Origin of the sequence: Bythopirellula sp. (assembly GCF_041737835.1) — a bacterium.
Classification (GTDB): Bacteria; Planctomycetota; Planctomycetia; order Pirellulales; family Lacipirellulaceae; genus Bythopirellula.
The window spans coordinates 1-115,343 of the sequence record NZ_JBGSQY010000049.1 but is presented as its reverse complement, the minus strand read 5'-3'; the positions used below and the strand labels follow the sequence as shown (position 1 = coordinate 115,343).

101 protein-coding genes, 1 tRNA gene and 1 pseudogene (1 of these 103 running past the window's edge) are annotated in these 115,343 nt (G+C 53.8%); 57 read left to right on the top strand and 46 right to left on the bottom strand.

Annotated elements, in window-relative coordinates:
• Together AC6T8Q_RS15230 and AC6T8Q_RS15225 are read left to right on the top strand one after the other, a co-directional pair.
• A protein-coding gene (locus AC6T8Q_RS15230; protein ID WP_500679890.1) for a Gfo/Idh/MocA family protein crosses the window boundary here: on the top strand, window positions 1-1,102 show its 3' portion. Its footprint begins 278 nt before the window's first position; the window shows 1,102 of its 1,380 coding nt (coding positions 279-1,380); the start codon falls outside the window, past its left edge; the stop codon is at window positions 1,100-1,102.
• A 7-nt stretch (window positions 1,103-1,109) separates the two neighbouring features.
• A complete protein-coding gene (locus AC6T8Q_RS15225) occupies window positions 1,110-1,568 on the top strand; it encodes a VOC family protein (RefSeq protein WP_500679889.1) in 459 nt (152 codons plus the stop codon).
• A 2-nt stretch (window positions 1,569-1,570) separates the two neighbouring features.
• Here the strand turns inward: AC6T8Q_RS15225 and AC6T8Q_RS15220 are convergent, their stop codons facing one another.
• Complete coding sequence (locus tag AC6T8Q_RS15220) at window positions 1,571-2,536, bottom strand: D-2-hydroxyacid dehydrogenase (RefSeq protein WP_500679888.1); 966 nt, start codon at window positions 2,534-2,536, stop codon at window positions 1,571-1,573.
• 187 nt (window positions 2,537-2,723) lie between these two features.
• On the opposite strand from AC6T8Q_RS15220, the gene AC6T8Q_RS15215 reads away from it, so the two are divergent.
• Entirely contained in the window at window positions 2,724-3,569 is an 846-nt protein-coding gene (locus AC6T8Q_RS15215) for a fumarylacetoacetate hydrolase family protein (RefSeq protein WP_500679887.1), read from the top strand.
• Between the two features lie 5 nt (window positions 3,570-3,574).
• On the opposite strand, the gene AC6T8Q_RS15210 is transcribed toward AC6T8Q_RS15215, so the two are convergent.
• Genes AC6T8Q_RS15210 through AC6T8Q_RS15190 form a run of 5 tightly spaced genes read right to left on the bottom strand, consistent with a single transcriptional unit; the run spans window position 3,575 to window position 8,180 of the window.
• Complete coding sequence (locus AC6T8Q_RS15210; protein ID WP_500679886.1) at window positions 3,575-4,594, bottom strand: zinc-binding alcohol dehydrogenase family protein; 1,020 nt, start codon at window positions 4,592-4,594, stop codon at window positions 3,575-3,577.
• Window positions 4,595-4,612: 18 nt separating this feature from the next.
• On the bottom strand, window positions 4,613-5,443 hold the full coding sequence (locus tag AC6T8Q_RS15205; protein ID WP_500679885.1) for an amidohydrolase family protein: 831 nt from the start codon (window positions 5,441-5,443) through the stop codon (window positions 4,613-4,615).
• A 1-nt stretch (window position 5,444) separates the two neighbouring features.
• A complete protein-coding gene (gene rbsD, locus AC6T8Q_RS15200; protein WP_500679884.1) occupies window positions 5,445-5,834 on the bottom strand; it encodes a D-ribose pyranase in 390 nt (129 codons plus the stop codon).
• A gap of 17 nt (window positions 5,835-5,851) precedes the next feature.
• Window positions 5,852-6,889, bottom strand: coding sequence for an aldo/keto reductase (locus AC6T8Q_RS15195; RefSeq protein WP_500679883.1), 1,038 nt, complete (start codon window positions 6,887-6,889; stop codon window positions 5,852-5,854).
• Window positions 6,890-6,902: 13 nt separating this feature from the next.
• Window positions 6,903-8,180: a tagaturonate epimerase family protein gene (locus tag AC6T8Q_RS15190; RefSeq protein ID WP_500679882.1), complete on the bottom strand. Its 1,278-nt coding sequence runs from the start codon at window positions 8,178-8,180 to the stop codon at window positions 6,903-6,905.
• A gap of 207 nt (window positions 8,181-8,387) precedes the next feature.
• Between AC6T8Q_RS15190 and AC6T8Q_RS15185 the strand changes: the two genes are divergently transcribed.
• The 8 genes from AC6T8Q_RS15185 (at window position 8,388) to AC6T8Q_RS15150 (ending at window position 20,838) form a co-directional block, all read left to right on the top strand.
• On the top strand, window positions 8,388-10,769 hold the full coding sequence (locus tag AC6T8Q_RS15185) for a glycoside hydrolase family 95 protein (RefSeq protein WP_500679881.1): 2,382 nt from the start codon (window positions 8,388-8,390) through the stop codon (window positions 10,767-10,769).
• Complete coding sequence (locus tag AC6T8Q_RS15180; protein ID WP_500679880.1) at window positions 10,738-13,209, top strand: glycoside hydrolase family 95 protein; 2,472 nt, start codon at window positions 10,738-10,740, stop codon at window positions 13,207-13,209. The genes AC6T8Q_RS15185 and AC6T8Q_RS15180 overlap by 32 nt, the downstream gene beginning before the upstream one ends.
• Window positions 13,210-13,461: 252 nt before the next feature.
• Window positions 13,462-13,535 (top strand) — tRNA-Thr (locus AC6T8Q_RS15175).
• 83 nt (window positions 13,536-13,618) lie between these two features.
• Window positions 13,619-14,944, top strand: coding sequence for a tetratricopeptide repeat protein (locus tag AC6T8Q_RS15170; RefSeq protein ID WP_500679879.1), 1,326 nt, complete (start codon window positions 13,619-13,621; stop codon window positions 14,942-14,944).
• Window positions 14,945-15,026: 82 nt separating this feature from the next.
• Complete coding sequence (gene tgt / locus AC6T8Q_RS15165; protein WP_500679878.1) at window positions 15,027-16,145, top strand: tRNA guanosine(34) transglycosylase Tgt; 1,119 nt, start codon at window positions 15,027-15,029, stop codon at window positions 16,143-16,145.
• 204 nt (window positions 16,146-16,349) lie between these two features.
• Window positions 16,350-16,721 carry a preprotein translocase subunit YajC gene (yajC, locus tag AC6T8Q_RS15160; protein WP_500679877.1) on the top strand — a complete coding sequence of 124 codons (372 nt, stop codon included), beginning with the start codon at window positions 16,350-16,352 and terminating at the stop codon, window positions 16,719-16,721.
• Window positions 16,722-16,775: 54 nt separating this feature from the next.
• Window positions 16,776-20,063: a protein translocase subunit SecD gene (secD, locus tag AC6T8Q_RS15155; RefSeq protein WP_500679876.1), complete on the top strand. Its 3,288-nt coding sequence runs from the start codon at window positions 16,776-16,778 to the stop codon at window positions 20,061-20,063.
• A 157-nt stretch (window positions 20,064-20,220) separates the two neighbouring features.
• The gene (locus AC6T8Q_RS15150) at window positions 20,221-20,838 is read left to right on the top strand and encodes a LysM peptidoglycan-binding domain-containing protein (protein ID WP_500679875.1); all 618 of its coding nucleotides are present in this window, start codon (window positions 20,221-20,223) and stop codon (window positions 20,836-20,838) included.
• 2 nt (window positions 20,839-20,840) lie between these two features.
• On the opposite strand, the gene AC6T8Q_RS15145 is transcribed toward AC6T8Q_RS15150, so the two are convergent.
• A complete protein-coding gene (locus AC6T8Q_RS15145; RefSeq protein ID WP_500679874.1) occupies window positions 20,841-21,779 on the bottom strand; it encodes an alpha/beta hydrolase in 939 nt (312 codons plus the stop codon).
• 168 nt (window positions 21,780-21,947) lie between these two features.
• Here AC6T8Q_RS15145 and AC6T8Q_RS15140 point away from each other — a divergent pair, with 168 nt between their 5' ends.
• Window positions 21,948-23,888 carry a vWA domain-containing protein gene (locus AC6T8Q_RS15140; protein WP_500679873.1) on the top strand — a complete coding sequence of 647 codons (1,941 nt, stop codon included), beginning with the start codon at window positions 21,948-21,950 and terminating at the stop codon, window positions 23,886-23,888.
• A gap of 3 nt (window positions 23,889-23,891) precedes the next feature.
• Here the strand turns inward: AC6T8Q_RS15140 and AC6T8Q_RS15135 are convergent, their stop codons facing one another.
• The 9 genes from AC6T8Q_RS15135 to AC6T8Q_RS15095 form a co-directional block, all read right to left on the bottom strand.
• The gene (locus AC6T8Q_RS15135) at window positions 23,892-24,560 is read right to left on the bottom strand and encodes a hypothetical protein (RefSeq protein ID WP_500679872.1); all 669 of its coding nucleotides are present in this window, start codon (window positions 24,558-24,560) and stop codon (window positions 23,892-23,894) included.
• A gap of 80 nt (window positions 24,561-24,640) precedes the next feature.
• Window positions 24,641-25,102 carry a DUF2752 domain-containing protein gene (locus AC6T8Q_RS15130; RefSeq protein ID WP_500679871.1) on the bottom strand — a complete coding sequence of 154 codons (462 nt, stop codon included), beginning with the start codon at window positions 25,100-25,102 and terminating at the stop codon, window positions 24,641-24,643.
• A gap of 225 nt (window positions 25,103-25,327) precedes the next feature.
• Window positions 25,328-26,326 carry a DUF1559 family PulG-like putative transporter gene (locus AC6T8Q_RS15125; RefSeq protein WP_500679870.1) on the bottom strand — a complete coding sequence of 333 codons (999 nt, stop codon included), beginning with the start codon at window positions 26,324-26,326 and terminating at the stop codon, window positions 25,328-25,330.
• Between the two features lie 52 nt (window positions 26,327-26,378).
• Complete coding sequence (locus AC6T8Q_RS15120; RefSeq protein WP_500679869.1) at window positions 26,379-27,197, bottom strand: BON domain-containing protein; 819 nt, start codon at window positions 27,195-27,197, stop codon at window positions 26,379-26,381.
• A gap of 335 nt (window positions 27,198-27,532) precedes the next feature.
• Complete coding sequence (locus AC6T8Q_RS15115) at window positions 27,533-27,769, bottom strand: YezD family protein (RefSeq protein WP_496922218.1); 237 nt, start codon at window positions 27,767-27,769, stop codon at window positions 27,533-27,535.
• 42 nt (window positions 27,770-27,811) lie between these two features.
• Window positions 27,812-28,885 (bottom strand): sulfate/molybdate ABC transporter ATP-binding protein, encoded by a 1,074-nt coding sequence (locus AC6T8Q_RS15110; RefSeq protein ID WP_500679868.1) that lies wholly within the window; start codon window positions 28,883-28,885, stop codon window positions 27,812-27,814.
• A 22-nt stretch (window positions 28,886-28,907) separates the two neighbouring features.
• Complete coding sequence (gene cysW, locus AC6T8Q_RS15105) at window positions 28,908-29,795, bottom strand: sulfate ABC transporter permease subunit CysW (protein WP_500679867.1); 888 nt, start codon at window positions 29,793-29,795, stop codon at window positions 28,908-28,910.
• Window positions 29,796-30,635 (bottom strand): sulfate ABC transporter permease subunit CysT, encoded by an 840-nt coding sequence (gene cysT / locus AC6T8Q_RS15100; RefSeq protein WP_500679866.1) that lies wholly within the window; start codon window positions 30,633-30,635, stop codon window positions 29,796-29,798.
• Between the two features lie 45 nt (window positions 30,636-30,680).
• Entirely contained in the window at window positions 30,681-31,796 is a 1,116-nt protein-coding gene (locus tag AC6T8Q_RS15095) for a sulfate ABC transporter substrate-binding protein (RefSeq protein ID WP_500679865.1), read from the bottom strand.
• A gap of 233 nt (window positions 31,797-32,029) precedes the next feature.
• On the opposite strand from AC6T8Q_RS15095, the gene AC6T8Q_RS15090 reads away from it, so the two are divergent.
• The 3 genes from AC6T8Q_RS15090 (at window position 32,030) to AC6T8Q_RS15080 (ending at window position 35,359) form a co-directional block, all read left to right on the top strand.
• Window positions 32,030-33,613 (top strand): sigma-54 interaction domain-containing protein, encoded by a 1,584-nt coding sequence (locus AC6T8Q_RS15090; protein ID WP_500679864.1) that lies wholly within the window; start codon window positions 32,030-32,032, stop codon window positions 33,611-33,613.
• A gap of 87 nt (window positions 33,614-33,700) precedes the next feature.
• On the top strand, window positions 33,701-34,456 hold the full coding sequence (gene larB / locus AC6T8Q_RS15085; protein WP_500679863.1) for a nickel pincer cofactor biosynthesis protein LarB: 756 nt from the start codon (window positions 33,701-33,703) through the stop codon (window positions 34,454-34,456).
• Between the two features lie 42 nt (window positions 34,457-34,498).
• Window positions 34,499-35,359: an NAD(P)H-hydrate dehydratase gene (locus AC6T8Q_RS15080; protein WP_500679862.1), complete on the top strand. Its 861-nt coding sequence runs from the start codon at window positions 34,499-34,501 to the stop codon at window positions 35,357-35,359.
• 34 nt (window positions 35,360-35,393) lie between these two features.
• Here AC6T8Q_RS15080 and AC6T8Q_RS15075 read toward each other — a convergent pair whose 3' ends face one another.
• Window positions 35,394-36,983, bottom strand: coding sequence for a Ppx/GppA phosphatase family protein (locus tag AC6T8Q_RS15075; protein ID WP_500679861.1), 1,590 nt, complete (start codon window positions 36,981-36,983; stop codon window positions 35,394-35,396).
• A 229-nt stretch (window positions 36,984-37,212) separates the two neighbouring features.
• Here AC6T8Q_RS15075 and AC6T8Q_RS15070 point away from each other — a divergent pair, with 229 nt between their 5' ends.
• The 9 genes from AC6T8Q_RS15070 (at window position 37,213) to AC6T8Q_RS15030 (ending at window position 46,339) form a co-directional block, all read left to right on the top strand.
• Entirely contained in the window at window positions 37,213-38,157 is a 945-nt protein-coding gene (locus AC6T8Q_RS15070) for a bifunctional riboflavin kinase/FAD synthetase (RefSeq protein ID WP_500679860.1), read from the top strand.
• Window positions 38,154-39,134 (top strand): DHH family phosphoesterase, encoded by a 981-nt coding sequence (locus tag AC6T8Q_RS15065; RefSeq protein ID WP_500679859.1) that lies wholly within the window; start codon window positions 38,154-38,156, stop codon window positions 39,132-39,134. Before AC6T8Q_RS15070 ends, AC6T8Q_RS15065 begins: the two co-directional genes overlap by 4 nt.
• Window positions 39,135-39,164: 30 nt before the next feature.
• Window positions 39,165-39,731 (top strand): QcrA and Rieske domain-containing protein, encoded by a 567-nt coding sequence (locus AC6T8Q_RS15060; protein WP_500679858.1) that lies wholly within the window; start codon window positions 39,165-39,167, stop codon window positions 39,729-39,731.
• Complete coding sequence (locus AC6T8Q_RS15055; protein WP_500679857.1) at window positions 39,728-41,683, top strand: cytochrome b N-terminal domain-containing protein; 1,956 nt, start codon at window positions 39,728-39,730, stop codon at window positions 41,681-41,683. The genes AC6T8Q_RS15060 and AC6T8Q_RS15055 overlap by 4 nt, the downstream gene beginning before the upstream one ends.
• A 56-nt stretch (window positions 41,684-41,739) precedes the next feature.
• Window positions 41,740-42,558 carry a hypothetical protein gene (locus tag AC6T8Q_RS15050; protein ID WP_500679856.1) on the top strand — a complete coding sequence of 273 codons (819 nt, stop codon included), beginning with the start codon at window positions 41,740-41,742 and terminating at the stop codon, window positions 42,556-42,558.
• A 78-nt stretch (window positions 42,559-42,636) separates the two neighbouring features.
• The gene (locus AC6T8Q_RS15045; protein WP_500679855.1) at window positions 42,637-43,461 is read left to right on the top strand and encodes an alpha/beta fold hydrolase; all 825 of its coding nucleotides are present in this window, start codon (window positions 42,637-42,639) and stop codon (window positions 43,459-43,461) included.
• A gap of 54 nt (window positions 43,462-43,515) precedes the next feature.
• Window positions 43,516-43,695, top strand: a complete 180-nt coding sequence (locus AC6T8Q_RS15040) for a hypothetical protein (protein ID WP_500679854.1) — start codon at window positions 43,516-43,518, stop codon at window positions 43,693-43,695.
• Window positions 43,696-43,734: 39 nt separating this feature from the next.
• Window positions 43,735-45,747: an acetylxylan esterase gene (locus AC6T8Q_RS15035; protein WP_500679853.1), complete on the top strand. Its 2,013-nt coding sequence runs from the start codon at window positions 43,735-43,737 to the stop codon at window positions 45,745-45,747.
• A 19-nt stretch (window positions 45,748-45,766) separates the two neighbouring features.
• Window positions 45,767-46,339 (top strand): GrpB family protein, encoded by a 573-nt coding sequence (locus AC6T8Q_RS15030; protein ID WP_500679852.1) that lies wholly within the window; start codon window positions 45,767-45,769, stop codon window positions 46,337-46,339.
• 68 nt (window positions 46,340-46,407) lie between these two features.
• Here AC6T8Q_RS15030 and AC6T8Q_RS15025 read toward each other — a convergent pair whose 3' ends face one another.
• Complete coding sequence (locus AC6T8Q_RS15025) at window positions 46,408-46,710, bottom strand: type II toxin-antitoxin system RelE/ParE family toxin (protein ID WP_500679914.1); 303 nt, start codon at window positions 46,708-46,710, stop codon at window positions 46,408-46,410.
• Window positions 46,711-46,734: 24 nt separating this feature from the next.
• Complete coding sequence (locus AC6T8Q_RS15020; protein WP_500679851.1) at window positions 46,735-46,959, bottom strand: hypothetical protein; 225 nt, start codon at window positions 46,957-46,959, stop codon at window positions 46,735-46,737.
• 180 nt (window positions 46,960-47,139) lie between these two features.
• Here AC6T8Q_RS15020 and AC6T8Q_RS15015 point away from each other — a divergent pair, with 180 nt between their 5' ends.
• Window positions 47,140-48,207: a lipid-binding SYLF domain-containing protein gene (locus AC6T8Q_RS15015; RefSeq protein WP_500679850.1), complete on the top strand. Its 1,068-nt coding sequence runs from the start codon at window positions 47,140-47,142 to the stop codon at window positions 48,205-48,207.
• On the opposite strand, the gene AC6T8Q_RS15010 is transcribed toward AC6T8Q_RS15015, so the two are convergent.
• From AC6T8Q_RS15010 to AC6T8Q_RS14985, 6 genes are all read right to left on the bottom strand, one after another.
• Window positions 48,204-49,376, bottom strand: coding sequence for an acyltransferase family protein (locus AC6T8Q_RS15010; RefSeq protein ID WP_500679849.1), 1,173 nt, complete (start codon window positions 49,374-49,376; stop codon window positions 48,204-48,206). The genes AC6T8Q_RS15015 and AC6T8Q_RS15010 overlap by 4 nt on opposite strands.
• 15 nt (window positions 49,377-49,391) lie before the next feature.
• The gene (locus AC6T8Q_RS15005; protein ID WP_500679848.1) at window positions 49,392-51,413 is read right to left on the bottom strand and encodes an ATP-dependent DNA helicase; all 2,022 of its coding nucleotides are present in this window, start codon (window positions 51,411-51,413) and stop codon (window positions 49,392-49,394) included.
• Between the two features lie 30 nt (window positions 51,414-51,443).
• On the bottom strand, window positions 51,444-52,280 hold the full coding sequence (locus AC6T8Q_RS15000) for a thiazole synthase (protein WP_500679847.1): 837 nt from the start codon (window positions 52,278-52,280) through the stop codon (window positions 51,444-51,446).
• Window positions 52,281-52,325: 45 nt separating this feature from the next.
• Window positions 52,326-52,544, bottom strand: a complete 219-nt coding sequence (gene thiS, locus AC6T8Q_RS14995) for a sulfur carrier protein ThiS (RefSeq protein WP_500679846.1) — start codon at window positions 52,542-52,544, stop codon at window positions 52,326-52,328.
• Window positions 52,537-53,061, bottom strand: coding sequence for a hypothetical protein (locus AC6T8Q_RS14990; protein ID WP_500679845.1), 525 nt, complete (start codon window positions 53,059-53,061; stop codon window positions 52,537-52,539). Before AC6T8Q_RS14990 ends, thiS begins: the two co-directional genes overlap by 8 nt.
• Before the next feature lie 161 nt (window positions 53,062-53,222).
• The gene (locus AC6T8Q_RS14985; protein WP_500679844.1) at window positions 53,223-53,903 is read right to left on the bottom strand and encodes a zinc metallopeptidase; all 681 of its coding nucleotides are present in this window, start codon (window positions 53,901-53,903) and stop codon (window positions 53,223-53,225) included.
• Between the two features lie 298 nt (window positions 53,904-54,201).
• On the opposite strand from AC6T8Q_RS14985, the gene AC6T8Q_RS14980 reads away from it, so the two are divergent.
• Window positions 54,202-54,933, top strand: a complete 732-nt coding sequence (locus AC6T8Q_RS14980; protein ID WP_500679843.1) for a Bax inhibitor-1/YccA family protein — start codon at window positions 54,202-54,204, stop codon at window positions 54,931-54,933.
• Window positions 54,934-54,959: 26 nt separating this feature from the next.
• Here AC6T8Q_RS14980 and mqnE read toward each other — a convergent pair whose 3' ends face one another.
• Genes mqnE through ubiE form a run of 4 tightly spaced genes read right to left on the bottom strand, consistent with a single transcriptional unit; the run spans window position 54,960 to window position 58,633 of the window.
• The gene (gene mqnE, locus AC6T8Q_RS14975; RefSeq protein WP_500679842.1) at window positions 54,960-56,093 is read right to left on the bottom strand and encodes an aminofutalosine synthase MqnE; all 1,134 of its coding nucleotides are present in this window, start codon (window positions 56,091-56,093) and stop codon (window positions 54,960-54,962) included.
• 59 nt (window positions 56,094-56,152) lie between these two features.
• Window positions 56,153-57,148 (bottom strand): UbiA-like polyprenyltransferase, encoded by a 996-nt coding sequence (locus tag AC6T8Q_RS14970; protein WP_500679913.1) that lies wholly within the window; start codon window positions 57,146-57,148, stop codon window positions 56,153-56,155.
• Between the two features lie 10 nt (window positions 57,149-57,158).
• Window positions 57,159-57,866 (bottom strand): UbiX family flavin prenyltransferase, encoded by a 708-nt coding sequence (locus AC6T8Q_RS14965; RefSeq protein WP_500679841.1) that lies wholly within the window; start codon window positions 57,864-57,866, stop codon window positions 57,159-57,161.
• Window positions 57,867-57,868: 2 nt separating this feature from the next.
• On the bottom strand, window positions 57,869-58,633 hold the full coding sequence (gene ubiE / locus AC6T8Q_RS14960; RefSeq protein ID WP_500679840.1) for a bifunctional demethylmenaquinone methyltransferase/2-methoxy-6-polyprenyl-1,4-benzoquinol methylase UbiE: 765 nt from the start codon (window positions 58,631-58,633) through the stop codon (window positions 57,869-57,871).
• Window positions 58,634-58,870: 237 nt separating this feature from the next.
• Here ubiE and AC6T8Q_RS14955 point away from each other — a divergent pair, with 237 nt between their 5' ends.
• Complete coding sequence (locus tag AC6T8Q_RS14955) at window positions 58,871-59,635, top strand: 2-phosphosulfolactate phosphatase (protein WP_500679839.1); 765 nt, start codon at window positions 58,871-58,873, stop codon at window positions 59,633-59,635.
• A gap of 164 nt (window positions 59,636-59,799) precedes the next feature.
• Window positions 59,800-61,401 (top strand): glycine--tRNA ligase, encoded by a 1,602-nt coding sequence (locus tag AC6T8Q_RS14950; protein WP_500679912.1) that lies wholly within the window; start codon window positions 59,800-59,802, stop codon window positions 61,399-61,401.
• A gap of 110 nt (window positions 61,402-61,511) precedes the next feature.
• On the opposite strand, the gene AC6T8Q_RS14945 is transcribed toward AC6T8Q_RS14950, so the two are convergent.
• The 3 genes from AC6T8Q_RS14945 to AC6T8Q_RS14935 form a co-directional block, all read right to left on the bottom strand.
• Complete coding sequence (locus tag AC6T8Q_RS14945) at window positions 61,512-61,868, bottom strand: SpoIIAA family protein (RefSeq protein WP_500679838.1); 357 nt, start codon at window positions 61,866-61,868, stop codon at window positions 61,512-61,514.
• Between the two features lie 88 nt (window positions 61,869-61,956).
• Complete coding sequence (locus AC6T8Q_RS14940; protein WP_500679837.1) at window positions 61,957-62,301, bottom strand: hypothetical protein; 345 nt, start codon at window positions 62,299-62,301, stop codon at window positions 61,957-61,959.
• A gap of 233 nt (window positions 62,302-62,534) precedes the next feature.
• Window positions 62,535-63,602 (bottom strand): prenyltransferase/squalene oxidase repeat-containing protein, encoded by a 1,068-nt coding sequence (locus tag AC6T8Q_RS14935; protein ID WP_500679836.1) that lies wholly within the window; start codon window positions 63,600-63,602, stop codon window positions 62,535-62,537.
• Window positions 63,603-63,873: 271 nt separating this feature from the next.
• Here AC6T8Q_RS14935 and hisF point away from each other — a divergent pair, with 271 nt between their 5' ends.
• From hisF to AC6T8Q_RS14915, 4 genes are all read left to right on the top strand, one after another.
• Window positions 63,874-64,647 (top strand): imidazole glycerol phosphate synthase subunit HisF, encoded by a 774-nt coding sequence (gene hisF, locus AC6T8Q_RS14930; protein ID WP_496922185.1) that lies wholly within the window; start codon window positions 63,874-63,876, stop codon window positions 64,645-64,647.
• A gap of 63 nt (window positions 64,648-64,710) precedes the next feature.
• Window positions 64,711-65,868, top strand: a complete 1,158-nt coding sequence (locus AC6T8Q_RS14925) for a type IV pilus twitching motility protein PilT (protein WP_496922184.1) — start codon at window positions 64,711-64,713, stop codon at window positions 65,866-65,868.
• 5 nt (window positions 65,869-65,873) lie between these two features.
• Window positions 65,874-67,775, top strand: coding sequence for an ATPase, T2SS/T4P/T4SS family (locus AC6T8Q_RS14920; protein ID WP_500679835.1), 1,902 nt, complete (start codon window positions 65,874-65,876; stop codon window positions 67,773-67,775).
• A 22-nt stretch (window positions 67,776-67,797) separates the two neighbouring features.
• Window positions 67,798-68,319 carry a CvpA family protein gene (locus tag AC6T8Q_RS14915; protein WP_500679834.1) on the top strand — a complete coding sequence of 174 codons (522 nt, stop codon included), beginning with the start codon at window positions 67,798-67,800 and terminating at the stop codon, window positions 68,317-68,319.
• A 7-nt stretch (window positions 68,320-68,326) separates the two neighbouring features.
• Here AC6T8Q_RS14915 and AC6T8Q_RS14910 read toward each other — a convergent pair whose 3' ends face one another.
• Both AC6T8Q_RS14910 and AC6T8Q_RS14905 read right to left on the bottom strand, forming a co-directional pair.
• Window positions 68,327-68,839: a Crp/Fnr family transcriptional regulator gene (locus AC6T8Q_RS14910; protein ID WP_500679833.1), complete on the bottom strand. Its 513-nt coding sequence runs from the start codon at window positions 68,837-68,839 to the stop codon at window positions 68,327-68,329.
• Between the two features lie 55 nt (window positions 68,840-68,894).
• Entirely contained in the window at window positions 68,895-70,130 is a 1,236-nt protein-coding gene (locus AC6T8Q_RS14905) for a Glu/Leu/Phe/Val family dehydrogenase (protein ID WP_500679832.1), read from the bottom strand.
• Between the two features lie 241 nt (window positions 70,131-70,371).
• On the opposite strand from AC6T8Q_RS14905, the gene AC6T8Q_RS14900 reads away from it, so the two are divergent.
• Both AC6T8Q_RS14900 and AC6T8Q_RS14895 read left to right on the top strand, forming a co-directional pair.
• Window positions 70,372-71,880, top strand: coding sequence for a hypothetical protein (locus AC6T8Q_RS14900; RefSeq protein ID WP_500679831.1), 1,509 nt, complete (start codon window positions 70,372-70,374; stop codon window positions 71,878-71,880).
• 90 nt (window positions 71,881-71,970) lie between these two features.
• Window positions 71,971-73,869 carry a hypothetical protein gene (locus tag AC6T8Q_RS14895; protein WP_500679830.1) on the top strand — a complete coding sequence of 633 codons (1,899 nt, stop codon included), beginning with the start codon at window positions 71,971-71,973 and terminating at the stop codon, window positions 73,867-73,869.
• Here AC6T8Q_RS14895 and aroF read toward each other — a convergent pair whose 3' ends face one another.
• The 3 genes from aroF to AC6T8Q_RS14880 form a co-directional block, all read right to left on the bottom strand.
• Entirely contained in the window at window positions 73,870-74,901 is a 1,032-nt protein-coding gene (aroF, locus tag AC6T8Q_RS14890) for a 3-deoxy-7-phosphoheptulonate synthase (protein WP_500679829.1), read from the bottom strand. It lies immediately after the preceding gene.
• A 309-nt stretch (window positions 74,902-75,210) separates the two neighbouring features.
• Complete coding sequence (locus AC6T8Q_RS14885) at window positions 75,211-75,399, bottom strand: DUF1328 domain-containing protein (protein ID WP_496922176.1); 189 nt, start codon at window positions 75,397-75,399, stop codon at window positions 75,211-75,213.
• Between the two features lie 103 nt (window positions 75,400-75,502).
• Window positions 75,503-76,348 carry a hypothetical protein gene (locus tag AC6T8Q_RS14880; RefSeq protein ID WP_500679828.1) on the bottom strand — a complete coding sequence of 282 codons (846 nt, stop codon included), beginning with the start codon at window positions 76,346-76,348 and terminating at the stop codon, window positions 75,503-75,505.
• Window positions 76,349-76,522: 174 nt separating this feature from the next.
• Here AC6T8Q_RS14880 and AC6T8Q_RS14875 point away from each other — a divergent pair, with 174 nt between their 5' ends.
• Entirely contained in the window at window positions 76,523-78,079 is a 1,557-nt protein-coding gene (locus AC6T8Q_RS14875) for a sialate O-acetylesterase (RefSeq protein ID WP_500679827.1), read from the top strand.
• Window positions 78,080-78,121: 42 nt separating this feature from the next.
• On the opposite strand, the gene AC6T8Q_RS14870 is transcribed toward AC6T8Q_RS14875, so the two are convergent.
• The 3 genes from AC6T8Q_RS14870 to AC6T8Q_RS14860 form a co-directional block, all read right to left on the bottom strand.
• A complete protein-coding gene (locus AC6T8Q_RS14870) occupies window positions 78,122-79,435 on the bottom strand; it encodes a (Fe-S)-binding protein (RefSeq protein WP_500679826.1) in 1,314 nt (437 codons plus the stop codon).
• Between the two features lie 10 nt (window positions 79,436-79,445).
• Entirely contained in the window at window positions 79,446-80,834 is a 1,389-nt protein-coding gene (locus AC6T8Q_RS14865; protein WP_500679825.1) for an FAD-binding oxidoreductase, read from the bottom strand.
• 468 nt (window positions 80,835-81,302) lie between these two features.
• Window positions 81,303-83,471 carry a carbohydrate kinase family protein gene (locus AC6T8Q_RS14860; RefSeq protein WP_500679824.1) on the bottom strand — a complete coding sequence of 723 codons (2,169 nt, stop codon included), beginning with the start codon at window positions 83,469-83,471 and terminating at the stop codon, window positions 81,303-81,305.
• A 525-nt stretch (window positions 83,472-83,996) separates the two neighbouring features.
• On the opposite strand from AC6T8Q_RS14860, the gene AC6T8Q_RS14855 reads away from it, so the two are divergent.
• Window positions 83,997-85,943 carry a primary-amine oxidase gene (locus AC6T8Q_RS14855; RefSeq protein WP_500679823.1) on the top strand — a complete coding sequence of 649 codons (1,947 nt, stop codon included), beginning with the start codon at window positions 83,997-83,999 and terminating at the stop codon, window positions 85,941-85,943.
• A 4-nt stretch (window positions 85,944-85,947) separates the two neighbouring features.
• Complete coding sequence (locus AC6T8Q_RS14850) at window positions 85,948-86,274, top strand: hypothetical protein (RefSeq protein WP_500679822.1); 327 nt, start codon at window positions 85,948-85,950, stop codon at window positions 86,272-86,274.
• A gap of 8 nt (window positions 86,275-86,282) precedes the next feature.
• Here the strand turns inward: AC6T8Q_RS14850 and AC6T8Q_RS14845 are convergent, their stop codons facing one another.
• The 5 genes from AC6T8Q_RS14845 to AC6T8Q_RS14825 are packed head-to-tail and all read right to left on the bottom strand — an operon-like array spanning window position 86,283 to window position 90,621.
• Window positions 86,283-87,230: an N-acetylglucosamine-6-phosphate deacetylase gene (locus AC6T8Q_RS14845; RefSeq protein WP_500679821.1), complete on the bottom strand. Its 948-nt coding sequence runs from the start codon at window positions 87,228-87,230 to the stop codon at window positions 86,283-86,285.
• 8 nt (window positions 87,231-87,238) lie between these two features.
• Window positions 87,239-87,982, bottom strand: coding sequence for a glucosamine-6-phosphate deaminase (locus tag AC6T8Q_RS14840; protein WP_500679820.1), 744 nt, complete (start codon window positions 87,980-87,982; stop codon window positions 87,239-87,241).
• A 39-nt stretch (window positions 87,983-88,021) separates the two neighbouring features.
• Complete coding sequence (locus tag AC6T8Q_RS14835) at window positions 88,022-88,948, bottom strand: sugar phosphate isomerase family (RefSeq protein WP_500679819.1); 927 nt, start codon at window positions 88,946-88,948, stop codon at window positions 88,022-88,024.
• 4 nt (window positions 88,949-88,952) lie between these two features.
• Window positions 88,953-89,708: a PIG-L deacetylase family protein gene (locus tag AC6T8Q_RS14830; protein ID WP_500679818.1), complete on the bottom strand. Its 756-nt coding sequence runs from the start codon at window positions 89,706-89,708 to the stop codon at window positions 88,953-88,955.
• A gap of 58 nt (window positions 89,709-89,766) precedes the next feature.
• The gene (locus AC6T8Q_RS14825; RefSeq protein WP_500679817.1) at window positions 89,767-90,621 is read right to left on the bottom strand and encodes a phytanoyl-CoA dioxygenase family protein; all 855 of its coding nucleotides are present in this window, start codon (window positions 90,619-90,621) and stop codon (window positions 89,767-89,769) included.
• A gap of 231 nt (window positions 90,622-90,852) precedes the next feature.
• Between AC6T8Q_RS14825 and AC6T8Q_RS14820 the strand changes: the two genes are divergently transcribed.
• The 18 genes and pseudogenes from AC6T8Q_RS14820 (at window position 90,853) to AC6T8Q_RS14735 (ending at window position 111,619) form a co-directional block, all read left to right on the top strand.
• Window positions 90,853-91,677, top strand: a complete 825-nt coding sequence (locus tag AC6T8Q_RS14820; RefSeq protein WP_500679816.1) for a helix-turn-helix domain-containing protein — start codon at window positions 90,853-90,855, stop codon at window positions 91,675-91,677.
• Window positions 91,678-92,061: 384 nt separating this feature from the next.
• Window positions 92,062-92,193: pseudogene (locus tag AC6T8Q_RS14815) on the top strand (LacI family DNA-binding transcriptional regulator); the annotation flags it as partial.
• A gap of 183 nt (window positions 92,194-92,376) precedes the next feature.
• Window positions 92,377-93,129: a substrate-binding domain-containing protein gene (locus tag AC6T8Q_RS14810; RefSeq protein ID WP_500679911.1), complete on the top strand. Its 753-nt coding sequence runs from the start codon at window positions 92,377-92,379 to the stop codon at window positions 93,127-93,129.
• A 95-nt stretch (window positions 93,130-93,224) separates the two neighbouring features.
• Complete coding sequence (locus tag AC6T8Q_RS14805; RefSeq protein ID WP_500679815.1) at window positions 93,225-94,004, top strand: hypothetical protein; 780 nt, start codon at window positions 93,225-93,227, stop codon at window positions 94,002-94,004.
• Between the two features lie 124 nt (window positions 94,005-94,128).
• On the top strand, window positions 94,129-95,535 hold the full coding sequence (locus AC6T8Q_RS14800) for a right-handed parallel beta-helix repeat-containing protein (protein ID WP_500679910.1): 1,407 nt from the start codon (window positions 94,129-94,131) through the stop codon (window positions 95,533-95,535).
• A 69-nt stretch (window positions 95,536-95,604) separates the two neighbouring features.
• Window positions 95,605-96,552 carry a hypothetical protein gene (locus AC6T8Q_RS14795; RefSeq protein ID WP_500679814.1) on the top strand — a complete coding sequence of 316 codons (948 nt, stop codon included), beginning with the start codon at window positions 95,605-95,607 and terminating at the stop codon, window positions 96,550-96,552.
• Window positions 96,553-96,632: 80 nt separating this feature from the next.
• Window positions 96,633-98,555: a hypothetical protein gene (locus tag AC6T8Q_RS14790; RefSeq protein ID WP_500679813.1), complete on the top strand. Its 1,923-nt coding sequence runs from the start codon at window positions 96,633-96,635 to the stop codon at window positions 98,553-98,555.
• Window positions 98,556-98,674: 119 nt separating this feature from the next.
• The gene (locus AC6T8Q_RS14785; RefSeq protein WP_500679812.1) at window positions 98,675-99,670 is read left to right on the top strand and encodes a hypothetical protein; all 996 of its coding nucleotides are present in this window, start codon (window positions 98,675-98,677) and stop codon (window positions 99,668-99,670) included.
• A 94-nt stretch (window positions 99,671-99,764) separates the two neighbouring features.
• The gene (locus AC6T8Q_RS14780; protein ID WP_500679811.1) at window positions 99,765-100,721 is read left to right on the top strand and encodes a DUF1559 domain-containing protein; all 957 of its coding nucleotides are present in this window, start codon (window positions 99,765-99,767) and stop codon (window positions 100,719-100,721) included.
• Window positions 100,722-100,759: 38 nt separating this feature from the next.
• Window positions 100,760-101,251, top strand: coding sequence for a hypothetical protein (locus AC6T8Q_RS14775; protein WP_500679810.1), 492 nt, complete (start codon window positions 100,760-100,762; stop codon window positions 101,249-101,251).
• An 81-nt stretch (window positions 101,252-101,332) separates the two neighbouring features.
• The gene (locus AC6T8Q_RS14770; protein WP_500679809.1) at window positions 101,333-103,426 is read left to right on the top strand and encodes a glucosidase family protein; all 2,094 of its coding nucleotides are present in this window, start codon (window positions 101,333-101,335) and stop codon (window positions 103,424-103,426) included.
• Window positions 103,427-103,441: 15 nt separating this feature from the next.
• Window positions 103,442-104,299 carry an SMP-30/gluconolactonase/LRE family protein gene (locus AC6T8Q_RS14765; RefSeq protein ID WP_500679808.1) on the top strand — a complete coding sequence of 286 codons (858 nt, stop codon included), beginning with the start codon at window positions 103,442-103,444 and terminating at the stop codon, window positions 104,297-104,299.
• A gap of 47 nt (window positions 104,300-104,346) precedes the next feature.
• Window positions 104,347-106,311, top strand: a complete 1,965-nt coding sequence (locus tag AC6T8Q_RS14760) for a sodium:solute symporter family protein (protein ID WP_500679807.1) — start codon at window positions 104,347-104,349, stop codon at window positions 106,309-106,311.
• A gap of 13 nt (window positions 106,312-106,324) precedes the next feature.
• Window positions 106,325-107,740, top strand: a complete 1,416-nt coding sequence (locus tag AC6T8Q_RS14755; protein ID WP_500679806.1) for a Gfo/Idh/MocA family protein — start codon at window positions 106,325-106,327, stop codon at window positions 107,738-107,740.
• Window positions 107,741-107,803: 63 nt separating this feature from the next.
• Complete coding sequence (locus AC6T8Q_RS14750; RefSeq protein WP_500679805.1) at window positions 107,804-108,598, top strand: carbohydrate-binding family 9-like protein; 795 nt, start codon at window positions 107,804-107,806, stop codon at window positions 108,596-108,598.
• A 59-nt stretch (window positions 108,599-108,657) separates the two neighbouring features.
• Window positions 108,658-109,590, top strand: a complete 933-nt coding sequence (locus AC6T8Q_RS14745) for an NAD-dependent epimerase/dehydratase family protein (protein WP_500679804.1) — start codon at window positions 108,658-108,660, stop codon at window positions 109,588-109,590.
• An 89-nt stretch (window positions 109,591-109,679) separates the two neighbouring features.
• Window positions 109,680-110,441 (top strand): SDR family NAD(P)-dependent oxidoreductase, encoded by a 762-nt coding sequence (locus AC6T8Q_RS14740; protein WP_500679803.1) that lies wholly within the window; start codon window positions 109,680-109,682, stop codon window positions 110,439-110,441.
• Between the two features lie 14 nt (window positions 110,442-110,455).
• Entirely contained in the window at window positions 110,456-111,619 is a 1,164-nt protein-coding gene (locus AC6T8Q_RS14735; RefSeq protein WP_500679802.1) for a mandelate racemase/muconate lactonizing enzyme family protein, read from the top strand.
• Between the two features lie 26 nt (window positions 111,620-111,645).
• Here the strand turns inward: AC6T8Q_RS14735 and AC6T8Q_RS14730 are convergent, their stop codons facing one another.
• Window positions 111,646-112,425: an SDR family NAD(P)-dependent oxidoreductase gene (locus AC6T8Q_RS14730; RefSeq protein ID WP_500679801.1), complete on the bottom strand. Its 780-nt coding sequence runs from the start codon at window positions 112,423-112,425 to the stop codon at window positions 111,646-111,648.
• A gap of 257 nt (window positions 112,426-112,682) precedes the next feature.
• Between AC6T8Q_RS14730 and AC6T8Q_RS14725 the strand changes: the two genes are divergently transcribed.
• Window positions 112,683-113,831: an ABC transporter substrate-binding protein gene (locus tag AC6T8Q_RS14725; RefSeq protein WP_500679800.1), complete on the top strand. Its 1,149-nt coding sequence runs from the start codon at window positions 112,683-112,685 to the stop codon at window positions 113,829-113,831.
• Between the two features lie 139 nt (window positions 113,832-113,970).
• The gene (locus AC6T8Q_RS14720) at window positions 113,971-114,825 is read left to right on the top strand and encodes a fumarylacetoacetate hydrolase family protein (protein WP_500679799.1); all 855 of its coding nucleotides are present in this window, start codon (window positions 113,971-113,973) and stop codon (window positions 114,823-114,825) included.
• The last annotated feature ends 518 nt before the right edge of the window (window positions 114,826-115,343 follow it).

Below are 115,343 nucleotides of genomic sequence, written 5' to 3'. Positions count from 1 at the left end.
TATTTCGCGGACTTTGGAACAGCGTTGGGGCAGTGACGCGATTGATAAAGCAGCTGCTGCCGTTCAAGTTCCCGCCGAACGCCAGTTCGCTGGTCTCGATGCCTATCAACAAGCTATCGACAGCGGCGTTGACGTTGTGATTCATGCCACGCCTCCGGGCTTCCGCCCTCAACATGTGGAAGCCGCCATCAAGGCAGGCAAGCACGTGTTCACGGAAAAACCGGTGGCCGTCGACGCGCCGGGAATTCGCAAGATTCTAGCGGCCGGCAAAATGGCCGAGGAAAAGGGGTTATGTGTGGGCGTGGGTTTGCAGCGCCGTCATGATCCGGCTTATATCGAAACCGTCAAACGATTGCAGGACGGCGCGATCGGCGACATCTTGCTCACGCGGGTTTACTGGAACAGCGGGCCGTTGTGGTTGCGTACTCGTGGCGACTTCTATAAGTCGTATGGCCACGAACCCACGGAGATGGAATACCAAGTCAACAATTGGTACTACTTCGATTGGCTATGCGGCGATCATATTGTCGAGCAACACATTCATAACATCGACGTCAGCAACTGGGTCAAGCAAGCTCATCCGATTTCTGCTCAGGGAGCGGGTGGTCGTGAACGCCGAACTTCGCCTGATTTCGGCCAAATTTTTGATCACCATGTCGTCGAGTTTACGTATCCCGATGGTTCAACCATGCTAAGTGAATGCCGCCACATGGATGGCTGTTGGAATCAAGTCGCCGAATTTGCCACGGGCTCGAAAGGCCGTTCGAACATCAGCGGGGGCATGATTAAGTCTCCTGAAGGCGAATGGAAATACGACGGCGAACGCGCCGATCCTTATCAGTTGGAACACGATCATCTGTTTGCCGCGATTCGCGAAGGGAAACCTTACAACGAAGCGGAGTACGGCGCTCACAGCACGATGACCGCCATCATGGGGCGCATGGCGACCTACTCCGGCAAAATGATGGAGTGGGACGAAGCGATCAATTCCGAGATTGACCTTTCGCCCAAGGAATACAATTTCGCCGCAGCGCCGCCGGTCGTGCCAGATGCCAAAGGCAACTACCCCGTCCCCGTGCCGGGCGTAACGAAGGTGGTTTGACGCGGCAATGATTGAATCGATTGACCATGTGAATATCGTCGTTCGCGATTTGGAACGAATGACGGTTTTTTATCGCGACGTGCTGGGCTTCACGGTCACTAAGCAAGTGACTATCTCAGGAGCGTGGATCGACGAGACGGTCGGATTGTCGGGCGTCGAAGCGGATGTAGTCTATCTTGATTTGCCATCGGGGCCACGGATTGAACTGATCGACTATCGGGCACCGGCTGCCATTGAGCCCGCCGTGCCAAATGCGCCGCATGTTTTTGGTCTACGGCACATGGCATTTCGAGTTTCGGAGATTGATTCGCTGGTCACGCGATTGCAAGCGGCAGGAGTTTCATTTCAAAGCGATGTGAAATCCGTTCCCGATACCCAAGTGAAATATGCCGGCGGAGCAAAGAAGCGACTCGTTTACTTTCGCGATCCGGAAGATAACCTGCTGGAACTCTGTGAGTACCGGTGAACTCAGTTGACGACGTTCTTGGGCGTGCCCGCCTGAAACCCCGCCAGATTATCGACGACCGTCTGCAACAAACGTTGCCGCGCGCTGTGAGTTGCCCAGGCAAGATGGGGTGTGATGTAGCAGTTCGGTGCAGTAAGCAAGGGATGGTCAGTGGGGGGCGGCTCGACCGAGAGTACGTCGAGACCAGCACCGGCAAGCTGCCGCGAAGTCAATGCTTCGGCGAGCGCCACTTCATCAATCAGCTGCCCGCGGCCCGTATTGATGAGAAACGCCGTGCGTTTCATTTTGCTGAGCCGTTTGCGATTCACCAATTCCTGTGTTTCGGGCGTGAGCGGACAATGCAGTGAAATCACGTCGGCGATGCGAAACATGATGTCGATGTCGACCATGCTCACGTAACTGGGCCGCTGCACGGGGGAACGGCTCGTCGCTAAGACTTTCATCCCGAAGGCATCGGCCAGCTTGGCCACTTCTCGGCCGATGGCTCCAAAGCCGACGATTCCCATCGTGAGCCCGGCGAGTTCAATTTGGGGCGTGTTCCAAAAGCTAAAATCAGGGCACGACGACCACTGACCGGCACGCACGGCGGCCGCGTGATCTCCCACGCCTTGGGTCAAGTTGAGCAAATGGGCAAAGACCAATTGCGCCACCGAACGGGTGGCGTAACCCGGAACATTCGTCACCACGATGCCCTGGGATTTTGCGGCAGCAAGATGGACGATATTGGTCCCCGTCGCGGTGACACCGATGTATTTCAATTTTGGCAGTTGCTCGAGTGAGGCCGCTCTTAAGGCAATTTTATTGATAAGAACCGCGTCGGCATCCTGGGTGCGCTCAACAATCTTGTCTTCGGGAGTGCGGTCGTAGATCGCACAATGCCCCAGGGCTTGCAGCCCTTCCCAGCTCAGGTCCTCTGCGGCTAAGGTATAGCCATCGAGCACGACAATTTGGAACGAGTTTTTCCCCATAGTTCGTTCCTCGATTGGTTTTGGAGTGCAATGAATCGCAATAGCTGCTGCTTCGGCATCTTCGACCATGAAAAGCCATTGTGAAACCCCCAATTTTCAATTTGATTTTTGTTTTAACGTTGACCAACCGTTATCTTTTGCCAATTGAGCCTGTTGCCATCCGTGGCTGATTGTCCAAGGAGTTCCTATGAAGCTTTTGAGATTTGGCGAACGCGGCCAAGAAAAACCAGGATTGCTCGATGCGGCGGGACAAATTCGCTCTTTGGAGGGTCAGATCGACGATCTTAGCGGTGACGCGTTATCGGAAGAGTCGCTGATAAAGCTGCAGAAACTCGACATCAACACTTTACCAGTGGTCAACCAAGGCGTACGGCTTGGACCATGCGTTGCGGGAACAAGCAAAATCATTGGCATCGGTTTGAACTACGCCGACCACGCCGCGGAAACCGGTGCTCAAATCCCCACCGAGCCGGTGATCTTCATGAAGGCCACGACGGCGATTTCTGGGCCGTACGACGACGTGGAGATTCCCCGGAGATCGACCAAGACCGATTGGGAAGTCGAACTGGGAGTCGTGATCGGCAAGCATGCGAAGTATGTCACTGAAGAAACGGCATTGGATTATGTCGCGGGCTACTGCGTGGTGAATGACGTCTCAGAGCGGTCCTTCCAGAAAGACCGCTGCGGCACGTGGGATAAAGGTAAAGGCTGCGATACTTTTGCTCCACTGGGTCCTTGGCTTGTGACAAAAGATGAGATTCCCGATCCGCAACAACTGGATTTGTGGCTCGAAGTGGATGGCCATCGATATCAGAACGGCTCGACGAGCACGATGATTTTCGGCGTGAAAACTTTGGTCAGCTACATCAGCCAATTTATGTCGTTACGGCCAGGAGATGTCATCACGACTGGTACACCCCCCGGCGTCGGCATGGGCCAAAAGCCGATGGTTTTCTTACAGCCGGGACAAACGATGCGGCTGGGCGTGCAAGGACTGGGCGAACAACAGCAGCATGCCGTGGCTGCCAAATAGCTCGTCTAATCGAACACGACTTGGATCTTGGTGAAATCGCTGGGACGTTCGCTCCATTGGCGAAGCAGTTCGCCCGCACCGGCGAGATCCGTTGTGTGTGAAATCACACTTTGAACGGGAAATTTGCCGCTTTCCAAGAGTTGAATCACATCGCGAAAATCTTGGGCCGTGGCGTTGCGCGAACCAAGAATATCGAGTTCCTTCATCACGAAGTATTTGGTTTCGTACTCGACCGGTGCCTTTGCATAGCCGATGTAAACGACGCGGCCCGCGAAACAAACTTCCGAGACCGCGGCTTGAAAAGTTTGAGGTAGGCCAATCGCTTCGACGATGACATGAGGTCCGTCACCAGCGGTCAGCTGGGCGAGAGCTTCGTGCAATGATTCTCGGCTGGAATGAATGACTTCGCTGGCACCACACAATCGGCCAAGTTTTAGTTTCGCATCGTCAATATCGACGGCGATCACACGGGCGCAGCGCGCCGCCGCGCCAGCGATCGCACCCAAACCAATGGCTCCGCAGCCGAGCACCGCTACAGTGTCGTTGCTTGTCACACGGCCCCGATCAACTGCGTGAAAGCCAATCGTGAGTGGTTCGACGAGCGCAAGTTCTGCCAAAGAAAGCCTTGGCGCAGCGAGAAGTTTTTCAGTGGGAACAGCGATATACTCGGCCATCGCACCGTCGCGTTGCACGCCCAACGTTTGATTGAATTGACAGCAATTCGTGCGGCCACAACGGCACGAGGTGCACTTGCCGCAGGCCGTGTAGGGCATGACCAAGACTTCTTGGCCAAGCTGAAATTCTTTTAAGGCATCGGGGGCGGCATCCACGATCACACCGCTGACTTCGTGGCCGGGAATCCGCGGATAACTCACCAGCGGATTGAGACCTCGAAACGTATTGAGATCGCTGCCACAGAAACCGACGCAAGCCACCTTGAGCAAGACTTCCCCAGCCGCAGGCTGTGGTTGATCGCGTTCGACAAGTGAAGTCTTGCCGGGCTCATTGATAACAAATGCTTTCATGAAGAATTCTCGAAGCGTTTAAGCGAGTTTGTAAACTCTTTGAGCGGTCTGACCAAACAAGCTCCCCTGCTCGCTTGACGAAAGAGAAGCCGCAAACTCACCGACGACACCCAACCAGCGTTCGTATTCGCAAGCCACCAAACAAACCGGCCAATCGGAACCAAACATCAGTCGATCAGGACCAAACGCGGCGAGGACCGTTTCCCAATAGGGTTTCAATTGTTCCGGCGTCCACGACTTGAAATCGGCTTCGGTAACCATGCCCGAGACTTTGCAAAAGACATTGGGCCGCTTGGCGAGTTCGCGGATGTTGGTTGCCCAATCCTCGATCAGATTCTCTTTGATGCGTGGCTTGGCGATGTGATCAAGGACGAAAATTTGATCGGGATGGCGATCCACGAATTGAATCGCATAGGGTAGTTGCCGCTCGAAAATCAGGATGTCGTACACTAAGTCGTACTTTTGAAGCGCCGAGATTCCCGCGCTGAAATTTTTGCGGAGAATAAATTCGTCATCGGGCTCAGCTTGCACCACGTGGCGTACAGCTTTGAACTTAGGGTTCGTGCCAAACTGTTCCAGGTGTTGGTGAACATTCTCGTCGACAAGTGGCACCCAGCCGACGACTCCTTTGAGAAAATCGTTTGCGGAAGCCAAATCGAGTAGCCACTGGGTTTCTTCAAGCGATTGACGGGCTTGGACGGAAACGACCCCATCAACGCCAGCAGCTTGAATTTCTGTCTGCAAATCGGCGGGCAAAAAGTTGCGACGAATCCGCTCGAGAGAATCGTCGATCCAACCAAACTCCTCAGAATTGTATTGCCAGAAATGATGATGGGCATCGATTTTCATGTCAGGCCGATTCCAAAATCATGTTGGCGTATTGAATCGTCTCTCCTGTGCGTATGAGGCCGATGGCCTGGGGGACGCGATGTTTGAATTCGACGTGCGCCTCGTGTGTCAATTCGATCCCCTCAAATGCCGATGCGTACTGATCGATGACTTGCTTGGTGTTATTCGCCAAAAACTCTTCGGCCATCCAGGCTTTGCCAATCACGAAGTTCTGCTGCACGGCCCGCAAAACTTCGAGCACCGTCGGAATCCCGTCAATCAGAGAGATATCGACCGTCTCGATCGTCGGCCAAAACGGAAAGCCGCGGTCGGCGATCACCAACGTGTTGGTGTGTCGCACACGACTCAAAAGCGAATTGATCTGTGGATTCAATATCCCAGACTTAAGCATGAAGAATCTCCCACAATTTATCCAACGTACGGGTAGTCGGCTGCAATGAGCCCCGCTTGCTTGGCATCATACCAAAATTCAGCGGGGATCGAGGCTTGCACGGCTGACACATTATCGGCGATCCGAGCGGGATCGCTCGTATTGAGCGACACGGCCAACACCCCTGGCACGGTCAGGCCGAACTGAACACAAACCGTGGCCGGTTTTACCATGTGTTTCTGACAGATGTTCAAGAAATTTTCACGCCAAACAAACAAGTCGGGATTCTCGTTTGGTGTCACAACGCGGTAATCGAAAAACTTTCCTCCAACGAGAAATCCTGCGTGGAACACGGCGGAATTGATGATCGCGATATTCTGGCGATTTAGTTTGGCCACAAACTCTAGCAGTTCAGGGGGATGACGATAAATCGTCAAACTGTTGGCCAGCATCACCCAATCGAGTTCTGTTTCGCGTTCCACTTCTTGAATCACCCGCCAGTCTTTGGAACCGATGCCGATCGCTTGTGCCTTGCCAGCAGCCTTAAGTTCTTGGAGTGCCCGATACGCTCCCAGAATATCAGCAAATCGTTGTTCGCGCTCAGCTGGCGATTTCGCGCTCGCCAAGTATTCGTCCGGATCGTGAACGGAGAGCAACTGGGGCGAGTAACCAGGGCCAAGCAATTCGCAACCTTGCTGCCAACATTCAAGAATCCCTTCATAGCTAATGCACTGGACGGCATCATGCTCGAGATCCACCCACGCCCCCGGTTCAAAGGTCGGCTCTGGCGTGGTCAGCGGAACGCGCTTCCAACCGAGTTTGTTGGAGATGATGATCCGCTTGGGATCGATCTCCAACTCGCGCAGATTGCGGCCTATCATTTCCAGTGCGAGTCCCGCCCCGTATTTGCCGGCTGTATCGATCACCACGGGTGGCTCTTGATGCGCGAACCACTCGCGCGAGATGGCAAGTTTGGTCTCATCGGGCAAAGCTTCGTATAAGTTGCCCAAGCAGCTTGTGCCAAAAACGATGCGTGGAACTTGTAAGCCCGTATTGCCTAATGCCGTGAATTTCATGGCGATTGCTGGCTTACATGCCTGCTCGCAAAGCATCGAGATGACGAGCAAAGTGCTCTTCCAGAACCTCGGAATACGTGTCTTGATGGTCGGCCAAGCATTGCCGCACCAATTTGCCGAAGCGGTCATCGGTGAGCACCGAACCGAACGTGCAGTGCAAAATCTGCCGCCCCGCTTCGGTGAATCCCTTGCCGTTGGGAACATCTTCCCAGCGTTCCAGATATTTCTTGACGAGATCCGTGTCGCTCAAATCGCTGGGCGCAGGCACCGTTTCCAACGTGGCGTGCACGTGATAAGTCGCCCGATCGGTGTTGTAGCGCGAACAACTGAACTCACAAAGCTCGCGGAAAAGCTCGGGCTCGTGAATTGCCACAACCCTGAGTGCTTCCAAATAAGATGTGCCAGCGGTTTTGACGTGAAACTGCCCTTGGGTGGCTCGCGACAAAGCCGCGTACATCGAAACTTTGTCTGATCCCGAATGCAAACTGATTTTGTAAGGCCCGAGTTGCCGAGCAATCGCGGCGTGGTCGTTCAACGATTTGTCGAGCGCAGCCAGGTCACCGATGTAGTCGACCCCTTTTTCAAAGTGGCCGATAAACCGCGGAGCAAGCGACACGAGCTTCATGTCGTTGGCCAAACATTGCTCGGCGATAATAAAGTGCTCGGCGAGCGTCGTTGGCTGTTCGGTTTCGTCGACGGATAGTTCGATTTCAAACGGCCGATTGGCTTCTTCCTGTACCTGGCGAATGTAGATCGCCAGTTCAATCGCTTCGCGGATGGCACGGCCATATTTCACCGCCGCACGCAGCACCGCCAGTTCATCGAAATTAATCGTCGAGCCGCTGGCGAGCTTGACTTCGTTACCCTTGTAGCCGGGAACCCAACCGGCGTATTCCTTGATATCTTGAAATTTGGCGCGCACGGTCGCTTCATCATAGTCGTCGGCCATTTGGTCGACGTGCCCCGAGGGATCGATCGTGAAAAAAGTAAACCCCGCCGCCGCGGTGCGGTCGACATCTTCGCGCGTTTTGAGGTGATCGGCGTCGGCGCCGTGAGCATCGATCCAACCGCCAGCAGTGAGTGCCTGCAGTGCGTCGTTCATTACGCCTTCAGGGCTGCGGCTGGTGCGGGCCATTTCGCGAATCGACTGCTGCGCAAAGATCGGAGCGATGCCGCCGCCCGCTTTTCGCAGCGCGGCTAAGTGTCCTGGTGTCGCCAAACCGATGCGATCGCCGAAGCCAAACGAAGGTGTCATGCCGAGCGTTGTCGGCTGAGGAGCTGTTATTGCCATTACATTCGCGGCGGCAGGTCCGCCCTAAGATTGAAAAGAACTATTGCACGCAATCACATTGACCGAGAATGCAATTGCTCGCCAAGATGAATTTCTTAGGATACCTTGGAGACAGAGTCTTGGAAATTGGCGATTGTTTACTCTGCTAAATTTCTCCCTTATCGTTCGCTATTCTCGGTATCGAAAGCTCGTTGAAGGAACTCTTCTTTGCAAACTCACCACGCATTTTTGCACACCTTGTTCTTTCAAGCCGTGGTAGTGCTGTCTTTAATGACACCAGCACTCAGTTCTCCGTGGTTGCTTCAATATCATGAGCCCGCCACCCAGTGGGTTGAAGCGCTGCCGGTTGGCAACGGTCGCATGGGCGTGATGGATTTTGGCGGCGTTACGCAGGCGAAATACCAATTTAACGAAGACACACTCTGGAGCGGCGGACCGCATAGCTACGCTCACCCAGGAGCCTACCGTTTTTTGCCCGAGATACGGGAGTTGCTCTTCGCAGGTAAGCAACAGGAAGCCGAGGAGTTGGCCGGGCGAGAGTTTATGTCCCAACCTTTGGGGCAGATGGCGTATCAACCTTTTGGGGATATTGAATTGGTGTTTACTAAACACGAAAACTACAGCAACTACAAACGAGAGCTCGATCTCGATACCGCCACGATCACGACAACTTATGAAGTCGACGGCGTGAAATATACTCGCCAGACATTCGCCAGCTATCCCGACCGCGTGGTTGTCATCAAGTTGTCGTGTGATCGGCCAGGTAAGCTCTCGTTTACGGCGAAATTGACGAGCCCGCAAACTGAGATTGAATTGACTGCGGCCAATGACCACACGCAGCTCATGACGGGGCGAGTTCGCGCTAGCGACAATCAGCGGGCAGGAAATCCTCAAGGACAAATGAAATTCGCGGCCCATCTGGCCTGTTTTGAAACCGATGGCCAAGTGCAACAAAGTGCCGACGCGATTAGTGTCGAGAATGCCACGCAGGCAACATTGCTACTCACCGCCGCGACCAACCACGTCGACTTTCGAGATATTTCCGCCGATCCGGTTTCTCGCAGTCGAGACGATCTGAGCAAAGCTACTGAGAAAACTGTTAAGCAGCTTGAAGACAATCATATCAAAGATCATCAAGAACTGTTTCGCCGGGTGACGCTCACTCTTGGCGATGACGTTACGAATGATCTGCCAACCGACGAGCGAGTTCTCGCCGCGAAATCAGTGAGCGATCCCCAACTGGCGGCGTTGCTGTTTCACTATGGCCGCTATTTATTGATCGCATCCAGCCGCCCCGGAGATCAGCCGGCCAATTTGCAAGGGGTTTGGAACGACCAATTGGCTCCCCCTTGGGATAGCAAATACACAAGCAACATCAATGCGGAGATGAACTACTGGCCCGCGGAGGCTTGTGGCTTGGGAGTATGTTGTGAGCCACTCTTCGCCGCGATGAAGGAACTGGCCGCATCGGGTGCGGAAACCGCTCGCGAGCACTACAAAGCACGGGGTTGGGTGTTGCACCACAACTTTGATTTGTGGCGCGGCACGGCTCCGATAAATGCGTCGAATCACGGCATCTGGCCCACAGGAGGAGCTTGGTTGTGCCAACATCTGTGGTGGCATTATCAGCACACGGGCGATGAAGTCTTTCTCCGCGAGACGGCCTACCCATTGATGAAAGGAGCCGCTGAGTTTTTCGCCGATACGCTCATCGTCGATCCGCGCACTCCTGAAAAATGGCTGATCAGTGGCCCGAGCAATTCGCCCGAACAAGGAGGATTGGTGCTGGGGCCCACGATGGATCACCAAATCATTCGCGACCTGTTTGCCAATACGAGTGCCGCGGCAAAGACGCTAGGCGTTGACGCCGAGTTTGCGGCGGAACTGGATGAGATGTCCAAGCGAATCGCTCCCAATAAAATCGGCCAACATGGGCAATTGCAAGAATGGCTGGAAGATGTTGACGATCCCCAGAACCGTCATCGGCATGTATCCCATTTGTGGGGGCTCTTTCCCGGCGATGAAATCACGCCTGAAACTCCCGAGTTGTTTGAGGCCGCGAAGAAGTCACTGGAAATGCGCGGCGACGGTGGCACGGGTTGGTCACTCGCCTGGAAGATCAATCTCTGGGCGCGCTTGCGCGATGGCGATTATGCTTACAAAATTCTGGACAATCTGCTGACGCTTACGGGCTCCCCCAAAGCTAAGCACAATGGTGGTGGTGTCTATCCGAATCTGTTTGATGCGCATCCGCCGTTTCAAATCGACGGCAATTTCGGTGCGACCAATGGAATTTGCGAGATGCTCGTGCAATCGCATCTCAAGGATGAGGAGGGCACAACGATCATCGACCTACTTCCTGCATTGCCGAGCGTTTGGCCCCAAGGAAAAGTGACGGGGCTTCACACGCGCGGTGGCTTTGTGGTCGAACTGGACTGGTCGGATGGCAAACTCAACGGATGCAAACTGCATTCAACACTCGGTAAGCCAGTCGTTGTTCGCTATGATGGCCAGGAAGTGAAACTAGAATTACCCGCCAATAAAGAAATATTTCTCGATGCTGATCTTGAAAAAATTAACGCAGACTGAGCCTTTGCGCATCGCTCTGTTGATCCTGTTCACAGCTTTGTTTTGTGCGCAGGCCCAGGCAGTTCCTGCCGATCATCTTGCGCTCAAATACGACAATCCCGCCACGGACTGGGAAAAAGAGGCTTTGCCGTTAGGCAATGGCCGACTGGGTGTGATGGTTTTTGGCGGCGTCGATGAGGAAACCATTACGCTCAACGAAAGCACGCTTTGGTCCGGGGCACCGTACGATTGGAATAGCGCCGCCGGCAAGGAATTTCTGCCGAAAATTCGCGAGCTTGTTCTGGCCGAAAAATTTCACGAAGCGGGCGAGCTCACCAAAAAACTCCAAGGGGCCTATTCGCAGTCGTATTTGCCGCTCGGGAATCTGCGGATTAAGTTTCTCAATCAAGGAAAACCGAGCAACTATCAACGCAGCCTCGACATTACCGACGCGGTGGCTGAAGTCGAATACCAAGAAAACGGACATAAGCATTCTCGCAAAATGTTTGTGAGCTACCCCGATCAAGTGTTTGTCATGGAATTGCAAACCGACGATCCCCAAGGGATGAGCTTTGAAATTTCGCTGGACAGCTTGCTGGAGCACAAGCTATCTCGTGCGGAGAACGGCGATTTTCTGATGAGTGGCCACGCGCCCATTCATGTTGCTCCCTCATATCAACAGGTCGAGAATCCCATCATCCAGCGTGATGACAAACGCGGAACGGGAATGCGATTTTGCACGAGAATTCGCGTGCAACACGATGGCGGTGAAATCACCGTTGAGGACAAAAAGATCGTCGCGAAAGATTGCCGGAGTGTCACGTTGTTGCTGGCCTGTGATACGAGCTTCAATGGCTTTGTTAAATTGCCCGATGGCGAGGGAATCGACGAAACGATTCAGCCACTGCGTGATTTAGACATTGCCAGCGAATTCGACAACGATGTTCTGCTTAAACGTCACCAGGCCTACTACGGAAACTTATTCAATCGCGTGGCCATCGATTTAGGTGGGCACGAGCGCCGGGACATGTTGATGCCCGAGCGTTTGCAGGCCGCTACCGAGGGGGCGGACGATCCTGATCTGGCCGCGCTCCTGTTTCAATACGGCCGCTATTTGTTGATTGCGTCTTCTCGCCCAGGGGAACAGCCGGCCAACTTGCAAGGCCTCTGGAACGACAAGATGCGTCCGCCGTGGAGTTCCAATTACACGGTAAACATCAACACCGAAATGAATTACTGGCTGGCCGAGCCGGCCAATCTTTCCGAACTGCACGAGCCGCTGCTCACCATGATCGAAGAACTCGCGGTCACGGGCCAGCGTACTGCGGAAGTCACTTATGGCATGGATGGTTGGTGCGCCCATCACAATGTCGATCTGTGGCGGCTGTCTTGCCCTGTGGGGAATTTTGGCGAAGGGGATCCCGTGTGGGCGAACTGGCAGATGGGTGGGGCGTGGCTCTGCCAACATCTGTGGGAGCATTACCAATTCACGGGCGATCGAGATTTCTTACGAGAAAAGGCTTACCCCGTCATGAAAGGGGCCGCCGAGTTCTTGCTTGATTATTTAGTAGAAGATCAAGACGGTCACTTGGTCACGATCCCGTCGACTTCGCCGGAAAACAAGTTCTTGTGGCAGGGTCAGCATGAATCGGTTTCGATGGCGTCGACTTCCGACATGGAAATCACTTGGGACCTGTTCAGCAACCTGATCGAAGCCAGCGAGCTGTTGGATATCGACCAGGAATTTCGCGAACAACTGATCGCCAAACGCGAGAAGCTCTATCCGCTTAAGATTTCCAAGCGTGGAACCTTGCAGGAGTGGTATCAAGATTTTGAAGAGGCCGATCCGCACCATCGGCACATCTCGCATTTGTTTGCTCTCCATCCTGGGCGGCAAATTTCGCCGACGACGACTCCGGAGTTAGCCGCCGCCGCGCGTAAAACCTTGGAAACCCGCGGCGATGACGGCACCGGCTGGTCGCTCGCTTGGAAGATTAATTTTTGGGCCCGATTGCACGATGGTGACCACGCCCATCGCTTGCTGACCCGCTTGCTCCGTCCGACCGGCATCAAAGACACAAAGTACGACGGTGGCGGCGGGGTCTACTTGAATCTGCTCGACGCGCACCCACCGTTTCAAATCGACGGCAACTTCGGCGCGACCAGCGGCATTTGCGAGATGCTGGTCCAATCACATTTGAAAACCGAGGACGGCGCGGTGCTGGTGGAGTTGTTGCCAGCGCTGCCCCAGGCTTGGCCAAACGGCCAAGTCACCGGCCTGCGACTGCGCGGCGGCGCGGAGATCGATCTCGAATGGAAGAATGGAAAACTCACCGCATGCGTACTGAAGTCGCCGCAGACGCCCATCGAAGTGAAGTACGGTGGCAAGAGCATCAAAGTCGACGCGATCGACGGAATCATCCAACTGAACGGCGAGCTAGCCCGTGTTTCACCCGAATAACTATCTGCCAGCGGCGGATTCTGGCGAGCGCAGGTTGACTGAAAAATTGAGAATGCGGGGGTTGTGTGGCATGCCCTCGTACTCGTGGGCATGTGAAAAGCTCGAAAAAACATGGCCACGTCGGAGTACCTCCGAGGCCATGCCACCCCAAGCATGTCTCCCAATTTGAATTTTTGAATGCCCTACCGCCCACCCATGCAAGACTTGCCGCACGGCTTAAAATTCGGTATTCTGATGAGCTTAAACACAATCGCCAGTGTAGCTTCAATTGGCAGAGCACCGCATTCGTAATGCGGGGGTTGTGGGTTCGACTCCCACCACTGGCTCATTTGATCGCTTGGGCTTCGTCGCCTGGGTGATCCTTAGAGCAGATAAGTTTGGCAACGACCTTAATAGGAGTGGGTGGCAGATGTCGCAAGTTCTCGAAGTCGATTTGAAGCAAATTGTGCTTTCCAACAGCACCTTCGGTCCGAACGAGATTAAGCAGATCGTTCGTGCGATTTCGTCCGACTACAGCAACTTTCGTTTGCTGCGGGACGCCGTCAACGAGATGGAGCAGCAGGAATCGCGTACTCCCGCGGCTTCGGTTCGCCTGGGTGTTTGCCAGTATCTGCTGGGCCGTTATTCGGCCGCCGTGCAGACGCTGCGCAATGCCGACGGCGGAGCTTTGACCCACTTTTTTCTGGGCAAGGCCTTGTTGGCCCTCGATAAGTACGAAGAAGCGCTGACGGCTTACGAATCCTCAGAGCGAGCGGGCTACAATAAAGATGAAGTCGCCCTCGCGAAGTCCGAAGCCCTCCGTTACGCCGGTAAGGCTCAAGAATCGCTCACGATTCTCGACAATCTTTCGGGCGCCGTTGAGCAAACCGCCGAGTACTTGTATCAGCGTTCCGTCACGGTTGCGGCCTTGGGTGGCAATCCGAATGAAGTCGTCGCGCTGTTGGAGCGGGCCGTCGAAGCCGACAATACCCATTCGGGCGCGCTCTTTGGCTTGGCCATGGAAAACGACCGCCACGGCAACGACGATTACGCTCGTTCGCTCTACGAACGGGCCGCTTCGCAATTTCCGACTCATGTCGGCACGCTCATTAACCTGGGCTTGCTCTACGAAGATATCGAGCACTTCGAGCGTTCCAAGCAATGCTACCAGCGGGTTCTCGACGTTTATCCCGACCATGTGCGAGCTCGGTTGTACTTCAAAGACGCCGACGCCTCGCGCGACATGTACTACGACGAAGAAGCCCGTCGTCGCCAAGATCGCATGTCCCAGATTTTGAGCGTTCCTGTGAGCGACTTCGAGTTGTCGGTTCGCAGCCGCAATTGCCTGCAAAAGATGGGCATCATGACCCTCGGGGATCTGACCGAGACGACCGAGCAAGAATTGCTCGCGAGTAAGAATTTCGGCGAAACATCGCTTGTTGAAATCCGGGAAATGCTAGTCTCCAAAGGCCTGGAATTGGGCCAATTTGCCACGAAATGGCGTGAGGAAGAACCTCAGTATCAGGCCGTCGAGCTGAGCGACGACGAACGAGCCCTCATGGATCGGCCGATTTCCGATCTCAACCTTTCGGTGCGGGCTCGCAAGTGCATGGTTCGCTTGGGACTGTCGACCATCGGTGAACTGCTTCGCCGGACCGGCGATGATTTGCTCGAGTGCAAGAACTTCGGCGTGACAAGTCTCAACGAAGTTCGCGAAAAGCTCACCCAAGCCAATCTCAAGTTGCGTGGTGACTGAGAAGAATTTCGGAATGCGGAGTTCGGATTGCGGAGTAGTAGCTGTTAGGCAATTCAAGCTCTTAGCTGAAAGTTGATGGCTGATGGCGAGTTCCGCTTTTCGTTTCGAATTGTTGCACGTTGATCGGCACACGGGCGCCCGGCGTGCGCGTTTGCATACACCACGGGCGATCGTGGAACTTCCCACGTTCATGCCCGTCGGCACCGTCGGCACGGTCAAAGGTTTGGATGTCGGTCGCTTGCGCGAAACCGGCGCGCAAATCATTCTCGGCAACACCTATCACTTGGCGCTGCGCCCAGGCGACGACGTGGTGGCGGCCCACGGTGGCCTGCACAAGTTCATGGGGTGGTCGGGCCCCATTCTCACCGACAGCGGTGGCTTCCAGGTTTTCAGTCTCGCGGCCATGTCTAAGGTGACCGAGCAGGGCGTATCGTTCCGTTCTCATATCGATGGTTCGCGGATGGAATTGACCCCCGAGCGATCCATCGAAATTCAAGAAAATCTCGGAAGCGATTTTGTGATGCAGTTCGATCACGTGATCGCGCTCCCCAATCAAACCGACGTGATCGCCGACGCGATGCGCCGGAGCGTTCGCTGGGCGGAGCGCTGTCTTAAGGCATCGCGACGTGACGACCAAATGTTGCTGGGCATAGTGCAGGGCGGGCTCGATGCCCAGTTGCGCCGTGAAAGTGCCGAAGCCCTCGTGGGCTTGGATTTCCCCGGATTTGCCGTCGGCGGTCTGAGCGTCGGCGAAGAGCCGTGGCAAATGTATGAAACCTTGGAATTCACGACGCCCTATTTGCCCACGGAAAAGCCCCGTTACTTAATGGGCGTGGGGCGGCCGGAAGACTTGGTCGAGTGCATGGCCCGTGGGGTCGACATGTTCGACTGCGTGATGCCGACTCGCAATGGCCGAAATGCGCTGGCTTTCACGGATCGCGGGCCCGTGCGGTTGCGTAATGCTTCTCACGAACTGGACCAAAGCCCACTGGAGCCTGGCTGTCCTTGCCCCGCTTGCCAACATAGCCGTGGTTATCTTCGGCATCTGTTTCAAGCTAAGGAGATGCTGGGGCCGATTCTCACCTCGATCCACAATCTGACCTACTATCAAAGGCTAATGGCCGAGGCTCGGGCTGCCATTGAAGCGGACGCCTTTAGGGAATTTCGGGAAGCCAAAATGGCCGGTTGGCGTGCCCCTTAGGGAGGCGTCTGTCGCCCTTGTCCGTTGCGGCGCTTCGATTTATGATGATCGATTCTTCGGTTTGCCCACCATTCGTCCCTAGGGGCACGGGTGGTCTCTGCTGGCGGAGTGATGGCGTGGTGAGGCGGCAGTTCTTGTCGTAAGTCCCGCCCACGATGTCGTTTGGGTAGCCGAAATCAACTCAAAACGTATTTGATAAGTGGCATGATCTTTCACAATTCGATTGAATTGGCATTCGCGATGCCGAACCACCTGCTGTTTGCCCAAGCCGAGGAAGCATCTCCTCCGGGGATAACGAGCATGCTGCCTGGTTTGATCGCGATCATGGTGTTCTTTTATTTCCTGATTTTGCGACCGCAAAAGAATAAAGAACATGCCTTGCGCGACTTGGTGGCCAATCTCAAGGAAAAAGATCGCGTCGTGACGATCGGCGGCATTCATGGCGTCGTCACCAATGTTCAACGTGATCGCGACGAAATCACGGTCCGTGTCGACGAAACCACCGGCACGAAGATTCGCGTCAGCGCGTCGGCCATCGCCCGCGTCATTAACGAAGAAACCAAATCAGAAAGCTAACACGATTGCAGAAGTCCAATCCCGACTTCTTCTCGATCATTAACGGAAATTGAAATGATAACGAAGGCAAAAGAAACTGTGCTTACGCTTTTCTCACAATGGCGCCAACTTGCGCTGCTACTCGCGGTCATGACCCTCGGGCTGTCGGCTCTGCCCATGATCGCGCAAGAGACGCCGGAAGAAAGTGCCGAAACCGTGAGCACCGAGATCGGTGTCGCCGGCAATACGGATGCCCCCGCACCCGCGGAAGTGGCCTCGGCCATTCCAGGGCTGATCATGCTCAGCATGGTGATCGCGGTCTTTGTGATTCCGATCATCATCGGCAGTTATCTTGCCAAGCGCTGGCGGATGCCTGACTATGGCTGGAAGTTTGCCTTGGCCATCGGTTCCGTCCTGGCGGCTGCCCTCGTGCTGTACCAAGGCGAACTCAAGTACGGCCCGGACCTCAGCGGTGGTATTACGCTGATTTACGAGTTGCAGGATACTTCAGCCGTCGCCTCCGCCGACGCGACGACCCAGGGGGTCGATAATACGGGCAAAACCGTATCGCAAAAAAGCCAGCTTGTGCGGCAGCTGATTGGTGCGCTCGGCGAGCGTGTTGATCCCAGCGGTACGAAGGAAGTCTCGATTCGTGAATATGGTCCCGATCAAATTGAAATCATTATCCCCAAGGCGAGCCAAGAAGAACTCGACATGATCGAGCGGCGGATTTACACCGCCGGTGCCCTGGAGTTTCGCATCACCGCATCGCCGATCTTTTCGGAAAACACCGAAATTATCGAGTTGGCCAAAGCTCTGCCTACAAGTGAAAATGAAGTGATGCTTGGCGGACGCAAAGTCGCTGAGTGGATGCCCTATAATGTTGCCGAGTTTGGTGCACCTGATCAGCCTGATAACCGCGTCGTCAAGCGTTTGGTTGGCGATCAACCGCAGGCTTTGGTGCTGACCAATGATGGACTCGACGTTACAGGGGACTACTTGCAGCGGACCTCAGCATCGTTTGATGGGACGGGCCAGCCCGTGGTTCTCTTCACATTCGACGATCAAGGGGCTTATCGCTTTGGCCAATTGACGGGGAGCCACACGCCGAACCCTTCGGGCCAGAAGTACAACTTGGGTATTATTCTCGACAAAAATCTTAAGTCGGCCCCCAATATTAACAGCAAAATTACTTCCACGGGAACGATCGAGGGAATTGGCACACAACAGGAAGTTGATGAGCTTGTAGGCATTCTGAATTCCGGAAGCCTGCCCGCGTCTTTGAACAAAGAGCCCATCAGCCGCGAAACGATCAGCCCCACGCTGGGTGCCGAAACCGTGGAACGCAGCTACGTGGCCATGCTGCTTTGTATGGTGATTTCGTTTGTCTTCCTTTTGATTTATTACCGATTCGCTGGGCTCGTGGCATGCATCGCCTTGTGTGTGAATCTGCTGTTGACCCTGGGGACGATGGTTTTGTTCCACGCGGCGTTCACCTTGCCGGGTCTCGCGGGTTTGGTGCTGAGCGTCGGTATGTCGGTAGATGCCAACGTGCTGATCTTCGAGCGTATTCGTGAAGAACGCGCTCGCGGGGCAGCCTTGCGGATGGCCATTCGCAACGGCTACGACAAAGCCTTGTCCGCGATTATTGACTCGAACCTTACGAATTTGATTACAGCGGTGGTGATCTACCGCATTGCCCCCGACAACGTGAAGGGCTTCGGCGTGACTCTGATCATCGGTACGGTGATGAGTTTGTTCGCGGCCATCTTCTTTACACGACTGATTTTCGACGTCGCCGAGCGTTTGGGCAAAATCAAAGACCTCAAAATGTCGCAGATCATTGGCGAGACCCACTTCGATTTCATGGGCAAACGGGGTATCGCGTTTGTTGGATCTTTGATTTTGACCGCCATTGGTTTGTATGCCGTCGTCGATCGGGGAGCTGATTTGCTCAACATCGACTTCACGGGGGGAACGTCGGTGACCCTCGTGCTCACCGACGACAACAAGATGACCTTTTCCGAAGTGATGGACACCCTCGCGGAAACAGATCTCAATGACAAGAACCTCTCTCTCGTGGAAGTCGGAAACACGGGGACACGCTTCACCGTGAGCAGCATCGAGCAAGACATTGAGGCCGTGCAGCAAATTCTGCAGGACAAGTTCGGCGATAAGCTCAAAACCTACAGCATTGAGATTTCCGAAGTCGGCCCGGTGAGCGAACAGACCGGTGCGATCCGATCGCGTCGGCAAGTGAGTGCTCGGCTGGCAAACTTCCAAGTCGAAGCAGTTGAAGAGGAAGCAGAGGAAACCGTCGATGAACCCGCGGAGGGTGATGCTACCGTTGTTGAAGAGGACACCGTAGTTGAGGAAGAAACCGAAGAGCCAGTTGCCAACACGGAAACCCCTGCCGCTGTGACAACTCCTGCCACCGTAGCGGATTTATACGCCAATGGCACCAAAGCCAAACTGATGTTTGGTGATCCCAAGGACATTGATGCCGGTGTTAATTATGAGACCGTGGAGCACATGCTTCGCGAAGCTCTGGAAGCAAAGGGGCATGGCTCGACTCGGTTCGAGATTTCCAATCCTGATTACACTCAAGGCAGCGGACGCCGCTTCGGCACTTGGGACGTCAAGTTGGCAATTTCACCCGCCGCGGCCGCTGAAGTCTTTGCTGAACTCGAACAATCCACCAACAGTGAGCCGATTTTCCCGTTGGCCAATAAGATTGGCGGTCGTGTGGCCGACGATCTGCGGACCAAGGCCATCGCTTCGACGGTGGTGAGCTTCATTGGCATCATGGCCTATATCTGGTTCCGCTTCCACGGTTGGACCTATGGGGTCGCCGCCTTGGTGGCTGTGGTTCACGACGTTCTCATTACGTTGGGATTGCTGGCCATCTGCGGCTGGATTGTCGAAGCCTCACCCGGCTTGGCACAAGTACTGATGCTGGAGAAATTCCAAATCAGCTTGCCGGTCGTGGCGGCGTTCCTCACGTTGATTGGCTATTCGCTCAACGACACGATTGTGGTGTTCGACCGTATTCGTGAAGTCAAAGGTAAGAGCCCACGACTTACCAGTGAGATGATCAATCAGAGCGTCAACCAAACTCTATCGCGAACATTACTCACTTCTTTGACCACGATTTTCTCGGTCATCATGCTCTATGTCATGGGAGGTGAGGGCCTGCACGCATTCTCCTTTGTGATGGCGGCTGGCATCATCGTGGGTACTTTCAGCTCGATTTTCATCGCCTCGCCCGTGCTGCTGTGGTTGAGTCAGTTCGAGGAGAAGAGTGGTTCCAAAGTTTCATCTGTGAGCAAGGTGAGCACCCGCGACCTCGCGGCGACGAAGTGACCAACGGTCATAGCCCGCAAAGCTTACCGAGTCGGCACACACGGTCCCGTGCGATCGGTACAATGCGCGCTTGAGCGACAAGGCTTATCAGGGCGGATTCGGCCATCCGATTTTGAACGAAGAGTGATCAATTTCACATCGTTCTCGGATTTGGGCCGTGACTCGCAAACGTAAATTGGTGACGGCAGGGTGCATCCTCGCGGTGGGATTTGTGCTGGCTTGGCCATTTCGCAAATCGCCCGACGAATTGGATTACTCCAGCTCACCTTCAGAAACCCCAGCAACCATTTTGCGGGCTAGCAACGGCGATCCCATTGCTCAATCGTCCCCGCCAAACCCCAATCAGCTTCCTAGTGCCACGGGGCAAGTCATGGCCCACATGGCCAGCACGGGTGATTTGGCAGAAGTGTCTGCGCCTGTAACAGGATTGGAAAGTTTTGACTTAGCCAATCATCCCGCGATTGCACATCAAGAAAGTCCTGTAACCTCCTCGGTCACGCCAACGCCCGAGTTGACCGACGAGCAGACGACAAAACCCGCCTACAATACCGTGGGTGCAGTCACTCAGAGCGCCTCAACTCCCTGGCCGACGGAGTTGATCCATGTCGTTTCGAACGGTGATACGTTAGAAAAAATGGCAGAGCGATATCTCCACGACGCGGGCCGGGCATTGGAAATCTTCGATCTCAATCGCGACCAGCTTAGCAATCCCCACCTGTTGCCGATTGGCGTGGAACTTCGCATCCCCGCCAATCCCGAGCGGATCATCGACTGACGCTATTTGCGTTGGATCCACTCAAATGGCTGATCGACCAACCGGGCTTTGATGAAGTTATCGATGTTCGCAATCATTTTGAATTGCGGATCGACAAGCAGCTTGCTTCCCTGAAGTTTGGTAGGCAGCGGATAATCAAACAAATCCTTCATCGTGCGAATTTTGTCGACGGGCGGCTCGGGATGATAACGTTCGAGATTCTTGTAAACCGTTTCGGCGCTTTGCTTGGCTTTAGCATCTTGGCTGCCGTAGACCAGCATAATTGACAGTAATTTTTGCACATCGGGGTGCTTAAGGGCAGCTACCAACGGCAGCCCTTTCTGTTTCCAGCTCGGTGAAGCCAAGATCAAGGCTTTCACGTCTTGACCTTGCTTCCGCTGGGCAAGCGGCGGGGTATCCCAGTCAACGGCGGACCAAATCAATGCGACATTGGCCCCCATTCCCGTGCCAAGCAGGCAGAGTTTGTTCAGATTCAATTCCTGGGCATCATTGCGCTCGACCAAAAACCGCCGCACGGCCTCCATGTCGAACCGCACCATGTCCTCATAATCGACTGGCTTGAGTTTCGAGGAGTCCAATTCCGAAGACTGTCCCGAGTGGGGATTGACCGCCACGGTGCTTTCGCCGTGCCCACGCAGGTCGACGGTAAGAACAGCGTGTGATTGAATCCGTGGATCACTCGGCGATTGCAGCGCCAGGGCCAGATTGCTGAAGATCGTGCGACTTTCCTTCGAATCGTGCAGCATCACGATAGGCACGGCTTCGCGTCCCGCGGAGCTGCGATAGTAAGTCCCTCGCAGGCGAACATTGTCCTTAGTCGTGAAGGAGACGTTTTCTGGCGGGGCGGGGCGTGCTGCCCGGGGAGCGGGCTGCGCAAACAGGCTACTTGCCGACAGACAAACCAGACAAACAAGCGCGAATCGGTGATACAGCGAATTCATGCCATCCTCGCTTCAGGGAAAGTTCGAATCATGCTGTATTTTACTCACCAGCGAGCTTCGACACTATGGAAGCCTGCCGGGGTTATAAAATCCGTGGCAACTTGCCGACTTTGCTCTTCTGGTCCAAAATTGAGTGATGGACAGATTGGGCCAAATCGCGGGTCCTCTATGAAATTCTTATTACACCGATCCGCCGATTCAGCCGCCTGGTTCTCCAGCGTGGCTGTTCATTTGCTGTTAACGATCGCGCTCGGTCTCACGACGATTGTTGTGCCTCAAAAGCTCGAAGAACTCTCCTTGGCTTTGGAAGACATCTCGCTGCCCGAAGAAAATTTTCTGGCGGAGGAATTTGTGGCGGCGGACGTGACACCCGAGGAGATCGGTGCTCTGAGCCAGCACGGCTCCGATTCCGCACTTGCCGCGGCTATGGAGGTCGACGAAAAATCACTCGTGCTGTTCGAGCACGAACCTGCCAGTGATTTTGGGGATCGCTTTACCGTGGATGTGTCGACCCCCACCTTTCGTGGTCCCGAGTTGTCTGAACGACTTTCGGTCCAAGGATCCGGCAGCGTCGGCACCACGGGAGCCCTCGGCGCGATTGACCGTATCACGCAGGAAATACTGACTTCCATCGAGCAACAGCCAACGTTGGTGGTGTGGTTGTTCGACGAATCAGGAAGTCTCAAGGGGGAGCGAGCAAGCATCCTGAGGAGATTTCGACGCGTTTACGACGAATTGGGTGTCATCGAAGCGGCCGACAATCCGGTGTTCTCTAAGCATGAGGACAAACCTTTGCTGACAGCCGTAGCAGGGTTTGGTGAATCGGTTCACCTCTACACACAGAAGCCAACCGATAAAATCGAGGAAATCGAAGCGGCCGTGGAATCAATTGGCGATTCGAATTCCCGCTACGAATACGTTTTTCAATCGATTGCCGATGTCGCGAACAAGTTTCGCACCTACCGGCTGAATAAGCAAAACGTACGTCACGTAATGATCGTCGTGTTCACTGACGAATCAGGCGACGACGTTGCGGAGCATGAAGCGACGATCCGCATTTGTCAAAAGCTGGCGATTCCCGTTTATGTGGTTGGCCGTCCGGCGCCATTCGGTCGAGAAACCGCTTATGTCAAATGGATTGATCCCGATCCGAAATACGATCAACGCCCGCAATGGGTCCCAGTGAGTTTGGGCCCCGAAACTCTGATGCCAGAGGTCTTGAAATTGCATTTCGTCGGTTCAGGAAAGTACGACGAACTGATCGATTCGGGCTTTGGACCCTATGGACTTACGAAGCTTTGCTTTGAGACGGGCGGACTGTACTTCGCGGTGCATCCTAACCGCATTGTGGGGCGACATGTTAGTGGCTTTGAGACGGATAATCTCACCGCTCATTTGGCGGCATTTTTTGAGCCCGAAGCGATGAGGAATTACCAGCCTGATTATTTCTCCGAACGAGAGTATCGTCGACAAATCAGTGGCAACCGCGCGCAAGCCGCCCTGGTCGAAGCGGCACAACTTTCGTGGACTTCTCAAATGGAGGATTTCGACACCGAGTTTCCTCGCCGTGATGATGCCAGCCTTGCGGAGAAATTGTCACGAGCCCAACGTGCCGCTGCGATTCGCCAGCCGCAGCTCGATCGCCTCTGCAAAATACTACTCGATGGTGAAGCTGATCGCCAAAAAGTGCGCAGTTTGCGGTGGCAAGCGGGATTTGACCTCGCGCTGGGGCGTGCGCTCGCGGCAAAGGTACGCACCGACGGCTACAACGTCATGCTCGCCAAGGCCAAGCAAGGCATGACCTTTGAAAAGGACACGAACAATACTTGGCTATTGAAGAGCGACCGTGACCTCGCCAACAGTACGCTCGAATCACTCGGCATGCACGCCGAGGAGCTGCTGAAACAAGTCGTGACCGAACATCCCGGCACGCCCTGGGCGATGCTGGCTCAGCGTGAGCTGCAGACTCCCTTGGGATGGCAATGGGCGGAAGGCTATACGATTATCCCCGTGCTCACTCAACCGGATAACAACAATCCGCCGCCTTCTCCACGGCCTGAGCCTCAGCGTCCCGCGCCGCCACCACGTCGTGATCCGCCGCCGCTTTAGGCGTTAGCGATTGGCGACCGCATCAAGTGCAAATTGGGCATTGGGATCGTGCTTGTAAAACAAGCTGGCTGTCTGGACAGATACAATTTCCACAAACTGGTTCTGAAATTCCTGCACCGACTTATCCGCGGAGGGAATGCCGGCATTGCGTGGAAACAACACCTGACCGACGTTTCGGGTCCACACTTCTTCGCCGTCGCGGGTCGTCATGTCGTAGACAGTGACCCGCACGTCGGCATCACCTTGATAGAGCGTCGTTCCCTTATACAAATCAAAGCTATCGAGCTCGATGTAAACCACTCGGGTAGCTTGTACCGATCTACCAAGATCCTTGAAGTTTTCCCAATCTTGTTCGTCGATCCAGTTGTCGACTTCGCTGGGACTAACCATGTCGACCTTCTTCACATTTTCCTTGAGCAACGCACTCACCCGTTTGCCAATGCTCCGCGCGGCGCCGGCATGACGGTACTCATTTGTGGAAGGAGGCCGGCACACGACGACCACGCGCTCGCCGTCAAGCTTATCACATTGTGCTGGCACGACGTTGCCTCCCTGCCAAAGGTAAATCCCCGTGGCAAGAATGGTATGGATGCAACCCGCCGACGAGCTCAGCAAAAGCAGTGTTAAACACAGCGCGAACCAACGGCTTTGTGCTAAGAGAGGACGTGCCATCTTTCAATCCTTTTCCAGATGAGATTCTGCCACACAGGCAAGTCTTATTTTTTTGGCGAGCCATCTTGGCTACCACAATCTTAAAACCAAACTCGCTGCGCCCAATCGAACACGGCGATCACTGCCAATCCACTACCAGTCAGCACCAAGGCGTTGGCCGTTGCTTTCACAATCCACCATCGCCCCACAAGCGCCGACATCGCCAACCACGGCACGCTCAACACGGCAACAATACACAACAGTGTGCCAGCCACATTGGATTGCAACGCTGCAGCCAAGTCGCCACGAAGCAACAAGGCCCACGCGGTCGTCGCGCCGCAAGTGGGGCATTCCCTCCCCGTCCAGCGATAAAAGCTACACGGAGTAAGTCCCAACTGTTCGTGTGTGCCGAATCCTCGCGGATCGGGCGTCAAACCTCTCGCGGTCAGCAGCAATGTCAACACACTCAATCCCAGGCCGCCCAGAATCAACCGAACAAAAGTCGATAAGCGTGCGTGAACCATGCCGATACCACGAGTTGCGTCGGAACGATAGTAAAACAAGGCCGACCGCTCAAGGTGGATTGATCGCCGTGCCAGCAAGCATCAATTCTAGCCATTTTTCATAGTGTTGCCTGTTGCCAGCGACTACGGGGACGCTAGCAGATTGAAAGGACTGTGAACAATTCCGAGAAAAATCTTGGATCAAAACGGCAACGCCCAGGGATCGCAATCCCTGGGCGTTATCGGAAATTTCCATTTATACGGCAGCGTGACGCTGCCGGCTAACTAGAGTTGCGTACTAACAACTTCGGCACCATCGCGAGTTATCAATCGAGCGTAATCGCGGATGTCGATGTCTTCGTTGATTGGACGGACCGATCCATCGCCGAATACATGATTGTTCACGCCGGGATGGAAAGCGTAGGGTGCCCCCGTGCCGTAGGTACTCAAGTACGGATGGGGGTAACCTGAGGTGACAATATCCTCGCCGTTGGTGGCATTCACGGCACTCGTACCGATTGCTTTGTCATTCACAACGTCCCAGCCTTGGATCAGCAGGTCCGAAGCAGGGCGGCACCACCCTCCCGAATTCACACGCGACACAGTCAGATCCGGATTAGCGGTTCCTCTGAGGTAACGTGCAGGCCGACCAGCGGATTCTGCAAACAGAATCGTATTGGAAAGGCCGTCGCTCACACTCTTGAAGTTCACTTTGACGTTGTTGTATTCCATGATGCCTGGCATATCGAGTGCGTTTCCATTGCCATCGACATTGGTTCTGTCCACAAGATTGGCATCGGCCAATCGTTTGTCGACCCACACGGTGGGTGAGTAAGCCGTTGGCGAACTGACTTCATTCACCCAAGGAGAATTTTCTGGAATACCATCCAATCGGCTGGCTGGCTCAGGATCGGAAGGGCATTGCAATGTCGCAATTGGCGTGTTGACAACGTCACGATTCTTGGCATTGCCCCAGTTTAATGTCAAATCAAACTGTTGACGCAACTGGGCCTGTTCAAAATAGGGGAGCATGTGCGTGATCGCGGCAATACGGGGGGCCGTGGTCAAGCCAACGGGCCGGGCACTGACGGGGACCACTTTCTTGGCATCATGGTAGTTCTGAACGACCAAGCCGATTTGCTTCAAGTTATTGACGCACTGCGTGCGACGAGCGGCTTCACGGGCGGCTTGAATGGCGGGCAACAACAGAGCTACCAAGACACCGATGATGGCGATCACCACCAGCAGCTCCACCAATGTAAAAGCGTTGTGTTTGCGTGACATGATTATTCCTTTTAAAAAAATATGGTCTCGATTTTGATTGTTTAAATGATCGCTACAGCTTGATGGCAGGTAGGTTGTTCTGACCCGAGGCGATTTTGACTTGGATGTCGGTCGTTTCAGGCTTTGTGAACTTTTGTGGGATCACATTCGGACCTGAGGTAAAATCTGGCCCGTTGTAAATCGGCTTGTACCAGAGCACGGTGAGCTTGTAGTCGCCTTCGGGAGCCCCTTCTTCGGTGCCATAGGTTTTGACGCTGAACGTGCCATCTTTTGCGACGTTGGCACGAGGCGTGGGGACATTTTCAACAGGCGTGACGGGGTGCAACGTGATCATTGCCCCGGGGATCGGCTTACCCTGATAGGTGATTGTTCCCTTGGCGGGGAAGACGGGCACCTTTTCCAGGGAAGCCTCACCGCAACCCACGAAGGACATCACGGCCACGGCCAGGAAAAAGCCTCGCAGCACCGTGGCGGCGTTGGTGAACAACGACTTCCAGCCTTGCACTGCTTGAGGCCGATAGGACGCCGCGGCAGCCGCCGAACGACGGGCGGATTCTGTTCCGGCCCCGCGCACCGCGTTCGTGGCTGCCGTGTTACGAGCAACGGGGGCACGCTTGCCGGTTGTCTCTTCGCTACCCGTGACGGCAATTTCATCGAGAACGCGATGCACGCCCGCGACTCGGCGGGTCACTTCGATCGCGAGTTGGCGGTCGTAAAACGTGGGGACCATGCCCCGCAGCGTGACGGTTCCGTTTTCCACATGAATATGAACCGCGTGCAACGTGTGCCGCAATCGCAAGGTAAGAGCGATGCCCACGCGGGTGAGCAAATCGGCGTCGCCGCTCCGATCTGTAAAAGTGCTTTCTGACATTTTGGGAACTCCGCTTATTTTCTGGTGTATGTTTTTGGTATGGGTTTCAAGCAAAGGCGATGCAACAACAGCAACAGATCATGATTAATTCCTTTCGTTTTTAATTGTCATCCCGAGGGAGACTTGCCCGCCGAGGGATCTGGCTGGCAACATCGTCACGCATTGAGAGCGGGCGATGGTGGAAGCGAGATTCCTCAAGTCGTGGCCAAACTTAATAGGCTGGCCGTTCTGAATGACAACTTGAGCACGCAACCTCTGAAGTGAGTCGGTTACGGGAGCGATTGGAGAAGCCTCTCGCTGTTGCGAGTCGGCATTAAGCAGAAAAATATAAGGCTTTAACACGCCCGCTGTTGATTCGTCGGCGCGGCGTGATTGTTTGTCGTCTGACCGCCACCCGTCTGACGCAGGCGGCGCTTTTCGGTGCGGTCGACTTGGACGATGACACCGTCTTGGACAATGATGTTCACCGAACCATAGCGCAACCCGCGTAAGGCATCTTGAATTTGTTGCCAATCGTTATCACGAGCCTGGAAAGGTGTGACCCCATTGGTTCTGGTTTCGTGAGCATTCATAGTAAAGGTCCTTAATTAAGACGCGACAACAACGTCGCTTCATCAAATCTCGTATTCTGGTGCAAAAACACGGACTTGCTTGGGGGAGACATACACTTGCTCGCCCGTCGACAATCGCAATTCCTTGAAACGTTCAAACGGTAAATCAACTTGGATATGGCTGCCTTCGCTGGTGGCCAAGGCCACTTTGGCTAACGAACCCGCGGGGTTGATCCGCGTGACGGTTGCCTTCAAGGCGGGGCTGCCGTTGAGCTCGCGTTCGATGTTCAATTCATGCGGGCGGACGTACACGTTGGCGGCACCGCTTTTGCCCGCAACGAGGGCAGGGGCTTCGATTTGCATGCCGCTCACCACGGCGTGTCCCCCTTCGATTCGACCACGAAAGACGTTCACCTGGCCGAGGAAATCCATCACGAATTCCGTGGCGGGGTGATGGAACACTTCAGCCGGCGAGCCCACCTGCTCGATCCTGGCCTGATTCATCACCACGACCCGGTCGGCGACTTCGAGGGCTTCTTCTTGATCGTGGGTGACCAGGATCGTCGTCACGTGAATCTCGCTGTGTAATTTTCGCAACCAATTCCGCAAACCTTGCCGCACCTTGGCGTCGAGCGCTCCGAAGGGTTCGTCGAGCAACAGGACCCGCGGTTCGATGGCGAGTGCTCTGGCCAAGGCGACCCGCTGTCGCTGTCCGCCGGAAAGCTGGGCCGGATATCGGTTGCCAAAGTTTTCTAACTGTATCAGCTTCAGCAGTTCGTAGACCTTCTGGGCAATTTTCTCTTTCGCAGGACGTTGGGCTCGCGGGCGGACCCGCAAACCAAACGCAATGTTTTCAAACACCGACATGTGCTTGAACAACGCGTAGTGCTGGAACACAAACCCCACGTGCCGCTCACCGACGCGCTGGCTGGCGACGTCTTCGCCATGAAACATAACCGTGGCCTGCTCGTTGTCGGGCGTTTCCAATCCGGCAATGATGCGGAGCAGCGTCGTTTTGCCTGAACCCGATGGACCCAACAGCGCAACGAGTTCGCCGTCGTTGACTTTGAGGTTGACGTTATCGAGCGCTTTGTAATTGCCGAATGTCTTGCTGACATTTTTGACTTCGATACTCATGGTTTTCTCTGCCGTTGGCGGCTCAAGTTTCAAAGGGACCGACAAGTGTTTGCCGGAGTTGTTGTTTGACTCGCCATTCGAGGTAAGTCTTAGCGGCGAGCGTCACGAGGCCGAGCAAGGCGAGGAGCGAGGCCATCGTGAACGCCGCCACAGCGTTGTATTCGTTGTAAAGAATCTCGACGTGCAACGGCAAAGTGTTGGTCCGGCCTCGGATGCTGCCCGACACGACCGCCACCGCGCCGAACTCGCCCATCGCCCGAGCGTTGCACAAAATCACGCCGTAGAGCAAAGCCCATTTGATGTTCGGAAGCGTCACGCGGCGGAATGTTTGCCAACCGTTGGCACCCAACGAAAGGGCCGCTTGTTCTTCTTCGTTGCCTTGCTCTTGCATGAGCGGGATCAATTCGCGAGCAACGAAGGGGAACGTCACAAAAATCGTGGCCAGCACAATGCCGGGAACCGCGAAAATGATTTGAATGTCGTGCTCCTTGAGCCATGGCCCCAGCCAGCCTTGCAAGCCGAACATCAGAACATAAATCAAACCCGAAATCACCGGAGAGATCGCAAACGGCAAATCAATCAGCGAGATCAACAAGCTCTTGCCAGGGAAATCAAACTTGGTGATCGCCCAGGCAGAGATTAATCCAAAAACCAAATTCAAGGGCACGGAAATTCCAGCTGCAATCAGGGTCAGTTTGATCGCTTGCCAGGCGGCGGGATCCTCGAAGCTGGCGATGTAGCCGCTCCAACCGTCCCGAAAGGCTTCGATGAACACCACCATCAGCGGGAACAATAGCAGCACGCCGACAAAGCTCATCGACACCGCGATCAGCAGCACCTGCACCCAGCGCGGGTCGCGAATTTGGTGACGGGCCTTGCCCCCTAAAGTTGCATTGGTTGCGGTACTCATTTATGCCGCCCCCCGAATGCGTCTGCTGTAGTGCCATTGAATCACATTGATGGCCAGCAAAATTGTGAACGAAGCCAACAGCATGACGACGGCCAGGGCACTTGCCCCTGCGAAGTCATATTGCTCGAGTTTGGTGATGATCAGCAGCGAGGTGATTTCGGTTCTCATCGGCATGTTGCCGGAGATGAAAACGACCGAGCCATACTCACCGACTGCTCGAGCAAATGCCAAAGCAAATCCGGTCGTCAAAGCCGGCATCACCGTGGGAACCAACACACGATGGAACGTCGTCCAACGCGAAGCTCCCAAGCTCGCGGCCGCTTCTTCCAGTTCGCCATCGAGTTCTTCGAGCGCGGGCTGCAAAGTCCGCACGACAAAGGGTAAGCCGATGAATATTAAGGCGATGGTGATGCCCAGCGGTGTGAAGGCGACTTTGATGCCCAAGGGCTCAAGGTACTGACCCAACCAACCGTTGCGAGTGAAGATCGCCGTGAGGGCGATTCCCGATACAGCCGTTGGCAAGGCAAAGGGGAGATCTACGATCGCATCAATAAACTTGCGACCGGGAAAGCGGTAGCGGACCAATGTCCAAGCCACGACAAAACCCAGCAGGGCATTGATCAACGCGGCCACGAACGACGCCCCGAAGGTCAAGCGATACGAAGCCATCACGCGAGGATCCGTTACGGCCTGCCAGAATCGCTCCCAGGGGAGCGAAGCCGACTTGAGAAACAAGGCCGCGAGCGGAATCAATACGATCAGGCTGAGGTACGTGATCGTATAGCCCAACGTCAGCCCAAAGCCGGGCAGCACACTGTGTGATTTGAATTTAAAAGCCATGATAACGGTCCTAACTGATCCCTGTTATGAATCGTGAAATCTGGTTCACTGACCCGGCTGATAAATCTGATCGAACACGCCACCATCGTCGAAATGCTCTTTCTGAGCCTTCCGCCAATTGCCGAACACGTCGTCGATCGAGAACAATTCAACATCGACAAACTGCTCACGCTGTTCGGAAGTGATCGCTTTTTCGATCGAAGGGCGATAGTAATGCTTGGCGGCCAACTGCTGGCCTTGCGGCGAATACAAATGCTCGAGATAGGCTTCGGCAACTTCGGTCGTGCCGTGCTTTTTGGCCACATTGTCAACCACCGCCACGGGAGGTTCGGCCAAGATGCTCAACGAAGGGACAACGATTTCGAGATCTTCCTTGCCCCCTTGTTTGGCTTCATCGACGGCCAAAAATGCTTCGTTTTCCCAGGCCAAGAGCACGTCGCCGATGCCACTCTGCACGAAGGTGTTAGTCGAGGCACGGGCGCCTGGATCAAGCACGGGAACATGCTTAAAGAGCTCGGTAACAAACTCCTTCGCTTTCACCTGGGCAGCGGCCACAGCATCTTTGGACGATTCGTCGGTGAGCTTACTGAAATCGCCTAGCTCTTTCTTGAGTGCGTATCCCCAAGCGGCAAGATAGCTCCAACGAGCGCCGCCACTGGTCTTGGGGTTGGGAGTTATGACCTCTACGCCGTCCTTGACTAGATCGCTCCAGTCCTTGATCTCCTTGGGATTACCCTTTCGCACCAAGAATACGATCGTCGAGGTGTAAGGAGAACTGTTCTGGGGAAATTTCTTTTGCCAATCGGCATCAAGCAGCTTGGCGTTGTCGACGATCGCGTCGATGTCGTACGCCAAAGCCAGCGTTACGACGTCGGCTTCCAGGCCGTCGATTACAAACCGAGCCTGCTTGCCCGAACCACCGTGGGATTGTTCGATGATGACGTTATCGCCGGTCTTGAGATTCCAGTATTTGGCGAATGACTCATTGAATTCGCTGTAAAACTCGCGGGTAGGATCGTATGAAACATTGAGCAGCTTAATTTCTTTGCCTTCCTTTTTTCCTGTGGAAGCGGAATTGGAGTTGGCCGAAGAGCTGCAACCAACCGCAAGAGCCAAGATCAGGACAGACAATGAGCCGAGAGCGTAGTGTGTTGTTTTCATGACAGAATTCTGTTGGTAAGAGGCTTCAGGCATCCTGCGCGAGCAAATCGGATGGACCCTTGTGGGTTGCCACGCTCAAAAGCACGTGGCGTGCCGTTTGCATAAATAGCCACGAACACCGAGGAAAACGGTGCTCTCTAACAGAGAACTTGGCCTTGGAGGCCAGGAACTAGCAAATATCACGTACTATATTCGTTGATATTTGCTAGTTGTCTGTTATATTTAACAGTATCATGCCTTCCAAATTTATGACCGACTTTCCAGACTTACTGCTAGACATCTGGCGCGAGGCGTGCCGGCACATTGAAATCCGGGAATCCACACTCACACTGGCCGAGATGCTAGCGGAGCATTTGCCGCTAACCTCGCTCAGCGTGCTGCGCTTTGACGCGACCTCCAAGAGCGTGGAAACCGTGGGCACGGCACCAGAAACCACTCAGCTTGCACCGTCAGTTCATTGCACGGCTGCTCAGTGGCGGCGACTGGTCGCGTGGTCGAATTCAGGGACTATTCTTCATGGCCGTTCGGGTAAGAATGCCACCGAGCTCAGTTTGCTCGCGCCCGATCTGAACGGCAAGGATTTGCTCGCCGGGCCACTCGCGGGAACCGAAAGTGCCGGCGGTGGAATTGTCCTTACGGCGCGCGAAGGTGAGAAATTCCTGGCCGCCCACGCGCGGATGCTCAAACAATTGTTGGAACCCTTTGCGGTTGCGCTGGAGAACGATCGCCGACTGCATGAACTCCGCGCGCTCCGTGAAGCAGCGGAAGCCGATCGACGCACACTGCTCAACCGACTTGGCCGACAAGAAATGAGTGACGCGGTCGTCGGTGCCGACACGGGTTTGCGGCATGTGATGGAACGGGTTGCGCTGGTGGCCAACTCCGACGTGCCGGTGCTGATCTTAGGCGACACAGGAACCGGCAAAGAAGTTGCCGCGCGGGCGATTCATAACGGCTCGCCGCGTGCTTCGGGACCGTTCATTCGCGTGAACTGCGGTGCGATTCCCGCGGAATTGATCGACTCACATTTGTTTGGTCATGAGAAGGGAAGCTTCACGGGCGCGGGAGACCTACGACAAGGTTGGTTTGAACGTGCCGATGGTGGGACGTTATTCCTCGATGAAATTGGCGAGCTGCCATTGCCCGCGCAAGTGAGACTGCTGCGCGTGTTGCAGGATCATCAAGTGGAACGCGTCGGCGGACAAGAGACGATTCATATCGACGTGCGAATCGTGGCCGCGACGCATCGCGATCTGGCGACGATGGTTAAGGCCTCTTCGTTTCGCGAGGATCTTTGGTATCGCATCAATGTGTTCCCAATCTTGTTACCTCCGCTGCGCGACCGTACAGAAGATATTCCCGCGCTGGCCCGACATTTTGCTCACCGAGCAGCCAATCGATTTGGTTTGACCTATGTCGAACCTTCGACGGCCGACCTCAATTTGCTCGTCAATTATCCTTGGCCAGGAAATATTCGCGAGTTGGGGGCGGTCATCGATCGCGCGGCAATTTTGGGGAATGGTAAAAGTTTAGAAATTGCCGCGGCACTAGGACCAGGAGGTCCCGTGATGAGCGCGCCACCTCGGCACGAATCGAATGGTCACTCGGTTGTGGAGGAGGTTTCGTCGCCCCCGATCGCACTGGCGAGTTTGGATACGGCGATGAAATCGCATATCGAACGAGCGCTCGCGGTAACGCGAGGACGGGTGGAAGGGAAACGGGGCGCTGCGAAAATCTTGGGGATCAATCCTCATACTTTGCGAGCTCGGATGCGCAAACTGGGCGTGCGTTGGGAAGAGTTTCGCGAAGCAGAGTAAGTCTTCTCTAAAAGTTTCGCCTTCGGCAGCGGGACGCTGCCGGCTAACGGGCTCCCGCAAGTGAAGCCTAAGGGCTAGACTGATGGAATGGACTCTCATCAGTTAGTGACGCTTGCCGGGAAGCTTGCGGCCTCGGAAATTTCGGCCGAGGAATTCTTACGCGCGGCCGCGCTCGTGACTGCCCAGACCGATGCGGCCACTGTTGACCTGGATCGCGAGCGGCGTTGTGGCTTTCCTGAAGTGATCTTCGGCCTCGGCAAAACGCCGGAAGCGATTGTCAGCATCGCGAGGCGGTTACTCGATCACGGGCAACATGTGTTGGCCACGCGGATCGATGCCGAGAAATCTGACGCGATATGTCAGCAATTGCCGGAAGCCACTTATAACTCCGTGGCGCGAACTTTGCGTGTCGATTTTCAAAAGCGCGATGCACCCGTTGGCCATGTCGCCGTCATTAGTGCGGGGACAAGCGATCTGCCGGTGGCCGAAGAAGCACGAGAAACATTGGCGTGGATGGGAGTCCACTTGACAATGGTTCACGATGTCGGAGTCGCGGGGCCGCATCGATTGCCCGCGCGGCTCGGTGAGTTCGCCGACGCCGATGCGATTGTGGTCGTGGCGGGAATGGAAGGCGCGCTGCCGAGCGTCGTTGGGGGCTATGTGCCGTGCCCTGTATTTGCCGTGCCGACGAGTGTGGGCTATGGGGCTAATCTTGGTGGGCTTGCGGCGTTGTTGGCGATGCTCAATAGTTGCGCGAGTAATGTGGCTGTCGTGAATATCGATGCTGGGTTTAAGGCAGGTTATTTGGCGGGGTTGGTGGCGACGAGACGACAGGCGGAGTGAGTAGATACAGGAGCGCTAAGCCGCAAGCGGCTGGAGTAGTAAATGTTGACGGATGTGACTCACGAACAACTGCCGAAACTTGCATCCCGTGATCCGGAAGGTCATAAGGGATCATATGGCCGGGCGATGATTATTGGCGGTTCGCGGGGCAAGGCTGGGGCGCCGGCGCTTGCCGGGATGGCTACACTGCGGAGCGGGTCGGGACTTGTGACCGTGGTTGTGCCTCGTGGGGTGCAAGAGACCGTGGCGGGGTTTGAGCCTTCGCTAATGACCGTCGGTTTGGGGGAAGCTGCTTGTGATTATCTCCAGCAAGAATCGCTGGCCGAAATCTTTGAGCTGGCTGCCAATCAAACTTGCTTGGCGCTGGGCCCTGGGATGGGCACTGCCGCGAGCACGCTACGATTGGTGCATGCTCTTTATCAAAAACTTTCGCAGCCGATGGTTCTGGATGCCGACGCGCTCAACGCTATGTCGGAGTGGAAGGAAGGCTTGACGCTGAATGCGGGGCCACGGATTCTCACGCCGCATCCGGGGGAATTTCAAAGACTCAGCGGCAAAAAGTGTGCAGATGACCTAAACGAACGCGCCGAACAAGCGGCCACACTGGCGAGTCAAGATAGAATCGTCGTTCTTAAAGGTCATCACACAATTGTGACCGACGGAGAACGAGTCTCGTTCAATCAAACGGGCAATCCCGGCATGGCCACCGGTGGCAGTGGCGATTCACTCACGGGGATTATCACGGCGCTGTTAGGACAAGGGATGACGCCGTGGGCCGCGGCCCGCTTGGGCGTGCACGTTCACGGCCTGGCGGGTGATTTGGCGGCCGAGGAACTGGGGGAAGTTTCGCTGATTGCGAGTGATATTATTGATTATTTGCCGTTGGCGTTTCAGCGCGTGTGAAGTTTAAGAATACACGGCAGCGGGACGCTGCCGGCTAACCTACTGGTTGGGGGGCGGGGATGTGGCCGATCCAATCGATTGATAGTTCTGTGTCGAACACCTTTTCGAACATTCCCGTGCGACGGCGCGCGGCCCAGAGATCGGTTTCCGGATATTCGTCGGCGAAGACCACAAGTTCCAAGAGATCGTTGTTCATGCGAACTTCGACCTTCTCGACTGTTTGATTGTGGCTGCGGTCGAGTCCACCCGCGAGCCGCAACACGGCTGCCATGCGCAACACTCGCAATTGATCTTCCGCATTCAAGCGGCGGAAATTGTCGTGCTTCTTTTTGGGTTCGGACCCGCGATGATAACGGGCGACGTTGGCGATCAATTCCAACTCTTCGGGGCGAAACCCTTCGATATGGCTGTGCAGAATCAAATGATACGAGTGCTTGTGATGGCTTTCGTAGTCAATCAAATAGCCGACATCCTGCATTCGTCCGGCGGCTTCGAGGAGACGAATATCTTCCTTGTCCATCGCGAAGTACTCGCTCAAACCAGCGTAGATTTCGCCGGAAAGTTTCGCGACTTGGCGCGCATGCCCGAGTTCGACGCCACAGGCCGTGGCGAAGCGTTCCATTTGAGCCACGTCATCGGCGGGCAAGTCAGTGCGATCTGAGCCTTGCAATTCTTCGATCATCGAAAGCAACAAGCCATCGCGCACGCCGAAGGCATGCACCTGCAAGACATTCACTTTGAAACGGCGCATGATGCAATCGATCACCGCGAGACCAGGCACGATAATATCCGCACGGTCGGGATTGAGCCCCGGCACTTCGCGGCGCAGCTTGAGTGGCATCTTGCGCAAGCGGTCGATCAGATGCCGCAACTCGGCTCGTGTGACTCGGCAGCCAGCCACCGGCAAACGGGATTGCCCTTTGGCCGACATAATAATACTGGCGAGGCTGGTGAAAGTTCCTCCCGAGCCGATCAAGAGATGCAATGGCGCTTCGGGCTTCTCGGTTGTTTTATTTAATTCACGATTGATCCAACGTTCCATCCGTTCGTAGTCGTCGCCAGCCAACGATTGGCCACCGCCGAATTTTTCGTTGAGGCGCACGGCACCGAGTTGCGTGGCATAAATCGCTTCGATGATTTCACCCGTGGCGAGCACGATCTCGGTGCTGCCACCGCCGATGTCCACGAGCAGTGTATTTTTGCCCGCGAGATCGAAACGGCGTTTCACGCTGTGAAAAGCAAGACGCGCTTCTTGTTGAGAACTAATGATTCCGATGTCGATGCCCAATTGGTCTTTGACCATTTGGCAAAATTCAGGACCGTTGCTCGCTTCACGGACGGCGCAGGTGCCGATAGCGCGGAAGTTTTCGATGCCGAGGCCGTTAGCAATCGACTTAAAGCGACGCAGCGCGGCGAGCGAATCGGCAATCGAACCCTCGTCGAGCTTGCCGGTCGACGCCAAGGAACGGCCGAGGCGGGTGGATTCGCGTTCGTCGTCGAGTACGCGGTAGCGGCCATCGGACTGGGCTTCGGCGACCACCAAACGAATACTGTTGCTACCGACGTCGATGGCGGCCAGTCGGGGGACCAGATCGGGAGTCAGATAATTTTGTTGTTCGGGCATCGCTGGGGGCATCCGTTATTTGCCAATCGCGTTGCAAAGGCAGCGTCGCAGTCGACCCCACCGCAGACCTTTCAGCTTCCTTGGTCTCTTACTCAAGAATAACATGCGATCACGATGAAGTAGAGTAGTTATTCGATGAATTCTTGGTTTCGGCGGATCATCGTTGACCAATGGTTGGCGGGGCAGAATAATCGAGGCTTGCTATGACGCCCTTTTGTGAGAGTCATTCGTGCCAATCATCCGCGATCTCAAGCAGTTACCTGACTCTGCCCGCCGAGGCGCGGTGGCGATTGGCAATTTCGACGGGGTGCATCGAGGGCATCTCGAAATTGTTCGTCGTCTATTGGAAAAAGCACGTGAAGTCGGTGGCCCCGCGATTGTGTTTACGTTCGATCCGCACCCCGTGCGATTGTTGCGTCCCGATCAAAGCCCGCCGCCGCTGACTTGGACCGAGCGCAAAGCGGAACTGCTGGCCGCGCACGGTGTGTATATGGTCGTGGCGTATCACACGGATCAGGAACTGCTGGAACTCTCGGCCAAAGATTTTTTTGAAAAAATCGTGTTGGGTGCGCTCGATGCCCGAGCCATGGTCGAAGGACCTAATTTTTATTTCGGCCACAACCGCGAGGGGAACGTCGAACATTTGGCTAAGCTTACACAAGAGGCGGGTATCACACTCGACGTGGTGCAGCCCGTGGCGCTGGGCGGCGAATTGGTTTCCAGCTCGAGGATTCGCACATTGATTGCCGACGGCGACGTGTCGACGGCTGGCCAGTTGCTCTCGGCACCGTACCGAATTCGGGGTATGGTGACACACGGGGCAGGGCGGGGTGGCTCCATCGGATTCCCCACCGCAAATTTGGAAGGAATTGATACACTGCTTCCCAAGCCGGGCGTGTATGCCGGGCGAGCGATTGTGCAGTCGATCCTCTACCCCGCGGCGATCAACCTAGGACCGAATCCAACCTTTGGCGAGTCCGCCCTGAAAGTGGAAATTCATTTGCTCGATTATCACGACAGTTTGTATGGCCAACCGCTCGAAGTGGAATTCCTCGCGCGGTTGCGCGATGTGACCACGTTTGCGGGACCCGAAGCTTTGGTGAATCAATTGCAACAAGATATTAAGCTCACGCGCGAAATCGCGACGCAGGGCATTGCCGTGGAGCTGAAATGACGATTGATTGGCAACCACTCAAGCAGATCATCGCGGATCACGAGACGTTTCTGCTAACGTCGCATTGCCGTGCGGATTGCGATGCCCTCGGCAGCGAGCTGGCGATGGCGGAGATTTTGGAATCGCTGGGCAAGCAGGTACGAATCGTCAACGGCGATGAAGTCCCCAATCATTTGCGATTCTTTGATCCTGAGAAGCGTGTCGAAACCTTGGGCCAAGGAGTTACCGCGGCGGATCTGAAAGAGATTGAAGTCCTGATGGTGCTCGACACGAGCGCATGGGTGCAACTCGGGCCCATGGGCGAAGTGGTGAAGAACTTCAGCGGCGTGCGGGTGGTGGTCGACCATCACGTCAGCCAGGACGACATGCAAGCGGTTGTGTTCAAGGATGCCACGGCGGAAGCCACGGGCCGGTTGATTCTCGAATTTGCGGAAGCGATGGATGTCACGCTAACCCCGACGCTTGGGCAGATCCTGTTCACCGCTATCGCCACGGATACCGGTTGGTTCCGCTTTTCGTCGGTCACCGAGCAAACCTTTCTCGCGCTGGCGAAATTGGTGGCCGCGGGGGCGAATCCGCCCGCCGTGTTTGCGGCACTTTATGAGCAGCACACTCTGGCCCGGCTGATGCTACGGGCAAGAATCTTGGGGAACATCGAATCCCTGGCCGGGGGCCGGTTGATGGTTACCCACGTCACGCTTAAAGACTTTGAAGAAACCGGCGCGGAAACCGCTGACACGGAAGACGTCATCAATTCGCTGCTGACAGTCGCCGGGAGCCAAGTGGCGGTGCTGTTTGTCGAGCTCAAGAAGATCACGAAGGTGAGTCTGCGAAGCCGCAATGATTTCGATGTGCGAGCCGTGGCGGAACGCTTCGGAGGCGGCGGACATCGAGCTGCGGCAGGGATTGCGTTTGAAGGAAGCCTGGCGGAAGCGCAGGCGGCGGTCACCAAGGTTTTGTTGGAAGAGTTTAAGTAACACATACAGAGCGCTAAGCCGCGAGCGGCCATGGATCAGAAATCACCGAAAACACGGCGGACCTTTGTGGCGGCGATCACGACGATCGTGGCGGGGACGATTGCGGTCGTAACGCCACTCTTGGCAGGTGTGGTGACCTTTCTCTCGCCGTTGTTCAAGAAAAGTGCCAGCCCCAAGGTTCGCGTGGGATTGTTGAGCCAGCTTCCCGACGACGGCGTGCCGCGGGCGTTCCCCGTGATCGCCAACCGCATCGATGCTTGGAATCGTTATCCCGATCAGCGGATTGGCTCGATTTATTTGATTCGCCAACCAGGCGAAGAAAAGCCAACAGCTTTCACGGCCAAATGCCCACACGCGGGTTGCTTTATCGGTTACACGCCGGGCGATGATAAGTTTCGCTGCCCCTGTCACACGAGTGCGTTCAATCTCAATGGCTCTCGGGTGAACGGCGATGCGGAGGTCGCACCGCGGGGGATGGATCACTTGCCGGTGACATTGGTCGACGTCACGGCGGGTGACGGCGAAAAGGTGCACGAAATCTGGGTCGAGTACATTGATTTTCAAACGGGTCTCAAGGAAGCGGTCCCCACGACATGAGCGGCACGATTGGTAAAGTCGTCGATTGGCTGGATGACCGCGCCGGGGTGCGCTCGTTGGTTCACGAAGCCCTTTATGAACGAGTCCCGGGCGGGGCACGTTGGCGATATGTGTGGGGGAGCACGCTGGTTGTGGCGTTTCTCACGCAACTCATCACCGGCACGTTCCTGTGGATGGCTTATAGCCCGAGCACGCAGACCGCTTGGGAAAGCGTGTTCTATATCCAATATGAAATGCCGGGGGGATGGCTGCTGCGGGGGATTCACCATTACATGGCCCACGCGATGGTGATGCTCTTGGGACTGCACTTCGCCCAAGTGGTGTGGGATGGCGCCTACCGCGCGCCGCGAGAATTGAATTTCGTCATCGGCATGGTTTTGATGCTGGTCGTGTTCGGGCTGGCACTCACGGGTTATTTATTGCCGTGGGATCAAAAAGGCTATTGGGCCACGAGCGTGGGGACGAATCTCGCGAGTCAAGCGCCGCTCGCGGGGCCGGATATTCGCAAGCTCGCCATTGGCGGGAGCGACTACGGTCATTTAACGCTGACGCGGTTTTTGGCTTTGCATGCGGGCGTACTGCCGGGACTGCTTGTCGTGCTGCTCGTGCCGCACTTGATGTTGTTCCGCAAGCATGGTCTGCATGCGAAGGAACCGCTGAAAGGCCCAGACGCCACGTTTTGGCCGGACCAGTTGCTCAAAGATTGCGTGGCGGCGCTGGGAGTGCTGGTCGTTGTCTTGGTGTTTGCCGTGTATGGCGGGGGCGCAGACCTCACCGCCCCGGCCGATCCGTCCAGTCCCTACAACGCCGCGCGGCCTGAATGGTACTTCTTGTTTTTGTTCCAATTCTTGAAGTGGTTCCCCGGCGATCTGGAAGTGTGGGGAGCCTTTGTCATTCCCGGCATCTTTGTCACGCTCATGTTTTTGATGCCGTGGATTGGCCGCAGCCGAGCGGGGCATAAGTTTAATGTTGGCCTGCTGGTGGTCGTGTTGGGAGGAATTGCCTTGCTCACAGCTCAGGCAGTCAACGATGACTTCTACGCCCAGTGGCATGAACGCACCGAAGACAATTCCACGCGCTACGATGCCTCTCGAGCTTTTATCACCGCCAAAGAACAAGCGGCACGCGATGCCGAGCGAATCATCGAGTTAGCCCAATCGGCTGAGCGAATTCCACCGACGGGTGCGCTGTCGCTGATGCAGAATGATCCGTATCTGCAAGGGCCAAAGTTGTTCGTGCAATATTGCGCGAGTTGTCACACGCACGAGCCAAATTCAGCGGACGATGAATTGCTGGGAATGGCTAGTGAGATGAAGATCATCAACCCCATGCCTACCGCGCCGAATCTCGCTGGGGTTGGTAGCCGCGAGTGGAATCTCGCGATTCTCAATCCTGAAAAAGTTGCTGACGCCCATCACTTAGGCTATGAAGGTTCACCCTTTGTCGAGGGCGACATGGTTACATTCGTGCGTGACGCCTTTGGCGAGGATGTTGAGGCTGAGAACCGTGAAGCCGTCGATAATGCCGTGCAGGCGATTGTCGATGCACTCACGAACGAAGCTGACATTCTGCGGAATCGTTCTGCGCTCGCTGCAGAAAAGACACAAGAAACAATTGCTCGTGGCCGCGAACTGATAACAGGTGGTCTCGCGGAAATCGTTCCCAACGGCATGAGTTGCGTCGATTGCCACAAATTTCATGATGCGGGCGAATTGGGCATGGCCCCCGATCTCACGGGTTACATGTCGCGGCAGTGGATGATCGACTTTATCAAGAACCCCGCGGCGGAGCGTTTCTACGGCGATCGCAACGACCGCATGCCGGCGTTCGCCCCGCATGATAATCCGCAGCTCAATCAGCTCGATGAGCACACGATCGGACTGATTGTCGATTGGCTGCGCGGGGATTGGGTGGTGACCGATGCTGGTGAGCCATCACCTGTCGAGAAGTAATGCTAGCAACGCTTGCCGGCAGACTTCCCAGAATCGCTACAGTTTGCCAACTTCGCATGTCGATTCTTAATGACGAAAGTCTCGAAATATCGGCCGAAGGAAGTGCGCGCATGTGGTGTAGCTATTGCCATCAAGATGTCCCTGCGGTTGCCTCGGAAGGGCGTGGTTCACGAACCTGTGCCAAGTGCAGTCGCGAACTCAAATTCACAGCGCACGTCACGCTGGTGGATACGGGCATCGCGCTCGAAACGTTTGATGCGCCGGTTCCTGCTATTGAAACAATCGATCCGCTCGTGCATTTGGAATCGCGGGAAAACCTGCGGCGGTTGGGTCGGCAACTGCGCGCTCCCTATCAACAACGCGTGGCACTTGATACCCCACCGTTTTGGGAGCGGCTTACTTTGGATGCTCCAGAATCGTCGGCCCAACTCCGTGCCATCGCACGGCAAGTGGAGCGCGAAGCCGAGGAATTGCCGTACCAACAAAAATCGCTGCCGTTGAGTTTTCTTCTCTCCGGCGGAATTCTGGCTTTTGTTTGTGGTTCGTTGGCCCTGTTGTGGTCGGCGGCGTTCAATCAAGCTTACATCTGGCAATGGGGACTCACGACAACCCTCGCCGCGGAAGGAATTCTGATCGTTGGACTAGTTTGGATGGCCGGGCGGTTGTGGCACAACAGTCGCCACTTGAATCATCAGTTGAGAGGCGTCGACGAGCAACTCGATGAAATCCACGAGCTTGCCGGTTCAATTTCCGCTCAGCAACTCTCCGCAAGCCAAAATTATTACCATCATTTCAGCCAAGTGGCCAATCCCCACATGCTCGTGGCGAATCTGCGCGGCCAGATCGATCAATTGGCCGAACGTATCGCAGGGTAACTTTTAAGTGCCCCGGTAAACCGGCTATACTCTTCAGGTATGTGTTGCCCACGCGGGCCATTTTACTTGAGGAGTTTCATGAGCACTTTCATCACCAAAGACGGCACGGAAATCTACTACAAGGATTGGGGCTCGGGCCAACCCATCGTGTTCAGTCACGGTTGGCCCTTATCGAGCGATAGTTGGGAAGCGCAGATGCTCTTCTTGGCTGACAAGGGTTACCGCTGTGTCGCTCACGATCGCCGCGGTCATGGTCGATCCAGCCAACCTTGGCATGGCAACGAGATGGATACCTACGCCGATGATTTGGCACAACTCATCGACAAACTTGATCTCAACGATATTGTCCTAATCGGATTCTCGACGGGGGGAGGTGAAATTACTCGCTACATCGGTCGGCATGGCACGCAGCGGGTGGCCAAGGCGATCCCGGTCAGTTCGGTCCCTCCCATGATGCTCAAAACGGCTGACAATCCGAAAGGCTTGCCTATTGAGGTGTTTGATCAGATTCGCGCCGGTTCGATCAAGGATCGATCACAGCAATACAAAGACATCGCTGGCGGACCGTTCTTTGGTTTCAATCGCCCCGGGGCCAAGCCTTCGCAAGGTATGATCGACTCGTTCTGGATGCAGGGGATGATGGGTGGCCACAAGAACACCTACGACTCGATCAAGGCCTTTTCCGAAACCGATTTCCGTGATGACCTCAAAAAGTTTGACGTCCCCACACTGATTATCCACGGCGACGACGACCAGATCGTGCCGATCGTCGCGGCGGGGCAGGAATCGGTCAAACTTGTGCCCGGTGCCATCTTGAAGATTTATCCCGGCGCGCCGCATGGCATCACGGATACGCACAAGGATCAGCTCAACAATGATTTGCTTGAGTTTATACGTACCTAAGTCTGATTGCAGATGTCATCACGGCGATGCATCAACTTCCTAAGGAACACAAGCATGGACCGTCAAGAAAAACATCAACAACAAAAAGAAAAAGAGCGTGTGCAGCAGAAGAAAGTTGATAAAGCGCATGAAGACGAGTCGCAGAAAAAACGACTCCCCATGAACCCCGTGTGGTTGATCTTGGGAATCGTGTTAACATTGCTGGTTGTGTACTTTTGGACGTTCTGGTTGTAATACTTCGCCCCTTGTCGCTTGTCTTTCCAGGAATCGATCATGCTCCGATTGCGTCTCTGCCTAGCCATATTCTTTCTGAGCATTTCCTCGCTCTGTTTGGCTCAGAAGGTTACGGTCAGTCCCTTTCAAGCCGACGGAATTTATGATCTCGGTGAAAAGGCAGGGTGGACCGTCAAGCGAACTGGCAAAGCTACGCCGCTGAAATATGTGGTTAAGGAGAACAACTTTGAGATGCTCAAAGAGGGAGAACTGCATTTCAGTAACGGCAATGCCAAGGTAGAGATCGCAGCCGACAAACCGGCCATGCTTTTTCTGGAAATCCGATCTTCAGACGAGGCGAAGCCGCTCGATGTCGCGGGAGCTGCCGTTGAACCGACGCAGTTGCAACCGTGCGTCCCGCGTCCGGATGACTTCGATGAGTTCTGGCAGGCTAAAATTGCCGAGCTTGAGGAAGTCCCAGCCAATCCAGTGCTCACTCCCGGCGAGAGTGGCCGCCCGGACATTGAGTATGGCCTCATTACGATGGATCACGTCGACGGGGGCAAGATTCATGGCCAATATGCGAAGCCAAAGAAGGCTGGCAAGAAACCGGCACTGCTGATCTTTCAATGGGCCAGCCCGCCCTATCCGCTTGATAAATCGTGGGTGCTGGGCCATGCCGCGCAAGGTTGGCTCGTGATCAACATCGAACCGCATGATGTGCTGCCGACCGAACCGCAGGAATACTACGACGATCTTCCCGACGAAATTAAGCACTACGAATCGATCGGCAACGACAATCGTGACGAGAGCTATTTTTTGCGGATGTATCTGGCCGCCTATCGCGCGGTCGACTATGCGGCGAGTCATCCCGACTGGGATGGCAAGACGTTGGCTTGTTACGGAACTAGCATGGGTGGCCAGCAAAGTCTGTGCGTGGCGGGGCTGCATCCCAAGGTCACGCACGTGATAGTCAACGTGCCGGCAGGGTGCGACACTAACGGCCCCCATTGTGGACGGCAGGCCAGCTATCCGAATTTTCCCGCTGATGATCCGCAAGTGATGGAAACGGCGCGATATTTCGACGTCGTGAATTTCGCACCGAAAATCAAAGCGACGACGCTCATCGCGTTGGGTTTTGTCGACGAAACGTCGGCTCCTGCTGGGATTTGGACGGCCTACAATTTAATTCCTGGCAAAAAGGAAGTCGTGCCGCTCATCGATTCGCCGCACAACCATCTGGCCACGCCCAAGCAGTTGGAACCGTGGAATAAAGAGTCGACACGGTGGTTGGCGACGCTCGCGGAGGGGAAGCCGCTGGATGTCGTGCCAATCTACGACCCGCAGGCAAATTTTAAGAAACACCCAGCAATTGAAAAGACAGACGCCAACTCACAACTTGCCCACGAACAAATGGTCGCGAAGGCCAAGCAAGGGGGCATCGATCTGTACTTTCTGGGAGATTCGATCACGCGGCGGTGGGGTGCGAGCGATGCCGCCTACAAGCCGATGCTCGAGAATTGGCGGAAGAATTTCTTCGGTTGGAACGCGGGTAACTTTGGTTGGGGAGGCGACAGAACGGAACACATTCTGTGGCGGATCGAAAACGGCGAGCTTGAGGGTTTGAATCCGAAAGTGATCGTGCTGCTGGCCGGCACCAACAACGTCAACGGCCAGGCGGGTGATGAAGCAAAGGTGACGGAAGTCGTCGACGGAATTCGAGCGATCATCGCCACCTGCCAGGAAAAATCCCCCGAGTCGTCGATCGTCCTCACGGCGATCATGCCCCGCAACGACAACAACTCGGCCGCGATGCCAACGATTGATGAGATTAATGATCTCTTGGCTAAACTTGCCGACGGCAAGCGAGTGCGCTTTCTCAACGTGAACGACAAGCTTGTCGACGGCGAGGGGAAATTATCCGAAGGCATGACTGATGACGGTGTGCATCTCACGGTCGATGGTTATCAGGTTTGGGCCGATGGTCTGAAGCCGATTCTTAGCGAACTCTTGGGGCAACCTGCGAACACAGATCATGCGCCTGCGCCGACCGGTGATCCGAGCTCGAAGTAAAGGATAGGGAGTAACTCAGATGGCAGTTTTAGAAATTGTTCCCTATCAACCGTCGTGGCCCAACGATTTCAAGGTAATTGCTGGTGCATTGCGTAAGGGGCTCGGAGCAAAGGCTATACGCATCGACCATATTGGTTCCACAGCTGTTCCTGGTTTGGCCGCAAAAAACATCATCGACATACAGGTAACAGTGGCAGCATTCGATGATGATTTATTAAACAAGTTTGAAATGCTCGGTTACTCACGTGCCGAGAATATCACAAGTGATCATCAACCTGCCGGGGATGTTGCGTCTAAAAGTGAATGGGAAAAATGGTTCTTTAATCCACCGCGGCACCAGCGTTTCACTAATACACATGTCCGATTAGCTAGCCGAGCTAATCAAAGATACTCGCTTCTATTTAGAGACTATCTTCGCAGGCATCTACCAACTGCTGAAGCCTATTGCAAACTTAAAATGTTACTCGCAACTGAGTTGAAGGATCCAAAGAAGTATCCCAGCGTTAAGGATCCCGCTGTTGATCTCATTTACTTTGCCGCTGAGAATTGGGCTTCGCAAATTGGATGGCAGCCTTGCCCTACTGATGCATAGTTGTTCCCAGCTATGACCTTTCCTTGCCGGCAGGGCAGTGTTGAAGCTGATTAAGCGCGAATAAGGAATTAGAGATCGTCAGATGTTAAATCGGCTTGTGCAAGATGTCGTATTGTATACACGATGACATCGCTATCTCGAATTTCAAAGATAGCACGATGGGTAAACTTCTTACCCGATCCAAAGTAAAGCTCTCGCAGTTCTTGATCGAAGTCTTCATTCTCTCGTGCGAGCCGACATCGTTCGGGATTTGAGGAGAGTGACTGGAGCGAAGTTTCAGAATGCTCCAGCCATTTCAACGCCTGCTCTGCGGATCGATTTCCAGACCACCAGAGTGCGATCTGAGCGAGTTGCTGTTTCGCTCGCGGCACAATGATCACACGGTACGTCACGCGCTAGTTCTCGATTTGCTGACGTATGCCTGCGAAGGCTTCCGACAATAATTCACCCTTTCCCTCCTCGTACTCATTCATGCCGTGGCGGATATCGCCAATCGTGGCATGATACTCGCTCAAAACACCCAAGGCGGCTTGCAACAGATGCTCCTCGGACGCATAAACGCCAAGGGCCATATTTTGATCGACGAGTGTCCTGATTTCAGGCGGGAAATTGTACGACATAGCTTTTCCTCCGTAGCTAATTATACCAGATCGCCATTATGCTAGCACCCGGCGGCCAAATTTTGGCGCTTTCAGAACGCACCGACTGGTTTAGAATCTCGACCCAGACGGCGATGCTTCGCGTAGTTATCTTGCCCCGCTATTTTTTCAGTTTACGAGTTTTCAATTTACGGAGTTCCCATGCGTCACGGATTGGCCGCACTCGTTGTTATCACGCTTGGATTGGTTACAACTCGCTCGTGGGCGAACGATCCCACGACGACGATTACCCAAAGTGAACAGGTGCTGGCGGAATTGATCGCTATTCCCGGGCGGTCGATTCCCACACGGCTACTCAATGAAGCGCAAGGCTTGGCCATCATTCCCCGCGTGATCAAGATTGGTTTTGTCGCCGGCATACGCCGTGGGCAAGGTGTGGTTATGATTCGCGATGCCGACGGCAGTTGGGGATTGCCACGGTTTGTGACCCTTACGGGGGGCAGCGTCGGTTGGCAAGCCGGCGTGCAAGGAACCGACGTGGTGCTGGTCTTCACAACCCGGCGGAGCGTCGAAAGTCTGCTCAATGGCAAGTTCACGATTGGCGTCGATGCCGCCGCCGCCGCGGGTCCCGTCGGACGCAATGCTTCCGCTGCAACGGACATGCGCTTGCAAGCGGAGATTCTCTCGTACTCACGTAGCCGAGGCTTATTCCTGGGGGCGTCGGTTGATGGTTCGGTGCTCGAAATCAATCAAGCCGCCAACATGTCGTTCTACGGAACTACGGATCCCAACATGCCGCAAGTGATTCCGCCAGCGGCCACGCAAATGCAGGCCTTCGTGACCGAACTCACCGGGGGTATGCGCGTGGAAGCCGTCGCGGCGGAACAAGCGGCCACGACGCCTGATAGCTCGGTCATACCAGCCACGGCGATTTCGCCGGTGCGAGTGGAAGCCCTGCGGCAAGCGCTGGTCTCTTCCTCCACGCAACTTGCGCAAATCCTCAATCCGGATTGGGATAAGTATTTGGCACTTCCCCCCGAACTGCGAACCTCGGGTGACGGAGCCGATATCACGGCGCTTGAGAATGTGTTTGGTCGCTTTAAGCTGGTGAGCGGCGACACGAAATTCACCGATCTTACTTCGCGACCAGAATTTCAGACGACTATGGAACTCTTGCGCGAATACATCGACGCGACTCGCGCGGCCATGCCGACCTTGCTCCTCCCACCACCACCTGCGGCAACCGTCGGAGCTCAGCAAGTACGCTAAACCCGGATGCTCCAGCCTTTGAGGCTGAGTAGCCACATGGCAATCCACCAAAAGGTGACCGTGGCGACCGCATAGCCCAGCGAGGCGAGTTCGGGGCTCGTGATCCACGAGGTAAAGAGCGTGCTGTAAAGCCATTGCTTTGTGGAAACTTCGCCCACGTGCGTTACGCTCAGCAGCACCGCGCATAGCCCCGAAGCCACGAACACGAGAATCGCGTTTACGCCGACGATTTCAAATGCTCGGCCAATTCTTCGCCAGCCCCAGATATCAAATTTCAGCAGCGACCCGGCCAGCACAATCGACCCCCAGCCGGCGGTCAGGACGACGAAGCTGCTGGTCCAAAGTTTCTTATTGATGGGCAACACTGTGCCCCAGAGCAATCCAATCGCGACGGCGATGGCCCCCGCGATTAATAGGCCCACAACTGTTTTGACGTTTACTCCGCGGCGTTGGATGAACAGCCCCACCCAATATCCGGCCAGGGCCGTCACGATCGCAGGGAGGGTGCTCAGGAGACCTTCGGGGTCGGTCTTTTCGCTGGTGGCTTGGGTGTACATGTGGCTTGGTCCCAGGATAGCCAAGTCGACTTCGCGCACGACATTGCCGTCGGGCGAAAGATTGGTTTGGTAATTATCCGTCGGTAACCATGCCAGTAGTCCCCAATAACCGAGCAGCAGAACCGCCGCGAGGATCACTTGAGAACGCAGCCCCAAGTGCAAAACGACAAGCGAAGCAAGCAAATAGACCAAGCCGATCCGCTGCAACACACCCGGAAACCGCCAGTTGCTCCAAACGATTGTGTCCGCGTTACCCAAAAGAAAGTTGAAAATCGATGTCGAGCGATTGAGCAGCAGCCCCAAGGCGATCAACACAATCGTGCGGCGAGCAATTCGCCAATACACCGCGGGAGAAACTTCCGCGCCATTGCGGAACTTGCGCAGCGAATAAGCCAGTGCGGTTCCGACGATGAACAAGAAAAAAGGAAACACCAAGTCCGTGGGAGTCCAACCATGCCAGGGAGCATGCGCGAGCGGCCAATACATATGCCCCCAGTCGCCCGGATTGTTCACCAGAATCATGGCCAAAATCGTCATGCCACGAAAAGCGTCGAGCGCGAGTAGTCGTCCACTGGTCTGTTCGGTGATAACAGGTTCAACAGTCTGTGCCACGGTGGGTCCTCAATTTTACGAGCCAATCAGCACAGCATAGTCCAATTGCGATTTCCGGCAATTGGGGAGCGAATCGACAAACGTCCGGCCGTATGATTTTGTGTGAATCCGCGGGTCGAGAATCACCACGCGGCCCGTGTCGGTGCGGCTGCGGATCAAACGGCCAAAACCTTGCTTGAGCTTGAGCACCGCTTCGGGGAGTTGATACTCGCGAAACGGCTCGCCGCCATGATCGCGAATCGCTTCAAAACGGGCCTCAAGCAGGGGGCGATCCGGCACACTGAACGGCAGCTTGGCGATGATCACCAACTGCAAGGCATCCCCCGGCACGTCGACCCCTTGCCAGAAACTGTCGGTCCCCAGCAAAACGGAGCGCGGATCGGCTTTGAAATTCTCGATCATCTGCGTCCGCGAGGTGCCATCGGCTTGGCTTAGCAAGTTAAGGTTGTTGGCACGCAGCCAAGGCGCCAACTGCGTGGCCGCGCGGCGCAGGGATTCGTAACTCGTGAACAACACAAACGCATGGCCATCGCTCTCGCGGACAAAATGACGAATCATTTCGAGCGAGGCCTGATCGAATTCTTGGCGTTCGCTGGAAGGGTCGGGCATGCCTCGTAAGGTCACCAATTCGGCCTGCTCGGAATAGTCGAAGGGGCTGTCGAGTTTCAGCGTGTTGCTTTTCACGAGACCGATGCGATCGCGGAAAAACTCAAACTTGTCACTGTGTCCGACGGCTAAGGTAGCACTCGTGAGAATCGCGGTAGGGACTTGGTTAAAGAGTTGATCGCGGAGCACTGGACCGACGTCAATCGGCGAAGCCAACAACGAGAGCCGCGGAACACCGCGACGAGTCCGGTAGGCTTCGACCCAATAGACGGCCCCCGCGAGTTGTTGGCGGTGCCAGGAATTGAGTTCGCCCGAGAGGGCAATCAGCCGATCATGAGCGGAAATATAATCCTGCTTGTCGGTTTCTTCATGTTTAGCATCACCAACTCGCTTAACTTCCCGCGCGAGTTTGTGTAGCTCACCGCTGAGTTGATTCTTGATCTCAAGCGGTTGAGTAACGCGGCCATTGCTGGGAGCTTTGTCTTCCTGCCAATCCAACAGGTCGGCGAAAAACTCGTCCGCCACCATGCGGCAGCGTTCGACGATTTTTTGCAAATCGCGCATTTCAAAATCGGCGAGCAAACCTTTTTGTGTCCGCTCGTTGTAGAGCCGGCTCAGTGTGTATTCAATTTGCCCGTTGGAAAGACGAATCCCCATGTGGTCGGCCGCCACACCCTCGATGGTGTGGGCTTCGTCGAGCACCACAACGTCGTAATCCGGCAAGATATTCACGCCGGCACGTCGCAGGGCCAAGTCACTAAAAAACAGGGCATGATTAACGATCAAAATCTGAGCATTCTGAGCCCGACGGCGATCCTGATAATAAAAGCACTTACGATGGGTCGGGCAATTGCGACCCATGCAGTTGCCGTGGTCGCTCATCACTTCTTCCCAAACTTGCGGGGTCGGTTGGAACGAAAGATCGCTCCGCGAGCCGTCGGTGGTCGTCTCGCTCCAGTCGCGAATCGCACGCAACTCGTCGAGCGATTCGTATTTATCGAACAAGCTGCCACCGCGTGCGATGGCTTTGTGTAAGCGACGCAAGCTGATGTAATTGCCGCGGCCTTTGACCAAGACGGCCGAAAACTCACGTGGAATCACGCTGTTGAGCAGCGGCAAATCTTTGTGCAGCAGCTGTTCCTGCAAGCTGATCGTGTGCGTGGAGATCACGACTCGCAGAGGCTTCTTTTCTTGAGATTCGGAGCCTTCTTCCTGCGTCGCGGCCAAAATGGCTGGCACCAAATAAGCGAAGCTCTTGCCCACACCGGTGCCTGCTTCCACGACAAGATGCTGCTTGTTGCGAATCGCCGCGGCCACGGCAGCGGCCATCGCAAGTTGCTGCGGCCGCTCTTCGTAGTGCGACAACCGCCGAGCAATCGAGCCCTCGGGCCCAAGTATGTCGGAAACGTCAATTTGACTGGAGGTCGGCATCGGTCCTTCATTCTGCCGTGAGAGAATTTGTTACCGCGGTCGCGTGGTGATCGTTCCTTCTTCGGGACTACTGGCCGTGGCGTAAAGCTTTTTCGGAATGCGGCCTGAAAGGAAAGCGAGTCGTCCAGCTTCGGTCGCGTGACGCATCGCATCGGCCATTCGTAAGGGATCCTTGGCGTGGGCGATGCCCGTGTTCAGCAGCACGCCGTCAACGCCCAGCTCCATCGCGATGGTTACGTCGCTGGCCGTGCCGACGCCGGCATCGACGATCACGGGATAATCAGGGTCGTTTTCCTTCAGATACTCCAAACAAATGCGAATGTTATTGGGATTGAGCACGCCTTGGCCCGAGCCGATCGGACTACCGGCGGGCATCACGCTCGTGGCCCCGGCGTTTTTCAATCGCCGTGCGACCACGGGATCATCGGTCGAATAGCACAGCACCTGAAAGCCTTCGGCGACGAGCTTTTCGGTCGCTTCCAAAGTGGCAATCGGATCTGGCAGCAGTGTTTTGGTATCGCTCAGCACTTCGAGCTTCACCCAATCGGCACCAGGATTTTCGAGACCCAACAAAATTTCGCGGCCTAGCCGGGCCACACGGATGGCATCCTCGGCATTGAAACACCCAGCCGTGTTGGGCAGTAAGGTGTAGCGCTGGGTGTCGATGAAATCGAGCAGATTATTACCAGCCGCATCAATCAACCGCTCGCGACGGATGGCGACCGTGATGCAATCGGTGCCCGAACGTTCCAGCGATTCGCCCATCAACGCGTAGCTGGCATATTTGCCCGTCCCCACAATCAACCGACTGTTGAGCGTGTGCGTGCCGATGGTGAGCGAATTTTCTGTTTGCAGATCAGTTGCCATTCTTTCGGGTCCCTGCGAATCGTTGATTCGCGGCTAGTATTGTCCTTAACCGCCACCCACAAGGGTCACGACTTCCACGCGGTCGCCAGCCTCAAGTTGCGTCTCGGCATGTTTTGCGCGGGGCACAAGATCTAAGTTCCGCTCCACGGCCAGCGTGCGCGGATCGAGTTCCAACTCGCACAGCAAGTCAGCAATTGTCGAACCCTCGGCGAGTTCACGCGGTTGGCCATTAACCGTGAGTTGCATCATGCTTCTCTCATTCATCGCGAACAAAGGCCGTGCGGAACGAGCCACCCGCCACACGCACGAAACTGCCTCGTTGCGGTTCGCCTTTGTTGTTCAACGTGGAGTTCCAAGGCAAAGCATAGGCATTCACCGTTCCGCCTGAAGCCTCGGCGATGTAAATCAGGCTGTTGCCGATTTGGTAGGCCGCCTGGCCACGCGGGATGTTGGCCATGCCGGTGACCATCAAAAATTTGGGGTTCTTGGGGAGCGTGCCAAAGTCTGCCAAAATATTCTTCTCAAAGAAGGAGACAAATTCCCCCGTGCGGCGACTGACGACGGCAGCACGGAGATCGCCCGTGAGAAAGTCGAGAAAGTAAAACGCCTCGATTTCCATGTCGACAAAGCCGGTGGCGATGGCGAAGTTTGCCTCGCCGTGGGTGGCGGTGGCTTGAACTTGGGTGCCTTGGCCCAAACCGTACCAGCCAACAGCTACGACCATGCCGACAAATATGCCGAGCACCACCAAGGCCGCGTGGTTACAGAGCCGCTGCACCATTGAGATTCTCCCGCAACAGGCGGGGTGAGATTCGTCACCCCAGGTTACCAGCCGCCGAAAATCACGCGGCTTTTCAACCCTTTATGGTATCCGGTCGGGGAGTGCCTTTCTAGGCTGCAAACTGGGTATTCGGGGGTCGGGACAACCCGGCTCACCTTGTATTATTCACGACTGTTGCCTGTGAAGCGGACAATGTAGTAGAGCAACGTCATCACGGCTTGCAGTGTGCCAGCCACGTAAGTCCAGGCGGCGGCGTTGAGCACCTTGTTCACGTGGACCATGTCGTTGCTGCCAACGATACCGTGCTCGACAAGCAAGAGCTTCGCCCGCTTGCTGGCGTCGAACTCGACGGGCAAGTTCACCAATTGGAAGAACACCACAAAGGCGAAGGCCACGATACCCACGACGATCAGCTTGGGAGCCGAGAGCAGGGCACCGGCAATAATCATGATCATGCTCATGTTGCCGCCAAACGTCGCGGCGGGAACGGCCGCATTGCGTATCACGAGCGGCATGTAGCTATGAGCATCTTGCAGGGCGTGTCCCGCTTCGTGCGCAGCGATACCCACAGCCGCGGTCGTGCGAGCACTGTAAACGTCTTGGCTCAGCCGCAAAACTTTGTGGCGCGGATCGTAGTGGTCCGACAGGTGGCCAGGGACTTGTTCAATCGCAACATCCTGCAAACCGGCGGAGTCCAAAATATGCCGAGCGGCGGCGGCACCGCTCAGCGGTGTCGATACCTTTTGCGCGGCAGCAAAGGTACTCTTCACGCGCATCTGAGCCCACACCATGAGCAGCAGGGCGGGGGCAATCATCAAAAAATAGAGCGGATCAAAAAACATTGTCTTCCTCTTGTGGTCTTTCGTCGTCCGGAGCGAGATCTTGGATCAGAGCTCGTCGAACTGTGGATTTCTACGGATTAACTGCGATTTTGGTTCAACAACCACCAAATCGCCGATTTTAGGAAATTTTACGGCCAAGACCGGCTCAACCTACACGCTTGACCCTGATTTCACCACGGGACGATACAATTTGGGAGTTCGACTTCCTAATTCGGTTTGGCCCGAGCTAGATTATTAAGGTAGACTCACCCCACACGGCCATTCGGCAATACTTATTCCTACTTAGGAGTACCAAGAAATGAACTACGGCTCACAGCAATCCGAGAATCCTTATTCGCTCTCCGGCATGATGTCGCTCACCGCGGCCCAAGCCACCCAAGACGAACGGGCTTCGTTCATTTCCAAAACTTATATGCACCTCGCGGGGGCGATTGCCGCCTTCGTGGCGCTCTCCGCCGTGTTGCTGAGCCTGCCCATCACCGAGCAAATGGTCGGTTTGATGGTGGGGACTCGCTACGGCTGGCTGGTTGTGATGGGTGTGTTCATGGTGGTGAGCTGGGTTGCCAACTCGTGGGCACTCAGTGCCGTGTCGCTGCAAAAGCAGTACATGGGCCTCGGGCTTTACGTGTTCGCCCAGGCCGTGATTACGGCCCCGCTGCTGTATTTCGCCAAGACATTTAATCCTGACGTCATTCCCACCGCGGCCGCCGCCACTTTGGGCCTGTTTGGCATTATGACGGCGATTGTGTTTATTACGCGCAAAGACTTTTCGTTCCTGCGATCGGTTTTGATTTTCGGCTTTTTTGCGGCGATGGGAATTATCGTTTGTGCAATTGTGTTTAACTTCGAGCCAGGCCCAATCTTCACTTATGCGATGATCGCATTTGCCTGTGTGTCGATCCTCTACAACACGTCGCAGGTTCTGCACAACTACCGCACGACTCAGTACGTGGCGGCTGCCTTGGGCTTGTTTGCCTCGGTCATCCTGCTGTTCTGGTACGTGTTGCAGCTGTTCATGTCGCGCGACTAGCGTGAGATAAAAACAGCCAGACAAGCTCAGCCCACGGCGATTTGCTCGCCCGTACGCCAGCGATCACCCGTGCGCTCGACCCGATGGTAGAGCGTATCGCGTTCGATCGGCACGCGGCCTGCTTCTTCTATGAGGCGGCGGATTGCTTCGACGCTCAAGATTTCGGGCGTTTCGGCCCCGGCATCGTGATAGATCAGCTCGTGCCGCACGGTGCCGTCGAGGTCGTCGGCCCCGTAGGAAAGGGCGCACTGGGCAGTCCCGATGCCGAGCATGATCCAATAGGCCTTGATGTTGGGAATGTTGTCGAGCATCAGCCGACTGACGGCCATCGTGCGCAAATCCATTGGCCCCGAAGGCTTGGTGATGTGGCTCAAGCCGGTGTTGTCGGGGTGGAATGCCAGGGGAATGAATGTTTGGAACCCGCCCGTTTCGTCCTGCAATTCACGCAAGCGCAATAAGTGATCGATGCGGTGGTACGGCTTTTCGATATGGCCGTAGAGCATCGTGCAGTTGGAACGCAGCCCCAACTGGTGAGCCGTGCGGTGCGTTTCGAACCAACGGGCGGAATCCGCTTTGTGTTCGCAAATTTGTTGCCGAACTTCGGGATGGAAAATCTCGGCCCCGCCGCCGGGGAGACTTCCTAGCCCCGCGTCGAGCATATCTTCCAGGACCCAGCGGATCGGTTTCTTAGTCTGCCGCGAAAACCAATCGATCTCCACGGGCGTCCAAGCTTTGAGATGCAGGCTCGGATAGTTTTCGTGCAACAGGCTCACCACCTTGCGATACCATTCGTACTTCGCCTGATGATGGAGTCCACCGACGATGTGCATTTCCGTGGAACCCGCGTCGACGGCTTCCTGGCCACGCGCGAGAATCTGCTCGTCGTTCATCCAGTAACCCTTGGCATCGCGCAGATCGGCGCGGAACGCACAGAACGTGCAGCGATAAACGCAAATGTTCGTCGGGTTGAGATGCGTGTTGATGTTGTAGTAAGCGAAGTTACCGTTCTTGCGTTCGCGAACCAAGTTGGCCAACTCGCCCAGCTCCGGCAGGGGGACTTCCTGTTGATAAAGCAAAACGCCGTCGTCGAGCGTAAGCCGCTCGCCGGCTTCCACTTTTTCGCGAATCGGTTGAAGAATGGGTGAGGAAGTGCGAAGCATAATTTTTTTTGTAATCCGTTAGCCGCAGTCGTCTCGACCGTAATGTGAACAAAGCATTATCACCCAGCACCAAGCCAGAGGTCTAGGGTTCCAACCGCAAACAGACCCAAGCTGATCACCGCATTGACGTTGAAAAACGCGACATTCACCCGGTCGAGATCGTCGGGCCGCACCAGGGCGTGCTCGTAAATCAGGAGCCCGGCGACCACCACAATCGCGATCCCATACAGCACGCCAAACGCGGGATAGACAAAGGGAAGTAGCACCAACAGCCCCAGCGTGGCGGCGTGACACAGGGCAGCCAGACGCAACGAACGGGCGATCCCCAGCTTGGCGGGAATGCTGTGCAATTTCCGCTGGCGGTCGAATTCAAAATCCTGGCAGGCGTAGATGATGTCGAAGCCGGTCACCCAGGTGAGTACGACGCCCCCCAAAACAACGGCTGGGAGCAAATCAGCGGGATCGGCCAAAACCTGTTCACCGCGAATCGCGATCCATACGGCCACGGGCGATAACGCCAAGGCCGTGCCGAGCCACAGGTGTGCGAGCGCGGTGAAGCGCTTGGCAAAACTGTAGCCGCACAGGAAGGCCAAGACGGGGAGACTCAGATAAAGTGGCAAGCGGTTGGGAAGAAACAAGAGCGTGCTGGCGATGAACGCTAAGCCGCAAGCGGCTGTGAAGATTGTCACCAGGGGAACACTCAGAATTCCCGCTGGGAGATGTCGCCCCGCCGTGCGAGGATTCGCGGCGTCGATTCGTCGATCCACGAGACGATTAAACGCCATCGCCGCGCTGCGGGCGAACACCATGCACAGCAAGATGCCGAAAAGTTCTTGCCAGCGCAAATCCCAGATTGGTAGATTGCGCACCCGAATGTTCACATCGTATCCGCCAAGAAATTCAAGCTTCCTTGTTTGATAAATCACGATGGATTTTAGCTCATCTTCTACGGCACCGAGCCGCCACGCCATCATCGCACTCAACAGCGCAAACGGTAGCGCGAAGATCGTGTGGCTAAAGCGAATCAGTGAAAGGAGATGGCTGACGGTTTGCAGCATGGGTACTTTAAGGATTAACGCTCGTTCCCCAGCGATTGATGAGGCAATTGTCGATGCCAAGTTGATCGCAAATCCGTGCGACCATGAAATCGACCAAATCGCGGAGCGTCGTCACCCCGTGATACCAACCCGGTGAGGCAGGCATGACAACGGCGCCAGCTAAAGTAACCAGCCGCATGTTTTCGATATGAGGCAGCGACAACGGTGTTTCGCGGGGCACGAGAATCAACTTACGGCGTTCCTTCAAATGAACTTCGGCGGCGCGTTGAATCAAATTGCTGGCCGAGCCGTGGGCGATGCCGCTCAGCGTTGTTCCCGAACAGGGACAGACCACCATCCCCCGCGTGATAAACGAACCGCTCGCAATCGAAGCCTGAAAATCCATGTGGTTGTAACTGGTCAGCTCGCCAATGCGGCCCCCATCGACCGAAAGCACATTGCTGTCGGCCGTGCCAATTCCTGCGCTCGCCTGCAAGAGTTGGATCTTGCTGTCGGCGGCATGTTTGATGTCGTCGAGCATCAACTGGGCCGGCTTGAAGTCTTCGAGATCGACGTTCAGGTCCATCTCTTCGCGAATCACATGGGCCCCGCTGGGGCTGATCACCAGATGCACGTCATGCCCCGTCGCGAGCAAGACTTCGATCAACCGCACGGAAAACACCGCGCCGCTCGCGCCGGTGATCGCGACACAAATGTTTTTTGGACCAGATGCCATGCCTATTTCCTCAACGACATCGCCAGCACGGATTCCGAGAGTGGCTTCGTACCAACGTAAAGTGTGGCCACTCCTAATGTAAACGAGCGATACGAAACGTCCACCAGTCCCGCGGCCCGCATACGTTCGGCCAGTTCCTCGCCTTGCAAGAATTGGCCGACGCTCTCGGGCAGATATTCATATGCTTCGTGGGAGTTGCGCGCGAAAAACTGGCCAATCCGCGGCAGGACTTTCTTAAAGTACCAGTTGTAAATTCCCTTGAACGGTTGCCACTGGGGCGTGGAAAATTCCAGCACCGCCACTTTTCCGCCACGGGCACACACGCGGGTCATTTCGGCCAACCCGCGGTCGGTGTCGGCAACATTCCGCAGTCCGAACGCCACGCACACCACGTCGAATTTGTTATCGACCAAGGGAATGTGCTGGGCATCGGCCTCGATAAAAAGGATGGGCCGGTCGGTGACAATTTTGTTGGCCTTCTTCCGGCCAATGGCGAGCATTGGGTAGCAGAAGTCGGCGCCGATCACGTTGGCGGCTCCCCACGCAGCCTGATGATAGGCGATCGCCAAATCGCCCGTGCCTGTGCAGACGTCGAGCACTCGGCCCCCTTGGCGTGGCGGGACAGCTCGCACGGTCCGCCACCGCCAATAGCGGTCGATATTGAGCGACAGCAAATGGTTGAGGAAATCGTAGCGGCCAGCGATCTGGCCGAACATTTCCCGCACCCGCGCGTCTGATTTATCGACGGTTTGTTCGTCAGTGGGCATGTCGTAAAAATAGAACGCAGATGAACACGGATTGAACGGATGTACGCAGATTGCTTTATGTCACAAAAATGATCCGCGCAAATCCGCCCAATCAGCGTTTATCCGCGGCCTATTCCTCGTTACTGTATCTGAACAAACAGTATCTCAATAGAATTGTTGCTTCGCTAGCGCAAACCGTGCTGGCAACGACCTGTTAACACTTCACAAACTGGACGGGGGCGGGACGCCCTGGCTCGCGTGGCTCAATTATTTGTTCATAATCTGCCCACCCACGTCGCTACTGCCGATCTGGCCGACAGCACCGTGATTGTCATCGACATGCTCCGCGCGACGTCGACGATTTGTTACGCACTCGCCGCGGGGGCGAAGTGCGTGGTGCCGCTCCTGGAAATCGACGAAACCCGGCAACTGGGCCAGCAGCTTGGTCGCGAATATGTGGTGCTGGGAGGGGAACGCCGGGGCAAGATCATCGAGGGGTTTGATCTTGGCAATTCGCCCAGGGAATACACGCCGCAACGCGTGCTGGGCAAGATGGTGCTCTTCACCACAACCAACGGCACACGGGCTCTTGCCCATGCGTCGGAAGCGAGGCGCGTCCTCGTCGGTTCGGTTGTGAATCGCGCGACGGTGGCCGCGGCGGCGCTCGACGCCTCGCGAGTTGATATTTTGTGCGCGGGGACGGATGGCGAAGTCACTGGCGAAGACATCCTCGCGGCGGGGGCGATCGCCGACCAACTGTTACGCGATAGCACCGCCGGATATTGGGAACTCAACGAACCCGCTCAATTCGCCCAGCAAGAATGGCAAAAAATTCTCACGCAGTCCGAGACAACAGGCCGCCCGATTAACGAAGTTTTGGCCGTGGCGCTGCGGGACACGATCGGCGGCAAGAACTTGCTCGACGTGGGGCATCAAAGCGACCTTATTGATTGCGCCCAACTCGATTCGCTCGCCGTTTTGCCGGAACTCAACCGCACGACACGGCAGATCACGCTGCGGTAGACTCTTTGCCGCAGGTCCCGGTACAATGCCCGGTTTCATTAACTTCATTTACCACAAAGACACAAAGACACAAAGGCCACTAAGCAGATTCGAACCCTCTGTCGCCCTTAGTGTGCTTCGTGCCTTCGTGGTTATTAATTAGATTTAGAGTCATCACCATGGAAATGGAAAAGCTCGTCTCGCTTTGCAAACGGCGGGGGTTTTTGTTTCAGTCCAGCGAAATCTACGGCGGCCTCAACGGCTTCTGGGATTACGGTCCGCTGGGTGTGGAACTCAAGCGCAACATCAAGAATGCCTGGTGGCAAGATATGGTCACTGGCCACGACGAGCTCGCGGTGCAGCCTGGCGCGCCTACAACGTACGAAATGACCGGCCTCGATTGCACGATCATCATGCACCCGCAGGTGTGGAAATGCTCGGGGCACTTCGATTTGTTTGTCGACATGATGGTCGACTGCAAAGAGAGTAAGAAGCGTTATCGATATGACCAGCTCCGCGGTCGTTGGGTCGAAGCCAAGGGCAAGCGAGTTTTCATCACCACACTTGCCGAGGCCGATCAAGAAGAGGCCGACCTTCAGCAACGCGCCCTCAAGGCGTTCAACTTGCGAGGCAAAGACGTCGACCAACTGAAGTGGGAAGGTTCTGTCATTTCGCTCGACAAGCTCGATTCCCTGGAAAGCGTGTTCGCGCCCGAGGCCAAGGAAATCGGCACTCTAACCGAGCCGCGTGAATTCAATCTGATGTTCCCGACAACGATTGGCGCACTCGCTGGCGAGGAAGGCCGCGCTTACCTTCGTCCAGAAACCGCCCAAGGCATCTTCGTTAACTTCAAGAATGTCACCGACAGCACGCGGGTGAAGATTCCCTTTGGCATCGCGCAAGTCGGCAAGAGCTTTCGCAACGAAATCACGCCGCGGAATTTCACTTTCCGCAGCCGTGAGTTCGAACAAATGGAAATTGAATTTTTCTGCCATCCAACCGAATCACGCAAATGGTACGAATACTGGCGCGATCGCCGCATGAAGTGGTACACCGAACTCGGCCTCGCAGGCCAGCGTTTGCGGCTGCGTGAACACGAGAAAGACGAACTGAGCCACTACAGCGTCGGCACGGCGGATATCGAATACGCGTTTCCATTCCTGTCAGCTGGTGAATACGGCGAACTCGAAGGTATTGCCCACCGTGGCGATTTTGATCTGCGCAGCCACATGGAAGGCAAGCTCGTCAAGAACGCCGAGGGTTGCCTGGAAGTGGAAATGGTCGACGGCAAACCCAAGTACAAGGGAAGTGGCCGCGATCTCACCTATCGCGACGAAGTCACGAACGAGCGGTTTATTCCGCACGTCATCGAGCCCTCGGCGGGGGCAGATCGTGGTGCGCTCGCCTTTTTGTGCGAAGCGTACCACGAAGACTCGGCTCCGGACGAAAAGGGAGAAATGCAAACCCGCGTGGTGATGAAGTTCCATCCGCGGATCGCGCCGATCAAGGCGGCGGTCTTCCCGCTCGTCAAGAAAGATGGCATGCCCGAGGTTGCCCAGGACATTTACCGCGCGCTCAAGAAAAAGTTCCCAGCGTTCTACGACGAAAAAGGGGCCGTGGGCCGCCGTTATCGCCGCCAGGATGAAGCGGGGACACCGTATTGCATCACGGTCGACGGTCAGACCCTCACCGATAACACCGTGACGGTGCGTGATCGCGATACGCTCGAGCAATGGCGCGTGAAGGTCGACGACGTGGTCGAAGAGATTTCGCAACGCGTGAGTTAGCGAAGCTTAAACTTAATAGCCGTCGGCGCAAGCCGATGGTCGAAGCTGCGAGAATTTTAACTCGAAATGACCGCGGGCTTCCGCCCGCGGCTAATAGCTGTTTGCGCTGCTTACTCTTCCAGCCACTTCCACGCATCTTCGATTTGCGAAGCGTCGAAGTATTCGATCTTTGCCATCGTGAACGGCTTGCAAACCTTGGCCATCCATTCTTCCCACTTCTTTTCGCCCACCAGTGCGATCCGCTCAATCTTGGTGCAGTGGGTTGTGGAGAATTTGGTGTCGTCCCACAGGGCGTGCATGTCCCAGCCGTGAAAATCGTGGAACTGCGCCAGCAGTCGCACCTTGCCTTCCTCGGCGATGGCCGAATCCACGAGCGGGACGAAATGCTTGTAATCTTCGTCGTGCAGTTTGCCGGAGAGCTTGAAGCCGATGACTTTGCCCGTGCCACGATCGAGCTTTTCAATCATGGGAAATCTCCTTGAAGAGGTTGAGACAGGTGAGACACCCGCAATATAGCGACTTTGCTGAAAAGTGCCAGTGTGCGCTGCCGATGACTTACTCGTCGTCACCCAGATGAAACTTGTGCATGATGCGATGCACCACGGGGGCCATCACGAAGCTCGCCGCCAAGATAAACACGAGTCCCGCATACAAAGCATAAAGACCGGCGAAGATTTTGCCGCCGTTGGTTTGCGGAGCGTTCACCGGCCCCATGCCACCCATCAACATCGCGGAATTCAAGAACCCATCGCGCCAGCTTAAATTTTCGTAATGCCAATAACCCCACATGCCAAGGGCCAACGAAAACACGAGCAGCACAAGTCCCATCAATCCGTGCAGCACCATCCGCCACAGAAACTGCGTCCGCGTGAGCAACGGATGAGAATGATGTTCGTACATAACAATGTCGGCAGAGAGTGACGTGAAGGAAGCATCAAAAATATGGCCGATCTTCGTAAGCGCGTCGAGACGGCTTGAATCGGCTAGGAATGCGCAGGATGGCTTTGCTCGGCGGCCTGAAATGATGCCGAGAAGCCGATCGTGAATGGCTCCGCGGCGTCAAACGCAGCATCGAGCAGCTGTTTGATTTGCGCGAGGTCGGTTGGGAGGGCAGGGCATGGGCTAAGATCAGTTTATCGTTGAAACACCGGCAGAAGCTCATTCTGCGCTTGTAATACGAGTACCACTAGGGCAGTCGTGTAAGCTCGGCCGTAACGGGCGTCGCCGTGACGGCTGTACTCAGCAGCCCAGCCACCGTCGGGGGCTTGATTCTTCAACAGAACGCGAGCCACTGGTGGGAAGAACGACTCCCAATATTCGCCGCCGAGTTGATGGGCCGCCTGCGTGCAATGAAACAGTGAATAGTGATAACGGTCCAAACCGTCGGGGCTGCCGTTGTATTCCGCGAATGAATGGGCAAGCAACTTTTGTCCTGCTTGCTTGGCTTCCGGTGATTCATGCCGACCCGCATGGGCGAGTGCCAAGATCCCTGCCCCCGTCATGGCACGGCTCGTGTATGCATCACCGATTGCATAAGTGAAATTCTGCAGCTGTGGTGAGTAATGCCGCTCGACACAACTGACCGCTTCGTCGATGGATTGGGCCGGGATGTCAAATCCCGCATTCTTGGCACCGCGCAGGGCCATCAACTGCCAACCGATGATCGACAAATCAGCATCCTTGTCGTCGACTAGATTCAGATAACGCCAGCCCCCACGATCCTCGGGTCGCTCCTTGGGGCGTCCCTGGAGTTCTAACGAAAACTTGATGGCTTGTTCGAGGGCTCGCTTGATTTCTTGCGACTGGCTTTCGGACGTCATCGCATACGCCTCGGCCAGCATCAGGCTACTGATCACGTGATTGTAAATTGCCGAGCGTCCAATAGGCTGACTGATTGCCGTGGGGACAATCTCGCCCGCCGGACCTACCAAAGCCAACAAACCATTGGGCTTTTGCGTGCCGATCACATAGTCGATCGCAGTTTCCATCTTCTTGCCCCGCGGTCCTTCGCCGGGCAACTCGCCGCCGGCAAGCATCGCGAGCACGCAAAGACTCGTGATCCCCGGCTGGCCGTCGGGTAGGGTTGCAAACGATCCGTCGGGTTGACTGCTGTCAGCAATCCAATCAAGTGCGCGAGCGATGGAACCGTCGATGGCATCGAGTTCGGCGATTGTGAGCGGATCGGAATTCTCCTGAGCCATTATTTGAGAGCATGTCGTGAGGATGAGCGCAACAATCCAAATTCGCATTGATCATCCCAACCGTAATAGTGGTCATGCCCGAGTGTAAGAACGTTCATCGCGATCAATTCTAATACAAATACCAGTCGTTCTTCCCACGATTTCCACTCAGTTGACCCGACCCCGAACCGTACTTAAACTAAAGAGTTTAGGGAACTTCGGGCGATTCCAGCAGTTTTTTCTAGCCGTGTGATCGTCCCGACCCCAGCCCTTCCTCGGAACGCTCACCCTCATGCTTGCCAAACGTGTTATTCCCTGTCTCGACGTCGACCGCGGACGCGTGGTGAAAGGAACGAACTTCCTAAACCTTCGCGATGCCGGCGACCCCGTCGAGGTGGCGGCCCGCTACGAGCGCGAGGGGGCCGACGAGTTGGTGTTCCTCGACATCACGGCTAGCCACGAAGGTCGCGACATCATGCTCGATGTCGTTCGCCGCACGGCCGAGCAGGTGTTCATGCCGCTCACCGTTGGGGGCGGAATTCGTTCGCTGGAAGATATTCGCCAATTGCTGCTGGCCGGGTGCGACAAGGTGTCGATCAACTCGGCGGCGGTTCGCGATCCGGAATTTGTCCGTGCCGCGGCACTGCGGTTTGGCAGTCAGTGTATCGTCGTGAATATCGATCCCAAGCGCGTGATGCGAAACGACCGCGAACTGTGGGAAGTCCATATCAACGGCGGACGAATCGGCACGGGCCTCGAAGCGGTCGATTGGGCGCGGAAAGTCGAACAATTGGGCGCGGGGGAAATCGTGCTCACGAGCATGGACGCCGACGGAACGAAGGACGGCTACGATTTGGAAATCACCGCAGCCGTGAGCTCGGCGGTTTCGATCCCCGTGGTCGCGAGCGGTGGGGCAGGGTGCCCGCAGCACCTGGCCGAAGCGGTGACCATCGGTAAGGCCGATGCAGCCTTGGCAGCCAGCATATTTCACTTCGGTGAATTTACAATTCAAGAGACCAAACGAATCATGGCAGAGTACGGCGTGGCGGTTCGCCTGGCCGCTTGATGAAATTGAGAAAAAGGTGCGATTCCACGAATCGCACAGTCGACAACGACGGTGGAGTTTGTCATGGGTAAATCCTCGGGTGTTAGCGAAGCGGATTTTGACAGTTTCGTAGCCAGACATCAGGAACTGGAAATCAACAAGCTCTTTCGGGCTTGCGTGAAACTCGAAGCGAGCGACTTGCATCTGAAAGTCGGTCGTCCGCCTATGGTCCGCGTCGACGGTTCGTTGCGCCCGATGAATCGGGGCCCTATCGACGACGAAGAAATGGTGCGGCTGTGCTTTCCGCTGATGAACGAGCGGAGTCGCAAGATTTTTGACAAAGATGGTGGGGCCGACTTTGCCCACATGTGCGACGTCGACGGCACAAATTGGCGGTTTCGCGTCAATCTTTTGCAACAGTTGGGCCACATTGGCATGGTCGCGCGGCGCGTGAACAGCTGGATTCCCAACTTCGAAGGCCTAAATCTGCCGCCGTCGATGGAGCGACTTTGCACCTACGACCAGGGAATGATCCTGCTCGCCGGCGTGACTGGTTCGGGCAAGAGCACGACGATCGCTTCGATGCTCAACTGGATCAATGCCCGCTATCGCAAACATATTTTGACGCTCGAAGACCCGATCGAATTCGTGTTCACCGAAGATAAGTGCTTGATCAATCAACGCGAGATCGGCCTGGACGTAGTCGACTTCGAAATCGGCATGAAGCACGCCGTCCGCGAAGATCCCGACGTGATGCTCGTGGGCGAAATGCGTGACAAGGAAACGTTCATGACGGCGATTCATGCCGCGGAAACGGGTCACTTGGTGTTCGGAACCATTCACGCAAGTACGGCAGCCTCGACGGTAGGTCGTATTTTGGATTTATTCCCTTCGGAAATGCACAGCGCATTACGCAGCGCGATGGCGATGAACATGAAGGGGATCGTCGCCCAAAAGCTTTTGAAGTCGATCAAGCCGGGCGTGGGTCGTGTGCCGACGGTCGAAATCATGATCTTTACCCCCACGGTTCAAAAGCTGATTCTCGACGAAGAAGATTCTCGTCTCGGCGGGGCGATCCGCGTCGGCAAGGAAGACGGCATGCAGAATTTCACGCAGAGTTTGAAAAAGCTGGTCGACGATCAGTTGATCGACCGCGAAGTGGCGCTCGAAGTCGCGCCAAATCGCGAAGAATTGAAGATGGCACTCAAAGGTATCGATGTTTCGCAAGGCGGTATGGTTTGATGAATATGCGTTTTCTTTTTTCTTCAGCAGTAACCGCCGTCTTGGTGTTAGCCGTTGCATGCTCAGAGCCGTCTGCCGTTTTTGGTCAAGCGACCTTAAGCGAGATCGGCGCGGCCAACGAAGCACGCAACGAAATGATGAACAACGGCGGCAACGCCGCACCGGCACCTCAGCAGCCGGATCCCAATCTGGGTGGCGCACCAGCCGCGGCGCCTGCTGCTGCTAGCCAAGCCAATCAGGCTGCGATATTTCAGCAACATGCCCAGACAATTCCTCTGAATATCTTGCTGATCGTAAAACTGCTGATGCTTGTGGCGGTGGTCTGGATGTGGGTGGCAGCTGGGGACTGGGTCAACAAAGATTCGCAAATCTATGGGCTGGTCTATCAAAAATGGAGCCTCATCCATTATGTGCCGTTCGTGCTTATCGGCTTTATCATGTTTTTTCTGCCACTGGCGACGTGGATTAAAGCCTTGGTCATGTTCGTGGTGTTCTTTGGAACTTGGCTCCCCTATGTGTTAGTGCATAACAATAATGTCGAACCCCATCTGACGGTGCTTACAGGCTCTTGGTGGCGATTCGTGCTCGCGACCATCCTGGGTGGCATGGGCATTAAGGTCAAATCGGAACGCCAAGCTGGCTACGAGCAAGGTGCCCCGGTCGAGCTCATGGCGATGGGTGCCGCCGACACCACTGCGAACAATGCCAATTTGCTCACCGCGCGTCATTCGCCTGGCTATTTGCTGCTCAAAGACATCATTGCCGAGATGATCAGCCGCCGGGCCGACAAGATCATGCTCGATTTTTCGGCGCAGGCTGTGAGCGTGCGTTACGAAATCGATGGCGTGTGGCATCCCGGTGAGGCTCGCGATCGCGAGTCGAGCGACGTCATGCTTGCCGTGATGAAAACGCTGGCGAATCTCAACGTCAAGGAACGCCGCAAGAAGCAAGAAGGACGCTTCGGTGCGAAATATGACGGCAAGTCCTACATTTGCCTGCTGATGAGCCAAGGCGTGCAAACCGGCGAACGTGTGGTCGTCACCCGCGTTGGCGAGAAAAAGCAACTCGTTCATTATGCCGACTTGGGGATGCGTGAAGGCATTCAAAAGCAGTGGGCCGAAATGATGGCCGGGGATGCGGGCATGGTTATCTTCTCCGCACTGCCCGGCGGTGGTCTCACGACAATGATGAACGTGTCGCTCGAAGAAACTGACCGTTTGATGCGTGACTTCGCCGCGATCGAAGACGTCAACAACCGCGAGCACGACATTCAAAACATCGGTGTTACGACCTACGACTCCTCGAAGGGAGAATCCCCTGCGACGATTCTACCACCGCTCATTCGCACTTATCCCAATGTTTATATCTTGCGGGATATGACCGACGTCGAAGCCGCAAAATTGCTTTTCCGCGAAGTGGGCGATGAGCGGCTGCTGGTTACGAGCATCCGGGCTAAGGAAGCTGGTGAAGCGCTGCTGCGATTCTTGCATCTCAAGATGCCTCCCAAGGAATTTGCCACCGCGGCCAAGGGCGTGCTGTATCAAAGACTGATTCGCAAGCTGTGTACCGATTGCAAGGTTGGCTACACCCCACCGCCCGACGTGCTTAAGAAACTTGGCATCCCGGCGGGTAAAGTCGAAAAGCTGTACCGGCCACCCAAGCCGGAAGAAATTGAAAAGCCCTGCAAAACCTGCCAGGGCTTGGGTTACATGGGCCGCACGGGTTTGTTTGAACTGCTGGTCGTCAACGACCAGATACGTGAGATTTTGATCAAGCAACCCAAGCTCGAACTTTTGAAACAGGCCGCCCGAAATTCGCGTCAACGGTCGCTGCAAGAAGAAGGGGTGTTGCTCGTGGCACAGGGCACGACTTCGCTCCAAGAATTAACTCGCGTTTTGCAACAATAAAATTTTGCTTTGAAGTATTCTCATGCTGCTCGCTTACCTTGTTTGCTTTGTGTTTTTCGCCGCAGTGGCAATGACCATCAATGAAGGCTTATGGAATAACGCCATTAGCTTGTTTTGCATCTTGCTGGGTGGGGTCTTTGGCATTTTCGTGGGAGTCCCCTTGGGAAATCTCATTGCCGAGCGAGCCGGATCCAGCACCGAACAACTTTGGTATTTCACTTTTGCAGGGGTGTGGGGCATGTTTTCGTTGACCGTGCTCATTACGCGGATCCTGTTCGACCGCACGTCGCGCACGCGGATGAAGTTCATCCCCCTGGTCGACAAGTTCGGTGGCCCGGTCGTGGGCTTGATCGCCGCGATCATGTTTACTAGCTTCGTGACCTACACGCTCGACCGCATCCCCATCAAGGCGGGGGAATGGAAATACGCCGATGCCGCTGAATGGCAAAAGAGCGTCTTCACCTATGGCCGAGCACCGTTTTTCAACGTGGCCAGTGGATTTGCGGCTGGTGAAGGAATCGATCCGACGTTCGTGGCTAAGTAAACGTCTTTCAAACGCCCTTAAAGATCAGCTCGCGAAACTCAGTCCATTCACTGGGTGTCGGCTTGTGATTTTCTTGGCAAACCAGCTCAGTAATCCATTTGTCCGTGCTACGCAAACGATTGGCAAGCTGATAGACGCAGTTCAGCACCAACTTCATCGCCACGGGGCTGCCCGTCGCACAGAGCTTGTCGAATTCGGCACGCGACAGCCGCAATAGTTTCATATCGGTGAGCGCTGTCACGTTGGCCGAGTGTGGTGCTTCGTGAAAAAACGACATCTCGCCAAAGTGAGAGAACGGTTCGAGCTCGGCGAGCTTGAGTTCGCAGCCCGATTCGGTTTTACGCGTAATCTGGCAGCGTCCTTCGACGATGAACCACAAATTCGGAGTTTGCTTGCCTTGCGTAATGATTTGTTCGCCGGCGCGGACTTCCAACGGCTGCGCGAGCGACATGATCTGCTTACACTCGGCCTCGGACAGATTGTTGAAGATCGCAAGACAGGAAAGCGAACTGGCTGGCATGGTCGGTCTTCCTACGGTAGGCGCTTCGATGAACATCACAACACTTTCTATGATTTTAACTGATTCCCGCAAGCACCGTGGCTCGGCCCACGCGGCTGATGGCGGTCATAAACGCGGCGGTGCGCAGGCTAACTTGCCGTTCTTGCGACAGGTTCCAAACCTCTTCAAATGCCGAGGACATCACCCGGTCGAGTTCCTGCCGCACGCGGTCGAGATTCCACTTGTAATGCTGGCGATTCTGGGCCCATTCAAAATAGCTGACCGTCACGCCGCCGGCGTTGGCCAAAATATCGGGCAAAATCCGAGTGCCACGATCGGTGAGCATGTCGTCGGCATCGGGACGAATGGGGGCATTCGCGGCTTCGATAATCAGCGGCGCGCGAACCTTACTAGCGTTCTCGGCCGTGATCACACCACCCAGCGCCGCGGGGATCAACACTTCCACGTCGAGTTCCAATAGTGCTTCGTTCGTGATGTGCTCCCCACCCGAAAAGCCAGCGAGCGAATTCGAGTTTGAAGCCGCATAGCGCAACGCATCGGCGATGTCGAGGCCTGACTCGCGGTAGTAGCCACCGCTCAGATCACTAATCGCAACCACGCGGCATTCGGCATCGTGGAGAAACTTGGCGGTGTGCGAACCGACGTTACCAAAACCTTGAATCGCAACGCGCGTCTTTGGAGCTTTGTGGCCCAAGCGGCCTACGGTTTTGAGTGTAAGAATACCGACGCCGCGGCCAGTGGCTTCTTCGCGTCCTGGGATGCCGTAGTATTCCACGGGCTTCCCCGTCACCACCCCGGGATTAAAGCCGTGATACTTGTTGTATTGATTCATGATCCAGGCCATCTCTTCCGGCCCGGTCCCCATGTCGGGGGCAGGAATATCGACGTCGGGACCAATGATGTCGTGAATCCCATCGACGAATTTGCGCGTAATGCGTTCCCGCTCGCGATGGCTGAGCTTGCGGGCATCAACGGCAATCCCACCCTTGGCGCCACCGTAGGGAAGATTCACAACCGCGGTTTTCCAAGTCATCAGCGCTGCGAGGCTACGAACTTCGTCGAGATCGACTTCGTGGTGATAACGCAAGCCCCCCTTCATCGGCCCGCGAGAGTCATTATGCTGCACGCGGTAACCAATAAATGTGTGAAGCTCGCCGTTGTCCATTTCGATGGGGATGCGGACTTGCACTTCCCGCTCGGGAGTCATAAGCAAGATGCGCATGTTGCTGGTGAGGGAAAGCTGATCCGCCGCGCGGTCGAAATAATGCTGAACTGCTTCGAAGGCTTTCATGGCGTCGACAAACTATTAAGGCTGGAAAAGTCCTGGCGAAACAGTGGATAATAAAAGGAACGGCCACGGGGCACAAGCAATGGACCGGCAAACAAGTCTAGCTGCGCTGGGCCTGGAACGCTGATAGCTTTACGCAGACCGTGGTTTTCAAGTTCGATTTTCGCATGACATACGGGATAAAACTGTTGTGACGGACAGCCGCTTAAAAATCGATACGACACCCAAGTCTGCGGTTCTACCGATGAGTAAGCGGCGTTATTTGTTGTGGATTTTGGCTATTGCGGTGTTGGTGACCGTGGTTGGTTCCCTGGCCATGCTGCTGCCAACTTTGGCAGATCGAGACACCAAGATAGAACAGCGAGCGGCACAACAACCGACAATAACGGCAAGGAATGAAACGGATAAATCCGCGCCCGTTGACGAGTCGCAATTGCAATGGGTCTCTCCCAAGGATGGCCCGCCGATCACCTTGGAGTATGTTCCGCAGGGAGCACAAGCCATTTTGTTTTTGCGACCAGCAGAACTCCCTGCCAATCGCGAAGGTGAAAAGCTGATTGCGGCGTTAGGACCATGGGGCAAAGAAGCAGTACAGCAGATTCAAGAGACTCTCGGTGTCGAGTTTCCAGAGATCGAAACGCTGCTCGTGGCTTTGATTAACGACGAAGACGGTTGGCAATATTCATTGCGTTCCACATTTGTTGAACCTTGGGACGAAGGCAAAATCGCACAGCGCAACAAGTCGTCAATGAGTGGCGATCGTGCCATCTTTTTACCTAAATTGGGGCAGGGAAGAGCCATCGTTTCATGTCCCCTCTCTCTCGTGGAAGAACTCCAAACGCAAGAAGACTCGCCGTCTATTCTCGCTCGAGATTTAGAGCGACTACTGGCACACACCGATGCCGACCGCACGGCCACGTTGTTGATGTCGGCCAAGTTTCTTGATACCGAAGGCCGCGAGTTGTTGTCGCAACAAGCCGAAGGGTTGCGCACAGCCTTTCACGCACTCATTCCCGACAATGCGAGTGCCGTGTCGATCAGCGTCAATCTTGGCGATCAGTTTTTCTGGGAGCTTCAAGCGACCACCATTCAAAACGCCCCCGCCCATCGATTTGCCGACAAGTTCACCAAGCTCCTTGCCTCTGCTGAGCAACAACTTGCTACGCTGCTTGAAACCAACCCTCCTCACCCCTACGGCAAGGCTGTTGAAGATCGCTTCCCCGCGATGCTCAAAATGACGAGCGATTACACCCGCACATCACACGCCGACGGCATTGCCATGGCCAGATGCTATCTGCCGCTACCAGCCGCGCACAATCTCCTACTCGCCAGCCGCTTGCGGCTTAGCGAAACAGGACAACCGCTTATCCCGGTCGCGAAACCTGTCTCCGTCACTGAACAACTCGATCAAGTGACCACACTTTCGTTTCCTAAAGAAACCCTGGAAAAAGCCCTGGAAATGCTCTCCGGAGACCTGAAAATCCCCATCCAAATCGCTGGCCGTGACCTACAATTGGAGGGCATCACGAAAAACCAAACCTTGTCGCTGGACCTCCGGGAGCGTCCCGCGCGTGAGATTCTGGTCGAGATTTTGCGACAGGCCAATCCCGACCGGACAGCCGCCAGTGCCGCCGATCCGCGACAGAAGTTGGTTTATGTGATTCGTGGCGACGCAATCATTGTGACGACACGCTCGGCCGCGGCTCAACGGAACGAGGAATTGCCGGAAGTATTTCGCGTTCCCCCACCATAATCGATATACTGGAGTTGGTGAGCCAGACGCCGGAACAGCATCTACTAACTTACTCACCAGCTCACCCCAGACTTACTCACCTGCCTTCTCATGGCGAGCACGGAACTTTTCAAGGTGACTTGTTTGACCTGTCAGGCTAGCCTGTCAGTTCGCAATACTGCGCTCATCAGCCAGATCGTCGGTTGCCCGAAGTGCAACAGCATGGTCGAGATCACACCGCCAGCTCCCAAGCCAGCACCCGCACCAACGCCTGTTGTTGCCACGACGGCACCTGCACTCAGCGAATCTGTGTTTGAAGAAGAATTCGAAACACCTGCTGCGGAACCAACGGCAGAAGTCGAATCGCCCGCCGAGATCACGAGCGTGTTGGAGTCGGGCGCGACATCAAGCACCAAATTCATTCTGTGGGCCGCGGCGAGCTTTGTCGTTGGTGCCACAATCACCGGCATGTTCTTGGTATTGCGACCCGGAGAAACCTCGGACATCGCCGTTGCTGCACCACAAACAGTAGCTCCTGCAACGACAACTCCTGTCACCGAGATTGAGCCCACTAAGCCAGAACCCGAAGCAGCCAAAACGCCTGACGCTGCTGACACTCCCAAAAAAGAAGCTGTTTCTACTAAGACTGCAAAGGAACCGTCGGTTGAAGAGAACCCGTTCGACGTTGAAGCCACGGACGTAGATCCACCGCTCACGGGCGAAGTGAAATTACCTCCTCAAGAAAGTATCTCGACCGAGCCAGCCGTCACTCCCACGGAAGCGGAGCAAGAGCCGCAAAAAAAATTGGTGATTGGCATCGTCGATGAACCCCGAGTCGCGCGGAAATTCGACCCTTTGGCCCTCGATCCCGAACAACTCAATCTCAACGCCGTGAGCGAGGCAGGGCAGGGGGATCTTCCTGCCGATGCTGGAGAAGATCAAGCAGAGCCGGGTGAAAACGAACCGCAAGAAGAACCGCTTCCTGTCGTTGTGAGTACTGCGGTCCAGCTTAACCCCAAACAGGGTGGCGAAAGTGGGCGGCGATCGGCCGCGGTTCAGTTGGAACGCAGTCTTCCGGCCGTGACTGTTCAGGACATGCCTCTCCTGAGTTTTATCACGTTCATGGGGCAACTCTCCGGTGTGCCAGTGAGCGTCACCCCCGAGCAACTCATGATGGCGGGGACAACTCCCGGCAAACCTGTTTCGCTCAACATCACAGAAACCACTTTGGCCGACGCGCTGAAATCCGTCTTGGATCCCTTGCATCTGGAAGTTGTGACCGATGGCCCCCAGATTGTGATCGTGCGCCAGGATGCCGCTAAGGTTCGCAGTGTCAATTACCCCATCGACGATTTGCTCGGCAGCGACACGACGGCCCAGCAATTCGCTGATTGGATTCAAGCGCTCGTCGCCCCCGAGTCCTGGCAAAAGAATGGCGGTGACGGCAAACTGACTGTTTCGGGCGATTCACTTGGCATCGAACAGACTCAGGCCGTGCAGTATGAAGTCCTCTTTTTCCTGGAACGGATTCGCTTAGCCAAAGGCCTGCCGCTCCGCAGTCGCTATCCCAAGCGTCTGCTTTCCGCCAAGCCGTATGGCGTGGGGATTGCCGACCGCTTGAACGCACCCACAACCTTTACGTTCTCGCACGACACTCCGCTCGCCGAAGTGTTTCACCACTGGCAAGGCGAGGCGGGACTGCCGATCTTTGTCGATTGGCCCGCTCTCGCGACGGTTAAAATCTGGCCCGATTCGCTCGTAACGTGCCGTGTTGCTAATGAACCGTGGCATCAAGCACTCGACACAGTGCTCGAACCACTCGGCCTCGGTTGGCGCGCCGCCCCCGGCGGAGGGATTCAAATCACGTCGCTAGCCAGACTTCAAACGGAACCACGGCTCGACATCTATCCTGCAGGCGCATGGCGGGGCAACGCCGACCACGCGACCGTCATCGACGACCGCGTGAACAAGCTTACGTACGTGCGCGCACCGGCGAGTGCAAGTCGATAATTACACCGCCACCGCCGCGCCCAGCGTGCGATCCACGGCGTCGGCAATTCGGCGGCAACCGGCCATCATCTCCTCGAATTGGGCAAAATTCAGCGATTGGTAGCCATCGCTCATCGCCTTGTCGGGATTGGGATGCACTTCGACGATTAAGCCGTCGGCCCCCGCGGCGATCGCGGCTTTGGCCATCGCGGGAACCAAACTCGTATGGCCGGTGCCGTGGCTGGGGTCGATTACAATCGGCAAGTGGGTACGTTGCTGCACGTAGGGCACCGTGGCCAGTGGTAGAGTGAAGCGTGTGTGGCTCTCGAAGGTGCGGATGCCGCGTTCGCAGAGCATCACATTCTGATTGCCGCCATCGAGGATGTATTCGGCGGCTAGCAAAAATTCGTCAATCGTCGCGCTCGGACCACGCTTGAGCAGGGCCGCGCGGTGCGATTTGCCAACGGCCTCGAGCAAGCGGTAGTTCTGCATGTTGCGAGCACCAATTTGCAGGACGTCGCTGTATTCGCTCACCAAGTCGACGTCGTCCGGCGAAACCACTTCGGTGACAATTGCCAGTCCGGTTTGTTCACGAGCTTCGGCCAACAGTTTGAGTCCTTCCTCTTTAAGCCCTTGGAAGCTGTAAGGACTGGTCCGCGGCTTGAATGCCCCGCCACGCAAGGCCGAAGCCCCAGCAGCTTTGACGGCATGGGCACACGCCAGGATTTGCTCTTCGGTTTCGACCGAGCAAGGTCCCGCGATCACGCCAATCGAACCGTTGCCAACCGACAAGCTGCCGGCGACGATTGTCGAGCTTTCTGGCTTGAGCTCACGGCTCGCTAACTTGTAGGGGGCCAGAATCGGCAAGACTTCGTCCACGCCGGGGCAACTTTCCAGCGAGCTAATCCCCGCGACGCGTTCTTCGCCCACCGCCGCGATGACGGTTCGTTCGGTCCCTTGAATCACCACGGGTTTCAAGCCAAGGGCCTCGACGTGGGCCACGGCGTTGTCGATATCGGATTGTGATGTGCCGCGTTTCATGACGATGATCATTTTTGCTCCAGAATAGTGTGTGATTTGTCTTTGCTGTTATGAATTGATAGTCGGAACTAACCCACCCAAAAACGAAAAAACCCCGAGAACCTTGCGGTGCTCGGGGTTTGTGTTTCGTAAGCCTGCTTATGTTCAGCTGCTACGCACGTCCTCCGGGCCCGCTACTTGTAAAGTAAAAGTAGCGAGTGGTGCTAAACCAAAAGTTGCCGTAGAAAGCTGACATGCCTGTATTCTTGCCAGGAATCGGGAGGTTGGCAAGCGGAAAATTTTGAGGAGTGCTTAGAGCCCTGTTTTCGACAGTTTTCCTCCCTACGTCACCGCATCGACCGCCCCGACGCCCAATAGCACCATCACGAATAGAATGATCGCGATGACCAGGAACAAGCCGAACAACAGCCGTGCCACCGTCGCCGCGCCAGCGGCTAAACCTGTAAACCCGGCTGCACCAGCAAGGACGGAGACGATCAGCGCTATGATTGCCCAAGTAATAAGGCCCATAATTATTCCTCCCTAGAAAGCACGTTAAAAATACCTGTTTCCGTCAGGATGAATTTGCAAATCACGTGCCACTTTCTTCATCAAGCTGGCGAATTGAGAGCGGCTAGGGTGCGTCGACCGTTCGACGAGCCGTTTGCAAATTTGCCGATGTGAGAGAAGGAAGTTGGACGGCGACCACCTGACCAAGCGGGCGGTTAATTCCAAAGAATTTGCCGTGAACTGTCGTGTCCCAAGCAAAACCTTGGCCTGTGATTGGCACATGCCATGTCTCCACTAAACGCAATGTCGAAGCTGAGTGGGGCAGGGCGAGCTCATACAATTCGCCGCGGTCGTGGCCCGTGCAGTAGAGCATACCATTGCGTGCCCAAGCACCTCCTGAGCAACTGTGAGGTTCAAATCTTGCGACGACTTCCTGAGGAAAAACCCAACCTGCCATCCGCCGCCACTCACGGTCGAACTTAACCAACGACGTCCAACGGGCATCCTTGGCGTGAGGGTCGTCGTTCACTTTCTCCGAGTAATGCCCGAACACGGCCCACCAAGCATCGTCATGCCAATCGACCCACGTGAGCGATCCTTCACAAATCCCTAAGCTGTGTGATCGCACATGCTCAAGGTTTTGCGTATCCCAAATTTCAATCGAACTTACTTCGGGATAGCTCGGGAAATTGGAATGGGCACAAATCAATTCACTGTTGAGTACGATGCCCGAATTCAGATGCACGAGCGGCAGTTTTTCGCTTGCCGTCCAGCGGTTCACCAGCTTGCCAGTGTTCTTGTCATATTTGCCAATCACTTGATTGCCAATCGCATAGAAATGTTCTCTATCAACTGCCACGGCCTGGGTTGCCTCAGGGGCAACATAGTGGCGCAACTCGATGGCGTCCTCCGCCAGCAAGACCCTTGCGGTGGTTATGTGCAACAGCAAGCTCAAACATAACAGACGCACGCTCGATCTTCCCCCCTGATATTGCTTAAGCAGCCTTACTAAATGCAATATGGCAAATGAGTGTGAAGTTTCGATGAGGCGGCAGACTTTACTCAACACGGGGATCGGAGTAACCTCTTGGGAGTTGGGCGCGTACGCCGCTTTTCAAATCCTTGTCCTCCTTGCGGAACTTCCATGCGTTGCTTCATTGCGATTGTCTCGCTGCTCGGCTGTTTGTTCATTCTGCCAATTGCCCACGCCGATGTTTCGCTGCCGACGATTATCGGCGATCACATGGTTCTGCAGCGTGACCTGGAAAACCGCGTCTGGGGTTGGGCCGAACCGGGTGAGAAGGTGACGGTCACAATCGCTGATCAAAAACACTCCGCCACGGCCGACGACAAGGGGAATTGGGAAGTCAAGCTCGCGAAGTTGCCAGCCGGTGGTCCGCATGAATTGAAAATCGTTGGCAAGAATTCACGCACCATATCAGACGTCATGGTGGGCGAAGTATGGCTCTGCTCCGGCCAATCGAATATGGAATGGTCCGTGGAGTTGGCCTACGACGGCGATCTCGAACAATTGATCGCCGACAATCCCAACATCCGCTTAATCACCGTACCACACGTGGGAACTCAAGAACCGCAAAAAGATTTCCAGGGCGAGTGGCAAACGGCTTCCCCCCAAAGCGTGAAAGAATTTTCGGGCGTGGGTTATTACTTTGGCAAGCAACTGCAAGAAACGCTCGACGTGCCGGTGGGCTTGGTCGACGTTTCCTGGGGCGGCTCGGCCTGCGAAGCCTGGATCGAGCGAAGTTTGCTGGCTGACGACGAACGCTTTAAGCCTCTGCATGATTATTGGGTCGAATTCGAGAAGACTTATGATTACCAAAAGAAAAAAGCCGAGTGGCAAGCACAAGTCAAGAAGTGGGAAGAAGGAGGCAAACAAGGCCCCGCGCCATGGGAACCGGCGGATGAAATGAAATCGCGAAATCGTCCGGCGAACATCTACAACGGCGTGCTGAAACCGATTCTCGGCTACGGCATTCGTGGCGCGATTTGGTACCAAGGAGAAACCAACGCGGGACGCGCGCATCAGTACCAAGAACTCTTTCCGTTCATGATCGCCAGCTGGCGTAAGGATTGGCAGATCGGCGACTTCCCCTTTTATTGGGTACAACTTGCCGACTTCACCCGCGAAGTTCCCGAGCCCGGCGAAAGCGATTGGGCCGAACTCCGCGAAGCCCAAACGCTCACGCTCGATAAGCTCCCCAACACGGGCCAAGCCGTTATCATCGACATCGGCGAAGCCGATGACATTCATCCCCGCGACAAACGTGACGTTGCCTTACGGCTGGCGCGTATAGCACTCGCTCAGGATTACGGCATGAAGTTGCCGTACACGAGCCCACGTTACAAATCGATGAAGGTTGAGGGCAATAAGATCGTCGTAACGTTTGAAACCGGCGAACATGCCGAGGGTGCGCTCAAGGCATTCGATAAGAACGAGCTGATGGGCTTTACGATTGCCGGCGAAGACAAAAAGTTTGTGCCGGCTCAAGCCAAAATCATTGGCAATAACCAAATCGAAGTCTGGAGCGATGCCGTGGCCAAACCCGCGGCGGTGCGTTATGCGTGGGCGAACAATCCGGTCTGCAATCTTGAAAACCGTGCGGGACTGCCCGCTTCGCCATTTCGCACCGACAAGTGGCCTGGAATTACTGAAGGGAATCTCGCGCCGCAGATCAACTAGAATGCTGGCCCACCGATTTGGTCCATTATCGAGTCGTAGGAATCACTCTCGAGCATACGCCTCGGCCAACAAGTTCACCGGATGGACAACTTTGACATGGGCCAATGCTGGATCGGCTGCCAATCCTTGAGACAGCTGCAACTGACAACCTGGGTTGCCGGTGGCCACGACTGAGGCACCGGTCGTTGCTATATGTGCCAGCTTGCGCTGAAGCAATTTTTCCGCCTGCTCGGGTTGTGAAATGCTGTAGATCCCCGCGCTGCCGCAGCACCAATCGGCTTCTGGCAAACCTACTGACTTGACTCCCGGCAGGGAGTTAAGGATTTCGCGTGGTTGCTTGAAAACTTTTTGGCTATGGCACAAGTGGCAGGAATCATCATAAGTGACGCAGACTTCACCTGGAGTTGGTGATTTGGTCGGCACGCGATATTCGATTTCAACCAGCCATTCGTGAATGTCCTTGACCAGCGAGTCCCAGCGCGCGGCTTTCTCAAAATATTGGGCGTCACTCGCCAGCAGCGAGCTGTAGTGCTTTAGATGCGAGCCGCAGCCCCCAGCGTTGGTGATAATCGCGTTGATGCCATCCAGATCGAAACGATCAAGCGTTCGCTTGGCTAACTCTTGCGCGCCGGCGAGATCGCCATTATGGGCATGCAAGGAACCACAGCAGGATTGATTTCGTGGTGTGAAAACTTCGCAACTATTAGCAAGCAGCACATCGACAGTTGCCCGATGCACGTCAGCATAAAGCAAATCTTGCACGCAACCCGTCAGCAGTAAGACGCGATACTGGGGAGTGGTCGGTCGTTCCCATTCCGCGATACAGCCCGCGGCAAAAGGTGCATTGATGGACGGTGTTCGCGCTTCGAGTCGTCGCAAATTTCGCGGCAACAACTTCATGACACCTAGCTTACGCAATAGCGTTTGCAGGCCGCTACGTTGATAAAGCCACAACATCCGTCCCACGAGATGCAATAATCGTGGCCGCTTAAACAGGCAATCCAAGGCAAGCCAGCGATAGAAGTTTCGCTTCGGCGAACTGAGGATTTCGCGGCGTTCCACTTCCGCTCGAGCCGTTTCAAACAGGGTCGTATAACTGACCCCTGCTGGGCAAGCCGTTTGACAAGCAAGACAGCCCAGACAGTAATACATTTCTTCCGCGAAATCTTGGCTAATCGGCAAAGTCCCATCGGCAATGTCGCGCATCAAAGCGATGCGGCCACGGGGACTATTTCGCTCGCGGCGTGTTTCGTCATACGTCGGGCACGTGGGCAAACACATGCCGCAATGCATGCATTGCTGCAACACGGAATAGTCCAGGGCGACCAGCAAGTTTTCGGAATCAGCTTTAGTCATCGTTCAGCGGTTAAAGGTCAAAAATCTTGCCGGGATTGAGCAAGCCATGAGGATCAAGTGTTTGCTTGATCTTCTTGAGCAAATTATAGCTCGCATCCCCAAGTTGCTTTTTCAAAAAGGCTTTTTTGGCCAAACCAACTCCGTGCTCTCCCGTAATCGTGCCACCCAGTTCAAGCGTTCGATCAACAATCTCTTCCAGAGCAAGTTCCACCCGATGCATTTCGTCCGCGTCGCGCTCGTCTGTCAAAAACGTTGGATGCAAGTTACCATCGCCCATGTGACCGAATGTTCCCACCAGCAAGTTGTGCTTCTGAGCTGTCTGGCTGATGAAAGAGATCATCTTCGCCAGTTCGCTGCGAGGCACGGTCACGTCTTCCAAAATCGTAGTAGGGCGAACCCGAGCCAAGGCTGAGAATGCACTTCGCCGTGCCAGTCGCAGTTTGTCTGCTTCCGCTTCGTTCTTGGCTTCTTGAACGACGATCGCGCCCCGCTTGCGGGCAATTTCCAACATTGCCTGGATTTCTTGTTCAACCACAACTGCCGCGCCGTCGGATTCCATGAGCAGCAACGCCGCCACATCTGTCGGTAATCCCACTTTGCTGAAATTTTCGACGCAACGAATGGTCTGTTGATCGAGGAACTCAAGCGTGCAGGGGACGATTCGATTGGCGATGATCTCCGAGACGGTTTCCGCAGCCGCTTCAGGAGTGGCAAAGCCCGCGAGAATCGTACGGCGAGCTTCGGGCCGTGGTAGTAGTTTCAGGAGGACTTCGGTAACAATTCCCAGCGTGCCTTCCGACCCGATGAATAAGTCACGCAGATTGTATCCCGCGACGTCTTTGACGCATTTGTTGCCGAGCCATAAAACTTCGCCGTCGACGGTGACGACTTCGAGCCCCATCACATAATCGCGCGTCACGCCATACTTCAATCCGCGCAATCCGCCGGAATTCTCAGCAACATTCCCGCCGATCGTCGAGATCTTCTGTGACCCCGGATCAGGTGGATAGAACAGTCCGACTTTGGCGGCTTCTTGATCGATTGTCTGGGTGATGACACCCGGCTGGCACCGCATGGTCAGATTCTGTTGGTCGAGTTCGAGAATCCGATTCAGGTCAACCGTACACAACACGATGCACCCATCAACCGGGACGCTTCCACCACTTAGCCCCGTACCAGAGCCGCGGGTCACCACCGGCAAGCGGGCTTGATAAGCTACTTGTAAGCACTTGGCAATCTGCTCGGTGCTTTGTGGAAAGATCACGCAAGCCGGTCGTTGCCGCAAAGCTGCTGTGCCATCAAAGCCATAGGGGGCGATGTCGGTCGGCGAAGTCAATATCTTCTCCGCGTCAACGATCTGAGCTAGTTGATCGATCAGAATCGGCGAAGGAGAAATCATGACAAACCGTGAGGCGAGAATGGAAGTATATATAAAACAGCATCAACGGTGCGGAAATCGTCGTTTGCCTACGAATTCATGAAATGGGAGTAGACACAGCTGCCAAGAATGCCAACCAGGGCGGATAAAAAGTTAGGCAGGAGGAGGGGGACGAACCCTCACGCCCTTGGGCGCACGGATCTTAATACGGCCAGAGGTTTCCTGTCCATCGTCAATTCCGATCTTATCAGAGATTATCGCACACGCGAACGTATCTGAAAAGGGCTGAACCGGCGTAGTGGCGTAGTGGATTGATTAAGACGAAAGCATGGACGACACCGACCTCATAACTCACCTCCCCGTTGGCAATTTGGATGACGAGCCGCTTCAACCATCTGGGTTGTATTTTTGAGTCTCGTTGTGGTGCGCCTTCTCGTAATACTGGGAATCCTAATCTAGCTGGAGCAACATTGAGCGAGAAGCTTCCTGTTAAGACCGATCGAGAGTCAACTGTCTTCCGATCGAATCATCCACCGCTTTGCGGTTCCAGCCGGCGTGAATTCGTTCTTCGAGCTTCTCAAGGGAAACCATGTTCTTGCTGGGATCACAGCTCTCGACGCTAGCGGCACCCACGGCCACAGCTGTTTCCAACGCTTGCGATGGGGTGGCATTCCGAACTAGTGCGGCAAGAAAGCCCGCGATTGTTCGGTCGCCGGCCCCATTGGTCGATGTGACTTGAACATCAAAACATGGCGAATAGAGTTCTCGACCCAACCATTGTTCAATACCGGTCTTATTCTGAAAAAAAGCTCGTGAAATCCGATTCGCATCAGCAGAGGTTTTCATATAGAGGCCGGACGAGCCGAGTTTCAACACGACGATCGGGGTTCCCAGTCCGATCAACTGATCAGCGATGCGGCTCAAGGTGTTGAGAGAGAATTCTGGCTCAGTGTGATTAGCAGTCTTATCGCCTAACATAAACACGATCTCCTCGAGGCTCGGCAGGAAGAGATCGACGTGAGGCAGTACTTCTTTCAGCCAAGCCATCCAGTCGATCTTACCTGCTGCGGCGGCTGGATCAGGCATCGCCATATCTAGGGAAGTCATCGTTCCGAGTTCTTTGACGCGGCGAAAGAGTTGGGCCATGTTGGCGCCACCGTCATCCCAGAATTTTTGCATCAACGGCGGGTAGCCGAAGTGAAAAATCTTCGCACCGCTCACTTGAGCAAGATTAATATCATCCACGTTAAATGTGTCGTTGGCTGCGGGGAAGTGAAGAAAACTCCGATCCACACCCGGTGGACTGATCACAACCGAGTAACTCGTGTTTTGCTCCGGAGCGACAATCATTCCATCGCTCAGGCTTGGATCGATGTCATCCAACAGACTGAGAAGTTGTACTCCAAAGGGATCGTTGCCAATCTTGCCCATCAGAGAAGTCGCGATTCCCAAGTGATGCAGCGCCAAACCTGTGTTGGCCACGCACCCACCCGTTGCATACGCTGTCGGCCCAACTTCACGGAGTTGGCCCGGTTCGATAGGCGCCTGAAGACCTCCCTGCGGGAACGCTGGCGTGACGTCGAGACATATATGACCCGCCACCACAACTTCGGGCACCAAATTCCGACTCTCTGTTTGTCGCGAGGCCAATTCTTTGCGGCGTGGTTTGGCTGAATAGTCAAACGAACGTTTGCTCGATGATAGGTCGTCTTCCAGAGAGCGCAGCGTCCGAATGCCGAGGCGAGCAAGTTGTCCGTGATAGGAACGAACAGCCTCAGCGGGGTCCGTGATTTCTCCATCGGCCAGATAACGCAGATGCTGGATAAAGGAGAGTTGATGCTCCGCGTTATTGATCATACGACCATACAATGCGACGCGTGCACCATACTTCTTGGCTTCCCAAAGTTGGTGGAATGCATCAAACGTCGTGCCAGCCGATCCTCCCAGAATTCCCACAATAAGAGAGGAATCGTAAGATACGAGCTCCTCCAAAGCTGCGGGGCCGTGATACACCATTTTTAAGAATAGCGGTCGGCCACGCTCCGCAATACCAGCGAGTGTCCGCACAATCTGGTCGTTAACGTAGGAACCAACATCTGCAATGGGATGTGATGGCAAGTTGGGATCGAACACTTCCAGAAAATGACGAAAGCCGTGTTGCTCGGCATTCTCACGAAACGCTCGATAAGCATTGAGCGACTGAGTATCGAGCGTCGAGTCGTTGTTGAACGTCACCGAGTAGAGTCCCAGATCGGCTCCATGTGTTTCCGTCGAGCCATGTGTCAACGACGCCGTGGCAAACGGCAACGAAGGTTGCTGCGGATAAATTCCGCCCCGTGCCAGCCAAATGTCGGTCGTGTCGTTGGCACGAATCGCCGGCGTAACCGAGCTGTTCTCAAAGAGTCTTTCCTTGACGGTCAGTACTTCGCTGGTGCTCACGCTCATCAGCATGATGTCGATCAAACCTTGCTCGACATTCTGGCGGATGAGCTCACGGAATTCCCGCAGCGTCCGCCTGCGATTTTCTTCTCTATCTCTGCCTGGGGCAGCGATGCCAAACGCCATGTCCGCGTCTTTAGCGTCTGCCAAAATAAAATCGCCGCATGAGGAATCGGCAAGAATGTTGACCAGTTTTTGATCGAGCGATTTCGTAATCATAGCAGCCCCAGGCGCAAGCCTCGGGATATGGCATTTTCAGAAGGGTTTCTAGTGCATCTCGGTCGCGACCGTTCCGATGCCACCACGATAGTAACTGGGACGCACGTTCGGGTGATCGGCAAGGAGTTCTGGTCTGATGGGCATCCGTTCAAATCTGACAGAATCTTCGATGAATGGCAATCGATTCAGATTTTAGACACATGGAAGTCCGATCGTGTTGTTGTGTTAAATTTCTACAAAAAGATTTATCGTGGACTTTAAGTGTTTGTGATTAGAACAAATCTTCGAAGAGGCCGTGTCTTAAACTTTAATGCTTAATGTTTACTGCCGTAGTCACAATCTTTGCATGAAAATTTGAAGGCGTGCTGTGAACTGCGAAAGCATGCCATGCAAAATTTAGATGAGTGTGTGTACGTGCAAATATGCTTGACGTTGTATGCTGACGTGGCTAGTCTGAAAAACCAAGGCGGCCGTAAGTTGAACATTGAGTATTTTAAATCTTATGAACAATATGGATCGCCCAAGATGGTTTCTGGACTATGTCATCCGCTAGAGCCACTCACCGCTGGTGAGGTTCAGCAGGTCGTTGATATTCTTAAAAGTGCCGACAAGGTTACAGCCTCGACACGGTTTGTTTCGGTCAGTCTTGACGAACCTGCCAAAGAATTCGTTTATTCGTTCGCAGACCACGCTGCATCGCCGCGGAAAGCGTTTGTCGTCTTGTTCGACAATGCGATCAACGCCTGCTACGAAACAGTTGTATCGGTTGCGACTAAAGAAGTTGAGTCCTGGCGACACATTCCCAATGTACAGCCGACGATGACGATCGACGAGCAGGTGGAATGCGAGCACGCGGTCCTCTCAAGTGAGCTGTTTCGCGACGCGCTCAACAGACACTATGGAATTAATGACACCGCACTTGTGATGGTCGACATCTGGAGTGCCGGGAATTACGGTTCCGTAGAAGATTCGACTCGACGACTCGCCCGGCCTTTGTGTTTCCTGCGAACCGACGCCACAGACAACGGTTATGTGCGGCCGATCGAAGGTTTGCGACCCGTCGTCGACCTCAACACGATGGTGGTTATTCGAGTTGAAGAATACGGTGAATGGCCGCTTCCGCCCGGGGAATGCAACTATTCGAGCGATCGTGTGTCGAATCAAAGGAAAACAATTAAGCCGCTTGAAATCGTGCAGCCGGAGGGGCCAAGTTTTGAGGTAAATGGCTACCAAGTGAGCTGGGAAAACTGGAAGTTTGTCGTGGGCTTCAATGCCCGCGAAGGTTTGACTCTCCACCACCTCCGCTATCGTGACGGTGATGAGGATCGATCAATCCTTTACCGTGCGTCACTCACAGAGATGGTCGTCCCCTATGGAGATCCCACGGAGACACAACGACGCAAGAATGCGTTCGACGTGGGCGAGTATGGCATGGGAATGTGCGCGAATAGCTTGGAACTCGGTTGCGATTGCTTGGGACATATTCATTATTTTGACGCCCATTTAACGACGAGTCGCGGCGAGCCACTGTTGGTTAAAAATGCCATTTGTATGCACGAGGAAGACTTCGGGATTCTATGGAAGCATACCGACCGAAGATTGAATGTCCCTGAAGTCCGCCGGTCGCGCCGATTGGTCGTGTCTTCAGTTTCGACCGTCGAAAATTACGAATACGGCTTCTTCTGGTATTTGTATCAAGACGGAAATATTGAGTTTGAACTCAAACTCACCGGTATTCTTTCGTTAGGCGCAGTTCGCCCTGGCGAATCGCCTCTCTATGGCACGATGGTTTCTCCGCAGCTTTATGCTCCAAATCATCAGCACTTCTTCAATGTGAGATTGGACTTCGACTTGGATGGTGTCGAAAACTCGGTTCAGCAAATCGATGTGGTCGCCGAACCACCCTCGGAATCCAATCCGTTTGAAAATGCGTTTTACGCAAAGTCAAAGACTCTTACGACGGAAAGCGCAGCCAAGGCTAATCTTTCGCTCGAGATGGCGCGGACTTGGAAAATCATCAATCCAAACCGGCTTAATAGTGTTGGCCAACCTGTGGGTTATCGTTTTATGCCGGGCGACAATTCGATTCCCTATGCCTCGCCTCAAGCGTGGTGGCGAAAGCGAGCAGGTTTTGTTGATCATCATGTTTGGGTTACGCCCAATCGTTCGGATGAACGCTTTGCGGCAGGCGACTACCCCAATCAAAGTTCCGGCGGTGACGGGTTGATTCGTTGGACCGCGGCTGACCGGCCAATCGAATCGACGGATGTCGTGTTCTGGTACACCTTTGGTCACACGCACTTGCCTCGACCAGAGGACTACCCCGTCATGCCAGCGGCCTATATTGGTTTCCTGATCAAACCATCAGGATTTTTCAGCATGAACCCTGCCAACGATGTGCCGCCAAGTTCAAAGGCGACAAATAAGTCGAGTTGCTGTTCTCCCCAACTTGTCCAAATTGCAAAAGGTTGAACCCATGTGCCCCATTTGTTGGACGACTGCGATTGCCTTGTTTGGATCGCTGTTGGCTGCCTCCGCCACCATGGTAGTTGGGCGCGATCGCGTGGCCCAAGGCATCATTGTTTACCTTTTGGGATTTGCTGCTCTTAACAGGGCAGGGTATTTCGATTCGCAGTGGTGGCTGTTCGGTGTCGGAATAGTTGCGTTGCTGATCCGAATCGTGTGGCTGATGCACCGATTGAAGCACGAAATTCTTATCGCACGAATTTGGCAGCAATGTGTCGCTAGTGCGGCGCGGCGGTGCCCAAGCAAACAATCTGTTGTTGACGAGAACCTTGTGTAGTCCGCAGTCTACTGCGCCGCGCTAAAAACCGCGGCTCGAGGGTTGTAATACATCAACTGTTTCAACTCTTTGTCAGTAAATTGTAGAGCTTGCTTTAATAAGCGTTCCATAGTGGGCATGGTCGCTGAAGAACCAGCGAGATGCGATCGGTCGGCGGACCAAGTCGCTCCATGATCGTCGACAATAACTTCCTGATCGGCGATCTTGTAAACCCCGGGCCCAAGACCTGCGGCACTGATCGCGTCGGTTACGATAATCACGCGTTCAAGGCCAGCTACCTTAATATAGTTACCCAATGCCATCCAAGGCACATGAATTCCGTCTGCAATTAAAGTTATCCAGAGTCGGTCCGAGCGACTCAACACGCGTTGAATAATGTTGTCATGTCGTGGCAATTCGATTGGGCAGCCATTGCCGAGATGGGTGAACATCGCCAGACCAGCATCGATTGCAGCATCGAGTTGTTCGAGCGAAGGATTGCAATGTCCCGCCGCAACGCAAATACCTTGATCAGCCAGAGTTTTTGTCACCATCATATTTGGATCACATTCTGGTGCCAACGTGACGATCCGTGTCAAACCGTCGGCCGCATCCAAAAGCCTTTGCATGACATCAACATCTGCAGATCTTACTTCAGCAGCCGGGTGAGTGCCGACAAACCCGGGCTGCTTGAGGATAAATGGTCCCTCGATATGAACACCCCAAACTATCCTTCGCGCGACAGGGCTCATTTCGAGCAATTGGGCGAGTTGCGAAAGTCGCGACGCCATTCGCTCGAATCTATCAGTGATGACGGTCGCAAGTATTCCTTCAACGCCATCGGCTTCGAGACGGAGGCAAGCGTTGTGTAAATCTTCGAGTGTAAGACTGTCACAATTGAAATCGACACCTGCATAACCATTGACCTGCAGGTCGATATAGCGGCCATGACGTTCTGGAACTTTTGAGTCCATCATACGCGTTCCTAGAGCATTGAAGCAGACGCTGGATCAAGATAAAGTGAGGTCCGCAAATGTTCTCTAAGTTTCGTTGCAGGCTGAAGATTACTTATTGGGCAGTTGATTGTGTCGTGGATGGCTTGAGCCTTGCGCTTATCAGGAACGCTGCAGACAATAAATGTCGATTTCATTATCTGACGAACGGACATGCTAATCGCTTTGCGAGGCACGTCATCAAATGAATCAAACCAACCTTCACCGAGCTGCTGCCGACGACAAGCCTCGTTGAGCTCCACAACTATGTAGGGTTGATCCGTATCGAAGTCAGCGGGTGGATCGTTAAACGCCAAATGTCCGTTTTCACCAATACCTAGAAAGCAAACATCAACGGTTTGTGCACTGATTAGTTCACCAAGTCGCGCACATTCCGCGACCACATCACCTTTCCCATCGAAACCTTCGCCATTAACGTAGTGAAATGTCCCGATTGGCACTCGATCAACGAACCGTTCTTTCAGATATTTGCGAAACGACGCTGGATGGGTCGAAGGCATTCCGATGTATTCATCGAGGTGAAATGCCGTGACTTTCTGCCAGTCAATTCCAGGTAATACTACGAGTGCCGCCAGCGTGTCAAATTGGGACGCGCCCGTCGCAACGACGATCGTAGCATGTCCACGAGCTGCAATCGCGTTTCTGATTTGAGTCGCGCCCTCTTCGGCTGCTCGCGCTCCCAGTTGCTTCTTGTTATCACAAATTGAGATCTTCATTATCTGCTCGTTAGATTTTTTGTAAAAGAGTGCAAGAGCTCAATGCATTTCGGCTTCGACCCGCCCAATCCCACCGCGATAGTAGTTGAAACGAACGTTGGGATGATCCGCCAGCAACGACATAGGAACGCTCGAGTCCGCCAAACCTTTGCTGATCATGAGCGCCGTAAGTCGTATGCCGAAAGGATTGTCGTGATTCCCAGCATGCCAGATCGAGACACATTCTGACTTCCAAGTCTCGTGCGGACCCACAGTCGCCGCTTGAAGAGGAACTTGTGGAATGTACCCGCCCCCTGATGTCCGCGCGTTCTGAATGACAGTGACCGGATGCAGTTCCGTAATACGAGTTTTGAGTTGGCGGTATTCTTCTGGGCTCGGAGGCTGATCCGTATATGCTCCTTCACGCTTAGGAGGATCATTGAATGCCCAATGCTTTACTTCCCCTTGCCCGCCTTGCATGAGCACGCAACGAACCTCATCGTAAGATTGAGAATAGGCTTCCAAATCGATGGGGAAATGAATGTTTTCTTGTGGCATACAAAATTCAGGGCGAATACGGTTGAAGCACAATTCCATGTCAGCTTTGGCAAATGAGAGCGGATGATCGATCGAAACCGCACGACCAGCTTCAATCCATTCATCCATTCCCCAGAAATGTGCGTTGTGGAGTTTCAGTTCCAGGCAATTCACGATTTGCGCAACCAAGGGCAGTTGCTCGGTAGGACCGATCGGTCCGCAAATTCCGGCCGGCGAGTCTGGTGTTGCCTGCTTCCATGCCTCGATATATTCCAGGGCCTCCGCATTGTAGAATTCCTCAAGAGTATCGTAGATTGATACCCTGAATCCATCGCGGGAAAGACCTTTCAAATCTTCGGCTGTCAATCTTGCCGCGTCCTCAAGAATCGCCGAGTCGAGGGTCGTGTAGTCCCACCATCCGGGAGCAACCTTACTGATTGGTCGTGGCATCGCGTTAATTACCTCCAAGTACTTCGAGAAGAATATCGGATTGCGGGTAGGGGTGTCCCCGGTGCTGCACGAACGCCTCGGCGTACTGAGTTCCTAGTTGTTGACCTCGCATCGCGCCGTGCTGTTTCATCGAATCAAGATACTCATCCATCCCATGATGATCACGCAACCAATCTCGCTGCGATGCATGACAAGCGAGCATTTCGCACTTCCGGTCAATCAATGCCGAAATATCAACGCTGGTCGTCGTCGACACCAACTCGCCAGTGTACGGGTCAGACCCATCAATCGGATCGCAATAATAGAGCCAAGGAACCGCGGATCCTGGCACAAGAGGTGATTGTGTGACATTCGGCATAGCGAAAGCAAATGATGCACTTCGTGACAACAGATGCACTTGCTCATGATCAAGCATATAGTCATGTCGTGGATGTGTAAAAACGATCGAGGGCGCGATCTTCCGAAACAGCTCAATTGCCTTACGGTTTGCTGACTGATCGAAAATCACATTCGCGTCGAGTAGTTCCAAGCAGTGATAGATGGCCCCGATTTTTTGTGCGGCTGCCGTAGCTTCGTCGCGACGAAGCTTTTTAATTTCGTGAGCTGGTAATTTGGTAGACCCGCAGTCACCGGCCGAGGCAGTCGCGATATGGATTTCATAACCCGCATCGGCCAAGCGAATCAATGTGCCAGCACACAGGATTTCTGCATCATCGGGATGGGCCAAGAAAGCCAAGACCCTTTTTGGGCTATTCACCATATCTCTCCATTACATTGTTGTGGCGCGAGATACCAACGTGCTCTGCCTGAATTGCACGCTACAGGATTGGCGATTCCACTGGCAATTGCAAGCGATTTGGTGTACGTGATAAGACTTCGTGTGGCCAGACGATTTTACGCTGCTGAGGAGTGAGACGATCCAGAAGCTCTGGTGATGGTCGGTAACCGTGCCGAAACATTCCCCATGATGGACCATATCGATAGACGATAATCCGCCGCTGACCCTCGACTCGCGTACGTTTAGCTGAACCGTGGCAAATTGTGTCGGTGAATATGAGAGCGTCACCTGCCTTCATGAACACCTCGATCGCTTCTGGCATGCCGTCGCCACTTTTCTGGTCACCACTCATAGCAAATTCACTCATCAGAGGATGCTTAATGTTTTGCTTGTGGCTAGCAGGAATGATGGTCGTTCCGCCATCGCCGGGGCCGATATCTGTTAGTGCGATCAGAACATTAACCTGCATGGCCATAAAATGACCGTTGCGAAAGCGATATTGGTTTCGTTTGGACCAACAATCACCACCTGAATGCATGCCAATCGATTCGCCGACCCCTCTCAACGATGCAAATGCCTCGTCAATAAACATGGGACCGTGAGCCTGATCGAAAGAATCTTGCCCACCAGCGAATTTCAGCATGTAATCGTGCCATGCAGGGTGGTCGATCAGCTTTTCAAAAGCCGGCCCTGCCTCATAAATTTGTTGCAGATTTACGCCATTCTTCTTGTCGAAACTGTGCGAGTGAACATAGCCGTACCATTCCCCTGGGTCCATCTCCGGGATAGCGTCGATTCCGCGATTTAAATCAAGAACTTCCGCTTCGGTGAGCGCACCTCGAAGAATGAAGTAACCATTAAGATCGAATCGGTAAACATTCATCGGATCGATCATGCTGGAATGCTCTCCTTACTGTCTTTTGGTCTTACTGGCACGTGAGTCAAGAATGGCAACTCTTTACCGGCTAGCCCTAGGGCACCTTTATGCTCTTAACCATACAGCAATACTTCTCAAAAATCTTCCTGGATATTCGCTTCTTGTTCCTGTATTCTAAGGCTTATGGCACGTCCTCAACTCTCCAGCAGTCTTGCGCCCTCGTATGGGCTCGCCGCCTGGAGCGGCCAAATGCAAGGCATGGCCACACCGCACAAGCACTTCGATTTGGAACTCAATCTGTTGGTGCGGGGAGTATGCAATTACCATATCGCTGGACAGCGGGTCGTTGTGCCGCAGGGAAGGTTGTTGGCATTGTGGGGCGCGACACCTCATCGCTCACATAGACTCTCGGACGATACGTTCTTGATCTGGACGACGATTAGCCTGTCAAATGTCTTAAATTGGCCTATAAATAAGCATTTTCTTAGCTCATTGCTCAAGAAGGGTTGGGCAGTTGACAGCCTCTCTTATGAAACCGATGAGCCAATGATGCGTCGTTGGGTATGTGATCTGAGCGAAGGAGATGATGCAGTTAGGGAGATTGTGTTGCTTGAATTACAGGCGCGGTTGTATCGCTTAGCAACCTCGGCGATGCATTCCAATCGCAAAGTGGGACAAACAGTCTCGATTGGAGAGCATGAACGCACAATCCTTAGTGTAGAACGATTTATTTCGCTTAACTTCCGTGAGCCTCTTACAATAAAGGATATTGCCAAACAGACTGACCTGCACCCAAATTACCTCATGTCGCTCTACCGGAAGTACACGGGGATCACCTTAATTGATTCGGTCACACAGCACCGGATCGCTTTCTGCTTGCATGAATTGGCACTGACGGACACCCCCATACTCCAAATCAGTCTTGCCGCTGGGTTTACAACATCGAGTCGCTTTTACGATGCCTTTAGTCGTGAGGTGGGATGTTCTCCCAGCGAATATCGGAGGAGAGTATGGTCTGAGCGACACTCTCGCGAACCCTTGCGGAATTCACCTACGAAAATCGATCGTATGTAGGCTTGGCTTCAACTGGCGAACCGAATCGCCATGCACGCATTTGCCGGCTGACACCCAATGCTTGTCGACAAACTTGAAGTGCCATCCAAAACCAGTGGGATAGCCGTGGACAACCTCATCTTCTTAAGGTTGAGTCGATTTAATCTCGCACTAAACGACAGTAAACAATTACGCAATAATGTTTACTTAAGGTCTATCTAAAATGTTAAGAATTTTGTTGCGTTTTAGGTTTACTCGGCTACAATGCGTCTTGATATAGCACTTTTTGTGATACATCACTGCTCTTCAGCCTTCGAACATTTACATGAGACATTCAATAATGTTTAGTAAACTAACGGTGGCTAGTTCGATGCAAGAGATAAAGTTTAGGTGCAAAGGGTAGGCATGGCGACAATCCGCGATGTAGCTCGGGAGGCGAATGTTTCCCCGAGCACCGTTTCTCTTGTTCTCAACAACCGCGGGAGTATCTCCCGACAGACCGAACGGCGTGTGCATGAAGCCGTTGAGCGGATGGCTTATCGACCTCAACGCCAGGGTCGCCCGATTCAAAAAGTGATTGAGAAGGGGCATTCGAAAACATTGAACATTGCAGTCGTCTGCGCGCAGCCGGTGGTCTTCAATGGAGTGGTATGCACTTTATCACGTCAATGGTTGACAGCAATTCGTCGAGAAGTGGTTGGGAGCCGACATGTCTTGTCAGTGTTCACGGGCGTACGCCATGTTAGCGAAGACTTCATGTTTCAACAGGTTGTTGATGCGCGGGAAATCGACGGTGTGATACTTATCGGCATTGAGGAAGGTGACGGCTATTTGCAACGAGTACTCGATGCACGTCTACCGGTCGTTGTTATCAATCGCAAGCCAATGTACGACGAGTTTAGCTATGTCGGCATTGACGAATACGGCGGTGGCCGACATGTGATGGATTACTTGGTTGGGCTCAACCATAAACGGATTGCCTTGATCTTGCACGAGGCGACTCACGACGGCAGGCCATATTGGCGCGATGGTGCTCTGGCGGGTCTTCGAAACCATGATATGGATTTTGTTTGCGTTCAGCAGTTCCCGTTTCGATCAGGTGGTTACACACACGTTGAGATTATTACCGAAGCATGCCATGCCGTGCGTGATTCGGGAGCCACGGCTGTTTACATTTTGGGCGACAACCTAGCGGCTCAGTGTATCGACATTTGGACCGAGATGGGTGTGTCGATTCCCGGTGAATTGTCAGTTGTGGGAACTGACGATGTCGGGCCCGCGGCGAATTGTGGATTACTTCCAAGTTCCGTGGGCTTCGATAAGCGTCTCATAGGAGAAAAGGCCGTCCAAATTCTCCTCGAAAGTATGGATTCGACAAATCCTTCGCAGAGTCAGGGGCATATCGTGAAGACCTACATAGTTGAGCACGACACTACGGGACCCGCGCCTAGGGAAAGTGCGGTCAATGTGTAGGCAGACAGAGTGAATTGTCCGGTACGGAAGGGGTAGCACGTACCGGCACGTATTTCGTATTTACTTGTGACATCTTACATCTAAGGGGAAAGCTAATGCACGCTGATTCACGTATCACTCGAATGCTCGCAGCAGCAGTTGTCGTCTGTCTGTTGTTGTCCAACTGGTCTCAAGCGGGTTTGGTTACGGGCTCTCCGGTAGGAGTTTTCACAACCAACGATTCCAGCAAGGACAATGTACTAACACAGGCTTCACCATCGTTTGTGGCCGATTTGACGACTTATGCGACGTTTACGAGCCAAGTTCATAGCCTGTTGGGAGTTGTTAACAACTTTGAATCGGACTTTGAGCATCAAGATGCCAGTTCTCCTGATGGAGTACACGGCGATATTGCTCTGCCCTATGCAATGGTGGGTCGGAAAGCAAACGGCGCTAACGGCACGGTGCTTTATAAGTTCGTTGTTGAGAACGGGTACAAAACGGGAGTTGGCGGCACGATTACGGCCAATATGTACTTCCGTCATGAACCAGATACACAGCATGGCGATAATGCGTGGATTGGCGTGAGCACGACCGCGGACGTAGCCGCGAATTTTAGCGGAATCGACAATGACATTGATTTTGCCCGAGTCACGATGAGTGACCTTTTTACAGGCGGATTCGCCACCTTCACAGGTGTTGCCAATCTGAGTGTTCCTGAAGGTGTTAGCGAGTTTTATGTGGCGTTTAGCGATGTTTATGCCTCGAATTTCAGCAGTGCACGGTTGGCGATTACTTCGCTAAGCGTGGATGCGAATCTCGTGGCTGCGGTGCCTGAACCAGGGTGCATCATGCTGATTGCGATTGGTGGTGCCTTGGCATTACTACGAAGATAAGCACGAAGATGGGATGAGGAAGTCAGGTGTGGGTGATCGCACCTGGCTTCCCTAGCTTTTGTTTTGAAATTGAAATAGTTAGAGAAAGTTTTTGTTGACCACTCTGATACAAACATTGACGTTGATGCTGGTGCGAAGAAAAGTAAGTGGCTTTGTCGCTACAGTCTTTCTTGCTCTGTCACAGTGTTTCTGCGCAGTCGCATATGCGCAATTACCTGTGGGTTTCGTCGACGCTTCAACATTCGGCTACAACCCGGTGGACGCGACATCTGCCCTCCAGGCGGCGATCAACACTGGTCAGAATGTCTATGTTCCGAGCATGGCGTCGAACTGGAATGTTCGACCAATTACGTTGACGCACTCGAACCAAGAAATTCGGTTTGAAGACGGAGTCGTGGTGGCTGCTAAGGCTGGCGCCTTTACCGATGTCGACGACGCGTTGTTCACATCGGTGGGCACAAGCAATGTCAAATTAAGTGGCTATGGGGCGACTTTTCGCATGCGAAAAAGCGATTACCAAGGGCCTAGCTATACTCCCGGAGAATGGCGGCACGGTGTCAATCTGCTGGATGTTTCAGATTTTCAGATCGAAGGATTGCGAATTGAGGATACCGGCGGGGACGGCATCTATGTGGGGACGAACTCGCAAACTGGTTATTCGCAAAACGTCACTATTAAGGACATTGTTCTGAATAACAACCATCGACAAGGCATCAGTGTGATCAGCGTTGAGAACATGATTGTCGACAATGCTGTCATCAGCAACACCAGTGGCACCGCCCCAGAGGCAGGCATTGATTTCGAAGTCAACTATGAAACACAACGTATCGTAAACGTCGCCGTTCGCAACAGTATCATTGACGCGAACAATTCGCACGGCATTCTCTTTGCCGGCTACAGCGACCTCGGCGAGAACGAGATTACGGTCGCAATCGAGAATGTAACAATTTACAACAATCAGGCCGAAGGCATCAGCATGGTTTATGGTGCCTACCCCGGCGTGACAATCCAAGATTCATTGATCGTCAGTAATGGTGGATATGGAATCGTTGGGACAACGCTGACGAAAGAATTGAGCCTGGGTGACTTTAATGGGACGGGGCCGTCGCGAACATCCTTCGATCACACAGCACTGTGGAACAACGGAGATGGTGCTCTTATTGGTGCCTATGTTGGCTGGGTCAAGTTAGGGACGGGAAGTCTCGTGCGCACCGCGCCAGTTTTCTACTCAACCGATCCTAGTAGCCCTTATTACCTGTACTTGGATCCAAGCACGCCGCTTTCAATATCGCAAGGTGCGCAAGATGGCGGCTACATGGGGGCGCGGCCGGTCTATACGGGACAAATCTTGGCCGGAATTGACGCCGGTAGCTATACCGGGACCGACAGCCGATCAGTGCCCGAACCGAGTGCGCTATTGCTGATCGCCATTTCAATTGCTTGCTGCACTGGTGGAGCAAGACCCCTAGGCCGTTGTATGGCCCCTGAAGCAGTGTTCGGTCAGAAGTCTGACTCATTAGAAAGCTTGTAAGTCCGCGGTATGTCCTCCTTGAACAACAACTCGTGGCTGTCAATCGTTGTGGCGATATACACAGCATTTTTGGTCTCGCCAGAATTGGCGCAGGCGGGAGTTGTTACAGGATCACCCGTAGCCGACTTCACAACTTTCAATTCCAGTAAGAACAATGTCCTCACTTTTGCCTCTCCGACATTCAACGCAAATTTGTCAACGTACGGTTCCTTTATCGGCCAGGTCCACAGTTTGCTTGGGGTGACTCAACAGAGCGGCATGTCTGATTTCGAGCATCAGGACGCCAGCTCGCCAGACCTTATTCATGGCGATGTTATTTTGCCATACGCCATGGTTGGAAGTTCCGCTAATGGGGCCAATGGAACGGTGTTATACAAGTTTGTTACCGAGAATGGATTCAAGACCGCAGCCGGAGGGTCGGTTTCTGTTAACGTCTACTTTCGTCACGCGCCCGAGAGCAGCCATGGCGACAACGCTTGGGTGGGCGTCAGCCCTTACGCGGTTGTGGAGCCCAATCTTTCTGCACTCACAAATGCGACACAATTCAATCGTGTGACGATGCGAGACGTCTTTCCAGGTGCAGGGTTTGCGTCTTGGACCGATACCGTAGTGTTGCCAATACCGACGAATGTGACCGAGTTTTATTTTGCGTTCAGCGACTACTATCAAGGTAACGGAAGCCCCACATTCAGTAGTGGGCGATTGGCTATTACAGCTCTTACAGTCAATGCGAATCTTGCCGATATCTACCCTTCCGGCGACTTCAATCAGGACGGCCGAGTTGACCAGTTTGACTTGATCCAATGGCAAGGTGACTTCGGGCTCAACGGCGAGTCGGATGCTGATCACGATGGCGACAGCGATGGTCGGGATTTTCTGATTTGGCAGCGCAATTACGGCGTAGGTGCATTTGAAACACTTTCAGCTCACACCGTTCCTGAACCCGCATCAGTTCTACTGCTGGGCATGGTGATGACAGTGATGTGCAACGTGAGATTGTTATTTGTACGAACGTAGTGTAGCTGTCCCGAAATAAAAAAGATCACCTCCCCGGTTGCTGAATCAACTTAACTTTAAAAGTAGGTCAACGAAGCAATATGATTCGCGTTCTACAAAAACATCGCAAACCCAGTTTCGTGATCGCTTTAACCGTTGCGGTCCTCGGTTCTTATACCTCTATGTTGAGTGCTGACACGGACCCGATTGCTTGGGTTCACTCGGAAAAGATTCGGATGGGCTGGTCGCCTGCGACTCTCGACCAATTCCGAAAGATGGCAGAAGCGGGAATGAATGCCGTCATGCCCCGTCACGAGCTTGATGTGGTGGTGAAATACGACCCTGCTGCCGCCTTCAAGCCAGTCTCCGAGAACGATGCCAATATCATGAAGGCGATCTACGACGGATCGCGGTTGTCAAAAGAGCTTGGGTTGCGCTACTTCCATTGCCTCAACCTGGCGGCCGAGTCCCAGACGCACGAAGTCGGCTTCCAAGATAACGCCGCGCGTTTTAACGACGGCAAATTGCCCTCGCCCGTTGATCCCGTTTACTGGCAGCGCACGATTGTGGATCGAATCAGCCGTCTGCTCGAATTGCTAGAGGACCGCGACACGTACGCCCTCGATGCAATTATCATCGACCCAGAAATGTATGCCTTAGGAGATGCCTTACCAGGCGACCCAGATTATGGGACTTTCGCATTCGATACGTTCATGAACGAAACGAATCGTAAGTTCCCTGCGCAAAAATTAACGACACCCGACGAACGTCGGCAGTGGCTCGAACAGGAACGTTTGCAAGCCGAGTACGAAACCTGGCAATACAACCGAATCCGTGACATGGCACGCTCGCTCCGTGAAATGGTTCATCAACGTCGACCCGAGTTGATACTTGGCTACATCATCTACGAAGACAAGATGTGGTTTCATGCCATGGCTGAAGGGCTATCGACGGCAGAAATGCCTGTCTTTATTGGTCCTGAGTCGACCTACAGTGGCGTCATGGATGATCGGATGATCGCGTTTCTTAACGAAATTCGCGAGCAAGTCAAAGTCCCAACACTTTTGGTTCCAGGCGTCATCATGATGATGGAGAACGGCAGAGTTCCCCACAAGTTGCTCGAAGTTCTGCCAGGTAATATTTATCAGCGTTGTCAACACAGTGAAGGATATTGGGTTTATGCCGTGTACCACTTTGGCGACACGGAGGATCAACAGAGTGCATTCTTCAATGCCCTAAAGACAGTCGATGACGCGCTCGACAAACAGAAGGAAACTGGAAAAATCGTCGATCTTCCGGCGGCTTCACTTCCGATTTCGATGCCAGCCAATTTCAACCAGCAATTGCACGACGCACAATCCTTGAAGGCCATGGCGAATGACGTGCCTCGTGCTGATTTGGCAACAACTCCCGCACTGTTGCGGGGCAGTTACACGTTGATGCTTTGGCCACAAGAGGGACAACGAGCCGTCATTAACTTACGCGCTATTCAGTTGGGTGTTTATCTCGACCAGTGTGAGGCGTCGATTTTCAATCATCGATCCGACCTCATTTGGAAAGACGTCGTAGCTTTCAATCGTTTAACCGGCATGAAAGTTCCTGAGAATGATTCGCCCGTTGTTGGCGCTATTGTCGGGGCTGGCATGAATGCGTTCGCGATCGAGGACACCACTTGCCCGATGATGATCCTCCCGGAAAACATGCTAGCTCTCAATGCGGCTGGTGGACTCGCGGGGCGGTTTTACTTCTACGTTCCCGAGAACAAACAATCGTTCCAGATTGCGTTACAAGGGCACCCCGGCGAAACCGTTGATTATTCGCTGTACGACGCATCGGGGGTGAAAGTATTTGAGAAGATCAAAGCCACCCAAGACGAAAATCACGTAGTTCCAATTACCAATCCTGGTGTCTGGTGTGTTGAAGTCGACAACGTTGTCGACGATGCGTGGATTAAGCTGATCGATTTACCCAATCGATTTGCATTGCGGCCGGAGCATGTCCGGACTGATTTGCCGACCAAATAGGTCGAACAAGAAATGAGAGTAAGTGCAAGAAATTTTCGTCAAGCTGTCTGAGGTGCATCGCTTCGCAAATTGTTAGATAGCTTGAATTTTGGTTCATCGTCGATTGTCGAACTCTTCACATGGGAGAAACACTGATGTGCAAGTCTGCTAGAATTATCAGAGTATTTTCGGCTGCTTGTTTGGCAGTCCTGGCGTTTTCAAGCTTGTCTCAAGCGGGTCAGGTCACCGGCCCCGTCGATGACTTTACAACGACGGATTCGAGCAAGGACAACCTTCTGACATTAGCGTCACCGACCTTTACTGCCAACTTGACCACTTATGAGACGTTTACAAGTCAAGTTCATAGCATCCTCGGTGTGACCACAATTAATGGTCAGTCGGATTTCGAATATCAGGATGCCAGTTCCCCAGATAACATCCACGGGGACATTCCACTTCCTTATGCCATGGTAGGGAGAATGGCCAATAGCGCCAACGGAACCGTTTTGTACAAATTCGTCACACAAAGCGGCTATCGTACCGCCGCCGGTGGCACGATCTCGGCGGACATGTACTTTCGTCATGACCCCGATAGTATCAATGGCGACAACGCGTGGATTGGGGTAGCAGACTTCACTGGAGTCGTACCCTCATTGAGTCAGGTCGCTAACGAGGCCAGGTTCAATAGAGTTACGATGCGCCAGTTGTACGGTGGTGGCGGCTTCGGCTTCGAGACGTACACTGGAGCCGCAGCATTTTTAGAAATCCCTGCCGGCCTGACAGAGTTTTACGTTGCCTTTAGCGATCTCTACGCTCTAAATGACCCCGAACCAACTTACAGCAGCGCTCGTTTGGCAATCAGCTCACTCACCGTGAGTGCCGTTCTTGAATCTGCTCCTGTTACAACGCCTGGTGACTTCGATGGCGATGGCGACGTCGATGGAAGGGATTTTCTCGTGTGGCAACGGGGCGAGACGACTGATCCCTTTAGCGCCACCGAACTCGAGCAATGGCAGACCGCTTACAACGGCGGTCAACTTGCTGCATTGACGACAGTTCCAGAACCAGGCTCGATCATGCTGACGTGGCTGGCAGTCTTGTTCTCTGTAGCCACGAGAAAACGCTTCGGCAGATGATGTTTCGCGTGCAAATCAGCACACATCACAAGCTTCACTTACCATCGAACCAGCACCGGGGCAGTGCTTTCGACATTATTGTTGGGAACGCAATATGAAAAGTAGCAGAAGTGAATGTAAGGCATGCTCAGGATTCACACTCGTCGAGCTGTTGGTAGTCATAGCCATTATAGGCGTGTTAGTCGGATTGCTACTGCCCGCAGTGCAGGCCGCCAGAGAAGCGGCGAGGCGAAGTCAGTGCGTGAACAATCTGAAGCAGTTTGGTGTGGCGATGCAAAACCACCATGCTGCCCAAGGAACCTTTCCTCCAGGTTGTGAACGTGACATTCCGACGGGTGTAGAAAACTATCGCGATCCGCGAGTAAGTCCCCATGTGCGCCTATTACCTTACATGGAACAACAGGCGTTATACGATCTCGTGGATTGGACCTACAGTTGGGAAGCAGACATCCATGCTGTCCTACGACAGACGAATGTGCCAGGTTTTTCATGCCCGTCGAGAGACAACAACGACTCTATGACGACTTACAAAGGCAACATGTATTATCCGGGACCTGGCGAATATACAAACCATTATGTTGGCGTCATGGGTGCCAAAGGGCTCATGCCACGTTCTATGACACGAAGATACGAAATCGACCCGACAGGCCAGCTTCATGGGGGCTTCGTGAGAAATGGAATTCTGATCCGCGATCGTGCCATCAATGCCAAAGACGTCACTGACGGACTAACCAACACGTTTCTTATGGGCGAGATGGCCTGGGACATTGGGGCCGTCGAAGCCTGGAACGGGGGGCTCAGTCCGGGATGGCTCAATTCGATGGCGATCAAGAATGTCGCGCATCCTTTGAACTCGTATCGATACGACTCATCCCTCAATCAAGTTCTTCTCAACGATTCGAGTTTTGGTAGTGAACACGCTGCTCGAGGAGCACATTTCGTTATGGGAGATGGAAGCGTTCATTTTCTATCAGAAGATATCGAGTTGGATGTACTGAAATCGCTTGCGAGCCGAGACCAAGAAGAGCTAATTTCTGAAATCACATTATGAGCATCTCCTGCATATTTCCGTCCTTTGATAAGAATCGCATGATTGACAGTTCTCACCACCGAAAAGTGGGTTGTTTGAAATCACGTTTCAGCGGTGTCTTTTTCATGATTGGACAATTTTTGCTCCTTTCGGGATGTAGTAGCGACTTGCCGGAAGTGTCTCCTGTTCGAGGATTCGTAGAGTTCGACGGCAAACCATTGCCCAAGTTTGATCATGCAGCCGTCATTTTTACCCCGAGCGCTGGACGTTTGGCGACGAGTGTCATTTCGCCGGTGGATGGTTCATTCGAATTGTCAACGTATTCTCCAGGAGACGGCGCACGCCTGGGGCGCAATATGGTGGCCGTTAGTGCAACGGTCGATGATCCCAACGCAAGCGTAGAGGCAAAATATCCTGCTGTGCGTTTCGTCATACCCGAGAAATTTGCCGACCGAGATGATTCGGGATTGTCATTTGATGTCCAACCGAGCGGCAATGCCATTCGAATAAATATCCGATCCGACGGAACCGGAGAGATCGTCGCAGAATGAGTGCCGGAAACAGGCCTCGCTGCCACGGAAGAGCCCTTCATCGGGCTGACATTTGATAGGAAGTAGATAGGAAAATCATAAATGCAACAAACAGAAACTGACATTCAAGTCATGGACGCTTCCCTCAGCGATCGCCCGGCATGCGACATCTTCGTGATGGACGGTCGGTACATTATTCAAGAAGAGAAGCACTTCGGAGTGATGAACGGAAAGCTGACAACCGGCGTTGCTCATCAGCATGTGATGGATATCAAGGGAATGTGGGCGCCCCCTTATGTGAGTTCCAATTTCTATCTTGAAGGCCGAGTGTTTGGCGAAAAAGTGCCGACTGCTTCCTATACTTGGCAGCCACACAAAGTCGTGTGCTCGGGTCAATTGCGTGATGTTTCAGTCTCAAGTGACTGGACGTTGATCTACGGCCATCGAGCAGGAGTTCTGACGGTTCGTGTCGAGAACAACGCGAAAGTTCCCGCTCCGCTGGATTTCATGGCCTTGGCATGGCTCAATCGGGAAAAAATTTGGCATTTCTCCACGAATCTTAGTCCTCCTGAATGTGAGACGATCCCTGAGGTCAAATCGGATCACCTACTCCTCCGCCGCGATGATTTAGCGATTGTCATAGCCAGCGACAATTCAGATGTGGAATGGAACATATCTGGTAACCTAGCAAGCGTAAATCTTGTTGTGCCTGCGGGTGAAACCGTCTCCTTCTCGTTGGTCGTCTCGATTGGAACCGTCGAAGAGGCTGAAGAGAGTTGCTGCCAAATTGTCGACGATCCCCTGGCATCAGTCCAAGCCAGCGACCGAGAGTACTATGATCGCGTAACTGAAATTTTTGAAAGAGTTCCTCGACTCGTCAGTTCCAATAAGAAGCTCGTCGATCTTTATAACCGTTCGCTATTTCCTTTCTTGCTCAATCGATGGGAAGTCCCAGAATTCGTCATAAGTCCGTATTATTCGACGGGCGGCATCAATGGTGGATGCGTGGGAGGTTATCTCTACGACTTTGCCGAGAGCTGGGGAATCTTGCCTCTTTATGAGCCTGCTGCCGTACGGGACCACATCAAACAGTTTCTCAAGATCGACCTCACGCAACATTATCTTTTCGACCCGCTAACCGGGGAAGCTGGTGGGCCATGGTACATGATCAATCAAGAGAAGATCATCGGCCTGACTTACCGTTATGTCGCCGCAACTGGGGATGTCGGCTTCCTCGATGAGATCGTCAATGACAAAACGATTCTCGAGCATATGATTATCAACGCTATGTTCGGAGACAGTCTTGATAAGCCCATCAGCTTGATCGACTACGGCACTTCCAATAGCCATTTGGAACTTCGGCGACAGTATCAATACAACCACATCATGTCTGATCTGAATGGCCGTAGGTATCAAAACTACCTTCACACCAGCCAGCTCTGCGATGTTGCGGGCAAGCCTGCTCCTTACTTGCGTGAGCGAGCGGAAATGCTGAAGGAATTACTTGTCGAAAAGCTCTGGGACAACGACACAAAATGGTTTTCGAGCATTACTGAATCAGGTGAGAAATATACTCGTTATACCATTCAGATGTTCAAGCTCTTTGGTAGTGGAGTTTTGGATAAGGAAGCTGAAGAGGGGCTTCTAAGTCATATGAATGAAGACGAATTTTTGTCTCCCTACGGATTGCACAGCATATCAAAGAAAGACCTTGCTTTTGATCAGCTCGACATCGACAACGGAGGCGGTGGCATCTGCATTGGTTTTCCAGCGCAGATTATCGAGAAGCTTTGTCGCGCCGGTTACCCGGCAGAAGCCGCAGACATACTGGAACGCATACTCTGGTGGCCCGATTTGATGCCTTACTGGGGCGATTCGATTGCCGCGAATTGCAAAGACTATCGCCGAGACACCCCGCTGCAAAACTCTTTGGAAGGGGCTGCCATCGCACAATGCATTATCTTTGGAATTTTTGGAATCGATGCGCGACCAGACGGTTCAGTGACTATCAAACCCAATTCGCTGCCGTTTGCTTCTAATCTGGAATTAACTGGAGTGAAAATCGCGGGAACAGAATTCAGTATCGCAATTGATGAAGATACTTTCACGGTCAGTTGTGAAGATCAGGTCATTAAGCGTCGGTTGGGGGAGTCCGTTCAACTCGACACTTCAAAAAAGTTGCTTTTTCAAGTTTAGGACACGTCCTCAATCATGCTGTTGACTCCAGAAAACACGACTCTGATTGGGGAGAGACTCGACCATCCCGAATGCCTTTGCTTAGACCAAGATGGAACACTTTATGCTGGAGGTGAGGCTGGCCAAGTCTATCGTATCGACACAGATGGCACGCAAACACAAATCGGCTCAACAAACGGCTTTTTGTTGGGGATTGCCATCGATGGCGAGGGATGCATTCATGCCTGCGATTGCGTTTTGAAGGGCGTGTATCGTATCGATCCCGATGGAAACGTCGTCCTGCGATCAAATGGCGCAGTCGATCGAGCTTTCGCCCTGCCTAACTACCCTGTCTTTGATGCTCATGGCAATCTGTTCGTGTCCGACTCGGGAGACTATTGGGAGCAGACTGTGGGTTCTGGCTGCATCATGAGAATCAGCCCCGACAACTCGACGACCGTCTTTCATGAGGGGCCTTTTCTGTTCGCCAATGGAATGGCAATCGATCCGTCCCAACAATGGCTCTATGTGGTTCAGAGTACGGCTCACAATATCGTACGAATTCCGCTCGACCGTCCGAACGGCCCGATCGAGGTTACTCATCAGCTGCCAATTGGCACAGTTCCGGACGGAATCGCTTTTGCGTCCAACGGTATGCTCTTAATTGCCTGTTATAAGCCCGATGTTATTTTCCTAGGGCACTGTGACGGACAAGTCGATGTTTTGCTCGAGGACCCTACGGGCGAAATTATTAGCCGTCCCACAAACGTGGTGATAGGTAACAGCCGTCTCTATATTGCGAACCTTGGTGGATGGCATATCACGGCTGTTCCAGATAGTAATTTCGTAGCGGCTCCCATTCATCGCCCAGTTTTATCGCTTCTGGAAGTTTAGAATCACCTCAATCGAGAAGACAAAAACGGCCGCATTTAGGTATTTTTATGCAATCGATCGATTGGGCAATAGTGATTGGGATGGTGGCATTCCTGGTGGTAATTGGCGCAAGATGCCTTAAATACACCAACGGGGTTGCAGACTATCTTGTGGCGAATCGCTGTGCTGGTCGTTACATATTGGGAATGTCAGAAGGCGCCGCGGGCATCGGCGCAATTTCGTTCATGGCAGCGTTTGAGATGTACTATAAAGCAGGATTTTCGATCGCGTGGTGGGGATTGATGATGGTTGTCGTCCAAATCATCGCGGCTCTCTCTGGCTGGGTGACATACCGATATCGAGAAACGCGCGCCATGACGTTGGCTCAGTTTCTCGAAACTCGCTATAGCAAAAGATTCCGTATCTTCGCTGGAATGCTTGCCTTTACAGCGGGAATTGTCAATTTTGGAATCTTCCCAGCGATCGGGAGCAGATTCTTCATCTACTTCTGTGGATTTCCCAACGAATTTGAAATCTACGGGATAACTTTTTCGACGTTTCCCGTTGTCATGGCTGTTTTAATTTTCTTGGGTCTGTTCTTCACCTACATTGGCATGATTGCGATCATGGTGACTGATTTTTTTCAAGGTATCTTCATCAACATAGGTTTGATACTGCTATTTTGCTTTGTTTTCTGGACATTCAATTGGGCGCAAATTTCCGAAGCGTTGTCGACTGCTCCACCCAACGCCTCGATGATTCACCCATTCCATACCAGCGAAGCACTCGACTTTAACGTCTGGTATTACCTAATTGCCGCGTTCGGCACGTTTTATACGCTTTATTGTTGGCAAGGGAGCTCAGGCTTTCAAACCGCGGCAATTAGCGCGCATGAAAACCAGATGAGCAAGATCATCCAAACAACTAAGACCCAGATTCAGAATTTGCAGGTGATGATCATTCCCATAGCCGCATTCACGTTAATGAACTCGGCTGAATTTACAAGTGAATCAACCGTCGTTAAAGGAATCTTATCGGGCATCGACGACGACACGGTACGTTCACAAATGATCGTGCCGATTGTTTTAGAAGTGATTTTGCCTGTGGGAATGAAAGGAATTGTGTGTGCCATGATGCTTGGCGCATTCATCAGCAATTTCAACACTTATCTGCTCTCCTGGGGGGGCATTCTTATTCAGGATGTCATTCTACCTCTGAAAAAAGAACGCCTGACACCTCAGCAACATCTTCAGTACTTGCGAGTTTCGGTGCTGGGAGTCGCGGTATTTATCTTCTGCTTCAGTCTGTTATTTCGACAGACACAACACATCTACATGTTCTTTGCAGTAACCGGAGCAATTTGGCTTGGTGGTGCGGGATCGGTCGTAATCGGTGGGCTCTACTGGAAACGGGGTACTACAGCAGCGGCTTATGCTGCACTTATTGTAGGTTCTACCCTGGCCGTCAGTGGAATCGTTTTTGAGAAGATGTGGCCTTATTGGATTGGAGAAGAATTCCCGATCAACGGACAGTGGGCCTGGCTGATTTCGATGGTTAGTTCAATTGTTGTCTACGTTACAGTGTCTTTAATGGGCAAGCCGATTTGGTTTGATCTTGACCGTCTCTTGCACAGAGGCAAATTTGCTGTCGAGTCAGACGCCAAGTCGACTTCACCCAAAACGAAGGGACTAAAAGCATTACTAGGTATAAGCAATGAGTTTACGCCCAGAGACGTTTTTACATATCTTTTTAGTTTGTGCTGCACAGCCATTTTGGCACTTTTGTTTTGTGTTGGCACGTTTGCGAACATGTTTTGGGATATATCAACGGATGCTTGGATGACGTTTTGGTTTGTGTTTACATTGACCACCTTTATTCTAGGCACGTTGATGTCAGTATGGATTGGCGTGGGAGGCCTTTGGGAACTACCCAGATTGTTTCAGCGCCTTGCGTTGAAAGCAGACAACGCCGAAGACGATGGACGAGCAGAGTCAATAGAGAAACAGAGAAACATCGAAGCGATGCAATCGTAGTGAGGAAAATAGAGTGTTAAAGACATACGTGATCGTTGGGGTTGGTGGAAGATCTATGATGTTCACCGAAGCCTTCGTGGAAAAATACAAGCAAACCTCAAAGGTTTCAGCGATTTGCGATTGCAACCAGGGGCGACTCAATTTAGCTGCTGCGCAACTCAGGAAGGTTTTTCCCGACCTCAAGTGCTATTCTGAATCAGAATTTGATGAAATGCTCAGAATACATCGCCCTGATACCGTTATTGTCACAACGCCTGATTGTTTTCACGACGAGTATATCTGTCGCGCTTTGGAGGCAGGGTGCGATGTTATTACGGAAAAGCCGTTAACAACGGATGGTAACAAATGTCAAAGAATCGTCGACACCGTGGCGAAGACCGGCCGCAAAGTGCTGGTCACGTTTAACTATCGCTATTCTCCCGCCCGATCTCAAATTAAACAGCTTCTTATGGAAGATGTTATCGGGAAAGTGTTGTCGGTCAATTTGTCTTGGAGTCTGGACACGAACCACGGAGCTGATTACTTCCGTCGATGGCATAGTTATAAACGCAACTCAGGGGGATTACTTGTCCATAAATGCACGCACCATTTTGACCTGATTAACTGGTGGGTCGGTTCAGTACCAAAATCAGTTTTCGCACAAGGTTCGCGAAAATTTTACAACTCCGATCAAGCACAACGCTATGGCCTAGAGAATCATGCAAGCAGATGCTTGGGTTGTGCCGACAGTCCTCGATGCAACTATTTTCTTGATATGAATGCTATTCCTACGATCAAAAAATTATATTTGGACAACGAAGAGTACGATGGCTACATCCGTGACTCTTGCGTGTTTAGGGATGACATCGACATCGAAGATACTTTGAGCGTTATCGCACAGTACAAGAATGGCGTTTCTTTGACTTACAACTTGACTGCTTACTCATCCTGGGAAGGGTATCGCCTTGAAATAACAGGGACCAAGGGCAGAATCGAACAACTCAGTCGCGAGTCGTCCTATATTAATGGTGATGGCAATGTGCAAGGTGCGGCTATCGCCGAAGGGACCACACTCAAGATTTATCCCAATTTTAAAACGCCCTACGAGGTTCCTGTTTGGGAAAGCATTGGCGCTCACGGTGGTGGCGACATACTTATGTTAGACGACATCTTCGGTGAATTAGCGAATGACCCTCTTAAAAGACCTGCAGACTATGTGCAAGGAGCATATGCGGCACTCTTAGGGATCGCTGCCAACAAGTCGATAGAAACTAGAGAGGTGGTGATGGTGGACGACCTCGTCAAGCGATTGCCAGATCCTGGCTTTGTTCAAGCGACCGTCGGCGACGAACATATCCCGCATGTGGTCGATGCACGACTTATGGCAGGTGACACCGAAATAACTGGCAACGTTCCCCAGCAGCTGTTCACCTCGAATGTTGGGGTGTAGCGCAGGCTTCTACATAACACTAAGGCGCCCTGTCAAAATTGATCTGGCAGGATGAGGATGACAATGGGTGTTCTCAAGGTCGCGAGAAAATTGGTTTGGCACATAAGCCTGCTTATGTTGGCGGGATGCGAACATCAGATCGACAAAGAATTGGCTCATGAATCGCATCAAGTTCAGGCGCCATTCTCAGCGACACCAGTCACAGTCGACGGCAAATTGGATGAGCCGATCTGGAAAGTTTCTCCCAAATACACATTAAGTCTACCCGGTGATGCCGACGGAGTTGACGTTCAAGAACCAGGAACTGTTCAATTTGCTTTTGATAGCGATAACTTTTACGTGGCAGCGACGTTCAAAGATAGCGATGTCATTGCAGAAGGCACCGAAGATCACCTTCATCACTATTTGCTTGGCGATCTGTGCGAGATTTTCTTGAAACCGGAGGATCAGAGTTGGTACTGGGAACTCTATGCAACTCCGCTCGGCAAGAAAAGTAGTTTCTTTTATCCGAGTCGTGGCCGATTGGGGATGCCGAGCTGTGAAGACGCTGATTTTGAAATGATGGTTGCGTCGCACTGCGATGGATCTCTCAATGACTGGACAGACATCGATAAATTGTGGACATCCGAGATGGCGATCCCGGTCAAAGAACTTACCGCGCGGGGAGAGACTTTTGGGCCAGGTTCGAAATGGCGTGTTAGCGCTGGTCGATACAATTTCTCCAAATACCTCTCGCAACGTGAACTGAGCAGTTTTCCACAACATTCCAAAACAGATTTTCATCGATACGAAGAATATGCGATTCTCGATCTTCAAGAAGCACCTCCTGATGCCGATGAGAAGCCCACGAATCAATGACCTTAGTGTTGGCATTACTATCACCACGATGAAACGTTTACTTGACTGAATACGATAGCATGACAAAAAAAGTCGTAGTCTTTGGAGCCACGGGGGAAATTGGTGGTCGCATCGCAGCTGGCTGCGTCAGAGCGGGCCATCAGGTGACGGGTGTCAGTCGCGGAACAAACGTTCGTCACCAAGTTGACACCGCTGGCGTCACAATGGTTAGCGGGGATCAATATGATGAAAATTTCATCATGCAGCTTGCAAAAAGTAGCAACTTTGACACGGTCATCTTTTCAGCAACAAATCTGGATGGCATTAAGCTCTGCCACAAGTACTTCCGCGAAGTCGAAAACGTAATTCTTTGCAGTTCGACTGGAACCTATGTACCGCTCTTAAGCATTCCTGCCAGCGAGAATAACCCTTGGCGTGAAAAGACGGCCGTCAACTTTCATGAACAATCCGTTCGAGACGCGTGGGCTATTGATCAATATTTAGAGGATGGTTTTCCAATTACCATTTTGCGACCTACCTGTATCGCGGGCTTTGGGCGAGTGCCCTTGGAGTTGTGGGGCAGTCGCAACATCGAATTCTACCAGAAGCTTAGAGATAGCAAGCCGGTTGTAGTCCCCAAGGGATTTCACGAGATCCTCTTGCAAGTCGTGTGCAATGACGATCTGGCAAGCGCCTTTGTAAATGCTGTAGATAGGGGAAAGGCAATTCACGGTGAAGTCTTTATCGTATCCAGCGAGAATTCTCTCACCCTGAAAGATTACCTTGATACTGCCATGGAGTTTTTGGATAGCTCGAGCGAAGTTATGCCTCTCAGCTTCGAAGAACTTCTTCAATATGAGTTTATCGGCGAAAAAGGCCTGCGATTTCTCTTTGAGCATATGAGCTTTAGTATCGATAAGGCTCGGCGCGCACTTAGCTATGAGCCACGATACACAGCCCAGGACGGTCTAAAACTAGGTCTGCAATGGTGTCGAGACACGAAAATTTTATAGTGCATCCCTGGTTCGTACTCAGACGTGGATAGGAAAAAGACCTGTCAAGAAACTTATAGTCAGATTGTGTTTTTGAGGTTGGTGATATAGTGAATGCCCTTGCAGATCGTGTGGCAATTGTTACCGGCGCGGGTTCCGGGATTGGACGAGCGACAGCCATCCGATTCGCTCGGGAAGGTGCGTTCGTGTACGCGATCGATCGAAGAGAAGATCTCCTTTTGGAATTACAAAACGAGTCTCGCTCCATAAAGGGAATTACATGCGATGTCACCAATCACGCCCAACTCAAAAATAGTGTTGATCATGTCATCGGCGAGAAAGACAAGATCGACGTCCTGGTGAATAACGCGGGCTTTAGCTATTACGAGCGTCATCAAGAGAGTTCACTCGATCACTGGCGCGAGACTCAGGCTGTAAATATCGAAGCCATGTACGTTCTCGCCAAATTCGTCGTGCCCTTTATGATCGAGCGTGGTTACGGACGAATCGTAAATGTCTCCTCCGTGCAGGCCATTGCCGCGGAGGCCGTCGTTGGCGCGTATGCCGCAAGTAAAGGGGCCATCAATGCGTGGAGCAGGGCCCTTGCCGTAGACTTGGCCGAACACGGCATCTTGGTCAATGTTGTATCACCGGGATGTATCCACACAGCCATGTCGATCGTCAATGGAGTTGATGAGACAACCACAGACTCCTTTCAGCAGTTGTACGTCAAACAACGTAAGATTCCACTTGCAAGGACAGGCACGGCGGATGAGATTGCCAGCGCCATTCTGTTCCTCTCTGGTAGGGAATGCACCTACATCACTGGCCAAACTCTTGTCGTCGATGGTGGCCTGACAATTACGTTCTGAAAAGACTCGAAAACATGATTATTACCGACATACGAATTGATATTATTGGCGATGATGCTCACGTTAATCCCGATAAAGGGGGTGTCGAGCCGCTTGCCATCATCCGAATCGACACAAATGAAGGACTGGTGGGATACGCCGAGTCATTTCGGGTTCCGCCAGGAGTGGCGCGAGCCGCGATGCTAGGCCGGGATTCGTTTCTAGGTAAGCAACTTATCGGACAGACGCTGACCCACCCGGAACGTCTTTGGCAACGGATGTACGACAGTATCATGCACTACAATCGACGCGGCTGGGCAATGATGTGCCTGGGCGCGCTCGATATTGCAATCTGGGACCTTTATGGTCAGCAACAAAATCAGCCCGTCTTTGAACTGCTTGGCGGATATCAACGCTGCTATTTTCAAACACCTGAATCGCGTCCTACGGCCGAGGTGGTTCCCTACTGCACAATCGTTTCCGATCAATGGGACAATCGCTTCATGATTGAAAGCCAGATCGAACGCGGTCTTGAGCTACAGCAACGTGGCTATCGTGCCTTCAAAGTTGAGCCAATGATGTCGACGGTTGCTCATATCATTGAGTTGGCAACAAAAGCGCGAGAAGCTTTGGGAGCCGATGCCATGCTCGCCGTCGATGTCGGCTATCGATTCAACGATGTAGCAACCTGTGTCAAAATCTGCAAAGTTCTGGAGGAACTTGATATTTGTTTCTTTGAAACTCCTTTTCCCGTGGACTCGTACGAACCTTACGCACAGTTGGCCTCTCAAACAACAGTTCCCTTAGCCATGGGTGAGCATGCTGTTAGTCGTTGGGAGTGCCTTCACATGATCAAATATGGCAAAGTCTCCGTTGTCCAGCCATATATGAACACGATCGGGGGGATCACAGAGGCCAAACGGATTGTCGAGCAGGCCAAAGATTGGGGTGCTTTAGTCATCCCCGGAAATTGGTCGACTCAAATCCTCGGCGCAGCGACCGTCCACTTGGCCGCTTACTCGTCCATCACTCCGTACATCGAATTTGCTCCAGCCGAAGTGTTTGATTCTCCCTTACGCAAAGAACTCCAGGAGCTTGGTCATCCCGTAGTCGATGGGGCTATCCAACTCCCCACCAAACCCGGAATTGGGATTGAGATCCCCGACGATCTTATTAAGGGCTACACATTGGATCTGTAGGGAGTAATGTGTCTGTATGGACGAATTCAAGGCTTCAGATTATTAAATCCACCATCAATCTCGTAATCCGCACCGGTGACAAAACTTGATTCGTCCGAGGCAAGGAAAACTGCCAATGCTGCGATTTCATCAGGTCTGGCCATTCGTCCCATCGGCTGTGTGGCCGACAGCTTCTCAAACATTTCTTGCTCGCGACCCGAGTAATTCTCTTTAAGGTATTTATCGACAAACGGCGTATGAACACGTGCTGGCGAGATACTGTTGCAGCGAATGTTGGACTTCAGGTAGTCACATGCCACCGAGCGAGTCATCATGATCACGGCGCCCTTACTCATCGAATATGCAAAGCGATCCGGAATTCCTTTGGTCGATGCAACAGATGCCATGTTGATAACGGCCCCTCCACCGAACTGCTTAAGCCAAGGAACAGCAGAATAAAGGCAGTTATAGACCCCCTTGATATTGATTCGATAAATCCGATCAAGATCAGCGGTGCTTGTCTGCTCAACGTTTCCGATATGAGCAACTCCAGCATTATTGACCAGTGTTGTCAGTCGACCGAACAGATCTACAACTGCCCTGACAGTCGAATCTACCTGCCCTTCGTCCGAAACATCGCAAACAAAGCCCTTCGCATTTCCGCCAGCCTGTTGAATGCGAGTCGCGGTCTTCTCAGCGGCCATTGGGTCCAAGTCGAGCACGGCAACACTCGCACCTTCGTTGGCAAAACGCAGGCAAATTGCTTCGCCAATCCCAGAGCCACCACCTGTCACGACAGCAATTTTATTTTCAAGTCGACCACTCATAGCAAGCACTGTAGAACCAAAAGCAATGGTGAATATTTTTAAACGACTCTGCCAATCTGTGCGAGTATTTTACTACGACCACAAAGAGAAATCATGGGGTCACACACAACATTTGGCTCGAAGAGTTAAATTACTTCGATGAGTACAAGAAATGTGCCTTGGACAGATTTGTTTACTCTGTTGCCGTCGATTATTTGTTATGGCAACTCAATAATGTTTAGCTACATCGATCTTGATCTATCTTCTGGGAGTTCGGCATGCCGGTTCGATTAAAGGGCATTACGTGGCATCATCCGCGTGGTTTTGACCCGCTGGTGGCTACTGCCAACAAATACGCAAACGAAACAGTCGAGCAGATAACAATCTCTTGGGAAAAGAGGTCGCTGCAGGCTTTTGCCGACCAATCTTTGGTCGACTTGGCGTCAAATTATGATTTGATTGTTATCGACCATCCGCACGTGGGCGTCGCCGCGCAGAGCAAATGCTTGTTGCCGCTCAATAGTTGTGGCAAAGATGCAGAGTTGAATATTCTCTCCCAACAGAGCGTTGGAGCATCTTTCGCATCGTATTTCTACGATGATCACATGTGGGCATTGCCGATCGACGCAGCCACTCAGATCGCAGCCTATCGGCCCGACCTGATCGATGAGCGCGAGATACCTTCAACATGGGACCAAGTGCTGGAACTTGCTAAACAGAATCGCGTGCTATGGCCGCTCAAGCCTGTGGATGCGATGTGTAGTTTTAACTCGCTAGCTGCAAATCTTGGTTCTCCGATCGGTCAGTGCGGAAAGCATGGACCATTTATCGACGAGCAGACGGGACAGACCGTTTTAGCCGCGATGCAAGAAATTGCTTGTCATCTTCCGCGTGCATGTTTACGACTTGATCCACCCGCCGTGCTCGACTGGATGAGCCGCTCCAACAATCAGCAGTACGCATATTGCCCGCTATTGTATGGATACACGAACTACTCGCGTCCTGCGTTTGCCGACCGACTGATACACTTCACAAATATCCCTGCATTGGGAACGAATGGTCCAATCGGAACCCAGCTCGGCGGAACGGGCCTCGCGATATCCGCGGCATGCGCAAATCCATCTGTGGCACTCGATTACGCGTTTTGGCTCGCTAGCGCCGACTGCCAACGCACAATCTATACCGCTGCAAATGGTCAACCGGCCAATTCCGTAGCGTGGGACGATGACGCATGCAATGCAATAACTCACAACTTTTTTCGTGATACAAGACTGACAATGGATGGTGCTTGGGTGCGGCCGCGTTATGAAGGATATTTGAACGTTCAGGACCAAGGTGGAGACACCCTCAATCGCTTTCTTCACGAAGGAAGAGATATTAGCACCACACTCGAAGAGTTGAATGTTATTTGGAATAACATGCCATAATTCCAATCCTTGTCACTATGGAACGGCGGGTGATAGAGGCCACGCCGCACGACTCGAAGTTAATTTTTCCATCAGAATTCCATGAGACTATAACTCAGCACAATACATAGACATGCGTTACTAAGAAAGTTGAGACCAAATGAAACTCATTCGATTTGGAGAATTTGGTAAGGAAAAACCCGGTGTTCTCGCAGCCGATGGGCAGCGGCAGGATTGCTCTGCGTATTTTGAAGATTGGAACTGTTCGTTCTTTCAGAATGATGGCTTGGAAAAGCTTGGACGTCTTCTCGCTGAGAAGGGCGACCAATTGCCCACTGTGCCCGCCGACGTGCGCTGGGGTTCTTGTGTCGCTCGGCCTTGGAAGGTGATCTGTATTGGACTGAATTACAGCGATCACGCCGCCGAGTCGGGAATGCAGGTTCCTTCAGAACCAATTGTCTTTATGAAGACGTCGAACACCGTTGTTGGACCTTACGACGATGTGATTATCCCCCGCGGCAGCGAGAAAACGGACTGGGAAGTCGAGCTTGGTATTGTTATCGGCAAGAATGCTCGACTTTTATCATCACGCAAAGACAGCCGAGGATACATTGCCGGTTTCTGTATTTGCAACGATATCTCAGAGCGCGCTTTTCAGCTCGAGCGTGGCGGCCAATGGGTCAAAGGCAAGTCGTGCGACACTTTTTGTCCAACGGGACCTTTTCTTGCCACCCCTGACGAGATCAGCGACGTGAACGATCTCGCCATGACGCTCGATGTTAACGGAGCTAGAAAGCAAAACGGTAACTCTCGGACTATGATTTTCGACCCGTATTTCTTAGTGCACTATTTGTCGCAATTTATGACGCTCGAGGCGGGGGATATTATTAGCACTGGAACACCGCCAGGAGTAGGGTTGGGTCAGAAACCGCCAAAGTACCTGAAAGCGGGAGACATCATGGAGCTTTCAATTGAAGGCTTGGGAACGCAACGCCAAGTTTGTCGCGCTGAATAGTGTGCCGTCATCTAACAAAAGTTAACTGCGCTACGTACGGCAGAGAAGATATCTGCAGTAAATCAGTTTGTAGCTGGCGATCGAGTTGCCAGCCATTCATGAGACCGTTCGTCGAGCGAGGTTCCATGAATGCCGTGTTCTCCTAGCATCGCGGCACCTAGCCTGGTTGGCTCAACGCATCAGGAGGCTTCGACCGAGCATCCAACTTTTTCGGATTTGATCTGCTACCAAAGCACGCTCTCGCTGGCGCCACCTGCCGATCGCACTAACGCTAGTCTTTCAGTGCCACAGAGGATGTCAATCTGACTGGCGAGTTCGTTAGCAACGGCTTCGAAGATTGCGAAAACCTCATGGCCGCGTGTGTGCTCGAGTTCTCTGAAAAAATGTAGAACTTATGTAGAAATCCCACATTCTGAGAGTGCTGCTGGGATCACAGAATTTGACGTAAGTCCTTATCCCATAAGAGTACCGGAGGAGGGGGTCGAACCCTCACGCCCTTGCGGGCACTGGATTTTGAA

Bases quoted from the DNA above. Each gene is read 5' to 3' on its own strand.
- AC6T8Q_RS15225 (WP_500679889.1), top strand. From the start codon at position 1,110: ATGATTGAATCGATTGACCATGTGAATATCGTCGTTCGCGATTTGGAA.
- AC6T8Q_RS15220 (WP_500679888.1), bottom strand. From the start codon at position 2,536: ATGGGGAAAAACTCGTTCCAAATTGTCGTGCTCGATGGCTATACCTTA.
- AC6T8Q_RS15215 (WP_500679887.1), top strand. From the start codon at position 2,724: ATGAAGCTTTTGAGATTTGGCGAACGCGGCCAAGAAAAACCAGGATTG.
- AC6T8Q_RS15210 (WP_500679886.1), bottom strand. From the start codon at position 4,594: ATGAAAGCATTTGTTATCAATGAGCCCGGCAAGACTTCACTTGTCGAA.
- AC6T8Q_RS15205 (WP_500679885.1), bottom strand. From the start codon at position 5,443: ATGAAAATCGATGCCCATCATCATTTCTGGCAATACAATTCTGAGGAG.
- rbsD (WP_500679884.1), bottom strand. From the start codon at position 5,834: ATGCTTAAGTCTGGGATATTGAATCCACAGATCAATTCGCTTTTGAGT.
- AC6T8Q_RS15195 (WP_500679883.1), bottom strand. From the start codon at position 6,889: ATGAAATTCACGGCATTAGGCAATACGGGCTTACAAGTTCCACGCATC.
- AC6T8Q_RS15190 (WP_500679882.1), bottom strand. From the start codon at position 8,180: ATGGCAATAACAGCTCCTCAGCCGACAACGCTCGGCATGACACCTTCG.
- AC6T8Q_RS15180 (WP_500679880.1), top strand. From the start codon at position 10,738: ATGCTGATCTTGAAAAAATTAACGCAGACTGAGCCTTTGCGCATCGCT.
- AC6T8Q_RS15170 (WP_500679879.1), top strand. From the start codon at position 13,619: ATGTCGCAAGTTCTCGAAGTCGATTTGAAGCAAATTGTGCTTTCCAAC.
- tgt (WP_500679878.1), top strand. From the start codon at position 15,027: ATGGCGAGTTCCGCTTTTCGTTTCGAATTGTTGCACGTTGATCGGCAC.
- yajC (WP_500679877.1), top strand. From the start codon at position 16,350: ATGATCTTTCACAATTCGATTGAATTGGCATTCGCGATGCCGAACCAC.
- secD (WP_500679876.1), top strand. From the start codon at position 16,776: ATGATAACGAAGGCAAAAGAAACTGTGCTTACGCTTTTCTCACAATGG.
- AC6T8Q_RS15145 (WP_500679874.1), bottom strand. From the start codon at position 21,779: ATGAATTCGCTGTATCACCGATTCGCGCTTGTTTGTCTGGTTTGTCTG.
- AC6T8Q_RS15140 (WP_500679873.1), top strand. From the start codon at position 21,948: ATGAAATTCTTATTACACCGATCCGCCGATTCAGCCGCCTGGTTCTCC.
- AC6T8Q_RS15135 (WP_500679872.1), bottom strand. From the start codon at position 24,560: ATGGCACGTCCTCTCTTAGCACAAAGCCGTTGGTTCGCGCTGTGTTTA.
- AC6T8Q_RS15125 (WP_500679870.1), bottom strand. From the start codon at position 26,326: ATGTCACGCAAACACAACGCTTTTACATTGGTGGAGCTGCTGGTGGTG.
- AC6T8Q_RS15120 (WP_500679869.1), bottom strand. From the start codon at position 27,197: ATGTCAGAAAGCACTTTTACAGATCGGAGCGGCGACGCCGATTTGCTC.
- AC6T8Q_RS15115 (WP_496922218.1), bottom strand. From the start codon at position 27,769: ATGAATGCTCACGAAACCAGAACCAATGGGGTCACACCTTTCCAGGCT.
- AC6T8Q_RS15110 (WP_500679868.1), bottom strand. From the start codon at position 28,885: ATGAGTATCGAAGTCAAAAATGTCAGCAAGACATTCGGCAATTACAAA.
- cysW (WP_500679867.1), bottom strand. From the start codon at position 29,795: ATGAGTACCGCAACCAATGCAACTTTAGGGGGCAAGGCCCGTCACCAA.
- cysT (WP_500679866.1), bottom strand. From the start codon at position 30,635: ATGGCTTTTAAATTCAAATCACACAGTGTGCTGCCCGGCTTTGGGCTG.
- AC6T8Q_RS15095 (WP_500679865.1), bottom strand. From the start codon at position 31,796: ATGAAAACAACACACTACGCTCTCGGCTCATTGTCTGTCCTGATCTTG.
- AC6T8Q_RS15090 (WP_500679864.1), top strand. From the start codon at position 32,030: ATGCCTTCCAAATTTATGACCGACTTTCCAGACTTACTGCTAGACATC.
- larB (WP_500679863.1), top strand. From the start codon at position 33,701: ATGGACTCTCATCAGTTAGTGACGCTTGCCGGGAAGCTTGCGGCCTCG.
- AC6T8Q_RS15080 (WP_500679862.1), top strand. From the start codon at position 34,499: ATGTTGACGGATGTGACTCACGAACAACTGCCGAAACTTGCATCCCGT.
- AC6T8Q_RS15075 (WP_500679861.1), bottom strand. From the start codon at position 36,983: ATGCCCGAACAACAAAATTATCTGACTCCCGATCTGGTCCCCCGACTG.
- AC6T8Q_RS15065 (WP_500679859.1), top strand. From the start codon at position 38,154: ATGACGATTGATTGGCAACCACTCAAGCAGATCATCGCGGATCACGAG.
- AC6T8Q_RS15060 (WP_500679858.1), top strand. From the start codon at position 39,165: ATGGATCAGAAATCACCGAAAACACGGCGGACCTTTGTGGCGGCGATC.
- AC6T8Q_RS15055 (WP_500679857.1), top strand. From the start codon at position 39,728: ATGAGCGGCACGATTGGTAAAGTCGTCGATTGGCTGGATGACCGCGCC.
- AC6T8Q_RS15050 (WP_500679856.1), top strand. From the start codon at position 41,740: ATGTCGATTCTTAATGACGAAAGTCTCGAAATATCGGCCGAAGGAAGT.
- AC6T8Q_RS15045 (WP_500679855.1), top strand. From the start codon at position 42,637: ATGAGCACTTTCATCACCAAAGACGGCACGGAAATCTACTACAAGGAT.
- AC6T8Q_RS15040 (WP_500679854.1), top strand. From the start codon at position 43,516: ATGGACCGTCAAGAAAAACATCAACAACAAAAAGAAAAAGAGCGTGTG.
- AC6T8Q_RS15035 (WP_500679853.1), top strand. From the start codon at position 43,735: ATGCTCCGATTGCGTCTCTGCCTAGCCATATTCTTTCTGAGCATTTCC.
- AC6T8Q_RS15030 (WP_500679852.1), top strand. From the start codon at position 45,767: ATGGCAGTTTTAGAAATTGTTCCCTATCAACCGTCGTGGCCCAACGAT.
- AC6T8Q_RS15020 (WP_500679851.1), bottom strand. From the start codon at position 46,959: ATGTCGTACAATTTCCCGCCTGAAATCAGGACACTCGTCGATCAAAAT.
- AC6T8Q_RS15015 (WP_500679850.1), top strand. From the start codon at position 47,140: ATGCGTCACGGATTGGCCGCACTCGTTGTTATCACGCTTGGATTGGTT.
- AC6T8Q_RS15005 (WP_500679848.1), bottom strand. From the start codon at position 51,413: ATGCCGACCTCCAGTCAAATTGACGTTTCCGACATACTTGGGCCCGAG.
- AC6T8Q_RS15000 (WP_500679847.1), bottom strand. From the start codon at position 52,280: ATGGCAACTGATCTGCAAACAGAAAATTCGCTCACCATCGGCACGCAC.
- thiS (WP_500679846.1), bottom strand. From the start codon at position 52,544: ATGAATGAGAGAAGCATGATGCAACTCACGGTTAATGGCCAACCGCGT.
- AC6T8Q_RS14990 (WP_500679845.1), bottom strand. From the start codon at position 53,061: ATGGTGCAGCGGCTCTGTAACCACGCGGCCTTGGTGGTGCTCGGCATA.
- AC6T8Q_RS14985 (WP_500679844.1), bottom strand. From the start codon at position 53,903: ATGTTTTTTGATCCGCTCTATTTTTTGATGATTGCCCCCGCCCTGCTG.
- AC6T8Q_RS14980 (WP_500679843.1), top strand. From the start codon at position 54,202: ATGAACTACGGCTCACAGCAATCCGAGAATCCTTATTCGCTCTCCGGC.
- mqnE (WP_500679842.1), bottom strand. From the start codon at position 56,093: ATGCTTCGCACTTCCTCACCCATTCTTCAACCGATTCGCGAAAAAGTG.
- AC6T8Q_RS14965 (WP_500679841.1), bottom strand. From the start codon at position 57,866: ATGGCATCTGGTCCAAAAAACATTTGTGTCGCGATCACCGGCGCGAGC.
- ubiE (WP_500679840.1), bottom strand. From the start codon at position 58,633: ATGCCCACTGACGAACAAACCGTCGATAAATCAGACGCGCGGGTGCGG.
- AC6T8Q_RS14950 (WP_500679912.1), top strand. From the start codon at position 59,800: ATGGAAAAGCTCGTCTCGCTTTGCAAACGGCGGGGGTTTTTGTTTCAG.
- AC6T8Q_RS14945 (WP_500679838.1), bottom strand. From the start codon at position 61,868: ATGATTGAAAAGCTCGATCGTGGCACGGGCAAAGTCATCGGCTTCAAG.
- AC6T8Q_RS14940 (WP_500679837.1), bottom strand. From the start codon at position 62,301: ATGTACGAACATCATTCTCATCCGTTGCTCACGCGGACGCAGTTTCTG.
- AC6T8Q_RS14935 (WP_500679836.1), bottom strand. From the start codon at position 63,602: ATGGCTCAGGAGAATTCCGATCCGCTCACAATCGCCGAACTCGATGCC.
- hisF (WP_496922185.1), top strand. From the start codon at position 63,874: ATGCTTGCCAAACGTGTTATTCCCTGTCTCGACGTCGACCGCGGACGC.
- AC6T8Q_RS14925 (WP_496922184.1), top strand. From the start codon at position 64,711: ATGGGTAAATCCTCGGGTGTTAGCGAAGCGGATTTTGACAGTTTCGTA.
- AC6T8Q_RS14920 (WP_500679835.1), top strand. From the start codon at position 65,874: ATGCGTTTTCTTTTTTCTTCAGCAGTAACCGCCGTCTTGGTGTTAGCC.
- AC6T8Q_RS14915 (WP_500679834.1), top strand. From the start codon at position 67,798: ATGCTGCTCGCTTACCTTGTTTGCTTTGTGTTTTTCGCCGCAGTGGCA.
- AC6T8Q_RS14910 (WP_500679833.1), bottom strand. From the start codon at position 68,839: ATGCCAGCCAGTTCGCTTTCCTGTCTTGCGATCTTCAACAATCTGTCC.
- AC6T8Q_RS14905 (WP_500679832.1), bottom strand. From the start codon at position 70,130: ATGAAAGCCTTCGAAGCAGTTCAGCATTATTTCGACCGCGCGGCGGAT.
- AC6T8Q_RS14900 (WP_500679831.1), top strand. From the start codon at position 70,372: ATGAGTAAGCGGCGTTATTTGTTGTGGATTTTGGCTATTGCGGTGTTG.
- AC6T8Q_RS14895 (WP_500679830.1), top strand. From the start codon at position 71,971: ATGGCGAGCACGGAACTTTTCAAGGTGACTTGTTTGACCTGTCAGGCT.
- aroF (WP_500679829.1), bottom strand. From the start codon at position 74,901: ATGATCATCGTCATGAAACGCGGCACATCACAATCCGATATCGACAAC.
- AC6T8Q_RS14885 (WP_496922176.1), bottom strand. From the start codon at position 75,399: ATGGGCCTTATTACTTGGGCAATCATAGCGCTGATCGTCTCCGTCCTT.
- AC6T8Q_RS14875 (WP_500679827.1), top strand. From the start codon at position 76,523: ATGCGTTGCTTCATTGCGATTGTCTCGCTGCTCGGCTGTTTGTTCATT.
- AC6T8Q_RS14870 (WP_500679826.1), bottom strand. From the start codon at position 79,435: ATGACTAAAGCTGATTCCGAAAACTTGCTGGTCGCCCTGGACTATTCC.
- AC6T8Q_RS14865 (WP_500679825.1), bottom strand. From the start codon at position 80,834: ATGATTTCTCCTTCGCCGATTCTGATCGATCAACTAGCTCAGATCGTT.
- AC6T8Q_RS14860 (WP_500679824.1), bottom strand. From the start codon at position 83,471: ATGATTACGAAATCGCTCGATCAAAAACTGGTCAACATTCTTGCCGAT.
- AC6T8Q_RS14855 (WP_500679823.1), top strand. From the start codon at position 83,997: ATGGTTTCTGGACTATGTCATCCGCTAGAGCCACTCACCGCTGGTGAG.
- AC6T8Q_RS14850 (WP_500679822.1), top strand. From the start codon at position 85,948: ATGTGCCCCATTTGTTGGACGACTGCGATTGCCTTGTTTGGATCGCTG.
- AC6T8Q_RS14845 (WP_500679821.1), bottom strand. From the start codon at position 87,230: ATGATGGACTCAAAAGTTCCAGAACGTCATGGCCGCTATATCGACCTG.
- AC6T8Q_RS14840 (WP_500679820.1), bottom strand. From the start codon at position 87,982: ATGAAGATCTCAATTTGTGATAACAAGAAGCAACTGGGAGCGCGAGCA.
- AC6T8Q_RS14835 (WP_500679819.1), bottom strand. From the start codon at position 88,948: ATGCCACGACCAATCAGTAAGGTTGCTCCCGGATGGTGGGACTACACG.
- AC6T8Q_RS14830 (WP_500679818.1), bottom strand. From the start codon at position 89,708: ATGGTGAATAGCCCAAAAAGGGTCTTGGCTTTCTTGGCCCATCCCGAT.
- AC6T8Q_RS14825 (WP_500679817.1), bottom strand. From the start codon at position 90,621: ATGATCGATCCGATGAATGTTTACCGATTCGATCTTAATGGTTACTTC.
- AC6T8Q_RS14820 (WP_500679816.1), top strand. From the start codon at position 90,853: ATGCAAGGCATGGCCACACCGCACAAGCACTTCGATTTGGAACTCAAT.
- AC6T8Q_RS14805 (WP_500679815.1), top strand. From the start codon at position 93,225: ATGCACGCTGATTCACGTATCACTCGAATGCTCGCAGCAGCAGTTGTC.
- AC6T8Q_RS14800 (WP_500679910.1), top strand. From the start codon at position 94,129: ATGCTGGTGCGAAGAAAAGTAAGTGGCTTTGTCGCTACAGTCTTTCTT.
- AC6T8Q_RS14790 (WP_500679813.1), top strand. From the start codon at position 96,633: ATGATTCGCGTTCTACAAAAACATCGCAAACCCAGTTTCGTGATCGCT.
- AC6T8Q_RS14785 (WP_500679812.1), top strand. From the start codon at position 98,675: ATGGGAGAAACACTGATGTGCAAGTCTGCTAGAATTATCAGAGTATTT.
- AC6T8Q_RS14780 (WP_500679811.1), top strand. From the start codon at position 99,765: ATGAAAAGTAGCAGAAGTGAATGTAAGGCATGCTCAGGATTCACACTC.
- AC6T8Q_RS14775 (WP_500679810.1), top strand. From the start codon at position 100,760: ATGATTGACAGTTCTCACCACCGAAAAGTGGGTTGTTTGAAATCACGT.
- AC6T8Q_RS14770 (WP_500679809.1), top strand. From the start codon at position 101,333: ATGCAACAAACAGAAACTGACATTCAAGTCATGGACGCTTCCCTCAGC.
- AC6T8Q_RS14765 (WP_500679808.1), top strand. From the start codon at position 103,442: ATGCTGTTGACTCCAGAAAACACGACTCTGATTGGGGAGAGACTCGAC.
- AC6T8Q_RS14760 (WP_500679807.1), top strand. From the start codon at position 104,347: ATGCAATCGATCGATTGGGCAATAGTGATTGGGATGGTGGCATTCCTG.
- AC6T8Q_RS14750 (WP_500679805.1), top strand. From the start codon at position 107,804: ATGGGTGTTCTCAAGGTCGCGAGAAAATTGGTTTGGCACATAAGCCTG.
- AC6T8Q_RS14745 (WP_500679804.1), top strand. From the start codon at position 108,658: ATGACAAAAAAAGTCGTAGTCTTTGGAGCCACGGGGGAAATTGGTGGT.
- AC6T8Q_RS14735 (WP_500679802.1), top strand. From the start codon at position 110,456: ATGATTATTACCGACATACGAATTGATATTATTGGCGATGATGCTCAC.
- AC6T8Q_RS14730 (WP_500679801.1), bottom strand. From the start codon at position 112,425: ATGAGTGGTCGACTTGAAAATAAAATTGCTGTCGTGACAGGTGGTGGC.
- AC6T8Q_RS14725 (WP_500679800.1), top strand. From the start codon at position 112,683: ATGCCGGTTCGATTAAAGGGCATTACGTGGCATCATCCGCGTGGTTTT.
- AC6T8Q_RS14720 (WP_500679799.1), top strand. From the start codon at position 113,971: ATGAAACTCATTCGATTTGGAGAATTTGGTAAGGAAAAACCCGGTGTT.